The sequence below is a fragment of the Candidatus Zixiibacteriota bacterium genome (genome assembly GCA_017999435.1).
In the GTDB taxonomy this organism is placed as follows: domain Bacteria; phylum Zixibacteria; class MSB-5A5; order GN15; family FEB-12; genus JAGNLV01.
In genome coordinates this window covers 461,371-553,866 of sequence record JAGNLV010000003.1, presented here as the reverse complement: position 1 = coordinate 553,866, position 92,496 = coordinate 461,371, and the positions used below count along the sequence as shown (strand labels likewise).

Below are 92,496 nucleotides of genomic sequence, written 5' to 3'. Positions count from 1 at the left end.
TTTGGCTCCGGTGGCTGGACTCGAACCAGCGGCCCGCTGATTAACAGTCAGCTGCTCTACCACTGAGCTACACCGGAGTAATCAAAAAACCGCGCTTCGCCCGCAGGCGAAGCTCACCATTAATACCGTTTTTCCCGCCAAAGTCAACTCCTTTTTCCCGCACCCCTCACCCGATCCGCTCTCAGTCGATCTGCCCTCAGCCGATCCGCTCTCAGCCGATCCGCCCTCAGCCGATCCGCTCTTAGCCGACCCGCTCTTACTCGATCCGCTTCCGGCCGACCCGCCCACACCCGATCGGTCCTCCCGGCCCCCATCGTCCGGGCGGCCCGTCGTCGGAGGCATGGACCACGCGCACCTCGGGGATGTCCCTGCTCCCGCCGAATCGCCCGGGATCGCCACAGCGATCACTACGGATTCGGCGTAGTCATTGCGACTGCCAACCTTCTCCCCACCCGCGCGAGTCCGCAAGGCAGCCATAGATTCGCGGACCGCGCGCCATCGGTTCCCCGGCAGTGTGCCCCTGCACATGAGCGACCCGGTGCAATCCACGCGGCCGGTCAATCCAGACGGTCGGGCGTAGCCGGCCGGATGTCGGGGGCGTGACGTACAACTTGTTGCCCCGCATATGAGTAGCCCCGCCATGAGACTCTGCCGGGACGGGGCGGGGCGGGGAGAGGAGAGGACGGGAGAGGCTCCGCGACCCGGCTCGCACCGTCTGCACCGGCACCCCCGGGCCGACGGCATATCTCCTGCGCTCCGGCGCCCCGCCCTCTCGGTCTCTCCCCCGTGAAACCTCGCCGGACGTCCCGCGTATATCGCTTTAGCAACCTGAACAGTCTGACCCATGGAGGATATAGCGCTATGAAACGATTCTGGCTCGCGGCGATCGTGGCTCTGGCGGCCCTCGGCCTGCTCGCCGCCACCGGTCTCGCCGGAAAAGATACAGATGAGCGCGCCTGGCTGGGGGTCTATACGCAGTCGGTCGACTACGATCTGGCCGACGCTTTTGATCTCACCGTGTCCTACGGCGCCGTCATCAACGAGGTGGTCGAGGATTCCCCCGCCGACCAGGCCGGCCTGAAGAACGGGGATGTCATTATCTCGCTCAACGGCGAAAAAATCACCGACTCCGATGATTTGATCGATGTCCTCCACGAAGCCTCGCCCGGCGATCGCCTCGAACTGGTCGTCATTCGCGATGGCAAAGAGCAGAGTGTCTCCGTTGTCGCGGGCGCGCGGTCGGAGGAGGACGACAACCTCTACGGCACTTTCCGCTCCTACTTCGACGGCGGCAACCATTCCGCGTACACGTTGTCGGGCGCCAAGCAGACCTACCTGGGAATCACCCTGAATGATCTCACCGACCAGTTGGGTGGCTACTTCGGCGTCGCCGACGGCAAGGGGGCGCTGGTGAGCGAGGTCGCGGAGGATTCGCCGGCGGAGAGAGCGGGGCTCAAAGCAGGCGATGTGGTTATTGAGATCGATGGCGAGAAGGTCGCCGATGCATCGGAGGTGACCGAGGCGATCCGGGACCGCGAGGCCGGCGATAAGGTGGTCATCACGGCCATCCGGAACCAGCGGGCGGAGAATTTCACCGCCGAACTGGAGACCCGCGACAGTCCTTTTTACGGCAATTTTGCGACTATCGGCCCCGACCTGGCTATTCTGAATGTCCCCAAGCTTCGCGGCCTCTCCAAGGGGAACTACGACGGCGCGCTGGAGGAGTATTTCAACTCCGAGGAATTTCAGCGCGAGATGAAGGAGCTTCAGGAACAGCTCGGGAAACTGAAATTCGAGTTCAAGGATCTCGACCGGCTCGGCGACGACCGCGACGAGCTGCGGAAAGAGCTGGAAGAGCTGCGCCGCGAACTGCAGGAGATGAAAGCCGAACTGAAGCGGGAATTGAGAGACCGGCAGGACCGGCAGTAACTGATACGGGTCCCCTTTACCCCGGGGCCTGACAGTGCCTTTTTATCCTCCTCGAACCGCCCCGCCTTCCGGCGGGGCGGTCTATTTTGCCCCTGTTTTTCATAGTTGCCCCCTCCCCGGGTTTTGTATATTGTCCCTGCCATGTCGGGAATCACAGTCGAGAAGCTCTATACGACCCGGACCCAGGATCTGGAGCTCACCCTGCTGAACAGCAGCACGGCCGGGCTGAACAAAGTCATCCACCATCCCGAGCTCCACCGCCCCGGTCTCGCCCTGACCGGCTTTTTTGAGCGCTTCGCCAACCGCCGTGTCCAGATCGTCGGCGAGACTGAAATGGCCTACATGAACCGACTCCCCCTCGAGCGTCTGGCCGAGATTTCCCACCTGCTGTTTGAAAAAGACATTCCCATGGTCATCATCAGCAAGGGGCTCACGCCGCCCCCGGAATTCCTGGACGCCGCCGACCGGCACCGCACCGGCGTCTTCTCCAGTCGCCTCACGACCGCCGAACTGGCCGCCCGCCTCTCCGCCTACCTCGACCACATCTTCGCCCCCTCGATCACCGTCCACGGCACGCTGGTCGACGTCTACGGCGTGGGGCTGCTGTACACCGGCAAGTCGGGCATCGGCAAGTCGGAGGTGGCCCTCGACCTGATCGAACGCGGCCACCGGTTGGTGGCCGACGACGTGGTGAAGATTACGCGCGCGGCCCCGGACGTGGTCAAGGGCTCCGGCTCCGAGCTGCTCGGGCACCACATGGAAATCCGCGGCGTCGGCATCATCGACATCGAGGGCCTCTTCGGCATCCGCGCCATTCGCATGCAGAAGCGGATCGAGGTGGAAGTGAACCTCACCCTGTGGTCAGAGACGGACGACTACGAGCGCCTCGGCCTCGAGGAGCGCTACACGACGATCCTCGGCGTCCAAATCCCCATTGTCCGGGTCCCCATTTCCCCCGGCAAGAACATCACCGTCATCTCCGAAGTCATAGCCATGAACCACATGCTCAAGGTGTACGGCGAAAACTCGGCGCTCGAGTTCAGCAAGAGGCTCTCCCAGCAGCTGTCCCGGCAGTCTCTGACCAAAGACTACCTGGAATCGGACTTCGAATAGCGCCCCGCCCCTTCCCGAATCCCCTCAAATTCCCGCTTGGCGGCCGGGGCCCGGCCCGCTATAATATTGTCTTGTCGCCGCTCGGCGAGAAACCACCGTGCCGTCGCGCGGTACAAAGGGAGTATGAAGCGTAGGAACCTGTTGAAGGAATAGGATCGATGGACAAAGGTTATCGCCCCCTCGTGTCGGCCTTCGGGCTGCTGCTCTTGGCCGGTCTGCTGGCCGGCTGCGGAAAATCGGACAACCCCACCCTCGCCGTCGTCGGCGACTACGAAATCAAAGCCGCCGAGTTCAACGACTACTTCCGCAGCATCCGCTACCCGTTCCCGACCGCGCAGGACGAGTTCGCCAAGCGCCGCGAAATGCTCGACACGATTGTCGTCAACCGCCTCCTCATCCAGGCCGCCTACGAGAAGGGCATCGACCAGAGCGAGGAACTGGCCCGCCTCGTCGTCCAAAACCAGGACCGGCTGCTCGTCGACGTTCTCGCCCAGCGCCGGATCGCCGAGAAGTCCGTCCCCACCGAGCCCGAGATCCGCGAGTTCTGGGAGAAGCTCGAGTACAAGATCAAGGCCTCCCACATCCTCGTCGACAACCTCGACACGGCCAACGCCCTCCTCGCCCGCATCCAGAACGGCGAGAGTTTCGAGAAGCTCGCCTTCGATTACTCCCGCGATCCCTCGGCCAAGAAGAACAAGGGCGACCTCGGCTATTTCACCTGGGGCAGCATGATTTCGGCTTTCCAGGAAGCCGCGTTCGCCATGGCGCCCGGCGAGGTGTCCCCGCCCGTCCACACCGAGTACGGCTACCACATTATCAAGCTGGTCGACAAACTCCCCAACGAGTTCCGCGATTCTTTCGACAAGATGAAAATGGAAATCAAGCAGCAGCTGGAAAACCGGAAACGCTCCGAACTCTCCCGCGCCTACGTCGAGAGCCTGCGCACCAAGTTCCCGATCCACGTCGACACCGCCACCTGCCAGTACCTGCTCCACAAGCGTTCCATGCTCTACCCGCCCATGCTCCTGGAGACGCTCCCCCGGAACGATTTTGACGTCGAGCAGCTCGATCGGAGCGAGAAAGAACTCGTCCTGGCCACCTGGGACAACGGCCAGATCACGGTGCTGGAGTACCTCGACCTGGCCAAGAATCTCTCCCCGGCGATCCGCCCCGATTTCGACCAGTACGACTCGCTGGCCTCCGTCATCTTCACCATCAAGCTCCAGGACCTCCTCGTCGTCCAGGCCCACCGCGAGGGCATGGACAGCGACCCCGAGTACCAGCGCCGCCTCAAGCTCTTCAAGGAGCTGACGATGGCGATGATCATGCGGGACGATTCGCTCCCGGTGCCGCCGGCGCCCGATGACGGCATGGTGCGGCGGTACTACGATGAGCACCTCGACGAATTCACGGATCCGGCCAAAGTGCAGGTCTTTGAAATTCTCCTCTCCGACGAGCTCACGGCGGGGAAACTGGCCAAGGAAATCCGCTCCCTCCAGGGGTTCCGCGACAAGGCCATGGACCTGACCGAGCGTCCGGGCAAGCGCGCGGCCGGCGGCGACCTCGGCTACATCGACCGCAAGTGGTTTCCGGAGATCTACGACCTCGCCGTCAAAACGCCGGTCGGTCAGATCGGCGGCCCCGTCGTTACCCAGGGCAAGTACTCCATCTTCTACGTCGCCGACAAGATCAGCCCGACGGTGAAGGACTTTCTCGACGTCAAGGCGCAGATCCTCACCAAGCTGAAAGAAGAGCAGCGCGTGCAGGCGCTCGCCGTCTGGATCGAGGAGCGCAAAGCCCAGACGACCATCCGCATCAACGAGGACGCCCTCCGGACAACGATCGACATGGACAAGTACCCCCAGGGCGTGCCGCAGGGAGAGCAGGGCTGATGGCGGGCGCGGGACGCGGCCGCACGCCGCTCATCATCGTGGCCGCGCTGGCGGCTTTGTTCGCGGCGGGCCCGGCCGGGGCCGCGCGCGACACGGTCGACCGCATCGTCGCCGTCGTCGGCGACAAGGTCATTCTCGCCTCCGAGCTGGCCGGCCAGATGCAGCTGGCCGTGCTGCAATCCAAAAAGCAGCCGAAATCGGAGGAGGAGGTGGAGAAGCTCAAGCGCGAGGTGCTCGAGGAGATGATCTCCGACCAGCTCTTCCTCGTCGCCGCGGAACAGGACACCTCGGTGAAAGTGACCGACGAGGAGATCGACCAGGCGCTCGATCAGCAGGTGGCGCGCATCGCCGCCAACTTCCCGACCACCGCCGAGTTCGAGGCCGCCCTGTCGCAGGAGGGCCTCACCCTGCGCGATCTTAAGAAACGCTACCGCGACGACATCCGCGGCCAACTGCTCAAACAGCGCCTCGTCGGCCGCCGCCTCCAGTCGGTGTCGGTGTCGCGCCATGAGGTCGAGGCGTTCTACAGCCAGTTCCGCGACTCCATCCCGACCCAGCCCGAGGCGGTCAAGCTCGCCCACATTCTCCTGGCCCTTGCGCCGGCCCCGGCGGTCGACGATTCCGTGAAGACCCTCGCCGCCGCGCTCCGGCAGAGAGTCCTCGACGGCGCCGATTTCGCCGCCCTCTCGGCCCAGTATTCCTCGGGCGGCGCGGGCGCCAACGGCGGCGATCTCGGCTGGGTCTCCCGCGATGATGTGGTCGAGGAATTCGCCCGCGCCGCATTCAGTCTCCAGCCGGGCGACATCTCCGGCGTTGTCCGCACCCAGTTCGGCTACCACGTCATCCAGTGCGAGGACCGGCGGGACAACCAGGTCAGGCTCCGCCACATCCTCCTGGCTGTGCAGCCCACCCGCGAGGATACGCTGCAGACGAGCGAGCTGGCCGATTCGCTCATCGCCGAGGCCCGCGCGGGCGGGGATTTCGCCCAGATGGCCAAGGCGTACTCGGCCGACGACCGCACCCGGGCCACCGGCGGCGAACTCGGCTGGTTCGCGGTCAACGAACTCCCGGTTGAATTCGCCGCCGCCGTGAGAGAGTGGAAAACCCCGGGCGAAATCCGCGGCCCCGTCCTTACCGAATTCGGCATCCACATCCTCAAACTCCTTGCCTACCAGTCCGAGCACGAGTTCACTCTCGAGAACGACTACGACCGTCTCAAAGAGCTCGCCCGCCAGGAGAAGACCGCGCGCATGATTGAGGACTGGATTGATGATATCAAGGCCCGCACCTACATCGACTACCGCCTGGGGTCGTGATGCGCATCGATGACTACCTCTCGACCGTCGGCGTGGTCAGGCGCCGCACGGTCGCCAAGGAGTTGGGGCAAAACGGCCTGGTCACAGTCAACGGCCAGAAAGTCAAACCGGCCTACCAGGTCCGCCCCGGCGACGTCATCCACATCAAGGGCAGCCGCAGCGTCACCGTCGAAGTCATCGACATCCCCTCGGGTTCGGTGCCCAAAGAGCAGCGCGAGCGCTACTACCGGATCGTCGCCCACCCCTGACCGGTCCCTCCGGGCGTCCGGTTTTTCCGCGTTCCCCCGAACTTCCGCCCGGCCGCGTTGTTATCAGGAAGTGATACCGAACCCGGAACCGCTAGCCCCTTACGGGGCAAAGGGAAACGATGAGCAAGACAACCCGACCCGCCACCCGCGGCGAGCTAAAAGTGTCCGGCTGGAAGAGCCGCTCGGTCAAGGATGAATTGCGGGACAACCTGCGCGCCCGCATCGAGTCCGGCGAACCGGTTTTCCCGGGCATTGTTGGCTACGACAAGACTGTGCTCCCCGGCATAGAAAACGCCCTCCTCGCCCGCCACAACTTCATCCTTCTCGGTCTGCGGGGCCAGGCGAAGAGCCGCATTGTCCGCGGGCTGGAGACGCTGCTCGACGAGTATATCCCCGTCATCCCCGGCTCTCTGCTCAACGAGGACCCGCTTAGCCCGATCTCGCCCCGGGGGCGGCAGATGGTTGCCGAGATGGGCGACCGGATGCCGATTGCCTGGCTCCACCGCAGCGAGCGCTACCACGAGAAGCTCGCCACGCCCGACGTCTCCATCGCCGACCTCATCGGCGACATCGATCCGATCAAGGCGGCCCGCGAGAAGCTCGACATCTCCAACGAGGAGGTCATCCACTGGGGCATAATCCCCCGCACCAACCGGGGGATTTTCGCCATCAACGAACTTCCCGACCTCCAGCCGCGCATCCAGGTGGGGCTCCTGAACATCCTCGAGGAAAAGGACATCCAGGTCCGCGGTTTCCCCCTGCGCGTGCCGCTCGACATGCTCCTGGTGTTCACCGCCAACCCGGAGGACTACACCAACCGCGGGAACATCATCACCCCGCTCAAAGATCGCATCGACGCACAGATCATCACCCACTACCCGCGCACGCTGGCCGAGGCCCGTGCCATCACCGAGCACGAGGCCGACATCGCCGCCGCCGACATCCGCATCCCCGACCTCGTTCGCGACCTCATCGAGGAGGTGTCGTTCCAGGCCCGCGCCAGCGAATTTGTCGACCAGACCTCGGGCGTCTCCGCCCGCGTCTCCATCGCTGCCTACGAGGCTCTCGTCTCGAACATCGAGCGCCGCGTCCTCCGCTTCCGCGACCAGGACCGCTTCCCCCGCATGGCCGACGTCTACGCCATCATCCCGGCCGTCACCGGCAAAATCGAACTGGTGTACGAAGGGGAGCGGGAGGGTTCTGCGCTCGTGGCCCACAACCTGATCGGGCTGGCGGTCAAGGAGGTCTTTGCCCGGCACTTCCCCGAGCCGCGCCGGGAAAGGCGCCGCGGCGACCAGAGCTCGGCGGCCGACCGGGAAAACCCCTACGAGGCCATCACCGACTACTTCTCGTCCGGCCGCAAACTCGAGCTCTCCGACGACATGCCGTTCGACCGGTACAAGAAAGCGCTGACCTCGATTGCCGGGCTCGACCGCATCGTGCGGCGGTATTTCGACACCCGCGACGAACGGGAGTTTCTCCTGCGCATGGAGCTGGTGCTCGAGGGCCTGCACCAGTACAACGTGATTGCCCGCGAAATCCGCGATTCCGCGGTCAGCTACGGCGACGTGCTCTCGGACATGCTGCGCGGGATGGAGAGCGACCGCTGACCGGGCGCCGCCCCGCCGCCCGGGGGAGAGGCCATGCGATTCATATACTCCGAATGGAACGAGGAGCTGTTCCGCCGGCTCCGCCAGCTGGCCGACCTCATGGCCATCTACAACCACCTGCTCATACGGCTCGCCGGCGACGTCGAGGAAACCCTCCGGCTCATGCGGCGCCTGCAGGAGCAGGGAATCCTCGATGAGAAGTACGACCTCGACGAGTTCGAGGAGGAACTCCGCCGGAACCGCCTCATTGGAACCGGCCGCGACCGCCGGCTCCGCCTGACCGGCAAGGGGGAGCGCCGGCTCCGCCAGGACGCTTTCGACGCCGTGTTCCAGGGGATGAAAGCGGCCGGCCGGGGCAACCACCCGCTGCCGTACGAGGGGGGCTCGGCGGAGGAGCCGCTGCCCGAACGCCGCCCCTTCGAATTCGGCGACAGCCCCCGCCGCATCGATTACACGAGCTCGCTCTTCAACTCCGTTCTCCGCACCGGCGACCTCGGCCTCGACATGGCCGAGCGCGACCTCGAAGTCAACGAGGCCGAGCGCCTCGCCTCCTGTGCGACCGTCCTCATGATCGACATTTCGCATTCGATGATCCTCTACGGCGAGGATCGCTTCACTCCCGCCAAGCAGGTGGCCATGGCCTTCACCGAACTGATTCTCACGCGCTACCCCAAGGACGATCTCACCGTCGTTCTCTTCGGCGACACCGCCCGGCAGGTGCCGATCGAGGAGCTGCCCTACGTGAGCGTCGGCCCCTACCACACCAACACGCAGGCCGGCCTACGCATGGCCCGCCGGCTGCTCATGGCCAAGAAGCACGCCAACCGGCAGATCTTCATGATCACCGATGGCAAGCCGTCGATGATCACCCGGTCCAACGGCCGGCTCTATCGCAATCCGGTGGGCCTCGATCCCATGATCGTCAACCGCACTCTCGACGAGGCCGTGATCTGCCGCAAGAAGAAGATCCCGATCACCACTTTCATGGTGACCGATGATCCCTACCTGCGCACGTTCGTCGAGCGCCTCACCGAACTCAACCGGGGACGCGCCTACTTCGCCTCCGTTGACGACCTCGGCTCTTTCGTCATCTGGGATTTCGTGAGCCATCGGAGGAAGCGGTTGTAGGAGCGCCCGCCATCGCCCGCCGGCCCTCCCGCCGTCTCTCCCGTCCCGACCGGCCCGGCGTTGTCGGGGTAGACAAAAAGAGTTGACGGCCGCAGGCGCCGTCCCGCTTCTTACTTCCGTACGCAGCGGTATGCCCGGTTCCTTTACGCGCAGCCCGGAGATTGTCATGGATGGATTCTCGTTCGACACACTCGCCAGCCTGGTGCTGGTGCTCGGTTTGGTCTTTTGTGCTCTGGCTTATACTTGTCTCAGCGGGGCCGGCAAGGCCGCCCCGTGGTACTCCCGCGGTTTGAAACGGAACCACTTCGCCGGCCGCGGGTGGATCTTCATCTGGATCGCCGCGCTGCTGATCGTGGCGGCTTTCGTCTACTTCGCCTCTGAGGCGGTTCGGGGTTTCGCGGCCGGGTGGCACTCCCGGTTTCCGTCCCGCTGACCGCCCTTTGCGGTTCTGCGCATCTCATCCGGCGCCGCTGCGGCAGTGATCGTGTGCCGGGTGGCGCGACGCCCGCCGCCGTCGCTCAAAAAAAAACCTTCCCCCGCGCCCTGCCTGCATATCTTATCCCCGGCGGCCGAGGATCCCGGTCTTGTCCGGGTGCGTGTCCGGCCGCCGAACAAGAGAGACCCCGGGAGCCCCATGCGCCGAATGAAAGACAGCGACCTTGCCGCGTCCGCGCCGCGCGGGCCCAGGTACGGCTCGGCCCGCGTCTCGGCGGTCACCCGCGCGGCGTTGACCCTGATTTCGGTGGAGGGCGCGCTGGCCACCGTCTTCACCGTCCTCACCGGCGGCGCGTTTCTCACCGGCCTGGCCCTCCTGTGGGGGGCGAATGATTTCGAGATCGGGCTCTTGACGGCGGCGCCGTTTTTGGCGCCGATCGCGCAGCTCGCCTCCGCCTACCTCATTGACCGCACGGGCGCCCGCAAGCGCATTACCGTCCGCTACTCCGTCATCGCCCGCCAGTCCTGGTGGCTGATCGTGCCGGTGGCTCTGCTCCCGATCGGGTTCAAGCTGGAGATTCTCATCGCCGTCGTCATCGTGTGCGCGGTCGCCATCAACATCGCCACCGTCGGGTGGATGTCCTGGGTGGCCGACCTCGTGCCCGAGCGGATTCGCGGGCGTTTCTTTGGCACCCGCAACGTGGCGATTTCCCTGGCGACCCTGCTGGCCACCATGATCGGCGGCATCATTGTAGACTACTTTCGCCACCGGGGGCGCGAACCGGTGGGGTTCGCCGTCATCATCGCCGCCGCCGCGGCCTTCGCGGCCGCGGCCGCCGTCCTGCTCAACCGCACCCCCGACCGCCCGTCGCGCGGCGCCCGCATCGGCTGGGACCGCCTCGTCGAACCGCTCCGCAATCCCACCTTTCGGCACCTCCTGGTCGTCTTCTCTGCCTGGAACTGCGCCATCGGCATCGCCGCTCCCTTTTTCGCCCCCCACATGCTCACCAACCTCGGCATGAGTTTCACGCTCGTGGCCGCCTACAGCAGCGCCGCCGCTGTCATCGGAATGTTCATGAACCGACCCTGGGGCGCTCTCATCGACCGCTTCGGCTGCAAGCCGGTGATCGCGTTCACCGCCCTCGGCATCGGCTTTATCCCGCTCGTCTGGCTGTTTCCCACCGCCGGCCACCTGGGCATCCTCATCCCCGAGGTGATCTTCTCCGCCATCCTCTGGACCGGCTTCAATCTCGCGGCCTTCAACATCCCGATCGCCAACAGCCCGAGCGGCCGACGCAACGCCTACCTCGCCCTCTTCTCCATGGTCACCGGCATCGCCTTCTTCGCCGCCTCGCTGCTCGGCGGATACCTGGCCGAACGCTGGTCGGGCATGACCTGGCAGATCGGCGGCCGCACCTTCGTGAACTATCATCTCCTCTTCGCCATCTCCGCCGTGCTCAGGTTCGGCAGCGGGCTGTATGCCCTCACTTTCCACGAGCCCGCCGAGAAACGCCTGCCGGTGATGATTCAGTTCATGGGGTACTCGGTGCTCCGCGCCGTCTGGACCGGCCGCCACCTCTTTCCGAAACCCCCGCGCCTCCGTCCCAAACGGCCCGCCGATCCGACCAACAGCAAGCTCTCGCGTTAGCCTCGCCGGTCGGCGAATTTCCCGCCCGATGAGAATTGGTGTATCTGGCGGTCACTGAGCCTGCCCGAACCGCGGGGGAGAAGCGGCGGGAAATGCTCTGTCAGATCTCCGCACCGCGCTCGCCGCCGGCATCGCCGCCCCGGCAGTGCTCCTTCAGCCGCTGCCTATCCTCCCCGAAGGGCGGCTCGGCCGCGAGGCGGGGGAGAAGCTCCGCAATCGCCGTCCCCACCGCCGTCTCCGGGTGGGCCAGGCGGTAGTGCACCCGTTTCCCCGCCCGGCGGTCTTCCACCCAGCCGAGCAGTTTCAGCCGGGCGAGGTGCCGCGACACGGTCGGTTGCGGCAGCCCCAGAGTTGCAGCCAGATCGCCCACGCACAGCTCCCCCGCTGTCAGCAGCACGAGCAGCCGCAACCGGGTCGGGTCGGCCAGGGCTTTGAACTGGTCGTGCGGTGATATATTAATATTCATATATCCGCATATAAGTGAAATGACCTTGTGCGATCAAGGTTTTTCTTCCGGTAACCGATTGAAGATAAAGACGATGGCAATAAGGGACTGAAATAGTACGCTTTTTTCTGAAACCATCCCCCGGTCTGGGGTGTTAAACCGACATACCGATAGGTGGGATAGCCGATGCCGATGACGCCAATACAACACATCATCGCCCAAAAATATCCACAAACCGGTAATCGCGCTTGACTGGCCGGATAAAAAAACGTATACTGTACCATAAAACCTGAACCGCTGATGTACCCGTGTGAAGAGGAGTAACACCATGAGAAAAGTATTCACCGTCGCCCTCGTTCTGGCGGTCGCCATGATGTTTGCCGGCGCCGCAGCTTATGCCGATGGCTCCTGTGCCGTCAAGAAGACCGCGGAATCCGCCTCGGCCAAGTCGGCCTGCACGGCGGGCAAGACTGCCGAAGCCAAGATGACCTCGGCTGAGAATGCCGGCTGCTCCGGCCACAAGACCGGGGAGACGGCGATGACCGCGGCCGGCAGTTGCGCCAACGCCAAGTTCATGGCCGGCTGCGATCCGTCGTTCTGCACTCCCGAGGACTGCGCGGCCTGGGGCAAGATGTGTCAGGCCCACGGCGAGAACGCCGAAGTCCGCATGATGTCGGTCAAGGGCATGACCTGCACCGGCTGCGAGAACTCCATCAAGGCCGCCCTCGAGAAGGCGCCGGGTGTCCTCGAAGTCGCGAAGGTTGACCACAAGCGCGGCCTCGCCGTCGTCATCGTCGACAAGACCATGGCGAAGAACGACGACATGACCACCCTCGTGACCAACAAGGGTTACGAAGCTCAGATCATCCCGGCCGTCGCCACGACCGGCACCGCCGCTCCGGCGGCGAAGGTTTCCGACGGCGCGAAGAAGTCGTGCGCCGCGACCTGCGCCAAGCCGTGCGACAAGGCCAAGTCGACCGAGACCAAGGCGGGCGACAAGTCGACCTCGACCCCGCACTGATCACGGCCTCAGGCTTATAGACTGAACCCGAACGGCGGGAGCGATCGCTCCCGCCGTTTTCACGTGGCCTCTGCTCCCGCGCGCGCCGGTTTCCGCCCCTGCTCCTCGGCATTCTCCTTGACCAAATACTCCATTTTTGGCATCTTATTCCCGTTGACGTAGGGAGTTCAAATCGCCGGCCGCCCGGCCGCATAGACGCCGGAGTGTTTCCATGAAGTACACATTTGTTTCTCTCGCCCTCTGCCTGATTTTCGCAGGTTCGATCCTTGCCGAAGATCCCTTGCCGACTCAACCGCGAGGCAAAAGCATACGTGAGTACCTCACCCCCGACGGCCGGTTCGACCTCGACGCCGCTCGGCGCTCCGGCTACGAGGGCCCGCTTGATATCGAAGGCTTCCGCTCCGGCATCGACCCCGCCACCCGCGCGCCGCTGTTTCAGCCTGCCTCTCCCGCTTTCCCTGCCGACCACCCCGATGACATCTTCTGGGACAACAGCATTTCCCCCTCCATTCCCGGTGTTGACAGCGCCGTACGTGCAGCTATTGTCTACGATGGAAATCTCGTTGTTGGAGGTTCGTTTCAGGCCGCTGGTGATGTGGTGGCCTCCTACATCGCCTCCTGGAATGGTTCGGCGTGGTCCTCCCTCGGTTCGGGGATGAATAACTCCGTCTATGCCCTGACCGTACACAACGGCGACCTGATCGCGGGGGGAACCTTCACCACGGCGGGCGGGGCTAGTGCCAATCGCATCGCCTCCTGGGACGGTTCAGCGTGGTCCTCCCTCGGTTCAGGCATGAATGACTACGTCTTGGCCCTGACCGTGTACGACGGCGGCCTGATCGCGGGGGGAGATTTCACGATGGCAGGCGGAACCAGCGCCAATCGCATCGCCTCCTGGGACGGTTCAGCGTGGTCCTCCCTCGGTTCGGGCATGAGCGACTGGGTTCACGCCCTGACCGTATACGACGGCAACCTGATCGCGGGGGGAGAGTTCACGATGGCGGGGGGAACCAGCGCCAAGGGCATCGCCTCCTGGAACGGTTCGGCGTGGTCCTCCCTCGGTTCGGGGATGAATGGCTTCGTCCGTGCCCTGACCGTGTACGACGGCAGCCTGATCGCGGCGGGCTATTTCACGACGGCGGGCGGGACCAGCGCCGGCAGCATCGCCTCCTGGAACGGTTCGGTGTGGTCCCCCCTCGGTTCGGGTATAAATTACGAGGTCCGTGCCCTGACCGTCTACGACGGCAACCTGATCGCCGGGGGATATTTCGTAGTGGCGGGGGGAACCAGCGCCTACTGCATCGCCTCCTGGAACGGTTCGTCGTGGTCCCCCCTCGGTTCGGGGATGAATGACTACATCGGTACCCTGACCGTCTACGACGGCGACCTGATCGCCGGGGGATATTTCGCAACGGCGGGCGGAACCAACGCCAACTTCATTGCCTCCTGGAACGGTTCGTCGTGGTCCTCCCTCGGTTCGGGGATGGATTACGGGGTCTATGCCCTGACCGTGTACGGCGGCAACCTCATGGCGGGAGGATGGTTTAGCACGGCGGCCGGAACGAGTGCCAACTACATCGCCTCCTGGAACGGTTCGGCGTGGTCTTCCCTCGATTCGGGCATGAATGACTACGTCGAGGCCCTGACCGTGTACGACGGCAACCTGATCGCCGGGGGCCATTTCGACACCGCGGGCGGTACCAGCGCCAACTTCATTGCCTCCTGGGACGGCTCGGCGTGGTCCTCCCTCGGTTCGGGGATGGGTTACTACGGCTACGTCAATGGCCTGACCGTGTACGACGGCAACCTGATCGCGGGGGGATATTTCACCACGGCGGGCGGGACCAGCGCCGGTAGCATCGCTTCTTGGGACGGCTCGGCGTGGTCCTCCCTCGGTTCGGGCATGAGTGACTACGACAGCTACGTCTACGCCCTGACCGTATACGACGGCAACCTGATCGCGGGGGGATATTTCACCACGGCGGGCGGGACCACCGCCAACCACATCGCCTCCTGGGACGGTTCGGCGTGGTCTTCGCTCGGTTCGGGCATGAATGACGCAGTCGAGGCCTTGACCGTGTATGACGGCAACCTGATCGCGGGGGGAGAATTCACAACGGCGGGCGGGACCAGCGCCAGTTACATCGCCTCTTGGGACGGTTCGGCGTGGTCTTCGCTCGGTTCGGGCATGAATGACGCGGTCGAGGCCCTGACCGGGTACGGCGGCAACCTGATCGCGGGGGGCGGGTTCACGACGGCGGGCGGGACCAGCGCCAACCGCATCGCCTCCTGGAACGGTTCGGCGTGGTCTTCGCTCGGTTCGGGGATGAATGGCTACGTCTTGGCCCTGACCGTGTGCGGCGGGGCCCTTATCGCTGGGGGAGATTTCGCTATAGCAGGCAACAAGGTGTCGGGGCATTTGGCTTCCTGGACGAAATGCTGCAATGGAACCAGAGGGAATGTCAACTTCGATGCGGCGGGAGCGGTAACCGTGGCCGACATCACTTTCCTGATCAATCATGTTTTCCGCGGCGGGCCGGAGCCTGACTGCTTTGAGGAGGCGGATGTAACAGCAGACGGGAAGTTGGCGGTCGCGGACATCACGTTCCTCATAGCGTATGTATTCCGCGGCGGACCCGCGCCGGCGGCGTGTCCGTGAGGATGAATAGGGGAGGCGGTTTCCTCGCTCCGTCCCTGAGCTGCCCCACGTGCGACGTCCCGATCCGGGTCGAGGCGGGGGATCTCGATGAGGACAACGATTTCGACCTGGCCGCCCTTGCGACTCGGCCGCCTGCACCTCGCTTTTCTTTAACGGCAGCGACGCTACTTTCTCCGCCGCATAAACGTGGTCTGTTGGCGACTGCCCGCTCGGTATCTGCGTCACCGATCTGACCGGCGACAGCACTCCTGACCTCGCTGTCACGGGCCGCGACACCGACAAGCTCTCCGTCCTCGTTAACCGGATCTGCACCGACACCGAGTTTCCGCGGCGCCAGCGGCGGCGGGGAGTCGCAAATGGACGAGAACGATCGGCGGCGGCGGTTGGGGAAGTGGGGACCTGCGAAAAAGGCGTTTCGCGCTGTCGCATTCGAACGGCGCCGCGGCCCCGAATCCGCGCAATCATCACAAGCAGGGCGGCGGCGGTCCGGTCCCGAACAGGTAGCCGACGAGGGAAGTCAGATCGACGACGTTGACCGGGAGGAGACCGTCGATGTTGGCGGTGGCCGCCGACGGCGGTTCCGGACCGCCTCTGAACAGGTAGTCGACAAGGTAGATGAGGTCCGCGATATTCGGGCCGTCGCCGTTATAGTTGACGTCTCCGGTGCCGCAGATTTCCAGCTCTCCGGGGAGAAGGATCGGAACCACGGGACCCTGCGGGCAGGAGAGAAGCGGCTCATAACCGCCGTATGACAGGATGGCAATGGGGTTGGTCTGCCCGTGGTAACCTGAAGAGCACGTAAAGTAGATGCTGAGCAGAGCCCCGGTGTCGGGAAGAATCTCCTGTCCCGGCGGCGGATTGACCTCGTAGGTGGCGCACCTGTTCGAGGGATCGCAGTGGAGGAAACCGTGGTTCGCGATATCGGCCGTTCGCAGGCCGGCTGTCGACACGGAGTCGAGGCTCATGCTCAGGGGGCCGTTCCAGTCGAACGGTATCCTGATGCGATCCACGGGCTGCGTGTTTCTCGCACCGATGTCGAATCTGACCGATTCCTCAACCCGTCCCAGTCCGCCGGGGACAATCAGCGTGTCCGCCTGCGCCCATATGTAGTCGCTCCGGGTTCGGGTGAAAGCGCCGTGGGCGGTCACAATTGTGACTGAGACATCGTGCCGCCCCGGTCCCGTATACGTGTGGCTGGGATGCGGCACATCGGCCGAGTCGCCGTCGCCGAAACTCCAGGACCAGCTCAGGACATCCTCAAGCGTTTCCGAAGTGAACTGTACATCGAGCGGAACAGGTCCGGAGGCGACATCGGCCTCGAAACTGACCGAGACGATCCAGGACTCCAAACGATCCCGCAACCAACAGTGCATGCGGCCTGTCTGCTGCCGCGAGAACTCGTACCGACACCACAGGGGAGCGTAGCTCATGTGATTCTGCGGCTGAGTCGGTCCCCAGGCGATGTCCGTGCACGGGTCGGTCCCGGAGGGCGGGAGGCAGTAGTAGTTTTCGGGAGTGGGGTCGGTGTCGGAGCAGAAATCCCCGACCCAGTCGTTGGTCAGTTGTTGAGGAGACTCGTAGCAGACTCCGCACGGCTCCACCTCTTCGACCCCGTAGAAGGTGTGGTAGAGCCCCAGGGCGTGGCCCATCTCGTGGGTGAGGGTGCCGTCGTCATCGGGAGGCATGTGATTGCTGGCCATGAAGATACCGCCTCGCGGCCCCTCGGCGCCGGGCTCCCAGGGGTACGTTCCCCAAGAGAAGCTCTGGCCGTCGATGTCGACTCCGGTCACGAAGATGTTGCACTGGTACTCCGGATCCAACGCGTAGGTCTCCTTCATGAGGTTGCACTCGTCCCAGGAGTCGAGCACCCGAAACTGCGATGATGAAATAAACCGGTAATCGTAGCGGAACTGGATGCGGTAGGGCAGGAAGTCTGCGTTCATTGCAGCGACGGCGACGGCAAGATTGTCGGCGGAAAGCGACGGGTTGGCCCCATCGTCCCCGGTTATGATATGGAAGAACACGGCAATGGTAGTGATCGGCTGCCCGGGTGCGGGGATCCACGAATTGCGCACTTTCGGGCTGTCACACACACCCTCAGGCGGGCACATGAACCCCGCCGTTTTCCGCCCATACTGCCAATCATACCAGAATTGCGTGAGGCACCGGTGATCGTCGCGTTTCGGACCAGAGGGATTCCCGGGCCTGGCCGACTGCGCGTCGGTACTCACTGTGGTCAGACAGAACAGGATAACCGCACAGAACGCACTACGCATCAACGACTTCCGTTCTCGCTCGTTTCCGGATCTGCGATCCACTGTGGCCTTTCCTTGCCTGATTTATTCACAGGCCGGCCGCCTGAACATTGAGTCAGAGAAGGCTTCCACAGGTTATTTATCCAAAAACGTGGGCTTGGTTGCTGTATATCAAAGCCGAAAACAAATCCGCAGGAAATGCGAAATTGGGCAGCGGCAGGCAAGGCCTCAGACGAGTCGGATTCGATCTGTTCAGCGTCCCCTGCTGCCTTTGCCCATAGGCCGGAAACCCTCAGCCTCCGGCAAATGACGGCATAGCTCAGGCGTCTCCGCCGACAAGCTCTAACTTCATAGCCCGCAATGCAGGCCTTTCGGGCGCCACCGGCGCAGCACTCGGCCCCGCCGATACTTACAGTAGCGTCCCGACTCTCCGTATTATATCTTGCCGCCGATGGTGCACCTTATGAAGACAACCGCGCTCCGTTTCGCCCTCAGCCTCGCGCTCGCCCTGGCCGCGGCCTCCGGCGGCCGTGCCGCCAAGTACGCCGGCGAACCCTTCACGCTCGGCGCCGGTGCCCGCGGCCTCGCCCTCGGCGGCGCCGTGGCGGCCGGCCCGTTCGATGCCACGGCCGCCTACTGGAATCCGGCCGGCATGGCCCGCCTCGACGGTCACTATCTCACCGCAATGCACGCGGAAACCTTCGGCTCGCTGCTCAACCATGACTATGTCGGATTCACCAGTGCTTCCGCGGACTCTGCCTCCCCGATCCGGACGTATGGTTTCTACGTCTACTATCTCGGCGGGGGGGGCATCAAGATCACTCAGCTCGATGAGTTTAACTATCCCTACGTGGTCGAGGAGGAGAGCCACGCCGACATCCTGATCGGCGCCGCCCTCGCCGGCCGTCTCGCCGACCGCCTCGATTTCGGCCTCACGGCCAAGATCATCTACCGCGACATCGGCGTGAAGTCCGGCCAGGGTCTCACGGTCGATGCCGGTCTGCTCTACCGGGCCGCCGCGTGGGCCGATGTCGGGGTGATGGTCACCGACGTCACCACCGGTTTCATCCGCTATGGCGGCGACACGCTCGCGGGGGCGAACACCGAGTCGATTTACCCGACGGTCAAGCCCGGCCTGCGGCTCGAGCGGCGCTACCGCGAGTTCACGGGGCGGTTCATGATGAGCGGGGATGTGAAATTCGAAAGCCTCGAGGCGGCCGCCCAGTACTGGAGCGGCCCGCTCTCGCTGGACACCCACTTCGGCTGGGAAATCGGTTACCGCGAGCTGCTGTTCGGCCGCGCCGGCTTTGACATCGGCCGGTTCACGGCCGGCGGCGGCGTCGATGTCCGCCACGTCACGATCGATTTCGCCTACCTCCGCCAGACCGATTTCGACGATACTTTCCGGGTCAGCGCCGCGTATCGTTTTTAGCCGGCCCGCCCCGGCCGTCGCACCTGGCTCCTAGCGGGCGGTGCCGGTCGTATCTCTCGATGCCTGCACGAGGCGCTCGGCCTCCGCCCGGGCCGCCGGCCAGGCCATGGCGACCACAAACATCCCGCGGAGCTCTCCAACCGCGTACCCGGTCGCCTGATCCCCAGGGTAGACCTCCGCGAGTCGCTCCGCAACGCCGGCGGCGAGTTGGTCCGGCGTTCCGTGGCACGAGAGGCACAGCCCGCCGATCCGGATCGGCCGGTAGTAGACGAAGCTGGAGTCGCCGCGCTCGTCGGCCAGCCATTCGGTGAGAGCTTGGTCGGCCAGGGCGGTGTCGCTGAATTTCGCCAGGGCCGCGCGCTGGCGGTCATCGGCGGCTTGCTCCGGGCGGCGCGGCCGGTCGGATACCCGGGCGATTGACCATGCCCCCACCCGGCTGTGCTGCGCGGCAATCTCGGGCGCCCGCGTGCGGCAGACCTCAATCGCGGCCGCCGCCCCACCCGTGTTCATGGCCGCCATCAACTCCCCCCTCAGATCCTGCTGAAACCGGTCGGTCACGAGAGCGGCCGCCTGGGTCAGGGTGGCCGCAAGATCGGGCGCGTCCACCGCCGGGCGGCGCTCGCCGGCGCCGCATCCGAGACCCAGCAGTACGAAAGAAACAATCAGGCTGATTCGCATATCACCTCCGATTTGTCCGGACACCGGGAGAAGCTACACCATCGCGACCGCACAGGCAAACCCTTTGCCGCCCCGCGCGGGCATAGACCCCCCGGCCCGGAGCGCGCCGGGAACTGAACTCCCGATGGCTGTGTTCTACGAGCGGACAGCAGAGAATTCACCCCGACACAGAGAGTGCTTTCGAGCGGCGGCGTGGTGAGAATTGCGGCGCCGACAGGAGGCCGGGACGCGGCAGCCGCGTGACACCAAGGGGGGGCCGTGCGCCCCTAGAAGTCGAACCCCGCCCGCAGGTAGAGCTGCTCGTGGTCGTCCGCGCTCACCCCGTAGCCGATCTCGACCGGCCCGATCGGGGCGTCCAGCGCGAGACTGATGCCCGCGCCGTGCCGCACCGACGACAGCCGGATCTCCTCCAGCGCGTCGTGCACATCACCGACATCGTACCGGAGCGAGAGGTAGAACCGCAGCGGCAGGGCCAGCCGCAACTCCTGGCTGAGCACGAGCATCTGGTCTCCGGCCAACTGGTGCGTCCGGTAGCCGGCCAGGGAGTGCATGCCGCCCAGGTAGAATTTCTCCGACCAGGGCAGGGCCGGGCGCGAGAGCCCGGCCGCGGCCCGGGGATGATAGGTGAGCCAACCGCACAGCGGGAAGTACGCTTCGAGCGACCCCGAAAACCGCGTATACTCGGCATCGCCGCCGACCAGTTTCCCCGCCTGCTGCAACTGGAGGTAGATGCGCTCGCCGGTGCGCGGGAACGGTACCCGGTCGAGCGTCTCGATCATCGACTCGATTTCGAGGATGCGCAGGCCGAAATCGCTCTCGACCGAGCCGTCCGGCTCGTGCGAGTACTCGACCTGCTCCACCACCAGGCCGGCCGTGACCGTCCCCAGCCGGGCGATCTGCTGGCCCAGACGGATCTCGATGCCGGCCTTCGACTCCCGGCGCGCGCCGATCAGCGAGTCATCGGCATCGTACAGGTGGCGGTCCAGGAGGGTACGGTACCCGCTGATCGTGCTCGTGAGGTAGGTCTTGAATATGCGGTCGGCGCGCAACCCGACATGATAGTCCTGCCGGTCGGGGGAGTAGCGCGCGTGCACCAGCCCCTCCACCCCGATCCCGCCGAGGTTGTCGTCGGCCAGTTCGATGAATTCCTCCGACTCGTACTCGTCGTCCCAGTGCCAGCCCAGCCGCACCTGCGGGTAGGCCTTTTCCTCCACGCCGATGACTACGACCGGCCGCCCGCCGGAGGGGCGGATGTCGATGGTGACCCGGTCGAAGAGATCGGTGCCGTAGATGTTCTTGAGTCCCGCGGCGGCCTGCGCCGTCGAATAGGGCTCCCCCGATCGCAGCGGGCAGTGGGCGCGCACGTACCAGGGGCGGGTGCGCCGCACGCCGTCCACCGCGATATCCCGCACCAGCGCTTCGTCGATCACGATCGTGATGCGCGCCCGGTCGGGATCGACAGACGTCCGGCGGATGCAGGCGAGGTCCCAGCCTGCGGCGGCGTACCGGCCGAGGATGCGGTCGAGGCCGCGCCGAAGGCTGGCCGGCGTCACCGCCGAATCGCCAAGCGCCAGGGTTTCCTCCATGTCGCTGTCGTCGAAACGGGTGTTGCCGAAGAAGAGGAAGGCCGCGGCACCGGGCGCGAAATTGGCGAATCCATTGAGGCGAAGCTCAACTGCCTCCCCCGGCGCGCCGCCGCCCGTCGCCGGCTCCAGCACGGCCTCCAGACGGAACAGGTCGAGAGCGCGCACCAGCCGCTTCAGTTCCCGGATAAGCCCGGCGCGGGTGAACGGGCGATTCAGGAGCGCATCCCGAAAGATCGCCTGGGCCTCCGGGCTGAAGGTCGCCGCGGCCACGCTCGCGACTGTAAACTCAGTGTGGTCAACCCGCTGCTCCAGCAGGCGCCGGAGACTGTCGGCCGCCGCCAGGGCGGCCCGGTAGCCGAGCGCGATGAGGCTGTCGCTGAACCGGTAGTCCGTCGATTGAATGCCGGGCGGCGCCGGCTCGAGGACGAAATTCGCCTCGTCGAGCGACTCCCGCAGCCGCTGCGCCGTCATGATCGTCGTCGCCTGGTCGGCGATGTCGAGCGGCGTCACCAGCTCCTCCCGGCTCCGCAGCGTGCTCGCCGTGTTCACCGCCACCACGAAATCGGTGGAGTCGGACAGATCGCGCACCACGTCGACCGGCACCGGATCCACCATGCCCCCGTCCATGAGAAACTTGCCGTCGATCTCCAGGCCGGTGAAAGCCAGCGGGAACGCCATGGTCGCCCGCATGGCGTCGGCAAGCGAGCCGCTCCGCAGCACCTCCTGCTGACCGCTGATGATGTCGGTGCTGACGGCCGCGTAGGGCACGCGCAGGCGGCTGAAGTCCCCGTCGGACCGGTACGTCGCCTGGGTCGTCAGCTCCGTCAGGACGTTCGTGAGGTACTGGGCCGAGGTGAGCGCCTGCGGGATTTGCGGCCGCAGGCCCTCGAAGCGCAGCCTGATCAGGTCGCGCCCGTGTTCGCGCCGCCGCGTCTGCAGCATGGTCGCGCGGGGCGGGGTGTTCTGGAAGAGCGCGGCGAAATCAAGCCCGTGCACGATTTCCTCGAGCTCGGCCGGGCTGTAGCCGGCGGCGTAAAGCCCGCCGACGACCCCGCCCATGGAGGTGCCGGCGATGGCGACCACCCGGATACCCGTTTCTTCGAATGCCCGCAGCGCGCCGATCCCGGCCAGCCCGCGAATGCCCCCGCCCGAGAGCGCCAGGAGCACCGGGTAACCCGCCTCCTCCGCCCACGGATCAAGGCCGTCGAGCCCGCCGATAATGATCGGACGGTTCTCGGCGTGCAGCAGGGACACCAGAAGCAGACTGCACAGGAGCGTCAACGCGGGAGTTTTCACTTGCCAAGCCTAACGGGTCGTCAATTCCTTATCGGGGCGGCGATACGTGTCACCGCCAATAAAATATGCAGGTCACCGGCACGGAATTAAAAAATCTGCAGGCGCTCCTGACCAAGAAGGGGCGGCGGCGTCAGGGACGCTTCCTCGCCGAGGGGATCCGCCTGCTCGAGGAGTCGCTGCGTCACTCGTTTCGGCCGGATGAAGTGTTCTACGCGCCCGCCGACCTCAGCGCGCGCGGCCGCGAACTGGCGGCGCGCTTTCGCGCCGCCCGGGTTCCCTGCCGCGAGCTGTCGGTCCGCCAGCTCTCCAAGCTGGCCGACACGCCCGCTCCGCAGGGCATCGTCGGCGTCTTTACCATTCCCCGGATCGACCCGGCCGAACTTTGTGCGCGCCGCCACCGTACCATTCTTGTGTGCGAAAACGTGGCCGATCCGGGCAACCTCGGCACGCTCCTGCGGTCCGCGCTCGCGTTCGGTTTCCGGTTGGTGGTGACGGTCGGGACGACGGCTGAGCCGTTTGCACCCAAAGTTGTGCGTTCGTCGGCCGGGGCCGTCTTCGGCGTCCGGATCGCCGCCGCCGACTGCGACACCCTCGCGCGTCTGGTGGCGAGCGAGGGGATCACCCTGCTGGCGGCCGGGCGCGGGGGGACGCAGACGCTGAGCGAATCTCTCCGCCCGGACCCGGCGGCCCGCTACGCGCTCGCGGTGGGGTCGGAGGCGGAGGGCCTGTCCGACCGGATGCGGGCGCTGGCGGCCTGCACCGTCCGCGTGGCCCACGCCCCCGAGGTCGAGTCGCTCAACGCGGCGGTCGCGGGATCAATACTCATGAAAGGGATTTATGACTCGCTCTCATAGCCGACCGGCCCGGCGCGCCGCCTGCGCGCTGTTGGCCGCCGCAGTGGTGGGTATCGGCCCGGCCCGGGCGCAGGAAATTCACGACGCCGGCGAGGGCCGCTTCGCCACCCGCCCGCTGACTGTCGCCGCCCCGCTGGCCCCCGGCGAGAAGCTGCTCGTCCGCTCGGCCGCCACGCTGGCCGGAAAGATCACCATCCGCGCTACCGAAACCGACCGGGCCGTCGTCGTCTACACCAAGCAGGCCGTCACCGACTCGCGCTCCCGCGCCGTCGACTACATCGACCTCATCGCTGTCGACATCGGCCGCGTTGCCGACGGCGCCCGGCTCCAGTTGCGCGCGCCCAACCCCGCGCCGTGGAGCGGCGCCGAGTCGGGGAGCGTCGACGCGGAAATCCGCGTTCCTGAAAACGTCTTCGTCGATATCGACGCGCTCTATTTTGACGTCACGGCCGAGGGTCCGTTCAGCGGGGTGGTCAACCCGTCGTCGCTCGGGCGCCTGGAGGTCTACCGGGTGCGGGGACCGGTCGACCTCGGCACAGCCAACCGCCGCGTGATTCTCGAGGACGTCGCCGGCGACATTGCCGTCCGGACGAGCAACTCGACCCTCACGGCCTCCGATATCGAGAGCCGGGAGCACCAGGCGGTGTTCCGCAACGACGGCGGGGAGATCCGCATTGAGGGGCTCACCGGCGAAGTCAGCATCCGCAACGATTTCGGCCTCATCGACGTCACCGACTTCCGGCCGCTCGGACGGCGCAATGTGATCCGCGGCCAGTCCGCCCCGATCACGCTCGAGATCGCCGACCTGGGCGAGAGCCAGTTGGTGGTGAGCAACCGGTTCGAGGATGTCGACATCACCGCCGCCGCCGACCTGTCGGCGGTGATGTCGCTCGCGGTGGGGGAGAGCGGCCGGATCGAAGTGTCCGGTCTGCGGTTCCAGACCGACCTCGTCCAGCGCGACCGCCTCGGATTGGTGGTCGGCGGGGGACAAGGATTCATCAGCAGTTCCATCAGCGGCAGCGGCAACATCTACATTCGTGGCCGAGGCCAGGGAGAGGAATGATGCGGTTTCATCGCTGGACCGCGCTGCTTGCGGCAGCCGCGGCCATCCCGCTCGGGGCGAAGGCGCAGGAAGTGCCTTTTCCCGACGACGTGTTCTACTATGCGCCCGCGGCCACCGCGTTCGGCCCCGAAGCGGTTTGGGTCAACCCGGCCGTCCTCGGCCCCTACAAACCCGCCACCGTCGCTTTCATGGGCGACCTCGCCGAGGGTTCGGTTCTGAAAAACTGGGGCACCGTCATCACGCGACGGGGATTCGGACTGGCTTACCGGCGCATTGACAGCGACGCCGGGGAGGATTTCAAGGAATACGCGCTCGCCGGCGGCCTGTCGCTCGGTTCCTCGCTCTCGGTGGGGGGTTCCTACCGGTACTTTCCGTCCGGCCCCAGTCCCTACGATCACCGCCACTACTGGAACATCGGCCTCACCTCGCGCGGCAATAGCCCCTTCGCCGTGGGCGCGGTCTGGTCGAACCTGAACCGGTCCGAGCTTGAGGGCGAGGACACCCGCGTCATCCAGCGCTATTCGCTCGGCTACCGGCCGCAGGGGGCGACGGTTACGCTTGCGGTCGACGCCCTCTCGTCGGCCGCCGCCGCCGAGGATGACTGGACCTACATCTACCACGCGCAAGTCATCCCCGCCACCGGCCTCTCCATCGAGGCGTTCGTCGACTCCGACGGCAACTTCGAGATCGGCGCGCGGGCCAACCTGCTGGAGTATTTCGTCGGGACGCAGAGCCACTTCGATTCCGACGCCGGCCATCGTTTCAGCCACCTCGTCGTGGGGGCCACCGATTCGCGCCAGCCGTCGCTGATCCGCGGGTCGGCGCGCCGTCTGTCCGTGTCCGTGAGCGGGGCTGCCGACGAGAACCCGGTGCAGACATTCTTCGGCGCGCGGCGTCCCGCCTTCGCCGATCTCGTGCTCGGCATCTACCGGGCGGCCGGCGACCCGGGCGTGGGGGAGATGGTGCTCCATCTGGACAACCTCCGCCTCACCCTCGCCCAGGCCCAGGAAATGCGCGAGGCCATGGCGTGGTTCCGGGCGCAGGGGAAAAGCATCGTCAGCCACCTCACCGGACCGAACAACATCGCCTACTACGTCGCCTGCGCCGGCGACTCGATCCTCATCCCGCCGGTCAGCGACCTCGACCTCATCGGCCTCCGGGCCGAACTGACTTTCTTTGCCGGGACGATGGAGAAGCTCGGCGTGGCCGCGGACATGGTACGTATCGGCGACTACAAGACCGCCCCGGAGGCGTACACGATGCGGACGCCGTCGGAGGCAAACCGGGAGATGACCAACCGGCTGCTCGATGACCTCTACGCCCAGTTCGTGGGCGGCCTGGCGGAGGGGCGCGGCATGGACCCGGAGGCCATGCGCGGCCTGATCGACAGCGGGCCCTACACCTCGACTGAGGCCCTCGACCTCGGCCTGGTCGACGGGCTCACCTATCGGGACCGCTTGGTCCCCGACAAGTTTCTCAGTCCGCTGCCGGAAATCAGTTTCCGCGCCTACCGGGCCGACACGCTGATGAACGACGGTTGGCCGCCGCTGCCCGAAATCGCCGTCGTGTACGCCGACGGGGAAATCCAGCCCGAGGGGGCTGCGGATCCCAGCCCGCTCTCGGGCCGCGGCCGCGAGGTGACCCCGGCGCTCATGGAGAGCGCCTTCGGGCAGGCGCTCGCCAACCCGCAGGTGCAGGGAGTCGTGTTCCGCATCGACTCTCCCGGCGGCTACGCCCTGGCCGGCAACGAGATCTTCCATCGGGCCGAGCTGGCCGCCCGGCAGAAGCCGGTGGTGGTCTCGATGGGTTCGCGGGCCGCCTCCGGCGGGTACTACATCGCCATGGCCGGCAGACACATCTTCGCCGACCCCGCCACCATCACCGGTTCGATCGGCATCTTCGGCGGCAAACCGGTGCTGGCCGGACTCTACGACAAGATCGAGCTGGGCAAAGAGCTGTTCACCCGAGGCCGGCACGCCGGCATGATGACTTCGATGCGCCCGTTCACCGACGAGGAACGGGCCCGCCTCGGCGCCATGCTCGGCGCCTTCTACGACCACTTCGTCGGACTGGTGGCGGAAAACCGCCGCCTTCCCCGCGACAGCATCGACCAGCTCGGCCGCGGCCGGGTGTGGACCGGACAGGCAGGGCGGGAGCACGGTCTGGTCGACGAGCTCGGCGGCCTCAAGCAGGCGCTCGACTACACCGCCTCGCACCTGGGCCTCCGGGAATACCGGGTCGTGCGCTATCCCGAACGCCGGCGGCTGATCGACCTGCCCCAGGTGCCCGTGCTCGGCTGGCTGGGCCGCTGGGCCGGTCTCGTCGGCGAGGAGGTGCGGGCGGCCGCCGCTCCGCTGGCGGATCTCCCGGAGGGCGAGCTCCTGGCCCGCCTCCCCTACGACATCGATATTCGCTGAGGCCGGCAAAAGAAAACCCGCCCGCAGGCGGGTTTTCGGTTTTTCAGTGCGGGTAGCCTTTTAGAAGTCCGCGTCTGCGTACCCGACGTGCTCCTGCTTCCACCCGCTGCGCTGGAACACGCGGATCATTGGCGTTTCCGGAGGCAGCTTGTAGGGATCATCGAGGTCAGTATCGTACAACCAGTCGCGGTTCGGCGGGTCGTAGTAGGTTCCGTTCCACGTGCCAGTAGCCTGTCGGGACGCCCACAGGTTGACGGCCGAGCCCTTCCACCGGAGCGTCTTCCCGTTCCAGGTCTCCAGGAATCGGGGGAGGTTCTCGAATCCGCCGCTGTAATCGCTGGAGGTCGTTTCCACGTTTCCGGTTGCGTAGCAGGCATTGACGACGGTAGTGGTAGCGACCCGCTGAGTTTTGCTGAGCGTGCTCTTGCTGTCATCCCAGGCGGATGACAGGAAGGTGATGGCATCGGCAATGAGGGCCGCCGGTTTCTTGTCAGTCGCATTGTAGTTTCCGACGACATACATAGGATTCTCGCTGACGACCGACAGACCCCCGTCCAACTCATCGGCGTTCTTAATCCGGAGGGCCGGAAAGTCCGAGGTCTGGTCGGAGAAGTAAATCACTCCGTTGGCCGGCCCATAGCCCTCATCATACAGCTTGCCCAGGTCGAGCTCCATGGGGTCCACCCACTTCTTCTCCCGCTGATCGTAGAACTTGTCATCGGAGGAGGAAATGATGTTGCGGGACGTCATGTCGGCCGTGATGTCGGTCCAGATGCCGCCGACCCGCTGGAAAGCCCGGCCGTCGATGAATTTCAGGGTCGCCTTGTTCTCATAGGAATCCACGTTGCCGGCGGCCCGCTCGATCAATCTGTGCGGATCGCCGCCCGCCTCCTGCGAGAGCGGCAGATTGAGCGACTCCTGGCCGTGGGCGGCATCCTGCACCCGCCCCTGCCAGCGCCCCACCGATGAATCATACCACTGCGGGTCGCCCGCATCCAGCCAACCCGATCCCTGCTTCATCGAGACAAAGGCCCCGGACGCGCTCTTGATCTGAACATCGCCGTACCCGGCGCTGCCGGGACCTTTGCGGCCGTGGCGAATGTCCCCCGCCGCGGTCACGTAGCTGTTCATGCGGAGCGTGTTGTTCGACTGCAGGTACATGTTGCCGTTGGAGTGTACGCGGCCGATCAGGTTCATCTCCGGACCGGGCGCGATTTCCAGATCGTTGTCGTAGAACACGGCAAACTGAAAGAGGGGAACCAGGGCCACCTCAAACGATTGCGACAACGTCACCTTCGCGCCGTCCTGAAGATTCTCCGCCTCCGAGGTGATGGTGAAGGACTTCACCAGCGCGTGCAACCCGGCCAGCGTGCCGCTGGTCAAAATGCGCGGAGAGGCCGCACCATCGTCGGCAGTGGTGAAGGTCACCAGGCAGTTGTTCAGGTTGGAGGTGCCGGAGGGGAGTACCGCAGGCGGCAGCCCGGTGCTGTCATACTCGTACCGCATCGCTGCCGCGGCGTCCGCCAGCCCCGCCTCGGCGGCATAGAACGCCTTCATCTCGTGCAGTTCGTTGCCGGCTATCTTCATTTCGTCGTCCGAGGTGGACAAGGCCGCGATGCCGAGCAGCGTCAGCATCACCACCAGGATCAGAGCGATGAAGGTGGCGAAGCCGCGGTGCCCGGCAGTTGTCGGCAGTCGCGTCGTCATAGCGCTTTTCCTCCAACTAGATGCCCACGTTGCGCAGAAAGACGGATGTCGTGAACGTGCGCCGCCGGTAAGCGTCGCTGTGTCCCGTCACCTCCGCCATTTCATGGTCCGGGCGATTTGAGCGGGCCGTAATGCTGATCAGGACCTCGCGCACATCGCTCACCACGACCGGAACATCGACCACAAGGCCGTTCTTCATGCGGTACTGCAGCTGAAGATCCTCTACGTTTTCCGCGAAAACCTGCGGCGTTTGGCCCGGCACCTTGACCGTCAGCGCCGGGTGCTGTGGGTCGGTCGTCGTGTCGACATAGAACGTCACTTGCCTGGCGGTCAGGACCAGCGCATCCTTGGCGTACGCTTTGGACAGAACCATCGTGCCGTGCCTCAAGACCCGTGCGCCGGTCTGCACCTCGCTGAGCGCAAGCCATTCGCCGCCGCCCGAATCGGGTTCGAGGATGTAGACCCACTCACCGGGCTGGAAACAGCCGACATCGGTGGCGCACGTGAGATCCGAGGACGGCGTCGCCATCGCCTCCGCCAGGTAAGTCTCACAGTTGTCCGTGCGGTACCTGATGACAATCGTGTCCGGGTCGGTATTGAACGCCGAAAGCGGCATCATTTCCAGCGGCAAGCCGTGGCCGGTCATGCGAATGTGCCGCGCCAATTCATCGATTGAGGCGCGGGCGTTCTGCTGCACCAGGGTCACGTCATCCTGCGAGATATAGGTACGGTGCTGGGTGATGTAGAGCCCAAACAGCGCGGTCGTGATGACGCCCATGACCACCAAGGCAATCAGCACTTCCAGAAGCGATGTCCCTCGGGCGCCGGAGGTGTGTTCGCGTGTCTGTGCCATAGGCGCACCTCCTAAAGAGAGTCCGAGGTGATGTACGCCGTGAGGGAGTTGGTGCGGCTCCGAGTTCCGGCATCGACCCAGTTGGCGCTGATGTCGACGCGCCGCAGATAGTTGCCGATCGGCGTGCACGTCCAGGAAACATCGACGCCTTCGGCCGATGCCGTCCCGTTCGAGAAGTCGCCTGTGCTCTGTATGTGCTCCAGCCGCTGCTGCATCATTTGCGTGGCCACAGTCGTCTTGTTGGCCCAATGATTGCCGTGAAGAGCCGTCACGCCCATTCCCAGGAGCAACAACAGGGAAGCGCTTATGACTACCATCGCCACCAGGACTTCCAGCAGGGTCAGGCCCCGTTGATCCCGACAGCGTGACATCGGCATCTTATCCCTCCTTTCCGCAACGCTCGCTGACCTAGTTTCAGGCAAAACCGGTGCCGCTGACCAGAAGTGGCGGCCTAAAGCGGGCGCGGCTCTTATCTAACCTGCGGGCAAGATCTTACAGCGGGCCCAGGATCTCCCGCACGTGAATACGAGCTCGCGAGTGTTGCTCGAACTCCCTAATCTGTGGGTCAAGTCCAAGACTTTCCCACCGGCCACAATCGACTTGCGCCCGCCCGGCCGAATCCCTATACAGGAGCACGGTCGGAGCCCCCGGCGCGGCGGCGAATCCCCGCCCGGAGTCCCGAACAGACAGGATATACACACATCGGAGTTGCCCATGGCCAGAACGTATAAGATGTACCTCGGCGGCGAATGGGTCGACCGCGCCGACAAGATCGCGGTCGCCAATCCCTTCAACGATGAGATCGTCGGGGCTGCGGCTTCGGCCTCGGCCGAGGACTACACGCAGGCCATCGAAATCGCGCACCGGACATTCGCCGTCACACGCGATCTCCCTGCATACAAACGCTCGGAAACCTGCCTCGCGGTGGCCAACGGGCTCGAGAAGAACATCGAGCAGTTCACGAAAATGATGTGCCGCGAACTCGGCAAGGCGTACAGAGATTCGCGGGCCGAGGTGAAACGGGCGATCGGCGTCTTCACGGTCGCGGCCGAAGAGGCCAGGCGGATCGGCGGGGAGATCATCGATCTGGACTGGGCGGCGGGGAGCGAGGAGCGCGTCGGCCTGGTGCGGCGGTTCCCCCGGGGGGTGGTCGCCGGGATCGCGCCGTTCAATTTCCCGCTCAATCTGGTGGCCCACAAGATCGCCCCGGCAATCGCCGCCGGCAACACTATCGTCCTCAAACCGGCCAGCAAGACCCCGCTCATCGCCCTCATGCTCGCGGCGCTCATCGACAAGACCGACCACCCCAAGGGCGCCGTCTCGATCCTCCCCGGTTCCTCGGCGGCGGCGGCGCCGCTGCTGGAGGACCGCCGCGTCCGGCTCATCACGTTCACCGGCTCCTCAGCGGTCGGCTGGTGGATCAAGAAACACGCCGCCGAGAAGGAGGTCGTGCTGGAACTCGGCGGTAACGCGGGAGTGGCGGTGGCCGACGATGCCGACCTAGCGTATGCCGTCGAGCGCCTCGCCTACGGCGCCTTCGCGGTCGCCGGGCAATCGTGCATCTCGGTTCAGCGCATTTTTGTGCATGAGGACGTGTACGATGAGTTTGTCCGGCGGTTGAAAGCCCGGGTCAAACGGATCACGGTCGGCGACCCGCTCGACCCGAACGTCGACATGGGGATGATGGTCGACCGGGCGTCGGTGCAGGCGACCCTCGACACCCTCCGCCGGGCGGTCGCCCAGGGAGCGAAAGTGATCGCCGGCGGCAAAGCGCTCTGTGACGGCCGCACGCTCGAGCCGACTCTGCTGGAGAATGTCAAGGCCGACATGGATGTCTGCTCCAAAGAGGCCTTCGCCCCGCTCGCGGTCCTCATGAAGTACCGCGACTTCCACCGTGTGGTCGATGCGATCAACGACTCGGACTACGGCCTGCAGGCCGGCATCTTCACCCAGCGAATCAAGGACATCTGGTACGCTTTCGAGCGGATCGAGGCGGGCGGAGTGGTCGTCAACGACATCCCCACCTACCGCGCCGACCACCAGCCCTACGGCGGGATGAAGAGCTCCGGCGTGGGCCGGGAAGGGGTCCGCTACGCCATCCAGGACCAGACCGAAGTGAAGATTCTCTCGTTGAACCTGAAATAGGGTCATGACGCCGCGATCCGACAATCCCGCACGCCGCCGGGTCTCCTCCGGCTCCCCCTACGAGGAGCCGTTCGGGTTCTGCCGGGCGATCCGGGTCGGCAACGCCATCCATGTGGCGGGCACAGGGCCGATCGCAGCCGATGGCTCCACGGGCGCGCCGGGCGATCCGTACGGGCAGACGATGCGATGCCTCGAGATCATTCGCACCGCTATCGAGCAACTCGGCGGGCGGGCGGCCGATGTGGTGCGCACCCGCATATATGTGACCGACCTCACGCGCCAGGACGAAATCGGCCGCGCCCATGGCGAGTTTTTCCGCGAGATCAACCCGGCCGCCACCATGATCGGCGTGGCCGGCCTTGTCCGCGCCGATTGGTATGTCGAGATCGAAGCCGAGGCTATCGTCGACGAGTGAGCGGGAGCGCGGCAACCGAAGGCCCGCCGGGCGCCGAACACGGCGCCCCGGCGCGCGCGAGAAAGGAGCAACCGCGACATGAAATTCCGCGTCATCAAACACCACCAGGCCGCCGGCGGCCCGTCGCGCGAGCTGGAATCCGGCGAACGCCTCCAGTTCGAACGCCGCCCGAGCGAGTACGAGGGCTGGGTGTGGTGCACCGCTGAGGACGGCGGCGGGGGGTGGGTGCCGGAAACCTGGCTCACGATCACGCAAGACCCCGCGGGCGGCGCGACGGCCGGCTGGTGCTTTCTCAAACGAGACTACAGCCCCGAGGAACTCACCGTCCACCCGGGGGATATCCTCGAGGGCCGCCGCGAGGAGTCGGGCTGGTTGTGGGCGTGCACCGCCGACGGCCGCAAGGGCTGGGTGCCGCGCGACGCCGTCGAACCGGTGTAACCGGATTACCCAGCACGGCGGCGCGGCGTTCGCCGGCCGCGCCTGCCCTGTCCCGCCGCCGGACTACCCGGCCAGCCGGTCAAGCGCCGCGCGGTCAATCGACCACTCGTACCCCTCGCTGGACAGCTCGAATCCCATAGCCCGGTTCACGAGATGGATCGGCTCGTTGACCGCGCGCATCTCGGTCCAGATGTAGCGGCTTTGCGGGAAATCCTCGCCGGTGCGCACAAACAGGGCCGCTTTGAGCCACTTCGAGAGCCCCCGGCCCCGCCAGGCGCGCTCGATTCCGGTCATCGCCTGGTGCCACTCCGTGGGCGGGTCGTCATGGGTCGCCATGTTCGAGTGCCCGATCATCCGGCCCTCCCCGTCGAGCAGCGCCCCGGTGTACAGGTACTGCCCGTTGCGCCGCCGCAGCGCCTCGAATTTGCGCACCTCCGCGCGCGTCATCGTGAATGGCGCCGCCGCCGTTCCCTCGTTGGGCATGTCGGCCAGAAACTGCCCGAACAAGGCGATCCAGGAATCGAGATGCCGTTCGGGGATCTCGGTGAATATCTCGATGCGCAGCGAGGGGAATTGTCGGGGAAACTCCGCCAGCCACTCGTTGATGAGGTCCCGGTTGGCGGTCCGGCGGTCGAGACGGTAGCGGTGGAGCCGGCTGAGAATTCGCCCGCCCCAGGTCTGCCGCAGGCTGTCGAGGTGGGCCTCCGCCGCCATGCAGTGGACCTCGCCACACCGGTTCTCCCGCATCGCGGCGGCAACCAGGCCCGCCGCGCGGGCCGAGAGCGGCGCGACCTCCAGCCCCGGCACGAAGTCGAACACGAGGAACATCACCGGCGGCGCAGTCTCCGAACCCGGCCGGACATGAATACCCAACCAGCCGACAACGGCTGAATCCTTAACGATTACCCACTCGCGGAATCCGTCCCGCAACGCCAGGCGCGCTTCGATGCGTTGCCGAAGCGCCTGGGCGGTGGACGGCGGCACATTCCCGAATCCCCGTGCGTGCATGTTCACGAGGAAACTGTGGAACTGCCGCCAGTGAGTGTCGGTGAATGCGGCCTCGTCGACGGACAGAAATGTGCACATAATCTTCGGTAGCTCCCTGTCAGCACTGGTTATCGGGAGTTAATATGCGGGGAGTGGGGGAGAGCGGCAATTGGGATTCGCACCGCCCCGTGAAAGGATAGGCCGGCACCTTAAGAGCCTTTCGGGGGACGAGATGCGGCGATAGATAAAGGGCAGGGTCGCAACGCGACCCCGCCCCGGTGTGCCCTACTAAGGGATTCGGTCCACCTTGGTTGGGACAGGTCGGTCAAAAGACCGATAGTAGTGTACACCGCCATTGTGTCATATTCTGTCACTTCAAAAAAAGATTTTTCACCTATTTTGTGTCTTTTCTCACTCTCGAGCTCTCGTGACTTCGGCGTAACAAATTGATTAATAGCCGCTTATGTCAGATCAGGCTCGCCCGCGGCTTGCGCGTGCCGAAAAAAACCGGTATGTTCATCGGGCGTTTTTCCGACCTGACCATCAACCAGCGAGGGCCACATGCAGTTCGGAGCTCACGAGTCAATTGCCGGCGGCGTCTTCACCGCCATTGAGCGCGGCCACCGGGCCACGTGCGATACGATCCAGATGTTCAACAAATCGAACAACCAGTGGAAAGCCAAAAAACTCACCACCGAAGAGATCGACCTGTTCTTCGCCCGTATCGAAGAAACCGGCGTCACCGCGGCGGTATCGCACTCCTCCTACCTGATCAACATCGCTTCCCCCGATGAAGCCCTCGCCGAGAAATCATACGCCTCGCTCAAAGAGGAAATGGAGCGCTGCCGCACGCTGCGGATCCCGGCTCTCGTGCTCCACCCCGGCTCGCATGTCGGGAGCGGGGAAGAGATCGGGATGCAGCGCGTCGCCCTCTCCATCAACCGTCTCTTTGACGAACTGCCGGACAACACGGTAACGTTGCTCCTGGAGACGACAGCCGGGCAGGGGAGCAATCTCGGCTGCACTTTCGAGCAACTGGCATATATGATCGATCGCGTCGACAACAAGGCTCAGATAGGCGTGTGTCTCGACACCTGCCACATCTTCGCGGCCGGTTACCCGATTGTCGAACCGGCGGACTACCGGAAAACGATGAAGCAGTTCGACGAGGTGATCGGTTGGGAACGCCTGAAAGTGATCCACGCCAACGACAGCCTGAAAGAGCTCGGGTCCAGGCGGGACCGCCACGAGCATATCGGGCGGGGGCATATCGGCCTGAAGGGATTCGGTAACTTCATTAATGACAGGCGGTTAAAGAAAATCCCCATGATCATCGAGACGCCCAAAGGCGATGATCTGACGGAGGATATCGAGAATCTGAAAGTGCTGCGCGGTTTGGTGAAGAAGAAGTAGGACCGGCGCAGCCGGTTCCCCTTCACCACTTAACCGGGCTGCCCCCACTCCGCAACTATCGCAGCAGAAGAGCCCGTGCCTGCGGTCTATCGTCCCAGGCGGTCGCTTTCCCCCTTCGCCCGACCTGTCCCGCGCAACGTGGGCGATGTGGTCCCCGTTATCCAGAGCCGCAGCCGGCGGACACAGCGGCACTTTCACACGATTGCCGTGCCGTCCGGCCCCGGCGGAAATCCGATGAGATCCGAGCGGAAGCGGGCGAACCTCCTGACCGGCCGGAATCAGCCTTGCCTTCGCCTTCGCCCCACCCTTAATTACGCTCTATGAAACTCGGCATCATCGGCAAACCGCAGGCGGGGAAGACGACGATTTTCAACGCCGCCTCCGGACAGCAGGAGGCGGTCGGCGATTTCAGTCAGGCGGCCCACCGGGCGATTATCAAAGTGCCCGACCCCCGGCTGGCCGTGCTGGCGGAGATCGAGGATCCCAAGAAGATCACGCCGGCGGAAATCGAATTTCTCGACGCTCCCGGGTTCACCGGCAAGGGGAAAGAGGCCGGAGCCGTCGAGATCAGCCAGGAGGTCCGCCTCATGGAGGCGCTCATCCTGGTGGTCGATGCCTTCTCGCCCGACGCCGCGCCGGAACGCGATCTCCGGAATTTGACCGAGGAGATGATCCTCTCCGACCTCTCCATTGTCGAAGGCAATCTCGACAAGAAGGGACGGAAGATGAAACTGACCGGGGACAAGTCGGCGACGCACGACCTCGAGCTGCTCGAAACGTGCCGCGCCCAACTCGAGGGGGAGCAGCCGCTCATCGATCTGGACATGGCGGAAGAGGACCTTAAAGCGCTCCGGGGATACTCCTTCCTGACGCTCAAGCCGCTCCTGATCGCGGTTAACATCGCCGAAGACGCGCTGGACCGGGCCGGGGCGATGCGCGAGGGGTATGCCGGCCTCGCGGCGCCGGGGAAGCGGGATGTGGCGGTCGTGTGCGGCCGGATCGAGGCCGAGCTGGCCGCGCTGCCTGAGATTGAGCGGGCCGCGTTCCTGGCCGACCTCGGGATCGCGACGCCGGCGGTCGACCAGGTGATCCGGAAGTCCTACGACCTGCTCGGTCTGATTTCGTTTCTCACGGCCGCCAAGCCGGAGGTGCGGGCGTGGACGATCCGCGCCGGCACGACGGCCCAGCGGGCGGCCGGCGTCATTCACAGCGACATCGAGCGCGGCTTCATTCGGGCCGAGGTCACGCGGTTCGAGGACTACGCCCGGTACCGCACGCCGGCGGCGCTCAAAGCGGCCGGCAAAACGCGCCTCGAGGGCAAGGACTATGTGGTGCAGGACGGCGACGTGATCCTGTTCCGCTTCAACGTGTAGGGATGCCGAAACGCGCCCCGCCCGTGCCGCGGCCGGGCCGGCCGCGCGGGAAAGTGCGACAACAGCCCGCCCCGCCCCGCGGGGCGTCACCGAATGAGGTATTGTGACCATGACGACCGACCAACCGCAGACTCCGGATGAGGCGAAGCAGGCGGCCGGCCCGCGCATCCTGCCCATTCTCCCGCTGAAAGGCACCATCGTCTATCCGTACCTCGTGGTGCCGCTGATGATACAGGATGCCGAGCAGGCCCGCCTCGTCGACGAGGCCCTCATGCGCGGCTCGCGGATCGGGCTCTTCCTCCAGAAGGACGCCGAACAGGAACACCCCGGCCCCGACGATCTCTACCACACCGGCTGCTCCGGAAGCATTCTCAAGATGCTGCGGTTCCCGGACGGCACGGTGCGGTTTCTCATCCAGGGTCTCGCCCGCCTCCGCATCGTCCGCTTCACCCACACCGAACGCTACCTCATGGCGGAGGTCGAGGAACTCCGCGAGCAGATCGACGACGGGATCAAGATCGATGCCCTCCAGCGCAGCATCCTCGGACGCGTCCAGCAGCTCGTGGAGCTCGCCCCCTACCTGACCGAGGAGTTTCACGTCTCGGCGATCAACCAGGACTCGCCCTCGAAACTGGCCGACTTCATCGCCTCCAATCTCAACATCCCGATCCGGCAGAAGCAGGAGTTTCTCGAGGAGACGGAAGTGCTGAGGCGGCTGCAGAAGCTGCACCAGGCGATCAACAAGGAGGTCGAGGTGCTGCAGCTCTCGCAGAAGATCCAGGCGCAGGCGGCGAGCGAGCTCGGCAAATCGCAGCGGGACTACATCCTCCGCGAACAGATGAAAGCGATCCAGCGCGAGCTCGGACAGGGGGAGGAGACCTCGGAAATCGAGGAGTTCGAGAGAAAGATCGCCGAGGCGCACATGCCCGAGGTGGCGGCCCAGGCGGCCCGCAAAGAGGTCGACCGGCTCCGCCACATGAACCCCTCGTCGGCCGAGTACACCGTCTCGCGCACTTACCTCGACTGGCTGGTGTCGATGCCGTGGAGCAAGTCGACCGAGGACCGGCTCGATCTGCGGCGGGCGAAGAAAGTACTCGACGACGACCACTATGATCTGGCGACGGTGAAGGACCGCATCCTCGAATACCTCGCCGTACGCAAACTGAAAGCCGACATCAAGGGGCCGATCCTCTGTTTTGTCGGGCCGCCGGGGGTGGGGAAGACCTCGCTCGGGCGGTCGATCGCCCGCGCCATCGGACGCGAGTTCATGCGCGTCTCGCTCGGGGGCATGCGCGACGAGGCCGAGATCCGCGGGCACCGGCGCACCTATATCGGCGCCATGCCCGGCCGGATCATCCAGTCGATCCGCCGCGCCGGCAGCAACAACCCGGTGATCATGCTCGACGAAATCGACAAGCTCGGCGCCGATTTCCGCGGCGACCCCTCCTCGGCCCTCCTCGAGGTCCTCGACCCCGAGCAGAACGACACCTTCTCCGACCACTATCTCGAGGTGCCGTTCAACCTGTCCCGGGTGATGTTCATCACGACCGCCAACTGGCTCGAGCCCATCCCCGCCGTTCTGCGCGACCGTATGGAGGTGATCCGCATTCCCGGCTACACCGACATCGAGAAACTCCAGATCGCCCGCCGGCACCTGATCCCCAAACAACTCGAGAACCACGGGCTGACCGGGGACCAACTGGTGGTCGAGGATTCGGCGGTCACCGCCATCATCGAGGGATACACGCGCGAGGCCGGGCTGCGCAATCTCGAGCGCGAGATCGCGGCGGTGGCCCGCAAGGCGGCGCGAAAGGTCGCCCAGGGAGACTCTGCGAAAGTCGTCGTCACCGGCAAGGAAATCCCCAAACTCCTCGGTCCGCAGCGCTTCACCCGCGAAGTGCTCATGCGCAAGGGGCAGATCGGCGTCGTGCCGGGACTCGCCTACACCTCGGTCGGCGGCGAACTGCTCTTCATCGAGGCGACCTCGATGGTCGGCAAGGAGTCGTTCACGCTGACCGGCCAGCTCGGCGAGGTCATGAAAGAATCGGCCCAGGCCGCGCTCTCCTACGTGCGCTCGAACGCCGAAACCCTCGGAATCGATCCGACCGTGTTCGAGAAGCGCGCCCTCCACATCCACGTGCCCGCCGGCGCCACGCCCAAAGACGGCCCCTCGGCGGGGATCACGATGGCAGTCGCCCTCGCGTCGCTCTTCGCCGCCCGTCCCGTGAAACCGTGCTTGGCCATGACCGGCGAGATCACGCTCCGCGGCCAGCTCATGCCGATCGGCGGGCTGAAAGAAAAGCTGCTCGCCGCGTACCGCGCCGGCATCGAGGAGGTCATCCTGCCGGAGGACAACCGCAAAGACATCGCCGAGATCCCGCCGGAGATCAAGAAGGCGATCCGGTTTAAGTATTTCTCCGCGGCGATTGAAGCAATCAAATATGCGCTCGACCGCCCCGCCGTGTGCGGGGGCGCGGCGGCCAACGCCGCGGCCGGGCGGAAACGGAAACGGCCGGGCCGATGAAACTCGTCACCGCCGAACAGATGCGCGCGATCGACCGGGAAACGATCGAGGTCCACGGCATCCCCGGTCCCGTCCTCATGGAGAACGCCGGGCGGGGGATCGCCGAACGCCTCGCCGTCGCCGTCATCCCCAAAGTCCGCGGCGCCAAAGTCGCGGTCGTCTGCGGAAAGGGGAACAACGGCGGCGACGGTTTCGTGGTCGCCCGGCACCTCGCCGGCATGGGCGCCCAGGTCGCCGTCTACTACCTGGGCCCGCCCGAGCAGATGTCGGAGGACTGCCGCCTCAACTTCGAACGCGCCAAAGAGCTCGGATTCCCGATGACCGAGGTGACGGCGGTCGAGGCGCTCCCGGAGACGCTGCCCGATGACTTCATTGTCGACGCCGTTTTCGGCACCGGGTTCTCCGGGGCGCCGCGCGGTCTGGCGGGAGAGCTGATCGAGTACATCAACCGCCACGAGGACCGGACCGTCATCGCTGTCGACATGCCCTCGGGCCTCAACGCCGACACGGGCGAGGGGGAGGGGGCGGTCGTACAGGCCCACTACACTTTCCCGCTGGCCCTTCCCAAGTACGGGCTCTACGTGTCGCCCGGGCGCGAACTGGCCGGCGCGGTGGCGGTGGTGCCGATCGGGGTGCCCGATGAAGTGCTGGCGAAATTCGACCTCCGCTCCGACCTGATCACTCTCGGCATGGTGCGCCAATGGCTGCCCGACCGCCCGCCCGACGGGCACAAGGGGACATTCGGCCGGCTCCTGATCGTGGCCGGCTCGCTCGGCATGACCGGCGCGGCGGCCCTGGCCGGGACGGCCGCCTACCGCTGCGGCTGCGGGCTGGTCAAGATCGGCTGCCCCCGGAGCGTGCTCCCGATCATCGCCGCGCTCATCGCCGAGGCGACCTCGCACCCCCTGCCCGACGTGGCCAAGCGGGGGGCGCTCGCTCTGCGTGGCCTCGGCGAAGTGCGCCGTCTGGCCGAGGACCATGACGCGGTCGCCGTGGGACCGGGAATCGGCCGCCACCGCGAAACCTTCGAACTCGTGCGGCGCTTCACGGCTGGTCTGACCAAACCGGCGGTGATCGATGCCGACGGCATCAACGCGTTCGCCGGCCACGCCGCTCTGCTCGCCGGGCGGGAGGGGGGCGCCGCGCTCGTGCTGACCCCGCATCCGGGCGAGTTCGCCCGCCTCACCGGGGAGACGGTCCCGGCCGGGATTCACGACCGGATGGCGCTCGTGCGGAAATGGGCGAAAGAACTCAGAGCGGTGCTCGTGCTCAAGGGGAGCCCGACTTTGGTGGCCGCGCCCAACGGTTCGTGTTTCCTCAACCCCACCGGCAACGAAGGCATGGCCTGCGGCGGGACGGGCGACGTATTGACGGGGGCGATCGGCTCGTTTCTCGCCCAGGGCATGGGGCCGCTGTCGGCCGCCGTGTGCGGCGTGTACGTGCACGGCATGGCGGGGGATTTCGCCGCCGATGCCCGCACCTCGCGCGCCATGATCGCCGGTGACTTGAACCAGTACCTGTCGGAAGTGTTCGGGCAGCTGGAATAGCCCGCGGTCACTCCTCCCGCGGGATCCCCAGTTCGTCGAGAATCTCCACCGCCACCTCCTCGATCGCCCGGCGGGTCACGTCGACCGTCCGCCACCCGTTCCGCTCGAACAGCTCCCGGCACCAGCGGTAGTCCCGGCGAATCACCCGCACATCCACGTAGTCGCTCAGTTCGGCCACGGCGCTGTCGGTGCGGGCGAGCAGCTCCAGGCGTTCCTCCCGCACGTGGGAGAGGATGTCGGGGTCCATCAGGAGCCCGACAATCCGCTCGCGGGGAAGGTGGCCGAGGTGGTGCTTGAGCGCCAGCTCGGTCGTCACCCCCGGCACGATCGGGATGTTGGCCACTTTCAGCCCGTGGTTGCAGGCCAGGTACATCGAAATGGGCGTCTTGCACGTGCGCGACAGGCCGACCAGGACAAGGTCGGCGTCCCCGATCATCGCCCCCCGGCCGTCGTCGTGCTCGACCGTGAACCCGATCGCATCGACCTTCTTGTAGTACCGGTCGTCGATGCGGTGGAGGATGCCCGGGCGGTAGTCGGGGTGGACGCCGAGAAACTTGCGCATCGTCTTGAGCATCGGGTCGAGGACGTTGATGTGGAGGATGTCGCGCTCGGCCAGCCTGCGGTGGAAGTACTTGTGGATGTCCGGGGAGATAAACGAGTAGATCACCAGGTACTCGTTGGAGATCTCTGCCAGCACCTTGTCGACCGCCTTGCGGTTGCGGACATTCTGAAACGTGCCCTCGAGGCGGAACCCCACCTCGGCCTGGGCATACTGCGAGAGAACCGCGTCCATGAGCCGCTTGGCCGTACGCCCCGTGCCGTCGGAAACAATGACGATCTTCTTGACCCCGTCCATGATAACCTCTCCCGTCCGGGCCGGCGACCCGGCCGCGGACTCCCGATTATAGCGCCCCGCCCCGGCCGTTGTCAATTGCGCCGGGCGATGATCTGCTGGACGGGGCTGTCGGCGTGAGCTATATTCCGGGCGGCCGCATGGAGCGGCCGGCCTCAGTTGTGAAGGGAAGTGCCTATGATGCCGTGTTTCCGGAAGGGTCGTCTCGGGGCCGCCATGGCCGTGCTGGCCGCGCCGGCGGTGCTGCTGCTGGCCCCTGCGGCCGCGGCGCAGCCGCCGCCCACCCCGCCGCGCGCGCAGGCGGAACCCCCTGCACCCGCCTACCCCGAGCAGTTCTTCCTCCACGCCGGGGTCGGCGGCGGGCTGGCTGTCTTCAGCTCCGGCGACATTGAACGCCGGTTGAGCGACGAGTTCCATGAGTCCTTCAAGCTGACCAACGCGGGGGTCGACTTCGCCTACCTCGTGCGCTGCGGTTACAGAAACATCGCCCAGGCGGAGTATCGCGTGGAAAAAGGGTTCGGCCACAAGTTCTACTATGACCTGGGCACGGCGAGCACGGCCTCGACCGATCGCGTCGAGGTGGAGGCGAATGTCGATTCCTGGGAGTGGCTGCTCAAAATTAACCCCGCCTTCACCTGGCTGCGGGACAAGTCCATGGGGATCTACCTTCTCTACGGCCGGGGAACATCGGAGTATTTCGGCGACCTCGGCGTGCAGTTCGACGGCGGGGAGAAGGAGTTGTTCGGGATCGAGTTTCTGAAACTCTACCGCTGGTACGCCTTCACCGTGAGCGCCGAGTACCACACGATCACCTACGATTCGTACGCGGACGAGGACTCGCGGCCGACCGCGGGCGCCTGGGACGCCTCCTACTGGATCATCCAGGGGAGTCTCTCGGCCGGGTTCGGGGACTAGGCCGGCGGCGCGCGGGCGGAATTTCTTGACAGGGTTTCCTCAAATTCGCACTTTCGAAAAATGCAGGGTTCGTGCCCGGCCGGCGGCCATGGCCCGCGGCGGGTACCGGGGACGGACAACGGAAATTGACCGACACGACAATCCGGAGGCAGACCCATGGCCAATCCCTTGTTCGCCAAGAAACCGCTCGCCCTGTGCCTGGAGGAGATGAAAGGGGAGAACCGGCTCCGGCGCATCCTCGGTCCGGTGCGGCTGACCAGCCTCGGGGTCGGGGCGATCATCGGCACCGGGATTTTCGTCCTGGTCGGGCAGGTCGCCCATGACAAGGCCGGCCCCGCCCTCATGCTCTCCTTCATGGTGGCCGGCCTCGCCTGCGTCTTCGCCGCCCTCTGCTACGCCGAGTTCGCCTCGATGGTGCCGATCGCCGGCTCCGCCTACACCTATGCCTACGCCACCCTGGGGGAACTCCCGGCCTGGATCATCGGGTGGGACCTCGTTCTCGAGTACACCGTCAGTTCGGCCACGGTGGCCCACGGGTGGTCCAAGTACTTTCAGGATTTCCTGGGAATATTCGGCCTCAAATTGCCCTACGCGCTGTCCACCGCTCCCTTCGACTACGATCCCGGCGTGGGACACCTCGTCTCGACCGGCGCGGTGATCGACCTGCCGGCGGTCGTTGTCGCCTGTCTGATCACGTTCGTGCTGGTGAAGGGGATCCGGGAGAGCGCCGGGTTCAATGCCGCGCTGGTGGCCGTCAAGGTGGCGATCGTCCTGTTCGTCATCGCCGTGGGCGCCTTCTTCATCAATCCCGATCACTGGCGACCGTTCGCGCCGTACGGATACACCGGCATCAGTTTTTTCGGTAACCTCGTCTCGGGCCAGGCCGACGCCGGGGGCGCGCCGCTCGGCATGCTCTCGGGGGCCGCCATGATCTTCTTCGCCTACATCGGCTTCGACTCCGTCTCCACCCACGCCGAGGAGGCCAAGCGGCCCAACCGCGACGTTCCCATCGGAATCATCGCCTCGCTCATCATTTGCACCGTGCTCTACCTCGCCGTGGCCGCCGTCCTCACCGGCATGGTCCCCTACGACCGGATCAACATCGAGGCGCCCGTGTCGGATGCTTTTCGGCAGATCGGCCTGCCCTGGGCGCAGTTCCTGATCTCGCTCGGCGCGGTTGCCGGCATCACTTCAGTGCTGCTGGTGATGATGCTCAGCCAGCCCCGGGTGATGCTAGCGATGGCGCGGGACGGCATGGTGCCGCCGTCGTTCTTCGGCGCCGTGCATCCGAAATTCCGCACGCCGTGGAAGTCGACCATTCTCACCGGGATCTTCGTGTCGGTGATGGCCGCCGCGCTCCCCCTGCGCATCCTCGCGGAGCTCGTGAATATCGGAACTCTCCTCGCCTTCGTGATCGTGTGTGCGGCGGTCCTCATCATGCGCTACACGAATCCGCACGCCGAGCGGCCCTTCCGCGCTCCTCTGTTCCCGCTGGTCCCGCTGCTCGGGATCGGGAGTTGTGTGCTGCTGATGTTTTCGCTCCCGGTGGAGAACTGGCTGCGGCTGTTCGGCTGGCTGGCGGTCGGTTTTGTGATCTACTTCACCTACAGCCGGCGCCACGCCGTGACGCGCCGTCTGCGGGCGGCCGGCGCCGCGCCGGAGCGAAAAGAAGCCGGGACACGGTGAGCGCCTTCGTCCCCGCGGCGCGGGAGCCAGCCGCGCGGGGCGTGCGCGCCCGCCGGGGGCGGCTGCGGGCGGTTTTCGCCCTCACGCCTCCCCGGCGCCGTGGCACTTCTTGTACTTCTTGCCCGATCCGCATGGGCAGGGATCGTTGCGCCCGACTTTCGGCATCTCCCGCTTGATCGTGCGTGCCTGGCGCCCGGCTTGCGAGGCCTCCGCCATCGGGTCCCGCTCGTGCGGGGCCATGCCGGCCGGGCCGGCACCCGCCCCGGTCGGACCGGCGCCGCGCATTCCCGCGCCCACCGGTTCTCCCGGAGCGCGCCCGCCGCCCAGTCCCATGTTGGTGGCGTCGGCATGGCTGGTCTGAAGATTCTGCGGGACCCGCCGGCGGTCGGTGCGCGACTGCTCGGGGATGTTCACCCGCAGCTTGTACACGAGGTTGACGGCCTCGCGGTCGATCCGCACCACCATGTCCTCGAACATCTTGAAAGCCTCGCGCTTGTAGATGTCGATCGGTTTGCCCATCCCCTGGTGGTAGGCGCGCAGCCCGATCCCCGTGCGCAGCTCGTCCATCTCGGCCAGATGGTCGCGCCAGTGGCGGTCGATCGTCGACAGCACCGCGTACCGCTCCAGCTGCCGCATGATCTCCGGGCCGTAGGCGGCCTCCTTCTGCCGGTAGAACGCCATCACCGCCCCGAGGAGCTGTTCGCGGAGTTTCGCCTGGGTGAACTCGGCGATGTCGTCCGTTCTGACCTCGAAATTGAGCAGGTAGATCTCGCGCAGCTTGTCGCGCAGGCCGGTCCAGTTCCACTCTTCGGGGTGATCCTTCTCCGGGGCGTATTCCGCCAGAAGATCGTCGAGCACCCCCTCGATGAGCTCGACCACTTCCTCCTGAATGGACGGCCGCTCGAGCGCGGCGAGGCGGCGCTCGTAGATCCACTTGCGCTGGACGTTCATGACGTCGTCGTACTCCAGCGTGTGTTTGCGGATGGCGAAATTCTGGGCCTCGACCTTCTTCTGGGCGCGCTCGATCGCCCGCGTGACCATCCCGTGGGTGATCACTTCCCCCTCCTGTACGCCGAGGCGGTCCATGATCGCGCCGAGGCGGTCGCCGCCGAACAGCCGCATGAGGTCGTCTTCGAGCGAGAGGAAAAACAGCGAGGATCCGGGGTCGCCCTGGCGGCCGGCGCGGCCGCGGAGCTGGCGGTCGATGCGGCGGGCCTCGTGCCGTTCGGTGCCGATAATGTGGAGGCCGCCCAGTTCGACCACGCCCGGGCCGAGGCGGATGTCGGTGCCGCGGCCGGCCATGTTGGTGGCAATCGTCACCGCGCTCCGCTGCCCGGCCTGGGCGACAATCTCGGCCTCCCGCTGGTGCTGTTTGGCGTTCAACACGTTGTGCGGGATCCCCGTCCGCTTCAACATCCGCGAAAGCGTCTCCGACACTTCCACCGAGGTCGTGCCGACCAGGGCCGGCCGGCCCGCGTTGTATTGGGTCTGGATCTCCTCGATGATCGCGTTGTACTTCTCCCGACGCGTCCGGAAAATCTGATCGTCCATGTCTTTACGGATCACCGGCTTGTTGGTCGGGATCACGGTCACATCGAGCTTGTAGATGTCCCAGAACTCGGCCGCCTCGGTCTCGGCCGTCCCGGTCATGCCCGCGAGCTTCTCATACATGCGGAAATAATTCTGAAGCGTGATGGTCGCAAGCGTCTGCGTCTCCGCCTCGATCTTGACGCCCTCCTTGGCCTCGATCGCCTGGTGGAGGCCGTCGGAGTACCGCCGCCCCGACAGGATGCGCCCCGTGAACTGGTCGACGATCATCACTTTGCCGTCCTGCAGCACGTACTCGACGTCCTTCTCGTACAGCGAGTACGCACGGAGCAGTTGGTTGATCGCGTGCACTTTCTCGGACCGCTCGGCGTGGACCGCGTAGGCGGCGTCGATCCGCTTCTGCCGCTCCTCTGGCGCCAGCGACTGATCCCCCTCGATCTCCGACAGCATACTCGACAGGTCGGGCAGCTCGAACAGATTCTGCTCTTCCTTCGTCAGTTGGGCGGTGCCGAGGTCGGTCAAGGCGATCGTGTGCTCGCGTTCGTCGATGAAGAAATAGAGCCGGTCGTCGATCTCGTGCAGTTTCTTGTCGCGCATGTAGGCGGACTCGACGTCGGTGATGAGCTTGGCCACCCCCGGCTCTTTCTCCACCTTGAGCAGGCGCTTGTTCTTCGGCGCGCCCCGCCGGGCGGCCAGCAGGAGAGTGCCCGCCTGGAAATGATCCCCGTCCTCGGCGGCCAGGATCTCCTCCGCCTCGGCCACCATGTCGTTGATCAGGCGCGTCTGCTTGCGCACCAGCGTCTCCACTGTCGCCAGCATCTCCCGGTAGCGGTCGTGGACAGTCGTGGTCTCGACCTGCCCGGAGATGATCAGCGGCGTGCGCGCCTCGTCGATCAGGATCGAGTCAACCTCGTCGATGATCGCGTAGCCGAAATTCCGGTGCACCCGGTCCTCCACCCGCTGCGCCATGTTATCGCGGAGGTAGTCGAAGCCGAATTCATTGGCGGTGCCGAAGGTGATGTCGCAGAGGTACTGGGTGCGGCGTTCCGCGTTGGTCATCTGGTTCTGAATGCACCCCACCGTCAGCCCAAGGTACGTGTAAATCCACCCCATCCACTCGGAGTCTCGGCGGGCGAGGTAGTCGTTGACCGTGACGATGTGCACGCCTTTGCCGGCCAGCGCGTTAAGATAGGTCGGCAGGGTCGCCACCAGCGTCTTCCCTTCCCCCGTCGCCATCTCCGCGATCTTCCCCTGGTGGAGCACGATGCCGCCGATCAACTGCACGTCGAACGGGACCATGTTCCATTCGACCGGCAGGCCGACCACCTCCAGGGTCTTCCCGACGTGGCGGCGGCAGGCCTCCTTGACGACCGCGAAGGCCTCGGGCAAGAGGTCGTCGAGCGTCGCCCCCTCGGCCAGCCGCTGCCGGAACTCCGCCGTCTTGCCCGTCAGCTCCTCCTCGGTCAGCACAGAGAGTCTCTCGTAGTGCTCGTTGATCTCGGCCACCAGCGGGGCGATCTTCTTGATGTCGCGGTCGTGTTTGGAGCCGAAAATCCTGGTCAGCAAATTCGCCATACCTGCATTCGCCGCTTCGGGTTTACCTTAACCTTATACAATAATACATGGGCCCTTCCGGGGCAATCGTCTTGCTGGAGCATACGCCCCGGCGGACGCGGGAGCAAGATAAAGCGCCCCCCGGCCCCCGCACTTCGTCGTTGACCGGCCCGCCGCCGGGCCGCTATCCTGTCGGGGCGGCGGCGCACCGCCGACCCGGCCGCGCGCCGGCGGCGCCGCCCCGAAAAACCCTGTATGACTGCGCCAACCGACCGCCCGGCCGTCCCGAGAATCCCCCCCGGGGTATGGGTCCTCGGCTTTGTGAGCATGCTTATGGACGTCTCCTCGGAGATGATCCATGGGCTGCTGCCGCTGTTTCTCACCACCGTGCTGGGCGCGGGCGTGATCGCTGTCGGCCTGATCGAGGGTCTGGCCGAGGCCACCGCGCTCATCGTCAGGGTCTTCTCCGGCATAGTGAGCGACTACCTGGGCAAACGGAAAGCCCTCGCGCTCCTCGGCTACGGACTGGGGGCGCTGACCAAGCCGCTTTTCGCCCTGGCGCCGCACGCAGGCGTGGTGCTGGCGGCGCGTCTGGCGGACCGCGTCGGCAAAGGGATCCGGGGGGCGCCGCGCGATGCGCTGGTGGCGGACATCACGCCCCCGGCCCTGCGCGGAGCGGCCTTCGGTCTCCGCCAGTCGCTCGACACCGTCGGGGCCTTTCTCGGCCCGCTGGCGGCGGTCGGGCTGATGCTTTTGTGGCACGACAACTTCCGCGCCGTGTTCGGCCTGGCCGTAATCCCCGGCGCGGCGGCCGTCGTCCTGCTCGCCCTCGGTCTCCGCGAACCCGGCCGCCCCCCCGCGGGGCGCCGCACCAACCCCATTCGCCGCGACAATCTCCGCCTCCTCGGCCCCGCCTATTGGTGGGTAGCGGCTATCGGGGCCGTCTTCACCCTTGCCCGCTTCTCCGAAGCTTTTCTCGTGCTCCGGGCGCAGCAGGCGGGAATGGCGATCGCGCTCGTGCCGCTGGTGATGGTAGTGATGAACGCCGCTTACGCGTTGACCGCCTACCCGTTCGGGAGGCTCTCCGACCGGCTCAGCCACACCGCCCTGCTGGCCGCCGGCCTGGTCGTGCTGATCGCGGCCGATCTCGTCCTCGCCGCCGGGTCCGGATGGAGGCTGGTCCTGGTCGGGGTGACTCTCTGGGGGCTGCACATGGGGCTGACCCAGGGGCTGCTCGCCCGCATGGTCGCCGATACCGCTCCCGCTACTCTGCGCGGCACCGCCTTCGGCTTCTTCAACCTCATCAGCGGACTGGCCATGCTGCCCGCCAGCGTCGTCGCCGGGCTCATGTGGGCGCGTTTCGGCGCCGCGGCGACGTTTTACACCGGGGCCGGCTTCGGCGCTCTGGCGCTGGCTGGACTGCTCGCCCGCCGACCCGCCCGCTCCGCCTGAACCGCGGCGGCCGCCGGGCCGCGCCTCTCAGCAGAAGTAGGAGAGAATGATGCTCAGCGGGTGGAACAGCCGCCGCGGGCTTTCCGTCTCGGCCATGAACGCCTCCACCTGCCGCTGCAGGTAGCGGCTTCGCGTGATGCGGCGCGCCACATAGTCGTTCAGCCGCCGCCGCCCCAGGTAACGCTCCGCGACGGCGTATCCGCGGTAGCGGGGACGGAGCTCGCGGAGGCGTTCGCTGAACCGGCCGAGGAGGGACGGATCATCGGCGGCGAGCGCCTCGTGCAGCGTCTCCGCGGCCAGCGACCCCGTTTCCATCGCCTTGCCGATTCCCTCCCCGGTAAACGGGTAGGTCGCCCCGATCGTTTCGCCGATCGCCAGCACGTTGCCGCAATGGGCGGTTGCGAGCCCGCGCAGCCCGCAGCGGAGAGCGGCGCCGGCGATGGGGGAGACGATCTCCGCCCCGGCCATGATCTCGCGCGCGGGAGGAAACCGCTCCATAAACCGGTGCAGCGTCCGCTTCAGCATGTGCCGTCCGTCACGCACGTGGCGGTACATCGTCCCGCACCCGACGTTGTACAGGAAGGCGCCCGGATGGCCGTGATCTTCGCCCAGCGGCACGATCCAGCCGTAGCCGGGGAGGATGGACTCGTCGTACGAGATGATCGTGTCATCGCGGCGGCGGGGCGAACGGACATAGCAGCGCAGCGCGATCGCGCTCGGTTCCGGATCGGTGACCAGGCCGATGCGCTGGGCGAGGTCGACCACCGCCCCGGTCGCAACCGCCGCGAAACGGGCGGTGATTGGTTCGGCGACGCCCGAGAGATGCACGCGCACCAGGCCGTCCCCGGCCGCCGGCTCCACCCCGGCGGCGTTGCCCGCCAGGACGTGCGCCCCCGCCGCTGCCGCGTGGCGGCAGAGCTCGTAGTCGAGGCGCTTCCGGCTCAGCGCGAGATACTCGCCGGGGACGGCGAAGCGGATCCCCGAGGGGCTGGCGACCTCGATGGTCCGGCTCGCATGGGCGAGCGCCGCGATGCGGGCGTGGAGATCCACCCGGCGGAGCATCGCCAGCGCGTCCGGCACGAGCAGGTCGCCGCACACTTTGTGGCGGGGAAACCGTTCTTTGTCGATGACCAGCACGTTGTGGCCGGAGTGCGCCAACTGGCGCGCGCAGACCGACCCGGCCGGACCGGCCCCGATGATGACGGCATCCCACGGTCGCGCCGCGCAAGCACGCGGATCCCCCCGCAGGACCTGATCGTATGACCATTCCGAACCGGACATCGTGACCGCATCCTTTCGTTCCACCACGATACACTGCGCGGGCGCGCGGGTCAACCCGGTCGGCGGTCGCGGGACAAAATCGCTTGATACGCTCCGCGTTCGGGCATACCTTTACGGCGACGTATGACGGAACGGGAAAAGGGTATCGTGGTGGCCACCCGCGGGCGGCTCTTTGAGGTGTGCGCGGCGGACGGTGCGCGCGTGCTCTGTGAAGTCCGCCGCAAAGTCAAGCACCAGACGGAGCATGAGACGCCGGTCGCGGTCGGCGATGACGTCGTGATCACGCGCGTCTCTCCCGGCGGCGGGGCGATTGACGAGGTACTCCCCCGCCGGACCGCCTTTGTCCGGCCGGCCAAAGGCCGGGAAACCAAAAAACAGGTCCTGGCCGCCAATCTCGACCGCCTCGCGGCGGTCGTGTCGATCCAGGCCCCGCCGCTCAGGCCCGGCCTGATCGACCGCTTCCTCATCGCCGCCCGTCTCGGCGGACTCGAACCGCTGGTCGTGATCAACAAGGTCGATCTCGAGCCGCCCCCCGGACTCGATGACGTGGTGGCGGTCTACCGGTCGCTCGGCTGCGGGGTTTTTCTCGTCTCGGGGCTCGCCGGAACCGGCCTGGGCGAGCTGTGCGAGGCGCTCCGCGGCCACCGGACCCTCTTCGCGGGACATTCGGGCGTGGGGAAGACGACGCTTCTGAACGCCTTTGTGCCGGGCCTTCGCCTGCGCGTCGGCCAGGTCTCTCCGATCACCCGCCGCGGCCGGCACACGACGACCACGATCGAAATGTGCGAACTGCCCACCGGCGGATTTGTGGTCGACTCGCCCGGGCTGCGCGTCCTCGGGCTGTGGGAGATCACCCCGGACGACCTCCGCGGCATGTACCACGAATTCGAACCGTTCGCCGGCGAGTGCCGCTACCAGCCCTGCTCCCACACCCACGAGCCGGGCTGCGCGGTCAAAAAGGCGGTGGCGGCCGAGAAGATCCACGCCCTCCGGTACGAGAATTACCTGGCCATCGCGGCCTCCCTCCCCTGAGGGACCGGCGCGATAAACGAATCCCCCTCCGGGGCCGATACAGAGAGAGATAGCAGGAAACCGGTATGGCGGCAAAAAACATCGAATTCCGCGTCGGCGTGATTATCCTCATCGGCCTGGTCGTCCTGGGCGCCTCCCTCTACTGGCTCCAGGGCTACAAACTGGAGCGGAACGCCCAGGTGATCCAGGTGCTCTTCGATGACGTCGGCACCCTCTCGGTCGGCGACCGCGTCACCGTCTCCGGCGTCCACCGGGGCAAGGTCGACCGGCTTGATCTGGTCGACGACGGTGTGCTCGTGAAGATCCTGCTCTATCGCGACGTCGTCCTCCACCGCGACGCCCGCTTCATTATCCGCAACATGGGCGTTATGGGCGAGCGGTTCATCGCGATCACGCCGGGGAAAGAGGGCGCGCCCTTCGACTTCGATTCCGTGGCGGTCGGCGAATACGATACCGGGCTGCCGGAAGTCATGGGAGAGCTGGGGGAGATGGTGATCGAGGTGCGCAACCTCGTCGGGTCGTTCCGCCGCAACCTCGGCTCCGACTCGACCCTGGAGGCGCTCAATCAGACGGTCCGCAATCTGGAGGACGTCTCCGGATCGATGGCCGAATTTCTCGACGCCAACCAGAGCGGCCTCAATTCGGCTATCCGCAACTTCCAGAGCGCCGCGGGCCGCCTCAATGAGCTCGTCACCCGCAACGCCGATCAGGTGGACTCGACCCTGGCCACCGTCAACCGCACCTCCGCGCGCCTCGAGGAGTTCACCTACCGGCTCGACACCCTGGCCGGCGCGGCCCGCCAGTTCGCCGACATGCTCAACAATCCCGACGGCACCGCGCAGCTGCTCCTGCAGGACCGCCGCCTGTACGACGATCTGCGCTCGACGGCCGACAACATCGATGATCTGGTCAAAGACATCCGGGCGAATCCGCGCAAGTATCTCGATCTGAAAGTGGAGATATTCTAGACGGGATGGGCACCTTTAAGCTGGCCCTCGGCATCCACAATCACCAGCCGATCGGCAACTTCCAGGCCGTCTTCGACGAGGCGCACCGCAAGGCCTACCTGCCCTTTCTCGAAGCCGTCGCGCGCAGCCCCCACATCCGGCTCTCGCTCCACCAGTCGGGCATCCTCTGGCAGTGGCAGAAGCGGGCCCACCCCGAGTTCTTCCGCCTCGTCGGCGACCTCGTCGACCGCGGGCAGGTGGAACTGCTGACCGGCGGCTTCTACGAACCCATCCTCGCCGCCATCCCCGAACGGGACATCCGCGGACAGATCGAACTTTTGACCGACTACCTCGAGGAGCATTTCGAGACCCGGCCGGCCGGCTTCTGGCTGGCCGAGCGGGTCTGGGAACCGCACCTGCCGCGCCCGCTCGCCCGGGCGGGCGTGCGGTTTCTGGCCATCGACGATACCCACTTCCTTCGCGCCGGTCTCGACCCGGCCGATCTTCACGGACCCTACGTGACCGAGCACGAGGGGTACGCGCTCGTGCTCCTGCCGATCCGCAAGCGCCTCCGCTATCTCGTGCCGTTCGGCAAGCCCGAGGAGATCGTCGACTGCCTTAAACGGGCGGCCGACCGCAACCCGAGCGGGGTCGCCGTGTATGCCGATGACGGCGAGAAGTTCGGCGCCTGGCCTCAGACGTTTGAGCACTGCTACGCCAACGGTTGGATCCAGAACTTTTTCGAGGCCCTGGAGAAGAACCGCGACTGGCTCGAGGTGGTGCCGCTCGGGGCGGCGGCGCGGCTGGCGCCGGTCGGCCGCGTTTACCTGCCCAGCGGATCGTACGCCGAAATGGACCGCTGGGCGCTGCCGGTGGCTGCCGGGCTGGCTCTCGAGCAGTTCGACAAGCGCCTCGCCGCGGCCGGCGAATTCGACCGCGTCGAGCCGTTCGTCGCTGGCGGCCACTGGCGCGGCTTTCTCACCAAGTACGAAGAGGCCAACCTCCTCCACAAGCGCATGCTCGCCGTTTCCGCCCGCCTCGCCCGTCTCGAAAAGGAGCGCCCCGACCTGATCCCCGCGCTCGCGGCGGCGCGCGACCGCCTCTACGCCGGGCAGTGCAACTGCCCCTACTGGCACGGTGTGTTCGGCGGGCTCTACCTGCCGCACATCCGCCAGGCGGTCCACGCCGCTCTCATCGCCGCCGACCGCATGGCGGCCGAACGGGAGGGAGCCTCGGGCGTGCGCATGGAACGGCGGGACTATGACGCCGACGGCTGCGATGACGTGGTTGTCGAAACCGGCGCCTTCACCGCCGTCTTCCGCCCGCGGCGCGGCGCGACGCTCGTCCAGCTCGCCCTGCGGCGCCACGATTTCGACGTCACCGACACCTTGACCCGCCGCCGCGAGGCCTACCACCTCCGGGTTGACGAGGCCCCCCTCGGCGGCGCCGGGCATCGCACCCGCTCCATCCACGACCGGATCCTCGCCCGGGAACCGGGCCTCAACGCCCTCCTCACCGAAGACTGGTACCTCAAACGGTGCTTCATCGACCACTTCTTCACCGCCGACGTCGATTTCGACCGCTTCCGCTCCAACCGGTTCGGCGAGGAGGGGGACTTCATCATCGAACCGTTCGACATCGCCCTCGATCCCGCGGACCGGAGCGTGGCGTTCGCCCGCGACGGGCACCTGTGGCGACCTGACGGCGTCATCCCGTTGCGGCTGGCCAAACGGTTCGTCTTCTCGGAGACGCAGGAAGATATCGCCGTCGACTACACCCTCCGCTGCGGGGCCGGGCGGTCCGCCGAGGTGGTCTTCGGAATCGAAAACAACTGGACCTTCCAGGCCGGGCACGCCGAGGACCGCTATGTCCTCATCGATGGCGTGCGGCTGCCGGACAGCTATCTCGACGGCGCCGCCGTCCATCGGGAGGTGCGCACGGTCCTGCTCGCCGACGGCTGCCGCCGCCTCCAGGTGGGGATCGTCTCCGACCGGCCCTGCGAGATCTGGCGTCTGCCGATCTGGACCGTTTCCCAGTCGGAGCAGGGATTCGAGCGCGTGTACCAGGGGACCACGGTCGTGGCGGTGTACCGGCTCCGCCTGACTGAGCAGCCGACCGTCTTGTCGCTGCGCCTGGCGGCGGGGGGGCTCGCGGAGGCTTCGGCGCACCGCCCCCGGCTGGACTGACCCCGCCCGGCCCCTTATTCCGTTTGATTTTCCGCCCCCGAACCGTATCTTCCCGTGGTGATTGACGAAATCGTCAGGATCATGCGCGGGAGCCGACGGTGTGTCGTGCTCACCGGAGCGGGCATCTCGGCCGAGTCGGGGGTGCCGACCTTTCGCGGCAAAGAGGGGCTGTGGGGGAAATTTCGCCCCGAAGAGCTCGCGACCATGGAGGCCTTCCTGGCCAACCCCGCCATCGTGTGGGAATGGTACAACTGGCGCCGGACCGTCCTGGGCAGCGTCCAGCCGAACCCGGGCCACTTCGCCCTCGCCGACATGCAGGAGCTGTTCGATTCTTTCGTGCTCGTGACCCAGAATGTCGACGGCCTCCACCGTCAGGCAGGCTCCCGCGAGGTGCTTGAACTCCACGGCAATATCCGGCGAAACAAGTGCCTGGACTGCGCGGAACCCCACGCCGACAGCGCCGACATCGACCCGGAAGCCATCCCGGCCTGCCCGCGGTGCGGGGGTAAAATCCGCCCCGACGTCGTCTGGTTCGGAGAGATGCTTCCCGAAGCCGTGATCGAGCGGGCGTTTGCAGAATCGGCCCGCGCCGACGTCTTCTTCTCGGTGGGGACCTCGGCGATCGTCCAACCGGCCGCTCTGCTGCCGGTGGAGGCCAAACACGGCGGCGCGGCTCTCATCGAGGTCAACCCGGAGCGGACTCCCCTGTCGCACCTGGCCGACCTGCACGTGTCGGCCGCCTCGGGAGAGTTCCTCCCCCGCCTGGTGGAGGCTTTTCGGACCGCCCGCGCCTGAGCGGCGGCGCTGAACCGGTTATTCCGCCCGGCTGTATAAGGGGCGCGGTGCAAGGCGCGCCGAAACAAGCGTGATTCACACAATGGACCACTTCCGCACCATGATAGCCCGAGTCGTCGTCCCGGTGCTCCTGCTGCTCGCCGCCGGGTGTGGCGCTTACTACAACACGTTCTACAACGCCAAGCGCGCCTTCAACCAGGCCGAGAGCGAGCGCCGCAACACCAAGCCGGGTCAGCCCGAGCGGATCCTCACCGGCGACTACCAGACCGCGATCGAAAAGTCCCTGAAAGTGGTCGAGAATCACCCTAACTCGAAGTACTACGACGATGCCGTGTTCGTGCTCGGCGTGTCCTACTACTACACGAACCAGTTCGCCAAGGCGGAGCGCCGGTTCCGCGAAATCCTCGCCAACTACCCCGACGGCCAGTACGCCCGCGACTCCAAGCTGTACCTGGCCAAGGCCATGCTCAGGCAGGACGCGGTAGCCGAAGCCATGGACCTGTTCGCCGAGCTCTTCGAGAGCGACCTCGACCGCTCGTTCAAGGCGGAAGCAGCTATGGCGCTCGGCAAGTACCAGTTCGAGCAGGGACGGTACCAGCTCGCCAACCGGTACTTCCTGGCGATCCGCGACTCCCTCGGCGCCGATATCGACAAGCGCGTGGCCCAGCGGTACATCGCCGACGGCCTCATGGCGCAGTTCCGCTATAACGACGCCCTCGCGGCCTACCTCCAGGTGCTCGGTATGGACCCGGCCCCGCCTGAGCGCTACCACGCCATGTTCAGCGCCGCCCAGGCCGCTTTCCGCCTGCAGCGGATCGACGTCGGCCAGGACTACCTAAGCACGCTGGCTAAAGACAATCTCTACTTTGACTCCCTGTCGTCGCTCCGGCTGGCCATGGCCGACGGTTACGAGTGGCAGGGGAACCTCATCAAAGCCGAGGAGATGTACCGGCTGGTGTCCGATGAGGCGGCCAACCGGGACCACAAGGCCCAGGCCAACCTGGCGCTCGGTCTGATCTACCAGTACGATTACGACGATCTGGCGAAAGCCAAGGAGTTTTATGACGCGGCGGCGGCCGCCAGCCGGGGTTCCTCGTGGGGACAGGAGGCCCTGCAGCTCTCCTCGAACATCGGCAAACTGGAGACCTTCGCCCGCACCGTCAAGCTCGATTCGACCACCACCCAGGCGCAGATCGACGACGCCGCCTACACCCAGTACCAGCTCGCCGAGTTGTACTGGTACCAGTTGTCCAAGCCGGATTCGGCCATGGCCGAAATGCAGTACCTGGTGGACTCATTCCCGACCGCCTACGATGCGCCGAAAGCGATGATCGCCCTGGCCCAAATGGCCTGGCAGAGCGGGCCGGACTCGGCCCGGGGGGATTCGATCATCCGCGAGATGCTCGGGCGCTACCCCCATTCGGATTTCGTACCGGAGGCGCTTGGCCTGCTCGGACTGGCCGGCACCGAGGCCGACACCGGTTATGCCGAGTGGTACATTCGGCGAGCCGAGAATTTCGCCGTCGACGACGAAAACATCGACTCCGCCCTAGCCAACTATCAGGTCGTGACCGAACGCTTCCCCGAGTCCAAATTCTACCTCCAGGCCAAGTTCGCGGGGATCTGGCTCACCGAGACGTACCGGAGTCCGGGGGACTCGTCGATCCTCTGGGCCTACCAGGCCATCGCCGACTCGTTTCCGAGCACCGAATGGGGCCAGGCCGCCCGAAGCAAACTCACCGGCCAGCCTATCCGAACCCTCCCGAAAGCCCAGCCGGCCGACACGATCACCGGCAGCCGCTTCAACATCACCGACAGCTCCGCCATCGACACGATGGCCGAGGGGGAATCGTCGGATACGGTCAGCATGGACGACAAGTACCTGGCCATTATCACGGCCCCTGACGGCTCCCGCTGCGTCGACATCCCCCCCAACGTCGGCATCATCGAGACCCGCAAGGAGTTCGTCTACCCCAGCGAGGCCTATGTGTCGCGGTGGGAAGGACAGCTCCACTTTCAAATCCGACTTGATTTTTCCGGAGAAGTTCAGCAAGCTATCCCGAAGACATTCGCGGATGTTCAGGAGATCAACATTCGCGCCAAGGAAACCGTTGAGTCGACCGTGTTCGACATGCGCCTCATCCGGCCGGAGCTGCTCGACCGCTGGTTTCTGTATGTGTTTACGGTCAATTTGCCGAGTCACCTGAGATGATGCAAGCCACGTGTGTCGACACGCACGTTCTCTACAAACACGACCTCTCCCACGGCTACTTCGCGCTGACTCTGGCGGGCTATCCCCGCGCCGGCGAGTGCCGCCCCGGCCAGTTCCTCCATGTTCGGCTCCCCGGCAGCGAAGTCTTCTTTCGCCGCCCCATGTCGGTCGCGGGCGTCAACGGCGACCGGGGCGAGATCGACATCATCTTCAAAGTCCTCGGCCGCGGCACGCGCCTGATGAGCGCGCTGCACGACGGCGACCCGGTCAACCTCCTCGGTCCGCTCGGCAAACCGTTCCGCCCGCCCGATGACGGCAGCACCGTTGTGATGGTGGCCGGCGGAGTCGGCTTTCCCCCCCTGCTGTTCCTCGCCGAGTGGCTGGTGCAGGGCGGGTGGGACCCGGCGCGAATCGAATTTCTCTACGGCGGCCGCTCGACCGGTGACATCCTCTGCCGCGACCGGATCCGCGCCCTTGGCGTCCGTTTCCACCCGACCACCGAGGACGGTTCCCTCGGCCGCCGGGGTCTGGTGACGGAGCCGCTGGAGGATCTGATCCGCGAGCGAGGCGCCGCCGGGCTGTTCGTGTACGGCTGCGGACCGGAGCCGATGCTCAAGGCGGTCAACGACCTCGGGATCGCCCGCCGCCTCCGCGGCGAGCTGTCGCTCGAGGCCCCCATGCCCTGCGGAATCGGCGTCTGCCTCGGCTGCGTCGTCCCGCGCACCAACGGCGAGCACGCCCGCGTGTGCCTCGAGGGGCCGGTCTTCGACATCGGGGAGATCGCCCTGTGAAACCCGACCTGCGCGTCACAATCGCCGGCGTCGAATTCGCCAACCCCGTCATGACCGCCTCCGGGTGCTGCGGCTACGGCGAGGAACTCGCGCGGCTCTACCCCCTCTGTCGCCTCGGCGCCCTCGTCACCAAGTCGATCACGCGCGCCCCCCGGCTCGGTCACAAACCGCCCCGCACCGCCGAAACGGCCTCCGGCATGCTCAACGCCATCGGCCTGGCCAACGTCGGCATCGACCGCTTCATCGCCGAAAAAATCCCGTTTCTCCAGCAGCAGGACACCCGGATCATCGTCAATGTCGCCGGGTCCACGCTCGAGGAGTATGTCGAGGTCTGCGCCCGGTTGGCCGATGTCCCCCGGGTCGACATGATCGAACTGAATATCAGCTGCCCCAACGTGAGCGAAGGGGGCATCGAAATCGGCAGCAACCCGCGCCTGACCGAACAGACCGTCACCGCCGTGAAGAGGGTCTTTCCGCGCCCGCTCGTTGTGAAGCTCTCGCCGAACGTGACGAGCATCGTGCCCCTGGCCCAAGCGGCCGCCCAGGGGGGAGCCGACGCACTCTCGCTGATCAATTCGCTGATCGGCACCGCCGTCGATATCGAGACCTGGCGTCCCCGCCTGACCAACAACCGGGGGGGGCTGACCGGACCGGCCATCAAGCCGGTCGCGCTGGCCATGGTCGACGCGGTGTACAACGCCTGCCCGCTGCCGATCATCGCCATCGGCGGCATCGCCACCGCGGCTGACGCCGTCGAATTCATCCTCTGCGGCGCCGTCGCCGTCCAGGTGGGCACGGCGCTCTTCGTGCAGCCGGACACACCGCTCCGGATCGTCGACGACCTGTCGTCCTACCTGGAGCGCAAGAGTCTCTCTTCCATCGATGAACTGAGGGGAAAGGTGAGGAAATACTGATGACGGCCCTTGACAAGCTGCTCAAAGCCCAGAGCAAGAACCGCTCGCTGGTGTGCCTCGGGCTCGACTTGGACCCGAAGAAGATGCCGCCGGAGTACAGCAAGTCGGCCAAGACTATGTTCGATTTCACCATGCGCATCTTCGAAGTGACCGCCGACTGCGTGTGCGCCTACAAACCCAACATCGCCTTCTACGAATCGCTCGGCGGCGAGGGCGTCTCGCTACTCATGCAGATCATGCACCGCATCCCCGAGGGAATCCCGGTGATTCTCGACGCCAAGCGCGGCGATATCGGCAACACCGCCACCCACTACGCCCAGGCCCTCTACGACCGCTATAACGCCGACTGGGTCACCCTCAATCCCTACATGGGGTACGATTCCCTCCGACCCTTCATCGAGCGCAAAGACAAAGGCGCCTTCATCCTCTGCCTGACCTCCAACACCGGCGCCCGCGACTTCCAGATGCTGGAGATCGACGGCAAGCCCCTCTACCGGATTGTCGCCGAGAAGGTCGAGTACTGGAACAAGAGCCGCAACTGTGGCCTCGTCGTCGGGGCCACTCTCCCCGAACAGCTCGCGGAAATCCGCCGCGCCGCCGGCGACATGCCGATCCTCATCCCCGGCGTCGGCGCGCAGGGGGGCTCGGTGGAACTGGCAGCCGTCAACGGCACCGACAACTTCCAGAAACCCGCGGTCATCAACGTCTCCCGCTCCGTCCTCTATGCCTCCAGCGGCAGCGATTTCGCGCAGAAAGCGCGCGAGGAAGTGCTGAAACTCAACCAGGCTGTGAACGCCCTGCGGACAGGCAAGAAATCCGAGCCGCTCCAGCCCCCGCCGCTCCCGCCGCGCGACTCCGCCCCGCCTCCGCCCGAACCGCCCGCTGCGCCCCCCGCATCCCCCGAACCGACTCAACCGTAGCGGCGGAGCAGGCGCCCGCCGCCTGCGGACTAGTCCAGTTCAAACGCCAGCAGGGAGTAGATGTACCCCGCGTGAAACTCGCCGGCGTGATAGTAGTGGTCGCGCAGCACCCCGTCCCGCTTGAACCCGAGCTTCCCGAGCAGCCGGATCGCCCCCTTGTTGAATTCCGCCGTCTGGGCATGCACCTTGTTCAGCCCGCGGAATTTGAACAGGTAGCGGCAGAGCACGCCCATCGCATCCGAGGCGTACCCCTTCTCCCGTTCGTCCGGGTCGATGATGATGCCCAGCTCGATCGACCGGTTGAGCGGGTTGTAGTCGAACATGTTGATCGCCCCGACCAGTTGGCCGTCCTCCTTGCGCACGATCGCGAACCGCTGGTCCCAGGGATCTCTCGGCTTGGCCTTCATCCGCTCCGCCGCCTCGGCGGGGGTGAGGAAGAGCATGGGGCGCGAGCTGAGCGAGGACAGACCGCTGAGCTGCCGCCAGTGCCAGATGTTCTCGATGTCCACGGAGGTTTCGGGACGAAGGTAGGTATGGCGTCCGATAAAGTTCGGATCCGCCGGAATGATTTTCTTTTCGGCCATACGCGCTGACTCCGGTTTGTGGCTAGGCCGCAGTATGGCCCCCGCCCGCCGGCCCCGGCAACTAAAAAGGAAACGGCGCCGACCGGGAAACCGATCAGCGCCGCCAAGGGAGAATCGACATCCGTTCCGCTAGCGCTTCATCGCCTCTTTCAGCGCGGCAATCGCGCGGTCGTAGTCCGGCTCCGTCCCGACAGCCTCGGTGACCTGGACGTACGTTACCCGGTCATGCCGGTCCACCACAAACACCGAGCGGGCCAGCAGCCGGATATCCGGGATCAGCACGCCGAACTGCTCGCCGAAGGCTACGTGGCGGTAGTCCGACAGGGGGGTGAGGCGGTCAACCTTGTATTCCTCCACGAACCGCTTCTGGGCCGCCGGCAGATCGACCGAGATCGCAAACGCCTGGAATTCGCCGCCGATCTCAGCCAGCTTCCGGTTGAACATCACCGTCTGCTTGTTGCACACGGAGGTGTCGAGCGACGGCGTGACGGAGTACAAGCGCGGCACGCCCCGGTGTTCGGTCAGCGGGGCCGGGGTCATGTCGGTGCGGATGAGCGTCGCGTTCATCGGAGCCGGGTCGCCCGGCTTGAGCTCACGGCCGGCCAAGGGCAGCGGCCCGCCGCCGGTCTGCACCGTGCGCTGAGCGGTGTGGGTAGTCATGAACTAATCTCCATTCTTTCACTATTCGTGGGAAAACCGTTTCTGTCCGCTTTGCCGTATCTCAACAGCCGGGAAGGCCGAGAAGTTCATATGCAATCGCCCATGACACCACTTTTTTCAGTCATTTCCCTGCTTGAGTCCCCTATGGAATCGGTATCGCAGACCATTGTGTCATTATCTGACGCATACCCTGGCTAACATCACGGCGGAATTTGATGGAGGTGGAGATGAAAGTTGGGTTCCGAGCGCTGCTTGTCGCGGTCGCCCTCGCCGGCGGCGTTAGTTTAGGGCTATTCGAATTAACGGCCGATGCGCTGACATCGGCGCCGCCGGCCGACTACCCGGCCTACTTCTGGGACCGTCATGTCCCCCGAACACTCTATGTGTACCACACGGGCAGCGGCACCATCGACACAATGTCGCTGGCGCAGGCCCCGCGGTGGGGGGTGACTGTGTCGGCCGATGGCGGGCGGTTGTATCTGGCGGCCGATTCCCTCGTCGCCGTCCTCTCGGCGCGCACTCTCCAGACCATTGCGGAGCTGCCGTACCGACCCGGCGGGCCGGTGGCGGTCTCGCCCGATGGCCGCCTGGTGGCCGTGGTGGGGGACTCCGTAGTGGTTCTGGCTGCCGCCGACCACCGGCCGATCCATGTCGATACCGGCGCTGTCCGGGTGGCCGGGTTCACCCATGATTCCCGGGCGCTGTACTGCGTCGATTCCCCGGAGAGCCGGTCGATCCGCATCATCCGTTTCAGCCCGGAGGGCGCGATGGCGGAGCGGATTAAGTTTTCCGACGGTTTTCCGACCCAGGTCTGGTCCGACCCCGATGGCGAGCGGCTGTTTGTGCGAATCAGGATGCAGGACCTCCTCGACCGCGTGGCCGTCGTCGACCTCCTCTCCGGCGCGGAGTTGTACTCCGAGTTCATTTTTCCCGGCGACGGCATTGTGGCCGGGGCGCCCGGCTGGCCCTGGCTTGTCTACACCAACTCCGGCCGCGAGGGCGGCCCGGAGGGGTCGTCGTCCTTCAAAATCTTCGACCTCGCGGCCAACCGGCCGGTGCGGGAAGTTCGGACGCGGCGCTTCGTCAACGACTCCACCCCGGCCGCTTTCCCCGTCGGCCAGGCGGTCGTCACCCCGGATGGCCGCAAAATGGTGGCCCTTGATGCCCCCGAGGGACGCCAGTTGCTCGTCTACGATCTCCAGTCCGATCGCTTTCTCGACTGGCTCCCGCTGGGCGAGGAGGCGGCGGTGGCGGCGCTTTCGGTGCAGCTTCGGCCCTGAGCGCCGCTTGAGGCGGGCACACCTGCGCCCGCCGGCTTGACCGGCCGCGCGCTCTTCCGTATCTTGGCCTCGAATGCGCGGGCAACGGGCCCCGCGAAAAGGAGGTTGACATGGCGGAACCTTTGGGTTGTGCGCGACCCACCGGACGTGCGGTCGGACAGGATGCTGTCGCGCCGGCCGCCCCCGAACAACAGCCCCGACAGGAGGTATCCACGATGGCAGTCCAGGTTGGACGGAAGGCGCCTGATTTCGAAGCGCCGGCCTATCACAAAGGAAAATTCACGACCGTGAAGCTGTCCGATTCCCTCGGACACTGGGTGATGCTCTGTTTCTACCCAGGCGACTTCACCTTCGTCTGACCGACCGAACTGGCGACGGTCGCCGCCACGTACCCTGAGTTGCAGGGTCTCGATGTCCACGTCTTTTCGGTTTCGGTCGACTCCCAATTCGTTCACAAAGTCTGGGACGAGCAGGAGCTCTCGAAAATGGTCGACGGCGGGATTCCGTTCCCGATGATCTCGGACCAGGCGGGCCAGGTCGGCCGTCTGTACGGCGTCTACGATGAGAACCTGGGCGTCAATGTCCGCGGACGGTTCCTCATTGACCCCGACGGTGTCGTGCAGGCGTTTGAGATCATGACCCCCCCGGTCGGCCGCAACATCAAGGAGACGCTCCGCCAGGTCCGGGCGTTCCAGCACGTTCGCAAGACCAAAGGCGCGGAGGTGACGCCGGCCGAGTGGGAGCCGGGACGCGCCGTGCTCAAAGTCGGCCCGAGTCTCGTCGGCAACGTCTGGAAAGAATGGAAGCGGAGCGGCTGAGGCTGCAATCCAGAGCCGTCCCGCCGCGTACTCCGAGCCGGGTTTGGATATAAACCCGGCTCTTTTCCGGAGGTGCGGCGGACCCGGCGGCATTTCACCATCGCGCATCGGCGATCGCCGCCCCCGTGCGAGCGTCGAGGACGAACGAAGACTTAGTCCCGGAGACCCGACCTCATGAATCCCCTGCCCCTCGAACCGCCGGTCCGCACGCTCCTGGGCCCCGGCCCCTCGGACCCGTATCCGGAAGTGCTCGCGGCCCTCGCCCGCCCGACGGTCGGCCACCTCGACCCCTGGTTTATCGACCTGATGGACCGGACGAGGGAACTGCTCCGCTACGCTTTTCGGACCGACAACGAACTGACCATTGCGCTGTCCGGTCCCGGCTCGGCCGGTATGGAGACCTGCCTGGCGAATCTCATCGAGCCGGGCGACACCGCGGTCGTGTGCGTCAACGGCTACTTCGGCAGCCGCATGCGCGACATTGTCGACCGGATCGGCGGGCGCCCGGTCGCGGTGAACGACGAATGGGGCCGGCCGGTCGATCCGGCGAAAGTCGAAGACGCTCTGAAGAAGAACCCCGGAGCCGGAATTCTCGCCTTCGTCCATGCCGAGACGTCGACCGGCGCGCAGTCGGATGCGAAAACGCTCGCCGAGCTGGCCCGCCGGCACGGGTACCTGGCCCTCGTCGATGCCGTCACGTCGCTTGCCGGGACGCCGCTCTATGTCGATGACTGGCAGATCGACGCCGTCTATTCCGGCTCGCAGAAGTGTCTCTCCTGCGTGCCGGGCCTCGCGCCGCTCAGTCTCAGCGAACGCGCCCTCGACCGGGTGCGGCGGCGCCGGACCCCGGTGGCCGGCTGGTTCTCCGACCTCACTCTCCTGGCGCAGTACTGGTCGGGCGGGGCGAAACGCACCTACCATCACACCGCCCCGGTCAACTCGATCTACGCCCTCTACGCCGCGCTGGAGCGGCTCCGCAGCGAAGGTCTCGAGAACAGTTGGCATCGCCACCGCGACAACCACCGGCTCCTGAAAACCGGCCTGGAGTCGCTGGGGTTGGAGTTTCTGGTCGACGAGAGCGCCCGGCTGCCGCAGCTCAACGCGGTGCGCGTGCCGACCGGTGTCGATGAAGCCGCGGTGCGGCGGCGGCTCCTTGAGGAGTTCAACATCGAGATCGGCGCCGGCATGGGCGAATTGGCCGGAAAAATCTGGCGCATCGGACTGATGGGCTGTTCCTCGGACCCCCTCAAGATCGAGCGCCTGCTGGCGGCGCTGAGAAAGATCCTCGTCGCCTGAAGCCGGGTTCTTCCTGCCCCCCCTACCGCACGTACGGCGTTGGGTCGGTGATCCGGGCGTTCAAGGCCGACGCGGCCGCGGTCGCCGGCGAGCACAAGTACAGCTCCGCGCCGAGCTCGGCCGCCCGGGGGAACAACGAGGTGTTGGTGCTGGCCAGGCATCGTTCCCCCGGCGCAACCTGTTCCGGCAGCCGCGCGGCGTTCAGCCCCGCCGAAGGATCCGTGACCGCCGCCCCCGCCTCGGCAAACACGCGGATCAATCCTTTCTTGAGCGCCTCCAGGTACACCGAGCGGGAGGCCGGGACCACCAGCACCCGGCAGTCCTGGTGCACCTGTTTGCCCTTGAGGATATCCGCGGCCACGCGGAGATCGTCGAAGCGGCCGTTCGTACCGCCCCCGATCACCACCATCTGCACCGAGAGTCCGTCGAGCTCCCGCGCGGCGTGGATTTCGGCGGCGCTGTTCGGCCCGGCGATCTGGGGCGTGAGCTGGTCGATGTTGATCTGAAACATTTCGACATATTCGGCGTCCTTGTCGGAGAGCATCGCCTGGTAGCGCCCGCCGCCGCGCGCGTTGAGATATCGTCGCGTCACGGCCTCGAACGGGCAGATCGCCGCCTTTGCGCCCAGGTCGGCGGAGGCGTTGCAGAGCGTGACCCGCTCGCTGATGCTCATGTGCGAGACGGCCGGTCCCTGGTACTCGATCGCCGCGTAGTCGGCCCGCTGCGGACCGAGCCGCTTGAGCAGGTAGAGGATGACGTCGCGGGTGTAGACGCCGCGCGCGCGGCGGCCGGTGACGTCGATACGGATGGTGGGGGGGACGCGCAGCCAGATCCGCCCGGTGGCCCAGACGGTCGCCATTTCGGCCGGCGAAATCGCCGCCGCGAACGCCGACAGCGCCCCGTAACTCGTGGCGTAGACGTCGCTGCCGAGTACCAACTGGCCCGGCGCCACCAGACCGTCCTCGACCACCAGCTGGTGGCAGCCGCCCTCGTAAACATCGTAGAATTTCGGGATCCCCTGGCGCCGGACGAATTCGCGGACGAGCCGGTGGTCGGCGGCCGACACGCAGCCGTCGCTGTCGTTGCACCGGGCCAGGGCGACTGAAATCCGGGCCGGGTTCCACACGTATTCGGTCCCGATCTCCTTGAAAGCGCGCACCACCGCCGCGGCGTCCTGGTGCGCGATCGTCACATCCGGCTGCACCACGACCAGTTCGCCGACCTCCACTTTCTCCCGCTCCGCCGCCATGGCGATGATCTTCTGCGCCGCCGACTGCTTGCCGAGCAAACTGACCGCGTGGCCGCGTTGCTTGAGGCCGGGAAGGTTGAGTTCGAGCTGCTCGAGCTTCAGAAACGGCGGCTTCTCCCGAATCCCGTACCGCCGCCGCCAGTTGTAGAACGCCGCCTTCGATATCCCCAGCTCCAGCCCGCACCGGTCGTCATCCCCGAACCGCTCCCACAGGTTCCGGACCTCCGCCTCTGAAAATTTCGGCACCGAATGCTTGGCGACATTCTTCTTCCGCCGCCAGTAGGCCACGAGGTAGGCGGGCACGCCGCCGAGACGCTCGCCGATCTTCTCGTCGGTCTTGTACAGCTTCTGCAGCTGCAGAAGCTCCCCCTTGGTCGGGATCTTGCGCCGCCGCGCCATCAGCTTCCGAACTCCTCGACAAATTCGTTCCGAAGCCGCTCGTACACGGCGTCGAGCGGCACCGACTGCACTTTGGTCCGGCCGATCACCGGCATGAAATTCGTGTCCCCCACCCACCGCGGGACAATGTGCATGTGAACGTGCCCTGGGATTCCCGCCCCCGATTCCCGCCCGAGATTCATTCCCAAATTGAACGACTGCGGTTGGTACGCCCGCTCCATCAGGCGCACCGCGTCGCGCGTCAACTGGAAAAACTCGTTGGCCTCGTCGACCGTCAGCTCGTCGAGCCCGCCCAGGTGGCGGATCGGGACGATCAGCGCATGGCCGGGATTGTAGGGATACTTGTTGAGGATGACGACATTGAGTCGGGCGCGGAAGACGATGAGGTTCTCGACCGAGTCGCGGTCGTGCGCGATGCGGTTACAGAAGACGCAACCGTCCTCTTTCTTGCCGAGCACGAACCCGGCGCGCCAGGGGGCCCATATCGCATTGTCTTCCATGATGGTGTAGAATAAACAAAATTACCCACACTGCCAAGCCCCGCCCCGGGGAATATCAACATTTTCACAAGCTGCTGTCGTTTAGATGGTTAGCGGCGTCTTTCTCCGCGCTCCGCCCCCGCTGTTATCGACCGCGCCGGCGGGCGATGTTTTAGTTGCCGCTCCCACCCGACCCTCCCATCATCCCCGCATGCATTACCGTCTGCTGGCCCGCCTCGATTCGGCAGTCAGCCCGGTGCGCCCGGCGCTGCTGCCGTACTGCCGTTTGCGCCTGGGAGAGGTCTGGTGCGACCCGGAGGGACGGCATACGGTGGCCTGCGGCGATGCGGCCGACCGCGCCTTTGTGCGCCGCCTCTTCGGCGCGCGCCGCGCGACGCTGGCGGTGCAGGACCCGCCGTACAACCTCGTCATGGGACAGAAACTGCCGCCCGAGGCCTACGCGAACTGGTGCCGTGCCTGGGTCGACAACACCGATGCGATCCTGGCCGACGCCGCCGCCCTCTACATCTGGCTGGGCGCCGACCAGGACCGGCACTTCCAGCCGCTCCCGCAGGTGATGGCCATGATGGCGGCGACCGGATTCGCCTCGCGCTCGCTCATCACCATGCGCAACCAGCGCGGCTACGGCACCCAGCGCAACTGGATGGCGGTGCGGCAGGAACTGCTCTACTACGTCAAGGGAGAGCCGCCCTTTTCCGTCCAGTACACCGGGATTCCCAAGACGCTCCGGGGGTACTACAAAACCGTCGGCGGAAAACGCACTGAGAACACCGAGCGGGGGAGAGGGGAGACGATCCGGCCCGGCAACGTCTGGGTCGACATCCAGCAGGTGTTCTACCGCCGGGAGGAGAACGTGAACGGCTGCTACGCCCAGAAGCCGCTGGCGGCGATCGAGCGCATCGTTCTCGCCTCGTCGCGCCCCGGCGAGCTGGTCGCCGATTTCTTTTCCCACGCCGGCACCACCCTGGTGGCCTGCGAGCGCCTCGGGCGCTCCTGTGTGACTTTCGACATCGATCCGATTTTCGCCGAGATCACGATCCGCCGCCTCGAACGCTACCGGGCCGAGGGCCGCACCGGGTGGCAGGCCGGGCACCCGTTCGAGCGGGAACTGCAACTGAAAAGACACGCGGCGAGCGCGTGCGCGCGGTAAGCGAGGCTGCCATGAGAGAAATCACCGGGACCGTCGTCGTCGCGGGCGACAACATCACCACCGACCACATCTGTCCGGCCCCGTGCCGGGGGGGCAAACGGGCCGACATCGTCAAGAGCATCTTCCGGGAATGCCCCGCGCTGGCGGACAAGAAGCTCCCGGCGGAAGCGATTCTCATTGCCGGCGACAGCTTCGGCGGCGGACCCGAACCGGCGCTCGCCGCGAGCGCCCTGCTCGCCGCCGGCGTCCGCTGCGTCATCGCCCGCAGCTTCCCCCGCGAGTTCTTCCGCCCCGCCGTCAACGCCGGTCTCGCCCTCGTCACCGCCGACCTCCGCGGGCAGCTGAGCGAGGGCGACCGCATCTCCGTGAACCTGCGCAAAGGAACCGTCCTCCGCGGCGAACAGGAATTTCCGTTCGGCAAGTATGCCGAACGCGTCGCCCGGATCGTCGAGCAGGGCGGCCTCGTCAGCGCCGTCCGCAAAGAACTCGGCAAAGAGTAGCCGCGTCAAGGCCGCCTCGCCGCCGAAGCGGGGGCCGTTGGGCGCGGCGGTTGCGCGGCGCGCCCTACGCCAGCCGCTCGAGCGTGACCGCCCCGTCCGCGATCTTCGCATACGTGAAATGGTGGATGAAATCCCCCGTGTTGACATAGATTCCCCCTCCGAGCGCCGTGCACACCGGGATATGCAGGTGGCCGATCACGACCACGTCGAACCCGGCTTTGATCCGCTGGGCCGCGTACGCCTGGTAATCCTTCGCGAACGTGTGGTCCCGCCGCGAGGTGTACTCGCGCGAGGATCCCGAGACTTTCTTGGCCAGCGGGATGGCCCAGTCGGGGGGGAGCTTGCGGTACAGCCAGATGTTGAACCGGTGGCGCAGAATGCGCTTGAGGAGCCGGTACCCGCGGTCCGCCGGCGCGAGGCCATCGCCGTGAATCAGGTGCAGCCGCCGGCCGCCGTAAGCCATGTCGAGGTGGTCCCGGTGAACGGTCACCCCGATGTGAGTTGCGAAGAAATCGTCCATCCAGAAGTCATGGTTCCCGCTCACATAGTCGACCGCGATTCCCCGGCGGACCAGGTCGGTCAGCAGGAACAACACCTGGTGGTGGTCCTTTGGAATCGCGTGGCGGTATTCAAACCAGAAATCGAACAGGTCGCCGAGAATCACCAGCCGGTCGCCGTCGGCCCGGACCAGCTCGAAGAGCCGGGCGATCTGCGCCACCTTGCGGTTCTCATGCTCGGCCGCGCCGGAGCCGAGGTGGGCGTCCGAGAAAACATAGAGCGCCATAGGTCTGTAATATAGGGAAGAGACGAGGGGGGGAAACAATTTTGTCGGGCGGGGTGTGCGCCCCGAGAGCCGCGGCCGCCTACCTGCCCGCGGCCGAATCCGCCCCCGGCCGGGGCGGCGCCTTGTGCACAAAAAGCGCCTCCCCCGCCCCCGGCGGCGCGATCACGGCGTGCGCCGGCGTGACGATCGCCTCCAGGCACATCACCTCCGGCGCGGGCGAAAAGTCGGTCACGCAGATGACTCGGCGGCCGTCGCTTTTATCCTCGATCTGCGTAATCTCCGTATTGTAGCAGCCGTTCGGCCGCCGGCCCATAGCCGTGACCAGCACCACCCGCTTCGAGAAATCCACCGCCGGGCGCTCCGGGACGGGGATCTGCAGACTGTGGACCTGGTTCCAGAAGGCGGCCCAGGCGGAATCGGTGGCGATTACAAAGTCCCGCGCTTCCGTAATGCCCGACTGCTGGGTCTGCACCGCCGTCTCAAAGCCCGTCGTGTCGCAGTCGGCGGCGCGGAGGGTTGTCAGCGCCGCCGCCAGCACGATCGCGCTTGTCAGTTTCGCCGGGTATGCCGTCATTGCACCTTCACCGTGTGTCCTTGCCGCCGCCGGGGCCGCCGGCCCGCTCACCCCCGCACCGGCGCCGTGACCTGCCCTTCTCCCATAAACCGCTTCATCGCGTTGTACCAGGCGTCGTTCATGTCCGCGAGCGGCATCGTCACGAGCGTGTCGATGGTGAGCCGGTCGCCGCCCACCGTGCCGATTTTCCGCAACGGGATCTGTGCGCGCTCGAAACGCCGCCCGAGATTGGCGAGGCGGCCGGGTTCGCACGACACGATCACCCGCGACTGCGCCTCGCCGAACAGGAGTGCGTCGGGGCGGATGTCCTCGCCGGTGGTGATCGCCGCGCCGATCGGGCGCTCGCGGCGGGCGATGCAGCACTCGGCCAGGGCCACCGCCAGCCCGCCGTCCGCTGCGTCGTGCGCCGACTTGATCTCCCCCGCGCGAATGGCCGCCAGGAGGACCTCCTGCATCCGCCGCTCAAACTGCAGATCGAGCGGCGCGACCGCCCCCCGGGTTTCGCCGAAGATCGTGTGGAGATACTCGCTCGCCCCGAGGTGGTCGCTGTTGCGGCCGATCAGGCAGACGACGTCTCCCTCGTCTTTGAACCACTGGGTCGTGATGTGGTCCGTGTGCTCGATCAGGCCGATCATCCCGATCGTCGGCGTCGGGAACACCGCCCGCCGGGGATCCTCGTTGTAGAACGAGACGTTCCCTCCGGTCACGGGCGTGCCGAGCGCCCGGCAGGCCTCGCCCATCCCGGCCACCGCCTCGGCGAACCCGTAGTAGATTTCCGGCTTGTAGGGGTTGCCGAAATTGAGGCAGTTGGTGATCGCCAGCGGCTGGCCGCCGGAGCAGACGATGTTGCGGGCCGCTTCGGCCACCGCGCTCTGCGCGCCGAGGCGCGGGTTGATATAGCAGTAGCGTCCGTTGCAGTCGGTCGTCATGGCGAGCGCCTTGTGCGTCTTGCGGATCCGCAGCACGGCGGCATCCGAGCCCGGCCCGACCGCCGTGTTCGTGCGCACCATCGAATCGTACTGCTCGAACACCCACCCCTTGTGGCAGATATTCGGCGCCGCCAGCATCGCCGCCAGCGTCCCGTTCCAGTCGCGCTCCAAAGGGTACCGGCGCGGATCGAGCCGCACGATCTCGTCCATGTAGGCCGGGCGCCGCGTTTCCCGATGGTACACCGGCGCGCCGCCGCCGAGCACCAGTTCCCGGGACGGTACCTGGGCGACCACCTGCCCGTCCAGCCGGACCGTCATCAGCCCGTCGTCGGTGACGTGCCCGATGATCGTCGAATCCAGCCCCCACTTGTCGAAGACCGCGCGCACCGCGTCCTCTTTCCCCTTCTTCACGCACACGAGCATGCGCTCCTGCGATTCGGACAGGAGAATCTCGTACGGCGTCATGTGCGGTTCGCGCACCGGGACGCGCTCGATGTGCAGTTCCACCCCCGCCTTTCCTTTGGCCGACATCTCCGAGGAGCTGCAGGTGATCCCGGCCGCCCCCATGTCCTGGATGCCCACGATCAGGTCCTGCTCGATAATCTCGAGGGTCGCCTCGACCAGCAGCTTTTCCGTGAACGGGTCGCCGATCTGCACCGAGGGGCGCTTCTCCTGCGATTTCTCGGAGAGTTCCTCGGAGGCGAACGTCGCGCCGTGGATTCCGTCGCGGCCGGTCTTCGACCCGACAATCATGAGCGCGTTCCCGGCCCCGCGGGCGACCGCCGAAGCCATCCGGTCGGCTCGGACCAGGCCGACGGCCATGGCGTTGACCAGCGGGTTGCCCGTGTAGGCCTCGTCGAAACAGACCTCGCCGGCGACTGTCGGGACGCCGAACGAATTGCCGTAGTCGCCGATCCCGCGCACGACGCCGTCGACGAGATACCGCACCCGCGGGTTGTCCGGGAGCCCGAAGCGGAGGGAGTCAAGCGCGGCGATCGGCCGCGCACCCATGGTGAAAATGTCGCGCAGAATTCCCCCCACGCCCGTCGCCGCCCCCTGGTAGGGCTCCACCGCCGAGGGGTGGTTGTGCGACTCGATCTTGAACACGACCGCCAAACCGTCGCCGATATCCACCGCGCCGGCGTTCTCTTCGCCCGCCTTGGCCAAGAGCGCCTCGCCCTCCCGCGGGAGTGTCTTCAAGAGCGCGATCGAGTTCTTGTACGAGCAGTGCTCCGACCACATGACCGAGAATATCCCCAGCTCCGTCCAGGTCATCTCCCGACCGAGGATCTCCCGGATCCGCTCGTGTTCCTCTTTAGTCAGCCCGTGGGCCGCAACCATCTCCGGAGTCACCTCCGGCTGCTGATACGCCATCTGGGTTCTGTCCCTTTCGACCGATGTTTCTCCGGCGCCGCCGCCGGTGTGACAGGCCAATATATCTTCCCGGCGTCCCCCGGTCAACGTCCCCCGCCCCTCTCCAGGTGGGGGAATTTGAACGCCGCGGGGCAGCGGGCCGCCAGCGGGCAGGCGGGACAGGCGGGGCGGCGCGCCGTGCAGACCGCCCGCCCGTGCAGGATGACCATGTGCGTCCAGTCGATCCAGTCGCGCTGCGGCAGGATTTTCATCAGGTCGCGCTCGATCCGGGCCGCATCCGAGTGCGCCGTGAGCCCCAGCCGCCCGCTCACCCGGATCACGTGGGTATCGACCACCACCCCCTCGGCGATGCCGTACCCGGCCCCAAGCACCACCGAGGCGGTCTTCCGCCCCACGCCGCGCAGCCTCACCAGCTCACCGATCGTGCGGGGAACCTCCCCGCCGAACTGCTCGAGAATCTGCAGGGCCGACTCAATGATCGCCCGCGCCTTGGTCGGGCCGTAGTTGATTGACGCGATGTCCGCCCGCAGGTCGTCGACATCGGCGTTCGCGAACGCCTCGATCGTCGGGTACTTCCGAAACAGCCGGGGGGTCACCGCGTTCACCCCCTTGTCGGTATTCTGCTGCGACAGAATGGTCGCCACGAGCAACTGGTGGACCGAGCCGTAAGCCAGCGTGGTGCACGCGCCGGGATAGTGCCGCCTGAGGATGCGGACGATCTCCGCCGCCCGCTCCCGGCGGGCGGCCGCGCCCTCGCGCGGCATCAGTCGCCCCCCAGGATGATGACGCGGTCGCGGTCGTTGAGGTCGCGGAGGAGAACGAACGTGCGGTAGCGCGGGTCGCGGGCGGTGAGCGCAGCGACTTTGTCCGCCTGGTCGTGGCCGATTTCGAACATGAGCCGTCCGCCCGGGACGAGGTGGGCCGGGGCCTCCTGCACGAGGACCCGGATCGCGTCAAGCCCCTCGGGGCCGGCGGTCATCGCGATCTTCGGATCCGCCCGCACCTCCGGCGCCAGCCCGGCGTAATCCGGCTCCGCGATATACGGCGGGTTGGAGACGATCAGGTCAAACCGCTCGTCGGCGGCCACCGCCGAAAAAAAATCCGACACCCGCAGGTCGACGCGGTCGCGGACGCCGTGGGCGGCCGCGTTTTGCCGCGCCACCGCGAGCGCCTCGGCCGATATGTCCACCGCCGTCACCCGGCACGCGGGTAGTTCGAGCGCAAGGGTCACCGCGATCACGCCCGAGCCGACCCCGACGTCGAGCACGCGCGGCGCGGCGAGACCTCGGCTCCCCACCGACCGCACCGCCGTCTCGACCAGCAATTCCGTCTCCGGCGTCGGCGCCATGACCGCCTCGCTGACCGAGAATTTCCGTCCGTAGAACCAGGCTTCGCCGAGAATGAACTGGAGCGGGTGGCGGGTCAGGCGCCTTTGGACAATGGCGTCGGCCTGCGCCGCCGCCGCGTCGGTGAGAAGGTCGTCCCCTTCGAGATAGAGCCGGAGCCGGTCGACACCGAGCACGTGTTCGAAAATCCACTCGAGCTCCGCCTCCGCCTGTTCGATTCCCGCCGCCGCCAGTTGGGCGGCGTACCGGGCCAGCAGCGGTCGGAGCCGGTTGGTCATCCGGCGCGCCGCTCCGCCTTGTGCGCCCGCGGGGCCCGCCGCCGCACGATTCCGGCCGCCAATCCGCCGAAATACGCGGCCGCCGCCAGGCCGATGAACGACCAGCAGACGATCCTCGTCAGCGCAGGGGAGAACTGGATGGAATGCGGGATCAGATAGATCCCCAGCATGACTGCGAACCCGAGTACGCCCAGCCAGCCGAGCACCCGCGGCGGGTACGCGTCGCGGCCCACCCGGCGCCGGGTGAGCGAGCCGAACGCGGCAAAAACGACCAGCAGGAGGTACACGAACAGCAGCTGCGTCTTGTTGTCGGTGGCGTCGGTGCCGAACGGCACGCCCTCCCAGGTCGTCCCGAAAGTGAACCAGTTCATGGGAATGCCGAACGGGTAGCCGCCCAGAAACGCGCACAGGGCGGCAATGCCGTAGGCGCGCGCCATCGGAAACACGTCCGTGCCCCCGCCGGTCAGCCGCGCCCCGTGGAGAGCGCCGATCACCACGAAATACACCGTCGCAAACATCAGGGCAATGTGGGTGAGCAAGAGCCAGGTCGGCACATGGCCGACATATTTCATCACAAACGGCCGCCCGCCGTCGAGAAACACCGCACGCTGCCCGCCGATCTTGTCGCGCACCTCGATGTAGTACAGGAACCGGCCCCCCTTGAGCCCGGCCGTCATCAGGTACCCGTACCGCCCTCCGGCCGAGTCCAGCACCTCCAGCGGCGTCGTTCGGTAGCGGTACAGCGGGGTCGTCTCATCCTGCCCGAACCGCGCGTGACGGAGCACCGGCTGCACGCTGCCGTCGAACGGCCCCCGAATCGTCGCCGTGATGCGCGCCGTGTCGACCTCGTACGCCTTCGGCACCGTCATCATCTCCAGCGTGAACCCGCGGTCGGTGTGCACGTACGGTTCGGGACGGCCGCGCGAGTTGGTGCGGGCGATGTAAAGCAGCGCCGCCGTGAGGACCAGCGCGAGAGCGAAGCGGGTTATCTTCATAGCTGCGCCCCCGCCGTCTCCTGGAGTTTGAGCTGCTGCTCCTGCTCGTGCCGCCGAAGTTCGTCGATGAGCAGGTCGACGTCCCCGGCGAGCACCTGGTCGAGGCGGTAGAGCGTGAGGTTGATGCGGTGGTCGGTGACGCGCGACTGCGGAAAATTGTACGTGCGGATCTTGGCCGACCGGTCGCCCGTCGAAATCATCGACCGCCGCTCGGCCGCGATCTTCGCCTCCTGCGCGGCGATCTGCAGGTCCAGCAGCCGGGCCCGAAGCACTTTCAGCGCCTTCACCTTGTTCTTCAACTGCGACTTCTCGTCTTGGCAGGTGACCACCAGGCCGGTGGGGAGGTGGGTGATGCGGACCGCCGAATCGGTCGTGTTGACCGACTGCCCTCCCGGACCGCTCGACCGGAACACATCGACCTTGATCTCGTTTTCTTTGATCTCGATATCGACTTCCTCCGCCTCCGGGAGCACGGCCACCGAGACGGCCGAGGTGTGGATCCGCCCCTGCGTCTCCGTTTGCGGCACCCGCTGCACGCGGTGGACGCCGGATTCGTATTTCATCCGCCCGTAGGCGTCCTCGCCGTCGAGGGAAAAGATGATTTCCTTGAATCCCCCCGAGAGGCCCGGGTGCGAGCTGAGAATCTCCAGCTTCCATCCCCGGGTGTCGGCGTAGCGCTGGTACATGCGGAAGATGTCGCCGACAAACAGGCCGGCCTCGTCGCCCCCGGTGCCGGCGCGGATCTCGATGATGGCCGCCTTGTCGTCGTTGGGGTTCTTGGGCAGGAGTTTGAGTTTGAGCGCCCGCTCGACCTCGTGGATTTGGCTCTCGTAGGCGGCGAGCTCCTCGCGCGCCAGCGCCATCAGCTCGTCGTCCTCATCGGCGCGGATCACCGCCTGGGCCTCCTCGATCCCGGCGCGGAGGCGGCGGTAGTCCCGCCCGATCGCGAGGACGTCCTCGACCCGGCGGCGCTCCCGTCCCAGTTCGATCATCCGGCGCTGATCCGATGCCGCTCCCGGCTCGGCCATCTCGCGATCGATGGCGGCCAGGCGGTTCTCCAATTTGGCCACAAGATCAAGCACAGCTCATCCTCGCGTTACTCCACATTCTCGGAAACAAGGGTACGGGGAATTGTCCGCCGGCGCAAGGCGGAATGTGCGGGCGCCTACGACACCGGAATCCGCGTCGCCGCTACTTTCGATTCCGTCCGCCCGAGCGCCGTCTCGAGCGCCACGATCGCCACCTCGAGCTGGTCGAACGAGGGCTCCCGGGTGGTGATCGCCTGCAGCCAGAGCCCCGGCTGGATCAGCACCCGGGTGACCTTGTGGTCGCGCGTCCGGCCCGACAGCTTGAGCAGCTCGTAGGATCCCCCGGCCACCAGCGGCAGCAGCGCGAGGTGCACCGCAAACCGGGTCGCCAGCGAGGGCGGGTGGCCGGCGATCACCGCGAATAGAGAGTCGGACACCGCATAGATCAGGATCGCCGTGAGCGCCACGATGAGGATAAACGAGGTGCCGCAGCGGGGGTGGAAGCGCGTGTAGAGCGCCGCCCGCCCGGGCGTGAGGTCATCCCCCATCTCGTAGGCGTAAATCGATTTGTGCTCCGCCCCGTGGTACTGGAAAATGCGCTTGAAATCCTTCAGGAACGAGATCATCCAGACATAGCCGACAAACAGCGCCAGCCGGATTCCCCCGGCCAGGAGATTGAACCCGACCGCATCTTTCTTGATCCCGACCAGCGAGGCCAGCGCGAGCGGGAGAAAGAAAAACAGGCCGATGCCGAGCGCGAAGGCGGCCGCCACCGACAGCTCTAACACCAGCGCGTTCGACTTTTTATCCTTCCCGGGCGCCGCCGCGGCGCCGTTCTTTTCCGCCTCGGCCGCCTCGATTTCCCGCATGGCCACGTCCGCCGAGAAATTCAGCGTCCTGATGCCGACCACGAGCATCTCCGCAAACGAGACCGTTCCGCGGATGATCGGCGCCCCGAGCACCCTATGCCGCTTGGTGAGAGAGAGGTAGGGCTCGCACTTGACGAGAATCTCGCCGTTGGGTTTTCGCACGGCGGTGGCGATGCGATCGGCCGAGCGCATCATTACGCCCTCGATCACGGCCTGCCCGCCTACATTCAAGTCCGGCATGGCTCTGGTTGGCTCCCGTCGTGGCCAGGGATTCGCGCGCACTGCCGCCGCCCGCCTGTCCGCCCCGCCGGCGGTCTCGGGCGGCCCCGCGCGGCCCGCTCCTGCGTTACTTCGAATCCTTCTGGTACTTCTTGTACTTCTGGATGAAGCGCTCGACCCGGCCGGCCGTGTCAATCAGGCGCTGCTTCCCAGTGAAAAACGGATGGCAGTTCGAGCAGATTTCGACACTGATATTTTTCTTGGTCGACCGGTTCGGATAGGTCGCCCCGCACGAACAGGTGATCGTCACGTCGAATGTCTTCGGGTGTCCTTCAGCTTTCACAACTCGTTCCTCAACGTTGGCTTTGGGTTCGGCCCTCCGGGGTCGATCGCCCGACGCCCGGAGCCTCTTAATATATACGCATCCCCCTGCCTGGCAAGATGAATCTTCCTGCCGGCGCGCTCGCCGCGCCCGCACGTACAACCTCGCGCGATCGCCCGCGGTTCCCGCGCGGCCCGCCAGGCGAATCATAAGTTCATGTCGGATAATAAGATTGACCAGTAGTAGGTGCCGTAGACCAAGCGGTCCACGCGCCCGTAGGGCGCGCACAGCGAAACCAGCTCGTCCCGCTGAAAGTAGTTCTTCAAGATCACGAACGGCTCACCGTTGTCCAGAAACCGCCGGCGGAAATTGTTGCCGTGGGCATCAACCCCGGCCGCCGGCAGCGACCGTCCCTCGGCCGGCGGATTGTTATCGATCATCCAGAGGCGCCCGCCCCTTCTCACCAGCCGTCCGAGCATCGGAAAAAATGTCGGGAACGTCTCTCTCGGCTGGTGCGACAGCCAGAACGCCAGGACCACCAGATCGAACGCCCCCTCTGCGAACGGGGGGTGTTCAAGGTCGGCGATGAGAAAGTGCGGGGGTCGGCGGTACTCCTTGCGGCCGGCCTGGGCGATCATCTCGGGGGCGATGTCCGCGGCCGCCACCAGGGCCGCCCGCTCGGCCAGGATCTGGGTCCAGTAGCCCGTGCCGCAGCCGAGGTCGAGCACCTCGCGGCCGTCGGCCAGTCCGCGCAGGAAAGCGGCCTCGTCGTCGATCTCTTTTCGGCGCGGGGGATTGTCGCGGTAGTAGATCTGTTCGTACTCCGGTGCGCGTCGCCGGTAGTACCGCCGCGTCTGCTCGTCACCCACAGCGCCTCCGGAGCAATCCGGCCAGCCTGTGTCCGAGCGCGTCGGCCTCGGCCAGGGCCGCCGCCGAACCGGCCGCCTCGCCCGCCTCGAGCCCCCGGGTGCGGTAGGTGAGCAGCCCCTCGTTGGTCACCTCGGCCCATTTGAAGAACCCCGCGATCACGCGCCGGGCTCCCTCGGTCCACTGCCGCTCCCCGCTCACCAGCACCATCGCCCCCGGCCGCTTGCGCGCGATGAGCTTGAGGAAACCGTGGTCGGGATCGGCCCCGCGAAAATCCGCCGGCCGCACACAGTTGCATCGGTCGATGAACAGCTTCGCCTGGCTCGACACCGTGTCGAAATGAATCGGGCTCCCGAACAGCAGGCAGTCGCAGCGCGCCAGCTCGCGGTAGAGCGGCGCCATGTCGTCATCAAAAAAACAAAACTGGGGTGTCGGCGCCTCGCCGCACGCCTGGCAAGGGAGGATGCGAAGATCGTTGAGCTTGACAAAGGTCGTGCGCACCCGCGCCGCGCCGCGCAGACCGCGGCGGACTGCGTCCGCCGCCTGCCGCAGAAGGATGTCGGTCGAGGCTCCCGGCACGGGCGAGCCCGATATAACCAGCAGACTAATCACAGTCGCGCCGCTCCAGTTCCTCAAGTTCGCCGTACAGCGCCAGGAGCGCCGCTTCCACCTCCTGCTTGCGCCGCGAAGCGGCCTCGAGCGCTTCCCAATCGGTGCGCGGAATGCGGCGGGCGATCCCGTCCTCGAGTTCCTCCAGCTCCCGCTCGTGATCGGCGATCTTTGAGCGCGTCGACTTCAACGCCTTCTTCAGGCGCGCCTTGACCCGCGAGGCTTCCTTGAACGCCTGGTAGACCTCCCGCGATTTTTCCTTGTCCGGCCTCGGCGCGGCCTCGAGCGCGGCCGCGGCCGCTTCCGCCTGCTTCTCTTCGAAATGGCTGTAGCCGCCGCCGTAGACGAAAGCGGTCCCGCCGGCCAGGTGGATGATCCGGTCGGCCACCCGGTCGAGGAAGTGCCGGTCGTGGCTGACAATGAGGCAGCTCCCGTCGAACCGCCCGAGCGCTTCCTCGAGCGCCTCGCGCGAGTCGATGTCGAGGTGGTTGGTCGGCTCGTCGAAAATCAGGAAATTGGCCGGGTGGTAGATGATCCGCGCCAGCGACAGTTTCGTCCGCTCCCCCCCCGACAGCGCGGACACGCGCTTGAAGCAGTCCTCCCCGGTGAATCCGAAACGGGCGAGAAACGACCGCATCGCCCCGACCTCGGCCATCGGATCCTCCTCCCAGATGTTGTCGAGCACCGTGGCCTCGAGCCGGAGGTTGTCCAGGTCCTGGTCGAAATAGACGACGTCGACATTCGCCCCGAGGCGGAGCTCGCCGCTCACCGGGGCGAGCTCGCCGATCAGCGCTTTGAGCAGCGTCGACTTGCCCGATCCGTTCCGGCCGACCAGCCCGATCTTCTCCCCCCGGTAGAGATCGAAACTGACATTCCGCAGGACCGGCTCCGCGCCGTAGGCCAGCGTCACCGACCGCACCTCGAGCACGTGGGCAAACGACCGTCCCGAGGACCTCACCGCGATACTCGGCCCGGCGCCCTCGCCCCGCGGCGGAGGGATGCGCTTGATCCGCGACAGGTACTTCAGCTTCGACTGCGCCTGCCTCGTCTTCTGCCCGGCCATGTTCCGCCGGATGAATTCCTCGATGCGCCGGATCTCTTCCTGCTGGTGGCGGTAGTGGTGCTCGTGGAGCCGCTTGCGCTCGGCCCGCTCGACGAGGTACTTCTCGAATCCGCCGACATACTGGTGAATTTTCCCGAACTGGATTTCCCACACCTTGTCGACCGTGCGGCTGAGGAAGCGCCGGTCGTGCGAGACGATCACGCAGGCCTTCTCCAGCTTGCGCAGGTACTCCTCCAGCCAGACGGTCGATTCGATGTCGAGGTGGTTGGTCGGCTCGTCGAGCAACAGGAGATTGCCGCATCCGGCCAGGGCCATGGCCAGCCCCGCGCGGTTCTTCTCGCCGCCCGAGAAGGTGGCCAGCCGGTCGCGGTGGCGGGCGCGCTCGAACCCGAGGCCCTCGAGAATGAGGCGGACCTCGCTCTCGAATCCGAATCCGCCCGCGGCCTCGAACTCGTGCTGCACCTGCCCGAGCCGCTCGAGCCGGCGCGCGTCGTGGGGATCGTCCGCCAGGTGCTCCTCGAGTTCGGTGATCTCGCACCGCATCTGGGCGAGATCCCGGCGGGCCGAGGCCACCAACGCGAACAGCTCCCAGTCGAGCACCGAGGTCTTGTCCTGCGGCACGTAATCGATCACGCAGTGCTTCGCGAGCGTCACCGTCCCGGCGTCGGCCGCCACCCGCCCGGTGAGCAGCTCAAAGAGCGTCGTCTTGCCGATCCCGTTGCGCCCGACCAGGCCGATCCGGTCGGCGGCCGTGATGGTGAACGAGACGGCGTCGAACAGCACCTGGTCCTGGTACTTCTTGGAAACACCCTCCGCGGCGAGCAGCGTCATCCCGGCTCCTCGGGGGGCGCGCCCCGCGCCAGCAGCATCTCGGCCAGCAGGAGCCCGGCCGCGATCCACAGGAAGAGCTGCCACAGCTCCCGCCCGTAGCGGGACTCAGCGATGAGACCGGCGAGATTCCCCTCGGCCGCCAGCTCGCGGTGCTCCGGCGCGCCGACCGCCTGCGCGAACCGGTCGACATCCGCCGCCGCCAGGTCGCCCTCGGCCGGGTCGATGTTGACCGCGAACCGGTCGACCTCCTGCCCGGCGTACCGCACCTGGTAGATCCCCGGCCGCTCGACCGGCTGCGCCCGCACCAGCACCCTTCCCTCCGATTCCTCCGGCGACAGGTAGTAGCGGCTGCTGTCCGGGGCGATCAGCTCCAGCGACCCGGAGATCGCCCCCCTGAGGGAGATCACCCGCGGCGTGCTCGCCCGGGCGTACAGCTTCAGGTCGTAGCTCGAGAGGTCGGCGGCGAGGTACTCGGCCACCCGCGATACGAAGGGGACGAAGAAGGCGTGGCCGACCATGTCGGAGTACGCCGGCGCCATCGGCCCGGCGAACGTCACCACCCGTCCCTCGCCGTACCGGGCCTCCACCAGCGCCGGGCGGCCGCCGGAGAACGTCGCGATCTCCGCCGCCTCCCCGACCGTGTGCAGCCTGGGCAGCGTGTAGAATTTCAGGTCGGGGAGTTTCTCCGCGAACGAAAACACGGAGAAAATCGGGTGCTCCTTGACCACCGACTCCAGCGTGTAGTACCCGGCGCGCGAGAAGTCCGTCCGCGCCGCCTCGTCGATCACCACCCCCGCGATGTCGGCCCAGGTCCGGTTGAACGAGGCCGCATCGGCGCCGCCGCCGTAGGTGAGAAAGAGCGAGGTCCCCCGCCGCACCGCCGCCTTGATCCGCCCGACATAGGCATCCGCGATCGCCGGCGTCCCCGGCAGCATGATCACGTCGTACTCGGCCAGATCAACCGTGCCGAGATCCTCCGGCCGCGCCTGCTTCACCGACCAGTACTGGGCGAGGTCGCCGGAGGGGGTGAGCGCGAGACTGATGAACTGGGCCGCCGGATCCCCCGCGACCATGAGCACCGTGAACTGCTCCGGGATGCGGAAGGTGAAGTAGTAGCGGTTGTCCGAGGGGAACCGGTCGTCGGACAGCTCCACCCAGCCCGAGTGGAACCCGCCGCGGGCGACCGACTGGGTGAACCGCACCGCCTCGTCGCCCCCCGCCGGCGCCGCCGCGTCCGTCTGCGCCACCCGCCGGCCGTCGAGATAGAGCGAGGCGATCAGGTCGGTCCGGGCCGCCGCCCCGTAGTTGTGCACCTGCGCGACCACCTCGAAATCATGCTCCGGCACGAGCAACTGCCCGCCGAAATCCACGCCCGCCACCCCGACATTCTCGGCGTCCTCATCGGGCAGCGCGACCACGAACACCTGCACCTTGCCCTCGAGCTTCAGGCCGCTGTCGGGCAGCGAGGCCCGCTGGCGGTCGCTCACTATGTAGATCTCCCGGGTGAGGTTGGAGGCCTGCGCGATAAGGTCGGAGGCCCGTCCCAGCGCCCCCGCGAAGTCGGCCCGAAGAGCGCTGGCCGGGACCTGCGCGAGCTCCTGCTGCGCCGCGGCCGCCGATCCGAACCGCCCCGCTCCCTCCGCCGCCGCCGTCCGGCACAGCGGCACGAGCGCCACCTCGTCCGACTCGCCGAACGTCTCCAGAAGCTTCTGCGTCCGCTGCTTCGCCAGCGCGAACAGGTTGCCGTCGCGGACCGAGCGATCCATCGAGGCCGAGTTGTCGAAGAGCACGACCGCCGAGACCGCGGCGTGCGAGCCGAGCGCCCCCCCCTCGGTGGTCGGCCGGGCGAAGGCCAGCACGAGGGCGAGGATGATCGCCATCCGCAACAGCAGCAAGAGAATCTGGCGGATCTTTAGCCGCCGCACCTGCCGCCGCTGCATCTCCTTGAGATGCTTCAGCGACGAAAACTCGACGATCTTCACCCGCCGCTTCGAAAAGAGGTGAATCAGAAGCGGAATCAGCGCCGCGAGCGCGGCGAACAGCACGCCCGAATTGAGAAAGTTGAACACGCTCTGCTACTTTATGCGGTAAGGTTTCTCAAGGCAGCGGCGGGCCTCCTGCTGCGCGTACGCGGCCGACGAGCCGGCGAGCACCTGCCCGTAGTACTCCTGCGCAAGGCCGTGGTCCCCCAGGACGTCGGCCGTCTTGCCCAGCCACAGGTTCATCTGCCCCAGGTAGAACGGCCGCGATTCCAGGAACAACCCGGTCTCCAGCGCGTCCCGCGCCAGCTCGGTGTCCCCCATGCCGAGCGCCGCCGCCCCCAGCCAGAGGTAGGCCGTCGGCATCGTCCGGTTGACCGAGAGCTGCTGCTGGAACGTCTGCATGGCCTCGACGAAATAGGTGGCGGCGCGGTCCCGGCCGCGCTTGTCGCCCCGCGAAAGGAGAATCTCGCCCAGCACCACCCGGGCCTCCCCCTGCGGCGCGCGGCTTTCCGGGCGGGTGATGATCTCGACCAGGAGCGATTCCGCGGTCGCGGTGTCGGACGTGTAGAGCGCCGCGAGCGCCCGGTTGAACGCGATGGTTTGATCCGAGGGGTCCTTCGACTGGCCGTTCTGAAGACTCGCGCGGGCCTCGGCGTACATCCCGTTCATCATTTGGAACGACCCGAGCGTCATCCAGTTGACCGCCCGCTCGCCGTCAAGCTGCACCTGCGCTTCGGCCGCATCGGCCGCCCCGTAGTAGTTGCCGAGCATGAACTCGGCCTGTTTCAGCCGCGACCAGGCAAAGGCCGAATCGATCCGCCCCGGCGCCAATTCCAGCATCGCCCGCGCGTAGTCCCGCATCCGCCCGTACTGGAACAGGGCCTCCGCCTTGTCCGCCTCCTGGGCGAGTGCGGGAAAGCGAATTGTCGACGTGTCGACATAAGCGCGCCACTCGGCCTCGAGCGCCCCGATCCCCTTGCCGTATGCCAGCGCCAGGCGGCGGCGGAGGTTGAGATCGTCCGCCGACACATACAACGCGCGAAACGCCTCCAGCCCGTAGCTGTCGATAAGGTACTGGGCGAAGGTCGCCGAGGCGCGGTCCGCTACCAGCGGCGCCGCGGTCAGGTAGGCGTAAGTGTCCAGCAGGCTGTCCAGCGGCGGCACCCGGCCCTCGGCCGCAAGCTTCTTCATGTCGAACAGGGCGAACGAGGTGTAGTTCGCCGCCCCCTCCGACAAGAACGGCGGGGCGTATCCCCAGCTCCGCAGGAGGGCCGTGTGCGTGGCGATGAACGGATCGACCGTGTTCTGACCGTTGGCCGCGATCGCGAACGCCGTGCTCCGCGTCGGATCGGTCACCTGCCCGTACCGCGTGTCCCACAGCACCGCCGGCGAGGCGCAGGGGAGAAGGAAGATGCTGAACTTGCCCGGCAGCGAGAACTGGAACACTTCCTGAAACTGCCGGTAGTGGTGTTCGAGGACGCCCTTGAAAGCCTCGATATAGTAATCGCCGAACGAGTTCGGGACGTAGTGCACGTCGAGGCTGGCGCTCGGCTGAATCTTGTAGGCCCCGGTGACCCGGTGGTCGAAGAGGCACTGGGCGGTGTCGAAATCCGTGAACGCCAGCGGTGTCACCGTGAGCATCAGCCGCCCGCCTCCCTTCCCCTCGATCCCCTCGATGCGGGCGGGGAGACCGTACTCGGCCGAATAACTGCGGGCGTAGGTTCTGGCCGATGGTCCGAGCGTCACCGCGTGCACGAGAAACTGGGCGTGGGCGGTGTCCGCCGCCGTCACTTCCACTTCTGCCGAAAACGCCAGCGCAAACCCGGCCGCCGCGACCCCGCGCACCACGGTCGCCGTGTCGGAGTACAGCAGGACGGCTCCGGCCGCCGAGTCCTGCTGGTGAACGTCGAGGGCGAACCGCACGGCATCCGCGGCGGCCGCCGGGGCGCCTGCCTCCAGGCTGACCAGGGCCGCGAGAATGATCAGGTGTCTCATGCTTTCTTATACTCTCGGGAAGGGTTGGCGATGAACTCACGCCGGCTCGGCCGGCGGAGCCGCGGGCGGATCCACGTCCGCCACCAGGCGGCCGTCGACCATGACCGGGAGCACTGGCATGGTGTCGACCGCGGCCGCCGTCTCCACGTCCGCCCCGAACCCCAGTTCGGTCAGTCGGCGGCCGTGCTCCCCCTGCTGAATGGTCTTCTTCAGGGCGCTCTTGTTCGAGCGGTACAACAGGAGGGCCAGCGACCCGGCGTCGTTCAGCGCGAGATTCAGTTTGTGTTCGGTGGCCAGCAGGTGCACGAGCATGCCGGCGCAGATCGTATCCTCGATCGAAAACCCGCCCTCCTGCCCCGAGCAGACGAGCACGAGGCCGTGCCCGGCCGCGGCCGCCTTGCGGGCCACGGCGCTGACATTGACCAGCGCGCAGCAGAGCACCAGGTCCGCTCCCACCGCGTCCCGGTACACGCCCGTCCCGTTCGTCGTCGTCATGATCACGAATTTGCCGCCGACCGTCTCCGGCGTGAACTCCGCGGGCGAATTGCCGAGCTTGAAATTCTCGATCCGCACGTTGTCCCGCTCCCCCGCCAGCACGGCCATGTCCCCCCCCAGCTTGGCCCAGAGTTCGCCCGCCTCGCCGGGGCCGGGCGTCGGGATCACTCCCTTCGCCCCGGCCAGGAGCGCCGCGCAGGTCGAGGTGGACGACCGCAGAACGTCGATCGCCACCACCGTCCGACCCGACAGCTTCGCCCGCCCGAACGGGATCGGCGTCAGGTACAGGTCCACCTGCATCTGGAGTCTACTTGTGCGAGCCATGCTTATAGAACGGCGGCTTCACCACCACCGCCGGGAACTCCTTGCCGCGGATCGCGACTCTCACCGTCGATCCCACTTTGCTCAGGTCGCGCGGGACATACCCCATCGCGATCGCTTTCTGCAGACTGGGAGAGAACGTGCCCGAGGTCACCTGCCCGATCGGCTTCGCCCCGTCGGTGATCGTGTAGCCGTGGCGCGGAAACGCCTTGCCCTCGAGCTCCAGGCACACCAGCCGGCGGACCGGCTTCTCATCCCGCTGCTTCTCGAGCACCGGCTTGCCGATGAACTCCTTGTCGAAATGGACGATCCACGACAGCCCGGCTTCCACCGGCGTCGTCGTGTCGTCGATATCGTTGCCGTACAGGGCCATTTTCATTTCCAGCCGGAGCGAATCGCGCGCCCCCAGACCGATCAGTTTCATCCCGAATTTCTTCCCCGCCTCCGTCAGCACCCGCCACAGCCGGTCGGTGTCCGGCGGCGGAATGTACAGCTCGAAACCGTCCTCCCCCGTGTACCCGGTGCGCGAGAACAGCACCTTCACTCCGCCGATCTCGGCCCGCGCCCAGGTGTAGTAGGGCATCGCGCCCAGGTCGAACGACGTCACCTGCCGCATCATCTCTTCGGCCTTCGGTCCCTGCACCGCCAGCAGGCTCGTGGCGGGGGATTGGTCGACCAGGCGGACATTGCCCGCCAGGTGCGACTGGAGCCACGCGAAATCCTTGGCGATGTTCGAGGCGTTAACCACCAGCAGGTACTCCTGCGGGCCCATTCGGTACACCAGGAGGTCGTCGACAATCCCCCCGTGCTCCATCGTCATGCACGAGTACTGGATCTGGCCGACCTGCAGGTCGGCGACGTTGTTGGTCGTGGTTCTCTGGAGGAAAGCCAGGGCGTCCGGCCCGCTGACCTCGAACTCCCCCATGTGCGACAGATCGAACAGTCCGACATTGGTGCGCACCGCGAGGTGCTCGTCGGTGATCCCCGAGTACTGGATCGGCATGCAGAACCCGGCGAATTCGACCATCTTCGCCCCGGCCTGAATATGGTAATCGTAGAATGCGGTCTTGACAGCTTCCGACATGGCAGACTTCTTTCCTTAGACCCGCTTGCAGGCAGGTAATTACATCATGTCTGCCTAATGTAGAATGACCGCCGGAAATGTCAATATCTACTTTGCGGCGGCCCGGCGGGCGCCGCGCCGGAGTTGACTTCGCGCCCTCGTGACCCTATCCTTCCCCTGCCCGGTATGATCGCCGCCCGCAACCGTAATCGTCCGGAAAGGTCGCGCTCCGGCGCGCACGATGCCATGAACCTCATCATCCTCACCGAACACGACCGCGTCGGCGGCGAGACCTTCCGACTGGCCGCGCAGCGGGCCGACCACCTCCGCACCGTCCTGCGCGCAACCGAGGGGGACCTCGTGCAGGTCGGCCTTCTTAACGGCCCGTGCGGGACCGCCCGCGTGGCGCGCCTCGCCGCCGATGAAGCCCTCCTGGACTGCCGGTGGACCGCCCCTCCGCCGGCCCCCGTGCCGACCGTCGATCTCATCTGCGCTCTCCCGCGCCCGCAGACTCTCAAGAAAATCCTGTTCGCCGCCGCCATGATGGGGGTCCGCCGCCTTCACCTGGTCCGCGCCCGGCGCGTCGAAAGGAGCTACTTCTCCTCCCCGCTGTTGAACCCGGAGCAGTACACGCCGCACCTGATCGAGGGGCTCAGCCAGGGACGTCTGACCCGCCTGCCCGAGGTCGCCGTGCACGACCGGTTCCGGCGCTTCTTTGAGGATATCCTCCCGGTGCTCGAGCAGAACGAATCCGCCCCGTCGCTGCGGCTCGCGCCCCACCCCGGCGCAGCGGCGATGCTCGACGCGGTCTATCGCGGCGATTCGCCCCGTCTCCTGGCGGCTGTCGGGCCGGAAGGGGGATGGGTGCCGTTCGAGGTCGAGCTGCTGACCTCGCTCGGTTTCCGCGCCTTCAGCTTGGGGCGCTTCACCCTCCGCGTCGAGCACGCCGTCACCGCCGTGCTCTCGCAGATCGAGTTGCTCGCCCCCCGCTGACGGTTCCTCCGGCCGGCCCGGGGAGGCCTTCGCCTACGCCCGGGCGAGCTGCCGCAGCACCATCTGCAAAATCCCCCCGTGCCGGTAGTACTCGACATCGATCGGCGTGTCGAGCCGGGCGACGGCCTCGAACCGTTTCTCGCCGTTCTTCGAAAGCGCCTTCACCGTCACCCGCTGTTTCGGCTTCATGTCGTTCGAGAGTCCCTCGATCGTGTACAGTTCGTGGCCGGTCAGCCCCAGCCTCTCGCGCGCTTCGCCCGGCAGGAACTGGAGCGGGAGGACGCCCATCCCGACCAGGTTGGAGCGGTGGATCCGCTCGAAACTCTCGGCGAGCACCGCTCTGATCCCGAGCAGGCTCGTCCCCTTGGCCGCCCAGTCGCGCGAGGACCCCATCCCGTAGTCCTTCCCGGCGATCACCAGCAGCGGCGTTCCGTCCGCCTGGTACTTCATCGCCGCATCGTAGATGCTCATCTGCTGGTTGGCGGGGAGATAGATCGTCACGCCCCCCTCGGTTCCGGGGGCGAGCAGGTTGCGGATGCGGATGTTGGCGAAGGTGCCGCGCGTCATGACCCGGTCATTGCCGCGCCGCGAGCCGTAGGAATTGAAGTCGGCAAAAGTCACGCCGTGTGAGAGGAGGTATTGGCCCGCCGGGCTGTCGGCCTTGATCGACCCCGCCGGACTGATGTGGTCGGTGGTGATCGAATCGCCGAATATCCCCAGCACCCTCGCGTCCCGGATCGGCTCGACATCCCCCGGCTCCGGCTTCATGTCGACGAAGAACGGCGGCTCCTGGATATAGGTCGATTTCTCGTCCCACCGGTAGAGCTCGCTCGCGGGCGACTGGATCCGGTTCCACCGCTCGTTGCCCGTGAACACGGCCCCGTAGCGGGCGCGGAACATGGCCGGGCTGATCGCTCCCGCCATGGCCTCGGCGATCTCCCGCTGGCTGGGCCAGATGTCCCGCAGGTACACCGGCTTTCCGCCCTCATCGGTCCCGATCGGCTCCGTCGCCAGATCGATCGCGGTCGTTCCGGCGATCGCGTAGGCCACCACCAGCGGGGGCGAGGCGAGGTAGTTGGCCCGCGTGTGCGGGTTCACCCGCCCCTCGAAATTCCGGTTGCCCGACAGCACCGCCGACACCACCAGGTTCCCCTCCTCGATCGCTTTGACCACCGCTTCGGGCAGCGGCCCGCTGTTGCCGATACAGGTCGTGCACCCGAACCCGACATTGTGGAACCCGAGCTTCTTCAGCGGCTCGATCAATCCCGCCTTCTCGAGGTAATCCATCACCACCCGCGACCCCGGGGCGAGCGAGGTTTTCACCCACGGTTTGCTCGTCAGCCCCCGGGCGGCCGCCTTCTTCGCCAGCAGCCCCGCCCCGAGGAGCACCGAGGGATCGGAGGTGTTGGTGCAGCTGGTGATGGCGGCGATCACCACCGCGCCGTGCCCGATCGCGGCCCGGTACCCGTCGCTGATCTTGACCTGCCTCTCGGTTTCGCTCGGTTTGAGCTCGAACCCGCGCTCTTTGATCGGCCGCGCGAGCGCTCTCTGGAATTCGTCTTTCATCTTCGACAGCGCCACCCGGTCCTGCGGCCGCTTGGGACCGGCCAGCGAGGGTTCCACCTGCGAGATATCGAGCTCGAGCGTGTCCGTGAACGCGGGGGCCGCCGCTCCCTTCGCGCGGAACAGCCCCTGCTCCTTGCAGTAGCACTCCACCAGGTCGACCTCGCCGTCGGTCCGCCCGGTCATGCGCAGGTAGTCCAGCGTGAGCTCGTCGACCGGGAAAAACCCCATCGTCGCGCCGTATTCGGGGGCCATGTTCGCCACCATCGCCTTTGCCGGCAGCGGTAGCGTGTCGAGCGCCTCGCCGTAGAATTCGACAAACTTCCCCACCACCCCTTTCTGCCGGAGCATCTGCGTCACCGTGAGCACGAGGTCCGTCCCGGTCGTCCCCTCCGCGAGCTTCCCCGTGAGCTTGAACCCGATCACCTCCGGCGTCAGCATATAGAGCGGCTGCCCGAGCATGACCGCCTCCGCCTCGATCCCCCCGACGCCCCAACCGACCACCCCCAGCCCGTTGATCATCACCGTGTGGCTGTCCGTCCCGACCAGGCTGTCCGGGAAGGCCTCGCCGTCGCGCACCAGCACGCACTTGGCGAGGTACTCGAGATTCACCTGGTGGCAGATCCCGGTCGCCGGCGGCACCACCCGGAAATTCGCAAAGGCCTTCTGCCCCCAGTGGAGGAACTCGTACCGCTCGGCGTTGCGCTGAAATTCCATCTCCATGTTGGCCGCCAGCGCGTCGTCCGAACCGTACCGGTCGACCATGACCGAATGGTCGATCACGAGATCAACCGGCACGAGCGGATTGATCTTCTTCGGGTCCCCCCCCATCCGTTTCATCGCCGACCGCAGCGCCGCCAGGTCGACCACCGCCGGCACCCCGGTGAAATCCTGAAGGAGTACGCGGGCCGGTTTGAAGGGGAACTCGTGGCTCTGCTCGGCCGCTTTCCTGGCGTCGTAGCGCGCCATCGCCGCCACATCCTCGTCCCGAATCACCCGGCCGTCGGCGTTGCGCAGCACCGCTTCGAGGAGCACCTTGATCGAGTAGGGCATCCGCTCGATCGCCGCCCGGTCGATTCCCCGCTGCCCGGCCAGCTTGTCCAGGCGATACACGGTGTAGCTGTTCCCCCCGGCTTTGAGCTTGCCTTTGACGCCAAACGGGTCCATGCGATCCTCCTGTATGGGTAACTTCACTCGTTTCACGCACTTATCGAACGTCGGGCTACGCCTTGCCGCCGCCCGGCGTCCGGGTCAGGGGATGAAGATATGAACGAATGCGGGGGAACGCAAGGGGGAGAGAGGAAACGCGAAAGGCGAAGCAGAGAAGAAAAAGATTGTGTCGGCGCGGCCGGCGGCTATATTCGATAGCGTATTGTGGGCCCAGAGCGCCACGTTAATCGTCCAAAAACAGCAGCCTTGCTGCACCGAGGGAGGAAGAGCGATGATCCACGTTCATTGCGCGATTTACAGCCTGCTCTGTCTGCTCGTCCTGGATGCGAAAGGTGTCGGCCGCGATTCCTTTCCGGTTCACGTGCCGCCCGCCGCCGAGGAGCCTCGCACCGCGCTGCTCGGACTTGACGGCGTCACGGTCGCAGTGTGCATGTCGCCGGGCGCGCTTTATGCGTTCGGTACGGAAGAGCTCTTTCGCGCCCAGATGCGGCTCACCTTGGCGCACCACCGCCTGGCGGTGTACGACGCTCCCGGCCGCCTCGACCGGGACAGCATGCACATGAACATCCCCGACCTGGTCTACTCCATCGACTTCATCCGCAACCGCCTCGACGACGGTTCTCCGACCGGCCTCGTCACGTACGTCCTCACCCTGAGCGCGCGCGACTATCTGGACTACGCCCGGTTCGAGAAATCCCGGACCGGGGTCAAGCTCCGGGGCCTTCCGCCGGTCTATTGTTCCTTCTGGGAGCGCAGCACCTTCGGCCTCGCCGGCGAGGACGATTTCAAGGACATCGCCAAGGAGAGGTTGTCGGAATTCCTCGATGTCTTCATCGCCGAGTGGCAGCAGTGCAACTCGCCGGCGGCTCTCCGATGGCTCGAAGCCGGAAATGCGCAGCGAAATTCCCCCTCTCTCGAGAAAGGACAAGGGGAGGAGCAGACCACGGGGAGATGACGCACCGGCGCTATCGTAAGACAGCGCCCCGGCGCGCTCCGTGCGTCGGAAGTGCTTGAGACCGGGATTCACGCTGCGACGCGGTATGAACTCCGGAGTTCTCCGTTTCTATACGGCAGCAAGCATTCATCCTCCGGCCTCCCGCAGGCGTTTCTCCGCGACCTCCCGTCGGTTTCATTGACGGCGCTTGTCGATCCCGTTTGCCGCCCCACCCTATCTCCTTGCGCCGCAGCCGGATGCGCTCGCCTCGCGGTCTCTTGCGTCCTATTTGGCCTCACCCCCTTGACACGCGCCCGCAATTGCCTATCTTAAATTAGGGCGATATGGTTACGGGTGGGCCAAGGACGAAGTCTTTTTCTGTGCCAATATGAATACTATACAGATAGCGCCTGGCAAAGTGCGCGTTGAGGCACCGGCGAAGATCAACCTCTTCCTGCAAGTGCTCAACCGCCGGCCCGACGGCTACCACAACATCAACTCGCTGTTTCAGGCGGTCTCGCTGCGCGACACTCTCACGGTCGCGCTCGCCGATGCTCCGGGCGTGCGGCTGGACGTGATCGGGGAGGACGGCCTTCCCGCCGGCGAGGACAACCTGGTCGTTCGGGCCGCCCGCCTGATGGCCCGGGAGTTCGGTCTGAATCAGGGGCTTCACATAGTTCTGGAGAAACGGATTCCGGTCGCGGCCGGGCTCGGCGGCGGATCGAGCGATGCGGCTGCAACCATCGAGGCGATCAACCATCTATTTGGACTGCGGCTTGCGCCACCTGACCGGATGCGTCTGGGGCTGCTCTTGGGCTCCGATGTTCCTTTCTTCTTCACGCGCGGTCAGGCGCTTGTCCGCGGTCGGGGAGAGTTAATGGAGGAGACGGAATTTCCGACCGACTACGGGTTGCTCCTGGTCAACCCGGGGTTCCCGCTGTCCACCGCGACGGCCTATGCGGCCCTCAAAAGGAACTTGACAGATTCCGGGGTCCCGTTTAACTTGCCCTGTTGCCGGGCGGTGGATGAGTATGTCCACCACTTGGGTCAAGCAGACAACGATTTCGAATCGATTCACCGCCGGTCGCACCCGGAGTTGGACGAGATCGCCGGTGAACTGCTGAAACGCGGAGCTGTCCTGGCCCGGATGAGCGGATCGGGTCCGACCGTGTTCGGACTGTTTGCATCAGAGCCGGAACACCAGGATCTGGTTGTACAGAGACGGGGAAATTGGCGGTGTTACGCGGTTGCGCCAATCACCCTGTTGTCGCAGGAGAGCTGAGAAATTGGAGGCACCGTGGAAATCACCGAAGTACGAGTGACGTTGCGAGAAGAGGAACGCCTCCGGGGTTTCGCCAACGTGACGTTCGACAACGCGTTCGTGGTGCGCGGGATGAAGATCATTCAGGGCAACACCGGCTTCTTCGTGGCCATGCCCTCCCGCCGGCGCCCCAACGGAACGCATCAGGACATCGCCCACCCGGTCAACGCCGAAATGCGGCTGGCGATTGAAGAACGGGTGTTGGCGGCCTATGAAGAGGAGCTGAAAGCCCACGCCAGGGTCTGAAACGCCCCGGCGCCGGCCCCAACCGCCGCGATTAACGGCATCAAGACGCTTTTGGGGCGTCGTCAAGCGGTAAGACACCAGCCTTTGGAGCTGGCATTCCCAGGTTCGAATCCTGGCGCCCCAGTTATATACCGTGCCAGACAACGAGATAATGGTGGTGAGAGCCTGCTTCGACGCGGCCGGGCAGCCACGCCGAAACAGGTTTAACTTTCCGGTGTAACGACAAGGTCCATACCCATGATAGTTCGCGAGGAAATTCGACTGGTGACGGGCAATGCCAACCGCCCGCTCGCCGAACGCATTGCCGCCTACCTGGGCGAGAAGCTCACCGACTGCACCGTCACCCGGTTTTCCGACGGCGAGGTGTTTGTCCAGA

Annotated in this window: 75 protein-coding genes and 2 tRNA genes (1 of these 77 only partly in view); 44 read left to right on the top strand and 33 right to left on the bottom strand. The window is 66.1% G+C overall.

All coding sequences use genetic code 11. The features are described 5' to 3' along the window. Positions 1 to 2: 2 nt before the first annotated feature. Positions 3 to 77, bottom strand: a tRNA-Asn gene (locus KA261_10365). Positions 78 to 861: 784 nt separating this feature from the next. On the opposite strand from KA261_10365, the gene KA261_10360 reads away from it, so the two are divergent. The 9 genes from KA261_10360 (at position 862) to KA261_10320 (ending at position 11,319) form a co-directional block, all read left to right on the top strand. Then, complete coding sequence (locus KA261_10360) at positions 862 to 1,929, top strand: PDZ domain-containing protein (protein MBP7698202.1); 1,068 nt, start codon at positions 862 to 864, stop codon at positions 1,927 to 1,929. 141 nt (positions 1,930 to 2,070) lie between these two features. Further along, positions 2,071 to 3,042: an HPr(Ser) kinase/phosphatase gene (gene hprK, locus KA261_10355; GenBank protein ID MBP7698201.1), complete on the top strand. Its 972-nt coding sequence runs from the start codon at positions 2,071 to 2,073 to the stop codon at positions 3,040 to 3,042. A gap of 158 nt (positions 3,043 to 3,200) precedes the next feature. Further along, complete coding sequence (locus KA261_10350; GenBank protein MBP7698200.1) at positions 3,201 to 4,934, top strand: peptidylprolyl isomerase; 1,734 nt, start codon at positions 3,201 to 3,203, stop codon at positions 4,932 to 4,934. Continuing rightward, entirely contained in the window at positions 4,934 to 6,250 is a 1,317-nt protein-coding gene (locus KA261_10345; protein ID MBP7698199.1) for a peptidylprolyl isomerase, read from the top strand. Before KA261_10350 ends, KA261_10345 begins: the two co-directional genes overlap by 1 nt. Next, positions 6,250 to 6,498, top strand: coding sequence for an RNA-binding S4 domain-containing protein (locus KA261_10340; GenBank protein ID MBP7698198.1), 249 nt, complete (start codon positions 6,250 to 6,252; stop codon positions 6,496 to 6,498). Before KA261_10345 ends, KA261_10340 begins: the two co-directional genes overlap by 1 nt. A 119-nt stretch (positions 6,499 to 6,617) precedes the next feature. After that, a complete protein-coding gene (locus tag KA261_10335) occupies positions 6,618 to 8,108 on the top strand; it encodes a magnesium chelatase (GenBank protein MBP7698197.1) in 1,491 nt (496 codons plus the stop codon). A 33-nt stretch (positions 8,109 to 8,141) separates the two neighbouring features. Further along, a complete protein-coding gene (locus tag KA261_10330; GenBank protein ID MBP7698196.1) occupies positions 8,142 to 9,236 on the top strand; it encodes a VWA domain-containing protein in 1,095 nt (364 codons plus the stop codon). 166 nt (positions 9,237 to 9,402) lie between these two features. After that, complete coding sequence (locus tag KA261_10325; protein MBP7698195.1) at positions 9,403 to 9,669, top strand: hypothetical protein; 267 nt, start codon at positions 9,403 to 9,405, stop codon at positions 9,667 to 9,669. 201 nt (positions 9,670 to 9,870) lie between these two features. After that, complete coding sequence (locus KA261_10320; protein ID MBP7698194.1) at positions 9,871 to 11,319, top strand: MFS transporter; 1,449 nt, start codon at positions 9,871 to 9,873, stop codon at positions 11,317 to 11,319. A 100-nt stretch (positions 11,320 to 11,419) separates the two neighbouring features. On the opposite strand, the gene KA261_10315 is transcribed toward KA261_10320, so the two are convergent. Next, on the bottom strand, positions 11,420 to 11,785 hold the full coding sequence (locus KA261_10315; GenBank protein ID MBP7698193.1) for a helix-turn-helix transcriptional regulator: 366 nt from the start codon (positions 11,783 to 11,785) through the stop codon (positions 11,420 to 11,422). 307 nt (positions 11,786 to 12,092) lie between these two features. On the opposite strand from KA261_10315, the gene KA261_10310 reads away from it, so the two are divergent. Next, a complete protein-coding gene (locus KA261_10310; protein ID MBP7698192.1) occupies positions 12,093 to 12,785 on the top strand; it encodes a heavy-metal-associated domain-containing protein in 693 nt (230 codons plus the stop codon). Between the two features lie 211 nt (positions 12,786 to 12,996). Further along, on the top strand, positions 12,997 to 15,444 hold the full coding sequence (locus KA261_10305; GenBank protein MBP7698191.1) for a hypothetical protein: 2,448 nt from the start codon (positions 12,997 to 12,999) through the stop codon (positions 15,442 to 15,444). Positions 15,445 to 15,908: 464 nt separating this feature from the next. Here KA261_10305 and KA261_10300 read toward each other — a convergent pair whose 3' ends face one another. Next, a complete protein-coding gene (locus tag KA261_10300) occupies positions 15,909 to 17,537 on the bottom strand; it encodes a PKD domain-containing protein (GenBank protein ID MBP7698190.1) in 1,629 nt (542 codons plus the stop codon). Between the two features lie 625 nt (positions 17,538 to 18,162). On the opposite strand from KA261_10300, the gene KA261_10295 reads away from it, so the two are divergent. Continuing rightward, positions 18,163 to 19,131: a hypothetical protein gene (locus KA261_10295; protein MBP7698189.1), complete on the top strand. Its 969-nt coding sequence runs from the start codon at positions 18,163 to 18,165 to the stop codon at positions 19,129 to 19,131. Positions 19,132 to 19,161: 30 nt separating this feature from the next. On the opposite strand, the gene KA261_10290 is transcribed toward KA261_10295, so the two are convergent. Further along, positions 19,162 to 19,809 carry a DUF3365 domain-containing protein gene (locus tag KA261_10290; protein MBP7698188.1) on the bottom strand — a complete coding sequence of 216 codons (648 nt, stop codon included), beginning with the start codon at positions 19,807 to 19,809 and terminating at the stop codon, positions 19,162 to 19,164. Positions 19,810 to 20,075: 266 nt separating this feature from the next. Further along, the gene (locus KA261_10285; protein ID MBP7698187.1) at positions 20,076 to 22,691 is read right to left on the bottom strand and encodes a patatin-like phospholipase family protein; all 2,616 of its coding nucleotides are present in this window, start codon (positions 22,689 to 22,691) and stop codon (positions 20,076 to 20,078) included. Positions 22,692 to 22,756: 65 nt separating this feature from the next. On the opposite strand from KA261_10285, the gene KA261_10280 reads away from it, so the two are divergent. From KA261_10280 to KA261_10270, 3 genes are read left to right on the top strand one after another with little or no spacing between them, the layout of a single operon-like run. After that, positions 22,757 to 23,545 carry an RNA methyltransferase gene (locus tag KA261_10280; protein MBP7698186.1) on the top strand — a complete coding sequence of 263 codons (789 nt, stop codon included), beginning with the start codon at positions 22,757 to 22,759 and terminating at the stop codon, positions 23,543 to 23,545. Continuing rightward, positions 23,529 to 24,608, top strand: coding sequence for a hypothetical protein (locus tag KA261_10275; protein MBP7698185.1), 1,080 nt, complete (start codon positions 23,529 to 23,531; stop codon positions 24,606 to 24,608). Before KA261_10280 ends, KA261_10275 begins: the two co-directional genes overlap by 17 nt. Further along, complete coding sequence (locus KA261_10270) at positions 24,608 to 27,025, top strand: S49 family peptidase (GenBank protein ID MBP7698184.1); 2,418 nt, start codon at positions 24,608 to 24,610, stop codon at positions 27,023 to 27,025. The genes KA261_10275 and KA261_10270 overlap by 1 nt, the downstream gene beginning before the upstream one ends. A 60-nt stretch (positions 27,026 to 27,085) precedes the next feature. Here KA261_10270 and KA261_10265 read toward each other — a convergent pair whose 3' ends face one another. From KA261_10265 to KA261_10255, 3 genes are read right to left on the bottom strand one after another with little or no spacing between them, the layout of a single operon-like run. After that, positions 27,086 to 28,732: a hypothetical protein gene (locus KA261_10265; protein MBP7698183.1), complete on the bottom strand. Its 1,647-nt coding sequence runs from the start codon at positions 28,730 to 28,732 to the stop codon at positions 27,086 to 27,088. 16 nt (positions 28,733 to 28,748) lie between these two features. Next, complete coding sequence (locus KA261_10260) at positions 28,749 to 29,585, bottom strand: hypothetical protein (protein MBP7698182.1); 837 nt, start codon at positions 29,583 to 29,585, stop codon at positions 28,749 to 28,751. Positions 29,586 to 29,596: 11 nt separating this feature from the next. Continuing rightward, positions 29,597 to 29,962: a type II secretion system protein gene (locus tag KA261_10255; protein MBP7698181.1), complete on the bottom strand. Its 366-nt coding sequence runs from the start codon at positions 29,960 to 29,962 to the stop codon at positions 29,597 to 29,599. 337 nt (positions 29,963 to 30,299) lie between these two features. Between KA261_10255 and KA261_10250 the strand changes: the two genes are divergently transcribed. From KA261_10250 to KA261_10240, 3 genes are all read left to right on the top strand, one after another. After that, on the top strand, positions 30,300 to 31,730 hold the full coding sequence (locus KA261_10250; GenBank protein MBP7698180.1) for an aldehyde dehydrogenase family protein: 1,431 nt from the start codon (positions 30,300 to 30,302) through the stop codon (positions 31,728 to 31,730). 4 nt (positions 31,731 to 31,734) lie between these two features. Continuing rightward, positions 31,735 to 32,145 (top strand): RidA family protein, encoded by a 411-nt coding sequence (locus KA261_10245; protein MBP7698179.1) that lies wholly within the window; start codon positions 31,735 to 31,737, stop codon positions 32,143 to 32,145. 78 nt (positions 32,146 to 32,223) lie between these two features. Further along, positions 32,224 to 32,583 (top strand): SH3 domain-containing protein, encoded by a 360-nt coding sequence (locus KA261_10240; GenBank protein ID MBP7698178.1) that lies wholly within the window; start codon positions 32,224 to 32,226, stop codon positions 32,581 to 32,583. A gap of 63 nt (positions 32,584 to 32,646) precedes the next feature. Here the strand turns inward: KA261_10240 and KA261_10235 are convergent, their stop codons facing one another. Then, the gene (locus KA261_10235; protein ID MBP7698177.1) at positions 32,647 to 33,669 is read right to left on the bottom strand and encodes a hypothetical protein; all 1,023 of its coding nucleotides are present in this window, start codon (positions 33,667 to 33,669) and stop codon (positions 32,647 to 32,649) included. Between the two features lie 462 nt (positions 33,670 to 34,131). On the opposite strand from KA261_10235, the gene KA261_10230 reads away from it, so the two are divergent. The 4 genes from KA261_10230 to KA261_10215 all read left to right on the top strand — a co-directional run bounded on the left by KA261_10230 (position 34,132) and on the right by KA261_10215 (position 40,427). Further along, the gene (locus tag KA261_10230; GenBank protein MBP7698176.1) at positions 34,132 to 34,983 is read left to right on the top strand and encodes a deoxyribonuclease IV; all 852 of its coding nucleotides are present in this window, start codon (positions 34,132 to 34,134) and stop codon (positions 34,981 to 34,983) included. Positions 34,984 to 35,303: 320 nt separating this feature from the next. Next, positions 35,304 to 36,356 carry a YchF family ATPase gene (locus tag KA261_10225; GenBank protein ID MBP7698175.1) on the top strand — a complete coding sequence of 351 codons (1,053 nt, stop codon included), beginning with the start codon at positions 35,304 to 35,306 and terminating at the stop codon, positions 36,354 to 36,356. Positions 36,357 to 36,465: 109 nt separating this feature from the next. Further along, complete coding sequence (gene lon / locus KA261_10220) at positions 36,466 to 38,880, top strand: endopeptidase La (GenBank protein ID MBP7698174.1); 2,415 nt, start codon at positions 36,466 to 36,468, stop codon at positions 38,878 to 38,880. Continuing rightward, a complete protein-coding gene (locus tag KA261_10215) occupies positions 38,877 to 40,427 on the top strand; it encodes an NAD(P)H-hydrate dehydratase (protein MBP7698173.1) in 1,551 nt (516 codons plus the stop codon). Before lon ends, KA261_10215 begins: the two co-directional genes overlap by 4 nt. Before the next feature lie 7 nt (positions 40,428 to 40,434). Here KA261_10215 and KA261_10210 read toward each other — a convergent pair whose 3' ends face one another. Beyond that, the gene (locus KA261_10210; protein ID MBP7698172.1) at positions 40,435 to 41,283 is read right to left on the bottom strand and encodes a kinase/pyrophosphorylase; all 849 of its coding nucleotides are present in this window, start codon (positions 41,281 to 41,283) and stop codon (positions 40,435 to 40,437) included. 174 nt (positions 41,284 to 41,457) lie between these two features. Between KA261_10210 and KA261_10205 the strand changes: the two genes are divergently transcribed. Both KA261_10205 and KA261_10200 read left to right on the top strand, forming a co-directional pair. Further along, complete coding sequence (locus KA261_10205) at positions 41,458 to 42,195, top strand: hypothetical protein (protein MBP7698171.1); 738 nt, start codon at positions 41,458 to 41,460, stop codon at positions 42,193 to 42,195. Between the two features lie 156 nt (positions 42,196 to 42,351). Then, positions 42,352 to 43,881, top strand: a complete 1,530-nt coding sequence (locus KA261_10200) for an amino acid permease (GenBank protein ID MBP7698170.1) — start codon at positions 42,352 to 42,354, stop codon at positions 43,879 to 43,881. 81 nt (positions 43,882 to 43,962) lie between these two features. Here KA261_10200 and secA read toward each other — a convergent pair whose 3' ends face one another. Then, complete coding sequence (gene secA, locus KA261_10195; GenBank protein MBP7698169.1) at positions 43,963 to 47,004, bottom strand: preprotein translocase subunit SecA; 3,042 nt, start codon at positions 47,002 to 47,004, stop codon at positions 43,963 to 43,965. A gap of 234 nt (positions 47,005 to 47,238) precedes the next feature. Between secA and KA261_10190 the strand changes: the two genes are divergently transcribed. After that, complete coding sequence (locus KA261_10190; protein ID MBP7698168.1) at positions 47,239 to 48,435, top strand: MFS transporter; 1,197 nt, start codon at positions 47,239 to 47,241, stop codon at positions 48,433 to 48,435. A gap of 27 nt (positions 48,436 to 48,462) precedes the next feature. On the opposite strand, the gene KA261_10185 is transcribed toward KA261_10190, so the two are convergent. Further along, complete coding sequence (locus tag KA261_10185) at positions 48,463 to 49,716, bottom strand: NAD(P)/FAD-dependent oxidoreductase (GenBank protein MBP7698167.1); 1,254 nt, start codon at positions 49,714 to 49,716, stop codon at positions 48,463 to 48,465. Positions 49,717 to 49,839: 123 nt separating this feature from the next. On the opposite strand from KA261_10185, the gene rsgA reads away from it, so the two are divergent. The 8 genes from rsgA to pyrF all read left to right on the top strand — a co-directional run bounded on the left by rsgA (position 49,840) and on the right by pyrF (position 59,513). Beyond that, positions 49,840 to 50,748 carry a ribosome small subunit-dependent GTPase A gene (rsgA, locus tag KA261_10180; GenBank protein ID MBP7698166.1) on the top strand — a complete coding sequence of 303 codons (909 nt, stop codon included), beginning with the start codon at positions 49,840 to 49,842 and terminating at the stop codon, positions 50,746 to 50,748. A gap of 65 nt (positions 50,749 to 50,813) precedes the next feature. Beyond that, entirely contained in the window at positions 50,814 to 51,716 is a 903-nt protein-coding gene (locus tag KA261_10175) for an MCE family protein (GenBank protein MBP7698165.1), read from the top strand. 5 nt (positions 51,717 to 51,721) lie between these two features. Continuing rightward, positions 51,722 to 53,881 carry a DUF1926 domain-containing protein gene (locus KA261_10170; protein ID MBP7698164.1) on the top strand — a complete coding sequence of 720 codons (2,160 nt, stop codon included), beginning with the start codon at positions 51,722 to 51,724 and terminating at the stop codon, positions 53,879 to 53,881. An 81-nt stretch (positions 53,882 to 53,962) separates the two neighbouring features. Beyond that, complete coding sequence (locus KA261_10165; GenBank protein ID MBP7698163.1) at positions 53,963 to 54,676, top strand: NAD-dependent deacylase; 714 nt, start codon at positions 53,963 to 53,965, stop codon at positions 54,674 to 54,676. 70 nt (positions 54,677 to 54,746) lie between these two features. Then, positions 54,747 to 56,888: a tetratricopeptide repeat protein gene (locus KA261_10160; GenBank protein MBP7698162.1), complete on the top strand. Its 2,142-nt coding sequence runs from the start codon at positions 54,747 to 54,749 to the stop codon at positions 56,886 to 56,888. Further along, entirely contained in the window at positions 56,885 to 57,679 is a 795-nt protein-coding gene (locus tag KA261_10155; GenBank protein MBP7698161.1) for a dihydroorotate dehydrogenase electron transfer subunit, read from the top strand. The genes KA261_10160 and KA261_10155 overlap by 4 nt, the downstream gene beginning before the upstream one ends. Before the next feature lie 50 nt (positions 57,680 to 57,729). Beyond that, complete coding sequence (locus tag KA261_10150; protein MBP7698160.1) at positions 57,730 to 58,593, top strand: dihydroorotate dehydrogenase; 864 nt, start codon at positions 57,730 to 57,732, stop codon at positions 58,591 to 58,593. Further along, positions 58,593 to 59,513 (top strand): orotidine-5'-phosphate decarboxylase, encoded by a 921-nt coding sequence (gene pyrF, locus KA261_10145; protein MBP7698159.1) that lies wholly within the window; start codon positions 58,593 to 58,595, stop codon positions 59,511 to 59,513. Before KA261_10150 ends, pyrF begins: the two co-directional genes overlap by 1 nt. 29 nt (positions 59,514 to 59,542) lie before the next feature. On the opposite strand, the gene KA261_10140 is transcribed toward pyrF, so the two are convergent. Both KA261_10140 and tpx read right to left on the bottom strand, forming a co-directional pair. Then, positions 59,543 to 60,097 (bottom strand): GNAT family N-acetyltransferase, encoded by a 555-nt coding sequence (locus KA261_10140; protein ID MBP7698158.1) that lies wholly within the window; start codon positions 60,095 to 60,097, stop codon positions 59,543 to 59,545. A 129-nt stretch (positions 60,098 to 60,226) separates the two neighbouring features. Then, positions 60,227 to 60,757 (bottom strand): thiol peroxidase, encoded by a 531-nt coding sequence (gene tpx / locus KA261_10135; protein ID MBP7698157.1) that lies wholly within the window; start codon positions 60,755 to 60,757, stop codon positions 60,227 to 60,229. A gap of 227 nt (positions 60,758 to 60,984) precedes the next feature. Between tpx and KA261_10130 the strand changes: the two genes are divergently transcribed. The 3 genes from KA261_10130 (at position 60,985) to KA261_10120 (ending at position 64,151) form a co-directional block, all read left to right on the top strand. Further along, entirely contained in the window at positions 60,985 to 62,037 is a 1,053-nt protein-coding gene (locus tag KA261_10130) for a hypothetical protein (protein MBP7698156.1), read from the top strand. 110 nt (positions 62,038 to 62,147) lie between these two features. Further along, complete coding sequence (locus KA261_10125) at positions 62,148 to 62,855, top strand: peroxiredoxin (protein MBP7698155.1); 708 nt, start codon at positions 62,148 to 62,150, stop codon at positions 62,853 to 62,855. A gap of 174 nt (positions 62,856 to 63,029) precedes the next feature. After that, positions 63,030 to 64,151, top strand: coding sequence for an alanine--glyoxylate aminotransferase family protein (locus tag KA261_10120; GenBank protein ID MBP7698154.1), 1,122 nt, complete (start codon positions 63,030 to 63,032; stop codon positions 64,149 to 64,151). A 22-nt stretch (positions 64,152 to 64,173) separates the two neighbouring features. Here the strand turns inward: KA261_10120 and KA261_10115 are convergent, their stop codons facing one another. After that, on the bottom strand, positions 64,174 to 65,799 hold the full coding sequence (locus KA261_10115) for a 3-isopropylmalate dehydratase large subunit (GenBank protein MBP7698153.1): 1,626 nt from the start codon (positions 65,797 to 65,799) through the stop codon (positions 64,174 to 64,176). Beyond that, positions 65,799 to 66,299, bottom strand: a complete 501-nt coding sequence (locus KA261_10110; protein ID MBP7698152.1) for an HIT domain-containing protein — start codon at positions 66,297 to 66,299, stop codon at positions 65,799 to 65,801. The genes KA261_10115 and KA261_10110 overlap by 1 nt, the downstream gene beginning before the upstream one ends. A gap of 190 nt (positions 66,300 to 66,489) precedes the next feature. On the opposite strand from KA261_10110, the gene KA261_10105 reads away from it, so the two are divergent. Both KA261_10105 and KA261_10100 read left to right on the top strand, forming a co-directional pair. After that, a complete protein-coding gene (locus KA261_10105; GenBank protein MBP7698151.1) occupies positions 66,490 to 67,449 on the top strand; it encodes a site-specific DNA-methyltransferase in 960 nt (319 codons plus the stop codon). 11 nt (positions 67,450 to 67,460) lie between these two features. Then, positions 67,461 to 67,949 carry a 3-isopropylmalate dehydratase gene (locus KA261_10100; protein MBP7698150.1) on the top strand — a complete coding sequence of 163 codons (489 nt, stop codon included), beginning with the start codon at positions 67,461 to 67,463 and terminating at the stop codon, positions 67,947 to 67,949. A gap of 64 nt (positions 67,950 to 68,013) precedes the next feature. Here KA261_10100 and KA261_10095 read toward each other — a convergent pair whose 3' ends face one another. The 16 genes from KA261_10095 to gcvT all read right to left on the bottom strand — a co-directional run bounded on the left by KA261_10095 (position 68,014) and on the right by gcvT (position 85,914). Beyond that, the gene (locus tag KA261_10095) at positions 68,014 to 68,733 is read right to left on the bottom strand and encodes a UDP-2,3-diacylglucosamine diphosphatase (GenBank protein ID MBP7698149.1); all 720 of its coding nucleotides are present in this window, start codon (positions 68,731 to 68,733) and stop codon (positions 68,014 to 68,016) included. A gap of 79 nt (positions 68,734 to 68,812) precedes the next feature. Beyond that, positions 68,813 to 69,307 carry a hypothetical protein gene (locus tag KA261_10090; GenBank protein MBP7698148.1) on the bottom strand — a complete coding sequence of 165 codons (495 nt, stop codon included), beginning with the start codon at positions 69,305 to 69,307 and terminating at the stop codon, positions 68,813 to 68,815. Between the two features lie 47 nt (positions 69,308 to 69,354). Continuing rightward, positions 69,355 to 71,610: a phosphoribosylformylglycinamidine synthase subunit PurL gene (gene purL / locus KA261_10085; GenBank protein MBP7698147.1), complete on the bottom strand. Its 2,256-nt coding sequence runs from the start codon at positions 71,608 to 71,610 to the stop codon at positions 69,355 to 69,357. 83 nt (positions 71,611 to 71,693) lie between these two features. Then, positions 71,694 to 72,374, bottom strand: coding sequence for an endonuclease III (gene nth / locus KA261_10080; protein ID MBP7698146.1), 681 nt, complete (start codon positions 72,372 to 72,374; stop codon positions 71,694 to 71,696). Further along, complete coding sequence (gene prmC, locus KA261_10075) at positions 72,374 to 73,234, bottom strand: peptide chain release factor N(5)-glutamine methyltransferase (protein MBP7698145.1); 861 nt, start codon at positions 73,232 to 73,234, stop codon at positions 72,374 to 72,376. The genes nth and prmC overlap by 1 nt, the downstream gene beginning before the upstream one ends. After that, entirely contained in the window at positions 73,231 to 74,229 is a 999-nt protein-coding gene (locus KA261_10070; GenBank protein MBP7698144.1) for a hypothetical protein, read from the bottom strand. Before KA261_10070 ends, prmC begins: the two co-directional genes overlap by 4 nt. Continuing rightward, positions 74,226 to 75,311 carry a peptide chain release factor 1 gene (gene prfA / locus KA261_10065; GenBank protein MBP7698143.1) on the bottom strand — a complete coding sequence of 362 codons (1,086 nt, stop codon included), beginning with the start codon at positions 75,309 to 75,311 and terminating at the stop codon, positions 74,226 to 74,228. The genes KA261_10070 and prfA overlap by 4 nt, the downstream gene beginning before the upstream one ends. An 83-nt stretch (positions 75,312 to 75,394) precedes the next feature. After that, entirely contained in the window at positions 75,395 to 76,366 is a 972-nt protein-coding gene (locus KA261_10060; protein ID MBP7698142.1) for a DUF1385 domain-containing protein, read from the bottom strand. A gap of 106 nt (positions 76,367 to 76,472) precedes the next feature. Next, on the bottom strand, positions 76,473 to 76,688 hold the full coding sequence (gene rpmE, locus KA261_10055) for a 50S ribosomal protein L31 (GenBank protein MBP7698141.1): 216 nt from the start codon (positions 76,686 to 76,688) through the stop codon (positions 76,473 to 76,475). A gap of 185 nt (positions 76,689 to 76,873) precedes the next feature. Beyond that, the gene (locus KA261_10050) at positions 76,874 to 77,536 is read right to left on the bottom strand and encodes a class I SAM-dependent methyltransferase (protein ID MBP7698140.1); all 663 of its coding nucleotides are present in this window, start codon (positions 77,534 to 77,536) and stop codon (positions 76,874 to 76,876) included. Further along, entirely contained in the window at positions 77,529 to 78,146 is a 618-nt protein-coding gene (locus KA261_10045) for a flavodoxin family protein (GenBank protein MBP7698139.1), read from the bottom strand. The genes KA261_10050 and KA261_10045 overlap by 8 nt, the downstream gene beginning before the upstream one ends. Further along, the gene (locus KA261_10040; protein ID MBP7698138.1) at positions 78,139 to 80,037 is read right to left on the bottom strand and encodes an ABC-F family ATP-binding cassette domain-containing protein; all 1,899 of its coding nucleotides are present in this window, start codon (positions 80,035 to 80,037) and stop codon (positions 78,139 to 78,141) included. The genes KA261_10045 and KA261_10040 overlap by 8 nt, the downstream gene beginning before the upstream one ends. Further along, positions 80,034 to 82,106: a BatA domain-containing protein gene (locus KA261_10035; GenBank protein ID MBP7698137.1), complete on the bottom strand. Its 2,073-nt coding sequence runs from the start codon at positions 82,104 to 82,106 to the stop codon at positions 80,034 to 80,036. The genes KA261_10040 and KA261_10035 overlap by 4 nt, the downstream gene beginning before the upstream one ends. 6 nt (positions 82,107 to 82,112) lie before the next feature. Continuing rightward, positions 82,113 to 84,014, bottom strand: coding sequence for a hypothetical protein (locus KA261_10030; protein ID MBP7698136.1), 1,902 nt, complete (start codon positions 84,012 to 84,014; stop codon positions 82,113 to 82,115). Positions 84,015 to 84,050: 36 nt separating this feature from the next. Next, on the bottom strand, positions 84,051 to 84,809 hold the full coding sequence (locus tag KA261_10025) for a 2-phosphosulfolactate phosphatase (protein ID MBP7698135.1): 759 nt from the start codon (positions 84,807 to 84,809) through the stop codon (positions 84,051 to 84,053). 7 nt (positions 84,810 to 84,816) lie between these two features. Further along, positions 84,817 to 85,914: a glycine cleavage system aminomethyltransferase GcvT gene (gene gcvT / locus KA261_10020; protein MBP7698134.1), complete on the bottom strand. Its 1,098-nt coding sequence runs from the start codon at positions 85,912 to 85,914 to the stop codon at positions 84,817 to 84,819. Between the two features lie 225 nt (positions 85,915 to 86,139). On the opposite strand from gcvT, the gene KA261_10015 reads away from it, so the two are divergent. Then, on the top strand, positions 86,140 to 86,886 hold the full coding sequence (locus KA261_10015; GenBank protein MBP7698133.1) for a 16S rRNA (uracil(1498)-N(3))-methyltransferase: 747 nt from the start codon (positions 86,140 to 86,142) through the stop codon (positions 86,884 to 86,886). A gap of 33 nt (positions 86,887 to 86,919) precedes the next feature. Here KA261_10015 and acnA read toward each other — a convergent pair whose 3' ends face one another. Next, a complete protein-coding gene (acnA, locus tag KA261_10010) occupies positions 86,920 to 89,616 on the bottom strand; it encodes an aconitate hydratase AcnA (protein MBP7698132.1) in 2,697 nt (898 codons plus the stop codon). A gap of 274 nt (positions 89,617 to 89,890) precedes the next feature. On the opposite strand from acnA, the gene KA261_10005 reads away from it, so the two are divergent. The 5 genes from KA261_10005 to KA261_09985 all read left to right on the top strand — a co-directional run. Beyond that, positions 89,891 to 90,574, top strand: coding sequence for a hypothetical protein (locus KA261_10005; protein ID MBP7698131.1), 684 nt, complete (start codon positions 89,891 to 89,893; stop codon positions 90,572 to 90,574). Between the two features lie 397 nt (positions 90,575 to 90,971). Further along, positions 90,972 to 91,835 (top strand): 4-(cytidine 5'-diphospho)-2-C-methyl-D-erythritol kinase, encoded by an 864-nt coding sequence (locus KA261_10000; protein MBP7698130.1) that lies wholly within the window; start codon positions 90,972 to 90,974, stop codon positions 91,833 to 91,835. A gap of 15 nt (positions 91,836 to 91,850) precedes the next feature. Then, positions 91,851 to 92,120, top strand: a complete 270-nt coding sequence (locus KA261_09995) for a SpoVG family protein (GenBank protein MBP7698129.1) — start codon at positions 91,851 to 91,853, stop codon at positions 92,118 to 92,120. Between the two features lie 52 nt (positions 92,121 to 92,172). Beyond that, positions 92,173 to 92,244: transfer RNA gene (locus KA261_09990), tRNA-Gln, on the top strand. 113 nt (positions 92,245 to 92,357) lie between these two features. Next, positions 92,358 to 92,496, top strand: partial view of a ribose-phosphate pyrophosphokinase gene (locus tag KA261_09985; GenBank protein ID MBP7698128.1) — the 5' end (the start) only. Its footprint extends 821 nt past the window's final position; 139 of the gene's 960 nt are visible here — the first part of the coding sequence; its start codon is at positions 92,358 to 92,360; its stop codon lies off the right edge, out of view.

What these genes read in the sequence shown, in the direction of transcription:
- KA261_10360 (MBP7698202.1), top strand. Translation starts at nt 862, where the DNA reads ATGAAACGATTCTGGCTCGCGGCGATCGTGGCTCTGGCGGCCCTCGGC.
- hprK (MBP7698201.1), top strand. Translation starts at nt 2,071, where the DNA reads ATGTCGGGAATCACAGTCGAGAAGCTCTATACGACCCGGACCCAGGAT.
- KA261_10350 (MBP7698200.1), top strand. Translation starts at nt 3,201, where the DNA reads ATGGACAAAGGTTATCGCCCCCTCGTGTCGGCCTTCGGGCTGCTGCTC.
- KA261_10345 (MBP7698199.1), top strand. Translation starts at nt 4,934, where the DNA reads ATGGCGGGCGCGGGACGCGGCCGCACGCCGCTCATCATCGTGGCCGCG.
- KA261_10340 (MBP7698198.1), top strand. Translation starts at nt 6,250, where the DNA reads ATGCGCATCGATGACTACCTCTCGACCGTCGGCGTGGTCAGGCGCCGC.
- KA261_10335 (MBP7698197.1), top strand. Translation starts at nt 6,618, where the DNA reads ATGAGCAAGACAACCCGACCCGCCACCCGCGGCGAGCTAAAAGTGTCC.
- KA261_10330 (MBP7698196.1), top strand. Translation starts at nt 8,142, where the DNA reads ATGCGATTCATATACTCCGAATGGAACGAGGAGCTGTTCCGCCGGCTC.
- KA261_10325 (MBP7698195.1), top strand. Translation starts at nt 9,403, where the DNA reads ATGGATGGATTCTCGTTCGACACACTCGCCAGCCTGGTGCTGGTGCTC.
- KA261_10320 (MBP7698194.1), top strand. Translation starts at nt 9,871, where the DNA reads ATGCGCCGAATGAAAGACAGCGACCTTGCCGCGTCCGCGCCGCGCGGG.
- KA261_10315 (MBP7698193.1), bottom strand. Translation starts at nt 11,785, where the DNA reads ATGAATATTAATATATCACCGCACGACCAGTTCAAAGCCCTGGCCGAC.
- KA261_10310 (MBP7698192.1), top strand. Translation starts at nt 12,093, where the DNA reads ATGAGAAAAGTATTCACCGTCGCCCTCGTTCTGGCGGTCGCCATGATG.
- KA261_10305 (MBP7698191.1), top strand. Translation starts at nt 12,997, where the DNA reads ATGAAGTACACATTTGTTTCTCTCGCCCTCTGCCTGATTTTCGCAGGT.
- KA261_10295 (MBP7698189.1), top strand. Translation starts at nt 18,163, where the DNA reads ATGAAGACAACCGCGCTCCGTTTCGCCCTCAGCCTCGCGCTCGCCCTG.
- KA261_10290 (MBP7698188.1), bottom strand. Translation starts at nt 19,809, where the DNA reads ATGCGAATCAGCCTGATTGTTTCTTTCGTACTGCTGGGTCTCGGATGC.
- KA261_10280 (MBP7698186.1), top strand. Translation starts at nt 22,757, where the DNA reads ATGCAGGTCACCGGCACGGAATTAAAAAATCTGCAGGCGCTCCTGACC.
- KA261_10275 (MBP7698185.1), top strand. Translation starts at nt 23,529, where the DNA reads ATGACTCGCTCTCATAGCCGACCGGCCCGGCGCGCCGCCTGCGCGCTG.
- KA261_10270 (MBP7698184.1), top strand. Translation starts at nt 24,608, where the DNA reads ATGCGGTTTCATCGCTGGACCGCGCTGCTTGCGGCAGCCGCGGCCATC.
- KA261_10265 (MBP7698183.1), bottom strand. Translation starts at nt 28,732, where the DNA reads ATGACGACGCGACTGCCGACAACTGCCGGGCACCGCGGCTTCGCCACC.
- KA261_10260 (MBP7698182.1), bottom strand. Translation starts at nt 29,585, where the DNA reads ATGGCACAGACACGCGAACACACCTCCGGCGCCCGAGGGACATCGCTT.
- KA261_10255 (MBP7698181.1), bottom strand. Translation starts at nt 29,962, where the DNA reads ATGCCGATGTCACGCTGTCGGGATCAACGGGGCCTGACCCTGCTGGAA.
- KA261_10250 (MBP7698180.1), top strand. Translation starts at nt 30,300, where the DNA reads ATGGCCAGAACGTATAAGATGTACCTCGGCGGCGAATGGGTCGACCGC.
- KA261_10245 (MBP7698179.1), top strand. Translation starts at nt 31,735, where the DNA reads ATGACGCCGCGATCCGACAATCCCGCACGCCGCCGGGTCTCCTCCGGC.
- KA261_10240 (MBP7698178.1), top strand. Translation starts at nt 32,224, where the DNA reads ATGAAATTCCGCGTCATCAAACACCACCAGGCCGCCGGCGGCCCGTCG.
- KA261_10235 (MBP7698177.1), bottom strand. Translation starts at nt 33,669, where the DNA reads ATGTGCACATTTCTGTCCGTCGACGAGGCCGCATTCACCGACACTCAC.
- KA261_10230 (MBP7698176.1), top strand. Translation starts at nt 34,132, where the DNA reads ATGCAGTTCGGAGCTCACGAGTCAATTGCCGGCGGCGTCTTCACCGCC.
- KA261_10225 (MBP7698175.1), top strand. Translation starts at nt 35,304, where the DNA reads ATGAAACTCGGCATCATCGGCAAACCGCAGGCGGGGAAGACGACGATT.
- lon (MBP7698174.1), top strand. Translation starts at nt 36,466, where the DNA reads ATGACGACCGACCAACCGCAGACTCCGGATGAGGCGAAGCAGGCGGCC.
- KA261_10215 (MBP7698173.1), top strand. Translation starts at nt 38,877, where the DNA reads ATGAAACTCGTCACCGCCGAACAGATGCGCGCGATCGACCGGGAAACG.
- KA261_10210 (MBP7698172.1), bottom strand. Translation starts at nt 41,283, where the DNA reads ATGGACGGGGTCAAGAAGATCGTCATTGTTTCCGACGGCACGGGGCGT.
- KA261_10205 (MBP7698171.1), top strand. Translation starts at nt 41,458, where the DNA reads ATGATGCCGTGTTTCCGGAAGGGTCGTCTCGGGGCCGCCATGGCCGTG.
- KA261_10200 (MBP7698170.1), top strand. Translation starts at nt 42,352, where the DNA reads ATGGCCAATCCCTTGTTCGCCAAGAAACCGCTCGCCCTGTGCCTGGAG.
- secA (MBP7698169.1), bottom strand. Translation starts at nt 47,004, where the DNA reads ATGGCGAATTTGCTGACCAGGATTTTCGGCTCCAAACACGACCGCGAC.
- KA261_10190 (MBP7698168.1), top strand. Translation starts at nt 47,239, where the DNA reads ATGACTGCGCCAACCGACCGCCCGGCCGTCCCGAGAATCCCCCCCGGG.
- KA261_10185 (MBP7698167.1), bottom strand. Translation starts at nt 49,716, where the DNA reads ATGTCCGGTTCGGAATGGTCATACGATCAGGTCCTGCGGGGGGATCCG.
- rsgA (MBP7698166.1), top strand. Translation starts at nt 49,840, where the DNA reads ATGACGGAACGGGAAAAGGGTATCGTGGTGGCCACCCGCGGGCGGCTC.
- KA261_10175 (MBP7698165.1), top strand. Translation starts at nt 50,814, where the DNA reads ATGGCGGCAAAAAACATCGAATTCCGCGTCGGCGTGATTATCCTCATC.
- KA261_10170 (MBP7698164.1), top strand. Translation starts at nt 51,722, where the DNA reads ATGGGCACCTTTAAGCTGGCCCTCGGCATCCACAATCACCAGCCGATC.
- KA261_10165 (MBP7698163.1), top strand. Translation starts at nt 53,963, where the DNA reads ATGCGCGGGAGCCGACGGTGTGTCGTGCTCACCGGAGCGGGCATCTCG.
- KA261_10155 (MBP7698161.1), top strand. Translation starts at nt 56,885, where the DNA reads ATGATGCAAGCCACGTGTGTCGACACGCACGTTCTCTACAAACACGAC.
- KA261_10150 (MBP7698160.1), top strand. Translation starts at nt 57,730, where the DNA reads ATGACCGCCTCCGGGTGCTGCGGCTACGGCGAGGAACTCGCGCGGCTC.
- pyrF (MBP7698159.1), top strand. Translation starts at nt 58,593, where the DNA reads ATGACGGCCCTTGACAAGCTGCTCAAAGCCCAGAGCAAGAACCGCTCG.
- KA261_10140 (MBP7698158.1), bottom strand. Translation starts at nt 60,097, where the DNA reads ATGGCCGAAAAGAAAATCATTCCGGCGGATCCGAACTTTATCGGACGC.
- tpx (MBP7698157.1), bottom strand. Translation starts at nt 60,757, where the DNA reads ATGACTACCCACACCGCTCAGCGCACGGTGCAGACCGGCGGCGGGCCG.
- KA261_10130 (MBP7698156.1), top strand. Translation starts at nt 60,985, where the DNA reads ATGAAAGTTGGGTTCCGAGCGCTGCTTGTCGCGGTCGCCCTCGCCGGC.
- KA261_10120 (MBP7698154.1), top strand. Translation starts at nt 63,030, where the DNA reads ATGAATCCCCTGCCCCTCGAACCGCCGGTCCGCACGCTCCTGGGCCCC.
- KA261_10115 (MBP7698153.1), bottom strand. Translation starts at nt 65,799, where the DNA reads ATGGCGCGGCGGCGCAAGATCCCGACCAAGGGGGAGCTTCTGCAGCTG.
- KA261_10110 (MBP7698152.1), bottom strand. Translation starts at nt 66,299, where the DNA reads ATGGAAGACAATGCGATATGGGCCCCCTGGCGCGCCGGGTTCGTGCTC.
- KA261_10105 (MBP7698151.1), top strand. Translation starts at nt 66,490, where the DNA reads ATGCATTACCGTCTGCTGGCCCGCCTCGATTCGGCAGTCAGCCCGGTG.
- KA261_10100 (MBP7698150.1), top strand. Translation starts at nt 67,461, where the DNA reads ATGAGAGAAATCACCGGGACCGTCGTCGTCGCGGGCGACAACATCACC.
- KA261_10095 (MBP7698149.1), bottom strand. Translation starts at nt 68,733, where the DNA reads ATGGCGCTCTATGTTTTCTCGGACGCCCACCTCGGCTCCGGCGCGGCC.
- KA261_10090 (MBP7698148.1), bottom strand. Translation starts at nt 69,307, where the DNA reads ATGACGGCATACCCGGCGAAACTGACAAGCGCGATCGTGCTGGCGGCG.
- purL (MBP7698147.1), bottom strand. Translation starts at nt 71,610, where the DNA reads ATGGCGTATCAGCAGCCGGAGGTGACTCCGGAGATGGTTGCGGCCCAC.
- nth (MBP7698146.1), bottom strand. Translation starts at nt 72,374, where the DNA reads ATGCCGCGCGAGGGCGCGGCCGCCCGCCGGGAGCGGGCGGCGGAGATC.
- prmC (MBP7698145.1), bottom strand. Translation starts at nt 73,234, where the DNA reads ATGACCAACCGGCTCCGACCGCTGCTGGCCCGGTACGCCGCCCAACTG.
- KA261_10070 (MBP7698144.1), bottom strand. Translation starts at nt 74,229, where the DNA reads ATGAAGATAACCCGCTTCGCTCTCGCGCTGGTCCTCACGGCGGCGCTG.
- KA261_10060 (MBP7698142.1), bottom strand. Translation starts at nt 76,366, where the DNA reads ATGCCGGACTTGAATGTAGGCGGGCAGGCCGTGATCGAGGGCGTAATG.
- KA261_10040 (MBP7698138.1), bottom strand. Translation starts at nt 80,037, where the DNA reads ATGACGCTGCTCGCCGCGGAGGGTGTTTCCAAGAAGTACCAGGACCAG.
- KA261_10030 (MBP7698136.1), bottom strand. Translation starts at nt 84,014, where the DNA reads ATGAGACACCTGATCATTCTCGCGGCCCTGGTCAGCCTGGAGGCAGGC.
- KA261_10025 (MBP7698135.1), bottom strand. Translation starts at nt 84,809, where the DNA reads ATGCAGGTGGACCTGTACCTGACGCCGATCCCGTTCGGGCGGGCGAAG.
- gcvT (MBP7698134.1), bottom strand. Translation starts at nt 85,914, where the DNA reads ATGTCGGAAGCTGTCAAGACCGCATTCTACGATTACCATATTCAGGCC.
- KA261_10015 (MBP7698133.1), top strand. Translation starts at nt 86,140, where the DNA reads ATGAACCTCATCATCCTCACCGAACACGACCGCGTCGGCGGCGAGACC.
- acnA (MBP7698132.1), bottom strand. Translation starts at nt 89,616, where the DNA reads ATGGACCCGTTTGGCGTCAAAGGCAAGCTCAAAGCCGGGGGGAACAGC.
- KA261_10005 (MBP7698131.1), top strand. Translation starts at nt 89,891, where the DNA reads ATGATCCACGTTCATTGCGCGATTTACAGCCTGCTCTGTCTGCTCGTC.